This window comes from bacterium (assembly GCA_017744355.1).
GTDB lineage: Bacteria > Cyanobacteriota > Sericytochromatia > S15B-MN24 > UBA4093 > JAGIBK01.
Window position 1 is genome coordinate 171,272 of sequence record JAGIBK010000003.1, and the last position, 113,414, is coordinate 284,685.

108 protein-coding genes and 3 tRNA genes (2 of these 111 running past the window's edge) are annotated in these 113,414 nt (G+C 67.2%); 58 read left to right on the forward strand and 53 right to left on the reverse strand.

From position 1 onward, the window contains the following. The 17 genes from J7643_09620 to mnmG form a co-directional block, all read right to left on the reverse strand. On the reverse strand, positions 1-313 hold the beginning of the coding sequence (locus tag J7643_09620; GenBank protein MBO9540836.1) for an NADH-quinone oxidoreductase subunit H. The gene continues 1,052 nt to the left of window position 1, outside the view; the window shows 313 of its 1,365 coding nt (coding positions 1-313); the start codon lies at positions 311-313; its stop codon lies off the left edge, out of view. A 12-nt stretch (positions 314-325) separates the two neighbouring features. Continuing rightward, a complete protein-coding gene (locus J7643_09625; protein MBO9540837.1) occupies positions 326-1,897 on the reverse strand; it encodes a (2Fe-2S)-binding protein in 1,572 nt (523 codons plus the stop codon). Between the two features lie 12 nt (positions 1,898-1,909). Continuing rightward, on the reverse strand, positions 1,910-3,193 hold the full coding sequence (nuoF, locus tag J7643_09630; protein ID MBO9540838.1) for an NADH-quinone oxidoreductase subunit NuoF: 1,284 nt from the start codon (positions 3,191-3,193) through the stop codon (positions 1,910-1,912). 3 nt (positions 3,194-3,196) lie between these two features. Next, complete coding sequence (locus tag J7643_09635; protein MBO9540839.1) at positions 3,197-3,739, reverse strand: NAD(P)H-dependent oxidoreductase subunit E; 543 nt, start codon at positions 3,737-3,739, stop codon at positions 3,197-3,199. 21 nt (positions 3,740-3,760) lie between these two features. After that, complete coding sequence (locus tag J7643_09640; protein ID MBO9540840.1) at positions 3,761-5,002, reverse strand: NADH-quinone oxidoreductase subunit D; 1,242 nt, start codon at positions 5,000-5,002, stop codon at positions 3,761-3,763. A 6-nt stretch (positions 5,003-5,008) separates the two neighbouring features. Next, positions 5,009-5,563, reverse strand: coding sequence for an NADH-quinone oxidoreductase subunit C (locus J7643_09645; GenBank protein MBO9540841.1), 555 nt, complete (start codon positions 5,561-5,563; stop codon positions 5,009-5,011). Between the two features lie 20 nt (positions 5,564-5,583). Beyond that, positions 5,584-6,084: an NADH-quinone oxidoreductase subunit B gene (locus tag J7643_09650; protein ID MBO9540842.1), complete on the reverse strand. Its 501-nt coding sequence runs from the start codon at positions 6,082-6,084 to the stop codon at positions 5,584-5,586. Next, the gene (gene ndhC, locus J7643_09655) at positions 6,075-6,449 is read right to left on the reverse strand and encodes an NADH-quinone oxidoreductase subunit A (protein MBO9540843.1); all 375 of its coding nucleotides are present in this window, start codon (positions 6,447-6,449) and stop codon (positions 6,075-6,077) included. Before ndhC ends, J7643_09650 begins: the two co-directional genes overlap by 10 nt. A gap of 154 nt (positions 6,450-6,603) precedes the next feature. After that, on the reverse strand, positions 6,604-7,785 hold the full coding sequence (locus J7643_09660) for an SAM-dependent methyltransferase (protein ID MBO9540844.1): 1,182 nt from the start codon (positions 7,783-7,785) through the stop codon (positions 6,604-6,606). A 2-nt stretch (positions 7,786-7,787) separates the two neighbouring features. Beyond that, on the reverse strand, positions 7,788-8,303 hold the full coding sequence (locus tag J7643_09665; protein ID MBO9540845.1) for an NUDIX hydrolase: 516 nt from the start codon (positions 8,301-8,303) through the stop codon (positions 7,788-7,790). Positions 8,304-8,392: 89 nt separating this feature from the next. Further along, positions 8,393-9,331 carry a 3'-5' exonuclease gene (locus J7643_09670; GenBank protein MBO9540846.1) on the reverse strand — a complete coding sequence of 313 codons (939 nt, stop codon included), beginning with the start codon at positions 9,329-9,331 and terminating at the stop codon, positions 8,393-8,395. Beyond that, positions 9,331-11,001 (reverse strand): hypothetical protein, encoded by a 1,671-nt coding sequence (locus J7643_09675; GenBank protein MBO9540847.1) that lies wholly within the window; start codon positions 10,999-11,001, stop codon positions 9,331-9,333. The genes J7643_09670 and J7643_09675 overlap by 1 nt, the downstream gene beginning before the upstream one ends. 139 nt (positions 11,002-11,140) lie before the next feature. Beyond that, the gene (nfi, locus tag J7643_09680) at positions 11,141-11,833 is read right to left on the reverse strand and encodes a deoxyribonuclease V (GenBank protein MBO9540848.1); all 693 of its coding nucleotides are present in this window, start codon (positions 11,831-11,833) and stop codon (positions 11,141-11,143) included. Between the two features lie 155 nt (positions 11,834-11,988). Then, positions 11,989-14,913, reverse strand: a complete 2,925-nt coding sequence (gene uvrA, locus J7643_09685; protein ID MBO9540849.1) for an excinuclease ABC subunit UvrA — start codon at positions 14,911-14,913, stop codon at positions 11,989-11,991. A 170-nt stretch (positions 14,914-15,083) separates the two neighbouring features. Further along, entirely contained in the window at positions 15,084-15,662 is a 579-nt protein-coding gene (locus J7643_09690) for a TMEM165/GDT1 family protein (GenBank protein MBO9540850.1), read from the reverse strand. 238 nt (positions 15,663-15,900) lie between these two features. Continuing rightward, the gene (locus tag J7643_09695) at positions 15,901-16,623 is read right to left on the reverse strand and encodes a hypothetical protein (GenBank protein ID MBO9540851.1); all 723 of its coding nucleotides are present in this window, start codon (positions 16,621-16,623) and stop codon (positions 15,901-15,903) included. Positions 16,624-16,736: 113 nt separating this feature from the next. Next, positions 16,737-18,614 carry a tRNA uridine-5-carboxymethylaminomethyl(34) synthesis enzyme MnmG gene (gene mnmG, locus J7643_09700; protein ID MBO9540852.1) on the reverse strand — a complete coding sequence of 626 codons (1,878 nt, stop codon included), beginning with the start codon at positions 18,612-18,614 and terminating at the stop codon, positions 16,737-16,739. 437 nt (positions 18,615-19,051) lie between these two features. Between mnmG and J7643_09705 the strand changes: the two genes are divergently transcribed. From J7643_09705 to J7643_09740, 8 genes are all read left to right on the forward strand, one after another. Then, complete coding sequence (locus tag J7643_09705; protein ID MBO9540853.1) at positions 19,052-19,501, forward strand: Rrf2 family transcriptional regulator; 450 nt, start codon at positions 19,052-19,054, stop codon at positions 19,499-19,501. A gap of 12 nt (positions 19,502-19,513) precedes the next feature. Continuing rightward, positions 19,514-20,740, forward strand: a complete 1,227-nt coding sequence (locus J7643_09710) for an IscS subfamily cysteine desulfurase (GenBank protein ID MBO9540854.1) — start codon at positions 19,514-19,516, stop codon at positions 20,738-20,740. Between the two features lie 17 nt (positions 20,741-20,757). Continuing rightward, positions 20,758-21,162 (forward strand): Fe-S cluster assembly scaffold IscU, encoded by a 405-nt coding sequence (iscU, locus tag J7643_09715; protein MBO9540855.1) that lies wholly within the window; start codon positions 20,758-20,760, stop codon positions 21,160-21,162. Positions 21,163-21,165: 3 nt separating this feature from the next. Further along, positions 21,166-21,519 (forward strand): iron-sulfur cluster assembly accessory protein, encoded by a 354-nt coding sequence (locus J7643_09720; GenBank protein ID MBO9540856.1) that lies wholly within the window; start codon positions 21,166-21,168, stop codon positions 21,517-21,519. A 73-nt stretch (positions 21,520-21,592) separates the two neighbouring features. Further along, positions 21,593-22,141 (forward strand): Fe-S protein assembly co-chaperone HscB, encoded by a 549-nt coding sequence (gene hscB / locus J7643_09725; GenBank protein MBO9540857.1) that lies wholly within the window; start codon positions 21,593-21,595, stop codon positions 22,139-22,141. Between the two features lie 12 nt (positions 22,142-22,153). After that, the gene (gene hscA, locus J7643_09730; protein MBO9540858.1) at positions 22,154-23,992 is read left to right on the forward strand and encodes a Fe-S protein assembly chaperone HscA; all 1,839 of its coding nucleotides are present in this window, start codon (positions 22,154-22,156) and stop codon (positions 23,990-23,992) included. A gap of 10 nt (positions 23,993-24,002) precedes the next feature. Next, complete coding sequence (locus tag J7643_09735; protein MBO9540859.1) at positions 24,003-24,305, forward strand: 2Fe-2S iron-sulfur cluster binding domain-containing protein; 303 nt, start codon at positions 24,003-24,005, stop codon at positions 24,303-24,305. 44 nt (positions 24,306-24,349) lie between these two features. Beyond that, entirely contained in the window at positions 24,350-25,441 is a 1,092-nt protein-coding gene (locus J7643_09740) for an aminomethyltransferase family protein (protein MBO9540860.1), read from the forward strand. On the opposite strand, the gene J7643_09745 is transcribed toward J7643_09740, so the two are convergent. Further along, the gene (locus J7643_09745; GenBank protein ID MBO9540861.1) at positions 25,435-25,887 is read right to left on the reverse strand and encodes a YbaY family lipoprotein; all 453 of its coding nucleotides are present in this window, start codon (positions 25,885-25,887) and stop codon (positions 25,435-25,437) included. The genes J7643_09740 and J7643_09745 overlap by 7 nt on opposite strands. A 98-nt stretch (positions 25,888-25,985) precedes the next feature. Here J7643_09745 and J7643_09750 point away from each other — a divergent pair, with 98 nt between their 5' ends. The 5 genes from J7643_09750 to J7643_09770 are packed head-to-tail and all read left to right on the forward strand — an operon-like array spanning position 25,986 to position 30,671. Beyond that, positions 25,986-26,324 (forward strand): DUF192 domain-containing protein, encoded by a 339-nt coding sequence (locus J7643_09750; protein MBO9540862.1) that lies wholly within the window; start codon positions 25,986-25,988, stop codon positions 26,322-26,324. 2 nt (positions 26,325-26,326) lie between these two features. Further along, positions 26,327-28,201, forward strand: a complete 1,875-nt coding sequence (locus tag J7643_09755) for an S-layer homology domain-containing protein (protein MBO9540863.1) — start codon at positions 26,327-26,329, stop codon at positions 28,199-28,201. A 1-nt stretch (position 28,202) separates the two neighbouring features. Continuing rightward, complete coding sequence (locus J7643_09760; protein ID MBO9540864.1) at positions 28,203-28,985, forward strand: DUF2993 domain-containing protein; 783 nt, start codon at positions 28,203-28,205, stop codon at positions 28,983-28,985. 1 nt (position 28,986) lies between these two features. After that, positions 28,987-29,877 carry an ABC transporter ATP-binding protein gene (locus J7643_09765; GenBank protein MBO9540865.1) on the forward strand — a complete coding sequence of 297 codons (891 nt, stop codon included), beginning with the start codon at positions 28,987-28,989 and terminating at the stop codon, positions 29,875-29,877. Beyond that, entirely contained in the window at positions 29,874-30,671 is a 798-nt protein-coding gene (locus J7643_09770) for an ABC transporter permease subunit (GenBank protein ID MBO9540866.1), read from the forward strand. The genes J7643_09765 and J7643_09770 overlap by 4 nt, the downstream gene beginning before the upstream one ends. 6 nt (positions 30,672-30,677) lie before the next feature. Here the strand turns inward: J7643_09770 and J7643_09775 are convergent, their stop codons facing one another. After that, positions 30,678-31,034, reverse strand: a complete 357-nt coding sequence (locus tag J7643_09775) for a response regulator (protein ID MBO9540867.1) — start codon at positions 31,032-31,034, stop codon at positions 30,678-30,680. A 72-nt stretch (positions 31,035-31,106) separates the two neighbouring features. Further along, complete coding sequence (locus tag J7643_09780; protein MBO9540868.1) at positions 31,107-31,916, reverse strand: ABC transporter substrate-binding protein; 810 nt, start codon at positions 31,914-31,916, stop codon at positions 31,107-31,109. A 164-nt stretch (positions 31,917-32,080) separates the two neighbouring features. Between J7643_09780 and J7643_09785 the strand changes: the two genes are divergently transcribed. Continuing rightward, positions 32,081-32,818, forward strand: a complete 738-nt coding sequence (locus J7643_09785) for an LssY C-terminal domain-containing protein (protein MBO9540869.1) — start codon at positions 32,081-32,083, stop codon at positions 32,816-32,818. A 229-nt stretch (positions 32,819-33,047) separates the two neighbouring features. Continuing rightward, the gene (locus tag J7643_09790) at positions 33,048-33,233 is read left to right on the forward strand and encodes a DUF2196 domain-containing protein (GenBank protein ID MBO9540870.1); all 186 of its coding nucleotides are present in this window, start codon (positions 33,048-33,050) and stop codon (positions 33,231-33,233) included. A gap of 96 nt (positions 33,234-33,329) precedes the next feature. On the opposite strand, the gene malQ is transcribed toward J7643_09790, so the two are convergent. Continuing rightward, a complete protein-coding gene (gene malQ, locus J7643_09795; GenBank protein ID MBO9540871.1) occupies positions 33,330-34,856 on the reverse strand; it encodes a 4-alpha-glucanotransferase in 1,527 nt (508 codons plus the stop codon). 353 nt (positions 34,857-35,209) lie between these two features. On the opposite strand from malQ, the gene J7643_09800 reads away from it, so the two are divergent. The 3 genes from J7643_09800 to J7643_09810 all read left to right on the forward strand — a co-directional run bounded on the left by J7643_09800 (position 35,210) and on the right by J7643_09810 (position 37,459). After that, positions 35,210-35,479 carry a hypothetical protein gene (locus J7643_09800; protein ID MBO9540872.1) on the forward strand — a complete coding sequence of 90 codons (270 nt, stop codon included), beginning with the start codon at positions 35,210-35,212 and terminating at the stop codon, positions 35,477-35,479. A 136-nt stretch (positions 35,480-35,615) separates the two neighbouring features. Beyond that, positions 35,616-36,266, forward strand: coding sequence for a hypothetical protein (locus J7643_09805; GenBank protein ID MBO9540873.1), 651 nt, complete (start codon positions 35,616-35,618; stop codon positions 36,264-36,266). Between the two features lie 95 nt (positions 36,267-36,361). Beyond that, a complete protein-coding gene (locus J7643_09810; GenBank protein MBO9540874.1) occupies positions 36,362-37,459 on the forward strand; it encodes a guanosine monophosphate reductase in 1,098 nt (365 codons plus the stop codon). Between the two features lie 12 nt (positions 37,460-37,471). Here J7643_09810 and J7643_09815 read toward each other — a convergent pair whose 3' ends face one another. From J7643_09815 to J7643_09835, 5 genes are all read right to left on the reverse strand, one after another. Then, positions 37,472-40,948 carry an SMP-30/gluconolactonase/LRE family protein gene (locus J7643_09815; GenBank protein ID MBO9540875.1) on the reverse strand — a complete coding sequence of 1,159 codons (3,477 nt, stop codon included), beginning with the start codon at positions 40,946-40,948 and terminating at the stop codon, positions 37,472-37,474. Positions 40,949-40,960: 12 nt separating this feature from the next. Then, entirely contained in the window at positions 40,961-44,437 is a 3,477-nt protein-coding gene (locus tag J7643_09820) for an SMP-30/gluconolactonase/LRE family protein (protein ID MBO9540876.1), read from the reverse strand. A gap of 248 nt (positions 44,438-44,685) precedes the next feature. Continuing rightward, the gene (locus J7643_09825) at positions 44,686-46,218 is read right to left on the reverse strand and encodes a fumarate hydratase (protein ID MBO9540877.1); all 1,533 of its coding nucleotides are present in this window, start codon (positions 46,216-46,218) and stop codon (positions 44,686-44,688) included. A gap of 76 nt (positions 46,219-46,294) precedes the next feature. Continuing rightward, positions 46,295-46,579, reverse strand: a complete 285-nt coding sequence (locus tag J7643_09830; protein ID MBO9540878.1) for a hypothetical protein — start codon at positions 46,577-46,579, stop codon at positions 46,295-46,297. A gap of 172 nt (positions 46,580-46,751) precedes the next feature. Then, positions 46,752-47,186: a rhodanese-like domain-containing protein gene (locus J7643_09835; GenBank protein MBO9540879.1), complete on the reverse strand. Its 435-nt coding sequence runs from the start codon at positions 47,184-47,186 to the stop codon at positions 46,752-46,754. A 222-nt stretch (positions 47,187-47,408) separates the two neighbouring features. Here J7643_09835 and J7643_09840 point away from each other — a divergent pair, with 222 nt between their 5' ends. From J7643_09840 to J7643_09855, 4 genes are all read left to right on the forward strand, one after another. Continuing rightward, positions 47,409-49,322, forward strand: a complete 1,914-nt coding sequence (locus J7643_09840; protein MBO9540880.1) for an OPT/YSL family transporter — start codon at positions 47,409-47,411, stop codon at positions 49,320-49,322. Then, positions 49,319-51,241, forward strand: coding sequence for an HD domain-containing protein (locus J7643_09845; protein ID MBO9540881.1), 1,923 nt, complete (start codon positions 49,319-49,321; stop codon positions 51,239-51,241). Before J7643_09840 ends, J7643_09845 begins: the two co-directional genes overlap by 4 nt. Positions 51,242-51,267: 26 nt before the next feature. Further along, complete coding sequence (locus J7643_09850; protein ID MBO9540882.1) at positions 51,268-52,992, forward strand: DUF445 family protein; 1,725 nt, start codon at positions 51,268-51,270, stop codon at positions 52,990-52,992. A gap of 115 nt (positions 52,993-53,107) precedes the next feature. Beyond that, a complete protein-coding gene (locus J7643_09855) occupies positions 53,108-54,097 on the forward strand; it encodes a hypothetical protein (protein ID MBO9540883.1) in 990 nt (329 codons plus the stop codon). A gap of 4 nt (positions 54,098-54,101) precedes the next feature. On the opposite strand, the gene J7643_09860 is transcribed toward J7643_09855, so the two are convergent. Next, positions 54,102-54,602, reverse strand: a complete 501-nt coding sequence (locus tag J7643_09860) for a hypothetical protein (protein ID MBO9540884.1) — start codon at positions 54,600-54,602, stop codon at positions 54,102-54,104. A 104-nt stretch (positions 54,603-54,706) separates the two neighbouring features. Here J7643_09860 and J7643_09865 point away from each other — a divergent pair, with 104 nt between their 5' ends. From J7643_09865 to J7643_09880, 4 genes are all read left to right on the forward strand, one after another. Continuing rightward, positions 54,707-55,003, forward strand: coding sequence for a YkgJ family cysteine cluster protein (locus J7643_09865; protein MBO9540885.1), 297 nt, complete (start codon positions 54,707-54,709; stop codon positions 55,001-55,003). Between the two features lie 121 nt (positions 55,004-55,124). Then, positions 55,125-55,601 (forward strand): rubrerythrin family protein, encoded by a 477-nt coding sequence (locus J7643_09870; protein MBO9540886.1) that lies wholly within the window; start codon positions 55,125-55,127, stop codon positions 55,599-55,601. An 11-nt stretch (positions 55,602-55,612) separates the two neighbouring features. Next, on the forward strand, positions 55,613-55,771 hold the full coding sequence (locus J7643_09875) for a rubredoxin (GenBank protein ID MBO9540887.1): 159 nt from the start codon (positions 55,613-55,615) through the stop codon (positions 55,769-55,771). A 2-nt stretch (positions 55,772-55,773) separates the two neighbouring features. Beyond that, a complete protein-coding gene (locus tag J7643_09880) occupies positions 55,774-56,952 on the forward strand; it encodes an FAD-dependent oxidoreductase (protein ID MBO9540888.1) in 1,179 nt (392 codons plus the stop codon). On the opposite strand, the gene J7643_09885 is transcribed toward J7643_09880, so the two are convergent. Next, on the reverse strand, positions 56,930-58,498 hold the full coding sequence (locus J7643_09885) for a TROVE domain-containing protein (protein ID MBO9540889.1): 1,569 nt from the start codon (positions 58,496-58,498) through the stop codon (positions 56,930-56,932). The genes J7643_09880 and J7643_09885 overlap by 23 nt on opposite strands. Before the next feature lie 265 nt (positions 58,499-58,763). Here J7643_09885 and J7643_09890 point away from each other — a divergent pair, with 265 nt between their 5' ends. Beyond that, positions 58,764-60,068: an HlyC/CorC family transporter gene (locus tag J7643_09890; protein ID MBO9540890.1), complete on the forward strand. Its 1,305-nt coding sequence runs from the start codon at positions 58,764-58,766 to the stop codon at positions 60,066-60,068. 59 nt (positions 60,069-60,127) lie between these two features. Here J7643_09890 and J7643_09895 read toward each other — a convergent pair whose 3' ends face one another. The 5 genes from J7643_09895 to J7643_09915 form a co-directional block, all read right to left on the reverse strand. Next, on the reverse strand, positions 60,128-60,571 hold the full coding sequence (locus J7643_09895) for a DUF3465 domain-containing protein (protein MBO9540891.1): 444 nt from the start codon (positions 60,569-60,571) through the stop codon (positions 60,128-60,130). 133 nt (positions 60,572-60,704) lie between these two features. After that, on the reverse strand, positions 60,705-61,586 hold the full coding sequence (locus J7643_09900; protein MBO9540892.1) for a DMT family transporter: 882 nt from the start codon (positions 61,584-61,586) through the stop codon (positions 60,705-60,707). Positions 61,587-61,661: 75 nt separating this feature from the next. Further along, a tRNA-Arg gene (locus tag J7643_09905) sits at positions 61,662-61,738 on the reverse strand. Between the two features lie 82 nt (positions 61,739-61,820). After that, positions 61,821-63,227, reverse strand: coding sequence for a S8 family serine peptidase (locus tag J7643_09910; GenBank protein ID MBO9540893.1), 1,407 nt, complete (start codon positions 63,225-63,227; stop codon positions 61,821-61,823). Positions 63,228-63,239: 12 nt separating this feature from the next. Continuing rightward, on the reverse strand, positions 63,240-63,860 hold the full coding sequence (locus tag J7643_09915) for a hypothetical protein (protein MBO9540894.1): 621 nt from the start codon (positions 63,858-63,860) through the stop codon (positions 63,240-63,242). A gap of 337 nt (positions 63,861-64,197) precedes the next feature. Here J7643_09915 and J7643_09920 point away from each other — a divergent pair, with 337 nt between their 5' ends. After that, positions 64,198-64,575: a hypothetical protein gene (locus J7643_09920; GenBank protein MBO9540895.1), complete on the forward strand. Its 378-nt coding sequence runs from the start codon at positions 64,198-64,200 to the stop codon at positions 64,573-64,575. 73 nt (positions 64,576-64,648) lie between these two features. On the opposite strand, the gene J7643_09925 is transcribed toward J7643_09920, so the two are convergent. Beyond that, entirely contained in the window at positions 64,649-66,343 is a 1,695-nt protein-coding gene (locus J7643_09925; protein ID MBO9540896.1) for a glutamine--tRNA ligase/YqeY domain fusion protein, read from the reverse strand. A gap of 120 nt (positions 66,344-66,463) precedes the next feature. Between J7643_09925 and J7643_09930 the strand changes: the two genes are divergently transcribed. The 4 genes from J7643_09930 to J7643_09945 all read left to right on the forward strand — a co-directional run bounded on the left by J7643_09930 (position 66,464) and on the right by J7643_09945 (position 69,350). Next, on the forward strand, positions 66,464-66,868 hold the full coding sequence (locus tag J7643_09930) for a DUF1801 domain-containing protein (GenBank protein ID MBO9540897.1): 405 nt from the start codon (positions 66,464-66,466) through the stop codon (positions 66,866-66,868). Positions 66,869-66,933: 65 nt separating this feature from the next. After that, positions 66,934-67,764 (forward strand): helix-turn-helix transcriptional regulator, encoded by an 831-nt coding sequence (locus J7643_09935; GenBank protein MBO9540898.1) that lies wholly within the window; start codon positions 66,934-66,936, stop codon positions 67,762-67,764. Between the two features lie 42 nt (positions 67,765-67,806). Beyond that, complete coding sequence (locus J7643_09940) at positions 67,807-68,439, forward strand: hemerythrin domain-containing protein (GenBank protein MBO9540899.1); 633 nt, start codon at positions 67,807-67,809, stop codon at positions 68,437-68,439. A 458-nt stretch (positions 68,440-68,897) separates the two neighbouring features. Next, on the forward strand, positions 68,898-69,350 hold the full coding sequence (locus J7643_09945; GenBank protein MBO9540900.1) for a hypothetical protein: 453 nt from the start codon (positions 68,898-68,900) through the stop codon (positions 69,348-69,350). A 149-nt stretch (positions 69,351-69,499) separates the two neighbouring features. Here J7643_09945 and J7643_09950 read toward each other — a convergent pair. Further along, positions 69,500-69,576: transfer RNA gene (locus J7643_09950), tRNA-Arg, on the reverse strand. Positions 69,577-69,678: 102 nt separating this feature from the next. After that, positions 69,679-69,768 (reverse strand) — tRNA-Ser (locus J7643_09955). Between the two features lie 189 nt (positions 69,769-69,957). On the opposite strand from J7643_09955, the gene trxA reads away from it, so the two are divergent. Further along, positions 69,958-70,281, forward strand: a complete 324-nt coding sequence (gene trxA / locus J7643_09960) for a thioredoxin (GenBank protein ID MBO9540901.1) — start codon at positions 69,958-69,960, stop codon at positions 70,279-70,281. A 76-nt stretch (positions 70,282-70,357) separates the two neighbouring features. Here trxA and J7643_09965 read toward each other — a convergent pair whose 3' ends face one another. Then, on the reverse strand, positions 70,358-71,527 hold the full coding sequence (locus tag J7643_09965; protein MBO9540902.1) for a glycosyltransferase family 2 protein: 1,170 nt from the start codon (positions 71,525-71,527) through the stop codon (positions 70,358-70,360). Positions 71,528-71,746: 219 nt separating this feature from the next. Between J7643_09965 and J7643_09970 the strand changes: the two genes are divergently transcribed. Beyond that, positions 71,747-72,376: a M48 family metallopeptidase gene (locus J7643_09970; GenBank protein ID MBO9540903.1), complete on the forward strand. Its 630-nt coding sequence runs from the start codon at positions 71,747-71,749 to the stop codon at positions 72,374-72,376. An 88-nt stretch (positions 72,377-72,464) separates the two neighbouring features. Here the strand turns inward: J7643_09970 and J7643_09975 are convergent, their stop codons facing one another. The 5 genes from J7643_09975 to J7643_09995 all read right to left on the reverse strand — a co-directional run bounded on the left by J7643_09975 (position 72,465) and on the right by J7643_09995 (position 80,529). Further along, a complete protein-coding gene (locus J7643_09975) occupies positions 72,465-74,276 on the reverse strand; it encodes a peptidoglycan-binding protein (GenBank protein ID MBO9540904.1) in 1,812 nt (603 codons plus the stop codon). 115 nt (positions 74,277-74,391) lie between these two features. Next, the gene (locus J7643_09980) at positions 74,392-77,583 is read right to left on the reverse strand and encodes a peptidoglycan-binding protein (GenBank protein MBO9540905.1); all 3,192 of its coding nucleotides are present in this window, start codon (positions 77,581-77,583) and stop codon (positions 74,392-74,394) included. A 210-nt stretch (positions 77,584-77,793) separates the two neighbouring features. Next, positions 77,794-78,243 (reverse strand): transcriptional repressor, encoded by a 450-nt coding sequence (locus tag J7643_09985; GenBank protein MBO9540906.1) that lies wholly within the window; start codon positions 78,241-78,243, stop codon positions 77,794-77,796. A gap of 4 nt (positions 78,244-78,247) precedes the next feature. Continuing rightward, the gene (locus tag J7643_09990; protein MBO9540907.1) at positions 78,248-79,270 is read right to left on the reverse strand and encodes a hypothetical protein; all 1,023 of its coding nucleotides are present in this window, start codon (positions 79,268-79,270) and stop codon (positions 78,248-78,250) included. Continuing rightward, positions 79,267-80,529, reverse strand: coding sequence for a M20/M25/M40 family metallo-hydrolase (locus tag J7643_09995; protein MBO9540908.1), 1,263 nt, complete (start codon positions 80,527-80,529; stop codon positions 79,267-79,269). Before J7643_09995 ends, J7643_09990 begins: the two co-directional genes overlap by 4 nt. A 360-nt stretch (positions 80,530-80,889) precedes the next feature. Between J7643_09995 and infC the strand changes: the two genes are divergently transcribed. From infC to rplT, 3 genes are read left to right on the forward strand one after another with little or no spacing between them, the layout of a single operon-like run. Next, positions 80,890-81,414, forward strand: coding sequence for a translation initiation factor IF-3 (gene infC / locus J7643_10000; GenBank protein MBO9540909.1), 525 nt, complete (start codon positions 80,890-80,892; stop codon positions 81,412-81,414). Between the two features lie 5 nt (positions 81,415-81,419). Further along, the gene (gene rpmI / locus J7643_10005; protein MBO9540910.1) at positions 81,420-81,629 is read left to right on the forward strand and encodes a 50S ribosomal protein L35; all 210 of its coding nucleotides are present in this window, start codon (positions 81,420-81,422) and stop codon (positions 81,627-81,629) included. 34 nt (positions 81,630-81,663) lie between these two features. After that, positions 81,664-82,023: a 50S ribosomal protein L20 gene (gene rplT, locus J7643_10010; GenBank protein MBO9540911.1), complete on the forward strand. Its 360-nt coding sequence runs from the start codon at positions 81,664-81,666 to the stop codon at positions 82,021-82,023. 44 nt (positions 82,024-82,067) lie between these two features. On the opposite strand, the gene J7643_10015 is transcribed toward rplT, so the two are convergent. Both J7643_10015 and J7643_10020 read right to left on the reverse strand, forming a co-directional pair. After that, positions 82,068-83,291 (reverse strand): glycosyltransferase, encoded by a 1,224-nt coding sequence (locus tag J7643_10015; GenBank protein ID MBO9540912.1) that lies wholly within the window; start codon positions 83,289-83,291, stop codon positions 82,068-82,070. Between the two features lie 8 nt (positions 83,292-83,299). Then, on the reverse strand, positions 83,300-84,436 hold the full coding sequence (locus tag J7643_10020) for a glycosyltransferase (GenBank protein ID MBO9540913.1): 1,137 nt from the start codon (positions 84,434-84,436) through the stop codon (positions 83,300-83,302). A 210-nt stretch (positions 84,437-84,646) separates the two neighbouring features. Between J7643_10020 and J7643_10025 the strand changes: the two genes are divergently transcribed. The 12 genes from J7643_10025 to J7643_10080 all read left to right on the forward strand — a co-directional run bounded on the left by J7643_10025 (position 84,647) and on the right by J7643_10080 (position 95,738). After that, positions 84,647-84,895 (forward strand): hypothetical protein, encoded by a 249-nt coding sequence (locus tag J7643_10025; GenBank protein ID MBO9540914.1) that lies wholly within the window; start codon positions 84,647-84,649, stop codon positions 84,893-84,895. A gap of 56 nt (positions 84,896-84,951) precedes the next feature. Then, complete coding sequence (locus J7643_10030) at positions 84,952-87,255, forward strand: amylo-alpha-1,6-glucosidase (GenBank protein ID MBO9540915.1); 2,304 nt, start codon at positions 84,952-84,954, stop codon at positions 87,253-87,255. Positions 87,256-87,337: 82 nt separating this feature from the next. Continuing rightward, on the forward strand, positions 87,338-87,604 hold the full coding sequence (locus J7643_10035) for a hypothetical protein (protein ID MBO9540916.1): 267 nt from the start codon (positions 87,338-87,340) through the stop codon (positions 87,602-87,604). A 136-nt stretch (positions 87,605-87,740) separates the two neighbouring features. Next, positions 87,741-88,406, forward strand: a complete 666-nt coding sequence (locus tag J7643_10040; protein ID MBO9540917.1) for a BON domain-containing protein — start codon at positions 87,741-87,743, stop codon at positions 88,404-88,406. 71 nt (positions 88,407-88,477) lie between these two features. Next, a complete protein-coding gene (locus J7643_10045) occupies positions 88,478-88,903 on the forward strand; it encodes a peptidylprolyl isomerase (protein ID MBO9540918.1) in 426 nt (141 codons plus the stop codon). A 107-nt stretch (positions 88,904-89,010) separates the two neighbouring features. Further along, on the forward strand, positions 89,011-89,307 hold the full coding sequence (locus tag J7643_10050; GenBank protein ID MBO9540919.1) for a hypothetical protein: 297 nt from the start codon (positions 89,011-89,013) through the stop codon (positions 89,305-89,307). A gap of 122 nt (positions 89,308-89,429) precedes the next feature. Beyond that, entirely contained in the window at positions 89,430-89,978 is a 549-nt protein-coding gene (locus tag J7643_10055; protein MBO9540920.1) for a hypothetical protein, read from the forward strand. Between the two features lie 17 nt (positions 89,979-89,995). Further along, positions 89,996-91,549 carry a carboxypeptidase regulatory-like domain-containing protein gene (locus J7643_10060; protein ID MBO9540921.1) on the forward strand — a complete coding sequence of 518 codons (1,554 nt, stop codon included), beginning with the start codon at positions 89,996-89,998 and terminating at the stop codon, positions 91,547-91,549. A 40-nt stretch (positions 91,550-91,589) separates the two neighbouring features. After that, positions 91,590-91,790, forward strand: coding sequence for a hypothetical protein (locus tag J7643_10065; GenBank protein MBO9540922.1), 201 nt, complete (start codon positions 91,590-91,592; stop codon positions 91,788-91,790). Positions 91,791-91,809: 19 nt separating this feature from the next. After that, the gene (locus J7643_10070; GenBank protein MBO9540923.1) at positions 91,810-93,612 is read left to right on the forward strand and encodes a hypothetical protein; all 1,803 of its coding nucleotides are present in this window, start codon (positions 91,810-91,812) and stop codon (positions 93,610-93,612) included. 10 nt (positions 93,613-93,622) lie between these two features. Next, positions 93,623-95,161, forward strand: a complete 1,539-nt coding sequence (locus J7643_10075) for a hypothetical protein (GenBank protein ID MBO9540924.1) — start codon at positions 93,623-93,625, stop codon at positions 95,159-95,161. Between the two features lie 22 nt (positions 95,162-95,183). Further along, a complete protein-coding gene (locus J7643_10080) occupies positions 95,184-95,738 on the forward strand; it encodes a hypothetical protein (GenBank protein MBO9540925.1) in 555 nt (184 codons plus the stop codon). Positions 95,739-95,812: 74 nt separating this feature from the next. On the opposite strand, the gene J7643_10085 is transcribed toward J7643_10080, so the two are convergent. From J7643_10085 to ribD, 6 genes are all read right to left on the reverse strand, one after another. Beyond that, positions 95,813-96,277 carry a 6,7-dimethyl-8-ribityllumazine synthase gene (locus J7643_10085; protein ID MBO9540926.1) on the reverse strand — a complete coding sequence of 155 codons (465 nt, stop codon included), beginning with the start codon at positions 96,275-96,277 and terminating at the stop codon, positions 95,813-95,815. A gap of 31 nt (positions 96,278-96,308) precedes the next feature. Next, the gene (locus J7643_10090; GenBank protein ID MBO9540927.1) at positions 96,309-97,502 is read right to left on the reverse strand and encodes a bifunctional 3,4-dihydroxy-2-butanone-4-phosphate synthase/GTP cyclohydrolase II; all 1,194 of its coding nucleotides are present in this window, start codon (positions 97,500-97,502) and stop codon (positions 96,309-96,311) included. A gap of 11 nt (positions 97,503-97,513) precedes the next feature. Continuing rightward, positions 97,514-98,170: a riboflavin synthase gene (locus tag J7643_10095; protein MBO9540928.1), complete on the reverse strand. Its 657-nt coding sequence runs from the start codon at positions 98,168-98,170 to the stop codon at positions 97,514-97,516. A 165-nt stretch (positions 98,171-98,335) separates the two neighbouring features. Beyond that, positions 98,336-98,575, reverse strand: coding sequence for a hypothetical protein (locus J7643_10100; protein ID MBO9540929.1), 240 nt, complete (start codon positions 98,573-98,575; stop codon positions 98,336-98,338). A 114-nt stretch (positions 98,576-98,689) separates the two neighbouring features. Further along, on the reverse strand, positions 98,690-100,192 hold the full coding sequence (locus J7643_10105; protein MBO9540930.1) for an aldehyde dehydrogenase: 1,503 nt from the start codon (positions 100,190-100,192) through the stop codon (positions 98,690-98,692). A gap of 58 nt (positions 100,193-100,250) precedes the next feature. Beyond that, a complete protein-coding gene (gene ribD / locus J7643_10110) occupies positions 100,251-101,357 on the reverse strand; it encodes a bifunctional diaminohydroxyphosphoribosylaminopyrimidine deaminase/5-amino-6-(5-phosphoribosylamino)uracil reductase RibD (protein ID MBO9540931.1) in 1,107 nt (368 codons plus the stop codon). Positions 101,358-101,427: 70 nt separating this feature from the next. Here ribD and J7643_10115 point away from each other — a divergent pair, with 70 nt between their 5' ends. From J7643_10115 to J7643_10135, 5 genes are all read left to right on the forward strand, one after another. Next, positions 101,428-102,276: a hypothetical protein gene (locus J7643_10115; protein MBO9540932.1), complete on the forward strand. Its 849-nt coding sequence runs from the start codon at positions 101,428-101,430 to the stop codon at positions 102,274-102,276. Positions 102,277-102,456: 180 nt separating this feature from the next. Further along, entirely contained in the window at positions 102,457-102,744 is a 288-nt protein-coding gene (locus J7643_10120; GenBank protein ID MBO9540933.1) for a stage V sporulation protein S, read from the forward strand. Positions 102,745-102,917: 173 nt separating this feature from the next. Then, positions 102,918-103,229: a 50S ribosomal protein L21 gene (rplU, locus tag J7643_10125; GenBank protein ID MBO9540934.1), complete on the forward strand. Its 312-nt coding sequence runs from the start codon at positions 102,918-102,920 to the stop codon at positions 103,227-103,229. A gap of 26 nt (positions 103,230-103,255) precedes the next feature. Next, complete coding sequence (gene rpmA / locus J7643_10130) at positions 103,256-103,522, forward strand: 50S ribosomal protein L27 (protein MBO9540935.1); 267 nt, start codon at positions 103,256-103,258, stop codon at positions 103,520-103,522. Positions 103,523-103,719: 197 nt separating this feature from the next. Further along, the gene (locus tag J7643_10135) at positions 103,720-105,801 is read left to right on the forward strand and encodes an elongation factor G (GenBank protein ID MBO9540936.1); all 2,082 of its coding nucleotides are present in this window, start codon (positions 103,720-103,722) and stop codon (positions 105,799-105,801) included. Between the two features lie 129 nt (positions 105,802-105,930). On the opposite strand, the gene J7643_10140 is transcribed toward J7643_10135, so the two are convergent. Further along, positions 105,931-106,242 carry an HU family DNA-binding protein gene (locus J7643_10140; protein MBO9540937.1) on the reverse strand — a complete coding sequence of 104 codons (312 nt, stop codon included), beginning with the start codon at positions 106,240-106,242 and terminating at the stop codon, positions 105,931-105,933. A gap of 440 nt (positions 106,243-106,682) precedes the next feature. On the opposite strand from J7643_10140, the gene J7643_10145 reads away from it, so the two are divergent. Both J7643_10145 and J7643_10150 read left to right on the forward strand, forming a co-directional pair. Then, positions 106,683-107,675 (forward strand): GerMN domain-containing protein, encoded by a 993-nt coding sequence (locus J7643_10145; GenBank protein MBO9540938.1) that lies wholly within the window; start codon positions 106,683-106,685, stop codon positions 107,673-107,675. 18 nt (positions 107,676-107,693) lie between these two features. Further along, positions 107,694-109,136 carry an N-acetylmuramoyl-L-alanine amidase gene (locus tag J7643_10150; GenBank protein MBO9540939.1) on the forward strand — a complete coding sequence of 481 codons (1,443 nt, stop codon included), beginning with the start codon at positions 107,694-107,696 and terminating at the stop codon, positions 109,134-109,136. A 44-nt stretch (positions 109,137-109,180) separates the two neighbouring features. On the opposite strand, the gene J7643_10155 is transcribed toward J7643_10150, so the two are convergent. Together J7643_10155 and J7643_10160 are read right to left on the reverse strand one after the other, a co-directional pair. Continuing rightward, on the reverse strand, positions 109,181-110,101 hold the full coding sequence (locus J7643_10155; GenBank protein MBO9540940.1) for an RluA family pseudouridine synthase: 921 nt from the start codon (positions 110,099-110,101) through the stop codon (positions 109,181-109,183). Positions 110,102-110,103: 2 nt separating this feature from the next. Then, positions 110,104-112,533: an Rne/Rng family ribonuclease gene (locus J7643_10160; protein MBO9540941.1), complete on the reverse strand. Its 2,430-nt coding sequence runs from the start codon at positions 112,531-112,533 to the stop codon at positions 110,104-110,106. A 334-nt stretch (positions 112,534-112,867) separates the two neighbouring features. Here J7643_10160 and ruvC point away from each other — a divergent pair, with 334 nt between their 5' ends. Together ruvC and ruvA are read left to right on the forward strand one after the other, a co-directional pair. Continuing rightward, positions 112,868-113,377 (forward strand): crossover junction endodeoxyribonuclease RuvC, encoded by a 510-nt coding sequence (gene ruvC / locus J7643_10165; GenBank protein MBO9540942.1) that lies wholly within the window; start codon positions 112,868-112,870, stop codon positions 113,375-113,377. A 1-nt stretch (position 113,378) separates the two neighbouring features. Continuing rightward, positions 113,379-113,414 carry the beginning of a Holliday junction branch migration protein RuvA gene (gene ruvA / locus J7643_10170; protein ID MBO9540943.1) on the forward strand. The gene runs 573 nt beyond the window's last position, so 36 of the gene's 609 nt are visible here — the first part of the coding sequence; it begins with the start codon at positions 113,379-113,381; its stop codon lies beyond the right edge, outside the window.

The following is a 113,414-nucleotide window of genomic DNA, read 5'->3' on the forward strand; positions in this document are numbered from 1 at the left end:
GGATGACCGCGCCCAGCGAAAGGGCGATGGCCACCGAGATGGCGGGCGCCAGGTAGTAGTAGAAGCGGTTGACGTTGGTCGGCGTGAAGTTCTCCTTGGTGAAGAGCTTGATCGCGTCGGCCATGACGTAGACGAAGCCGGCGAGGCGGAAGCCGCCGATGTCCGCGCGGTTGGGACCGGGACGGTCCTGGATCCAGGCCGAGATCTTGCGTTCGAGCACGATCAGGACCGGAGCCATCACCAGGAGGATCATCAGGACGAACACCGCCTTGAGGGCGATGATGACGAAGTCGAGTAGTAAGTTCGAAGTCATGGTGGGTTGCGCCTACTTTCCAACCATCTCGGCGACGGGCAGCTGGTGCCCGGTCTCCGGGATGCCGTAGAAGGACATGCCGTTGAGCGCTTCGTAGGCCGCGCTCATGTCGGTCCAGATCTGCTCCACGTCGTCGTAACCGAAGTCGGTGCCGAGCGCGCGCGCCAGCGAGGAGACCAGCTCCCAGCTGGGGATCGCGTCGCCCTGGGCGTCGTAAGCCTTCATGACCTTCTGGAGCACGCCCTTGGCCTGCACGAAGGAGCCGAACTGCTCGACGTGCGAGGCGATGGGCAGAGTGACGTTCGCCATCTCGGCCCAGGGGGTGTGGTGCTTGGTCATGAAGACGGTGAAAGGAACGCTCTTGAAGAGCTGAGCCCACTCGGGACCACCCTCGCCGACCAGGTCGTTGTCCATGGCGATGAGGACCTTGACGGTACCCGAGGCGACCGCGGCCTTGAGGGCCTCGGCGCTCTGCTGGTAGCCCAGGAACTCCAGACCCTTGCGGTTGGGAGTCTTGTCGGCCTTGATCAAGAAGTCGTCGCCCTCGCCGTCGGGGGTGAGGGTGGCGCCGAAGAGCTTGGAGGTCTTGAGGACCTCGGCGGCGAGGCGCTTGAGGACGAAGTTGGACTCGAGGGTGGCGTGCGCCGAACCCACCAGCGCGACCGCATCGGGGCCGAACTCGGCGACCGCGGCCTTGACCTTAGCGATGACCGCGTCGAGGGCGATGCCGATGGGCTGCTCGTCGCCGTCCACCAGGGCGCCGTAGAGGCGGTTGTCGTTGAGGGCCTTGTAGCTCAGGCGGCCCGCGTCACACATCCAGTACTCGTTGACCTGGGCGTTGTGGCGGGGCTTGTAGCGGTAGGTCATGCCGGCGCGGTGATCGACGTTGACCGAGCAGCCGTTGGCGCAGCCGACGCAGACCGACTTGGTGGTGTTGAGGAACCACACGCGCTGCTTGAAGCGGAAGTCCTTGGAGGTCAAGGCGCCCACCGGGCACAGGTCCACGACGTTACCCGAGTAGGGGTTGTCGAGCTCCATGCCGGGGAAGGTCTCGATGCGGCTCTTGTCGCCGCGGCCCGCGATGACCAGCTCGCCGGTCTCGGTGACCGACTCGCAGAAGCGGACGCAGCGCGAGCACAGGATGCAGCGCTCCTGGTCGAGCACGACCAGGGGCCCCAGGTCGACGACCTTGTTCTTCTCGACCTTGGGGACCATGGAGCGGTTCTCGTACTGACCGTACTCCATGTAGTAGTCCTGCAGACGGCACTCGCCGGCCTGGTCGCAGATGGGGCAGTCGATGGGGTGGTTGAGCAGCAGGAACTCCTGCACGCCCTTGCGCATCTTCTCGACGGCGGGGGTGTCGGTCTTGACGACCATGCCGTCCTTGACGAAGGTGTTGCACGAGATCTGGGGACCGCGGGCCCCCTCGATCTCGACCAGGCACATGCGGCAGTTGCCGTCGATGGGCAGGCCCGGGTGGTAACAGTAGTGGGGGATGGTGACCCCGGCATGTTCGGCGGCCTGGATCAGGTTGAGGCCATCGGGGACCTCAACCTGGCGGCCGTTCAGCGTAATCGTCGCCATGATGCTCTCTTCCTAAACGGTGGCCACAGTGCCGACAGGCGACTGGGAGCGCTTGAACTTGGCCTCGAACTCGGCACGGAACTTCTTGATGTAGGAGCGAGTCGGCATGGTAGCCGCCGCGGCAAGCGCGCAGATGGTCTTGCCTTCCATGTTGTCCGCGATGTCGAGGATGCTGTCGAGCTCTTCCTGGGTGCCCATGCCGGCGTTGATGCGCTGGACGATCTTGTAGAGCCAGTCGGTGCCTTCCCGGCAGGGGGTGCACTGACCGCAGGACTCGTGCATGTAGAAGTGCAGGAGGTCCTCGAGCAGGTCCACCATGTCGGTCTGGTCGTCGATGACGATCATGCCGCCGGATCCTGCCATGGAGCCGAGGGCTGCGATCGCCTCGGGATCGAGGGTCGTGCCCATGGCCTCGTCGGCCGTGAGGATCGGGCAGCTCGAACCGCCGGGGATGACGGCCTTGAGGCCGCGGCCCTTCCAGACGCCACCCAGCTGGTTGGCGAGGAAGTCCTTGAAGGGCAGGCCCATCTCGATCTCGTAGACGCCGGGCGTGTTGATGTGGCCCGAGACCGACATCAGACGGGTGCCCTTGGCCTTCTCGGTACCCATGGCCGCGTAGGCCGCGCCGCCGTTGTTGATGATCCAGGGCACGGTCGCGATGGTCTCGACGTTGTTGACCACCGTGGGGCACTGGAAGGCGCCGTGGGTCGCGGGGAAGGGGGGCTTCAGGCGGGGCTGGCCCTTTTTGCCTTCGAGGGACTCGAGCAGGGCGGTCTCCTCGCCGCAGATGTAAGCGCCGGCGCCGCGGTGGGTGTAGACGTCCAGCTTGAAGCCGGTGCCCATCACGTTGTCGCCCAGGTAGCCCTTCTCGTAGGCCTGGCGAATCGCGTCGTCCAGGTGGAGGCGCTGCTGGTTGAACTCGCCGCGCAGGTAGATGTAGGCCTTGTGGGCCCCGATGGCGAAGGCCGAGATGATGCAGCCTTCGACCAGCGAGTGGGGGTCACGCTCGAGGATCTTGCGGTCCTTGAAGGTGCCGGGCTCGGATTCGTCCGAGTTGACGACCAGGTACTTGGGCTTGGGGTTGTCCTTGGGGATGAAGCTCCACTTCATGCCCGCGGGGAAGCCCGCGCCGCCGCGGCCGCGCAGCCCGGAGGTCTTGACCTCCTCGATCAGAGCGCTGGGCTCCATGCCGAGCGCCTTGCGCGCGGCCTGGTAACCACCGTGCTGCTCGTAGACCGAGATGTCGCCGGCGTTGGGGGTGTCGAAGAGACGGGAAACGACGGGTTGGAACGCCATTGACTAGCTCCTCCTGTTGCCGGCGGCGCAGAAGCTCGCGAGCTTGGTACGGGTGCCCCAGGGCTGGTCCTTGAGCTCGGCGATCAGGGAGTCGAGCTTCTCGGGGGTCAGGTTCTCGACGTAGACGTCGTTGTCGACCTGCATCATGGGGCTGGTGTCGCAGGAACCGAGGCACTCGGCCGCGCGAACCGTGAACTTGCCGTCCTTGGTGGTCTCGCCGGGCAGGACCTCGAGCTTGTCGCAGAGGAGCTTGAGGGTCTCACGACCGCCGGTGAGGCAGCACGAGACCGACGTGCAGACCTCGAGCAGGTGCTCGCCGGGCTTCTCGGTCAGGTACATGGTGTAGAAGGTCGCAACCCCCAGCACGTGGGCGGGGGTCACGCCCACGCGCTTGGCGACGTAGGCGAGGACCTCGGGCGGCAACCAGCCGTGCTGCTCCTGGGCGAGCCACAGGGTGGGCAGGGTGGCGGCCATCCGGTTCTCGGCGGGGAAGCGGGAGACGATCTCCTCGAACTTCCGCTCGTTTTCTTCGGTGAACGCAAACATGTGATCTTCCTTATGCCGCGACTAGCGATCGAGCTCGCCGGCGATGATGTTGATGGAGCCGAGGGAGGCCATGGCGTCGGCGAGCATGTAGCCCTCGATCATCTCGGGGAACGCCGCGAAGTTCATGAAGCAGGGCGGACGCACCCGGATGCGGTAGGGGAAGCCCGAACCGTCCGAGGTGATGTAGAAGCCGAGCTCGCCGTTGGCCGCCTCGATGGAGTCGTAGATCTCGCCCTCGGGCACCCGGACGCCTTCGAAGATCAGCTTGAAGTGGTTGATCAGACCTTCGATGTTCTGGTAGGTGTCCGCCTTGGGGGGCAGCGCGATTCGCTTGTCGTCCACGGTGATCGGGCCCTTGGGCAGGGTCTTGATCGCCTGGCGGATGATCTTGGCGCTCTCGGCGACTTCGTAGAAGCGGATCAGGATGCGATCCCAAGTGTCGCCGGTGGTGCCGACGGGCACCTCGAACTCGTACTGGTCGTAACCCCAGTAGGGGGTCTGCTTGCGCAGGTCCCAGTCCACGCCCGACGCGCGGAGGGTGGGGCCCGAGAAGCCGTAGGAGAGGGCCATCTCGGGGCTCACGACGCAGACGTCCTTGGTGCGGTCGATGAAGATTCGATTCTTGCGAACGAGCTTCTCGACCGTCGCGACGCCCTCTTCGCAGTCCTTGAGGACCGCGAGCACGTCCTCCTCGAAGCCGTTGTACAGATCGCGGTAGAGACCGCCGATACGGCCGTAGGAGTTGGTGAGGCGCGCGCCGCACAGCTTGTCCATGATGTCGTACACCTTCTCGCGCTGGTTGAAGGTGTACCAGAAGTTGGTCAGCGCCCCCATGTCGAGGATGTTGGTGCCGATGGCGATCAGGTGGTCGATGATGCGCATCAGCTCGCCCACGATGACGCGGATGGCCGCGGTGCGCGGGGTGACCTCGATGTCGAGCATGCGCTCGACGGCCTTGCAGAAACCGAAGTTGTTCAGCGCTGCCGAGCAGTAGTTCAGGCGGTCGGTGTAGGGGATGACCTGGTTCCAGGTGCGCTGCTCGACGGTCTTCTCGAAGCCGCGGTGCAGGTAGCCGATCTCGGCGACGGCCGCCTTGATGGTCTCACCGTCCAGGGCCACGAAGGTACGCAGGGTGCCGTGCGCCGCGGGGTGCGACGGCCCCAGGTTGAGGAACATCAGCTCGGTGTGGAGGTCCTTGTAGAACTCCTGCTCCTTCTGGAGGTCGAGCGGAGTCTCGAGGATCTTGCTAGCGGGAATGGACATATCTTCTTACCGTCCTGTCGTGAGACCCTTGAATTCGAGACGCTTCTGCATCTCATCCATCAGGGTGTCGCTCTCGGTCAGCACCTGGCGCTTGCGGATGGGGTAGTCCTTGCGCAGCGGGTGCCCGACGAACTCGGCGTGGTTGAGGATGCGCTTGAGGTTGGGGTGGCCCTTGAACTTGAGGCCGTACTGATCGAAGACTTCGCGCTCCATCCAGTTGGCGGCCTTCCACATCCCGCACAGGGTGTCGATCTCGGGATCCTTGAGACCCGCGTAGACCTTGACGCGGACCCGGTGCTTGAACTTCATCGAGAGGAAGTGGTAGGCGACCGCGAAGCGCTCGGGCTGGGGCTTCGGATGGTTCAGGTAATCCACCCCGCCGAGGTCCACCAGGAAGTTGTAGTCGAGCTCGGGATCGTCGCGCAGGAAGGTGGCGACAGCCAGCAGGGCTTCCTTGCGGATCACGACGCAATCGTCGCCGCGCCACGAGGAGACCGAGACGATATCCTGGCCGAACTTGTCCTGGAGCTTACGGAGGGTGAGGGAGAGGGTCGTTTCCATCGTCTTTCGTTACCTCGGCTCTAGGGCTGCAGCAGGACCGGCTTGGGCTTGGCGATCGTCTCCTTGCTGACGACGCCCTCCTGGATCTTGATGATCGCGTCGAGGACGGCCTCAGGACGGGGAGGGCAACCGGCGATGTAGACGTCGACGGGGATGATCTCGTCGATGCCCTGCACGGTGCAGTAGTTGTCGTAGAAGCCGCCGGAGCTCGCGCAGGCGCCCATCGAGATGACCCACTTGGGGTCGGGCATCTGGTCGTAGATCAGCTTGAGGATCGGGGCCTGCTTGTAGGTGATGGTGCCCGCGACGAGCAGCAGATCCGCCTGGCGGGGGCTGAAGCGGATGACCTCAGCGCCGAAGCGCGCGATGTCGAACACCGAGCTGACGGTCCCCATGAACTCGATGGCGCAGCACGCCGTGCCGAAGGTCATCGGCCACAGGCTGTACTTGCGCCCCCAGTTCAGAACCGCGTCGAGGCGGGTGACGATGATGTCGTCGCCGAGCAGAGATTCTACTCCCACTTGAGTGCTCCTCTCTTCAGGATGTAAATGAAGCCCGTGAACAGCACGGACAGGAAGATCAGCATCTCCACGAAGCCCAAGAGGCCCAACTTCTGGAAGTTGACCGCCCAGGGGTAGAGGAAGACCGCCTCCACGTCAAAGATGATGAAGAGGATGGCGATCAGGTAAAACTTGACCGAGAAGCGCTCGCGCGGGGTGCCGACCACCGACTTGGGGGCGATACCCGCCTCGTAGGTGCTGCCCTTGGCGGCGGTCGTGACGCGCGCGCGACCGAGCAACGCGTGGATCACGAGCATGGCCACCGGCACGATGACGGCCAGTGCGAGCACGATGGCGATCGCAAATGTAACGTTGAAGTCCAGCATTTGATTCCAGTCCTTCGAGAGGGAGCAAAACGCGCATGCGCGTGAATTCCAGGGAATCCACGCCTTAAGCTGCGGGTATTCTAACACAGATCGAAGATCGGCCCGGAGGGGCACGGGAAAATGTTGGAAAAGTTATCCTTATGATTGGATTATGTCAACGCCAGGACAGTAGCTTGCGCCAACCGCTCGCAAGTGGCTTCCCGCCGAGCCCCGCCACATCCGCGGGCTTGGTATCGACCCCCTTGGCCTGGATCAGGACCAGGAAGCGCTCGCCCATGGCGTCGGGCTGGTACAGCTTGCGGATCTCGTAGGCGGCAAAGTCCACGGCGAGGGCGTTCTTGAGCCCTTTGAGCAGTTTTTTCTCGATCTCCTCGATCCCCAGGTGCTTGAGGAAGAGACCCTGCGGCACGACCCCCAGGGTGCGCAGCCCCACCTTCTCGCCCGCGGCGATGAGGGAGGTGAAGTCCACGTCGCTGGTGAGGTCCTGCTCGCCCGGATGCGACAGGGGATCGTCGATCGCCATTTGCTTGAAGAAGCCGCGGATGGTGCCCTTGTGGCGGTGAGGGGCATAGACCCGCTCGGCCTCGCTGCCGTAGTCGACCGTCAGCACGAAGCCACGCCCGAGCCAGGATCCGAGGGTTTCCATCCAGTCCTGGGCGTCCAGGTTGATCTCGGCCTGCTGGCCCTCCTGGAGGGTGATCCCGAGGCGCGAGAGGGTCTCTTCGAGGCGCGGGGTGGTCGGCTCGACCCCAACCTGGCGCCACCGGCCGTTTTCGCCGCGCATGACCCCGATCTCGGCGAAGCCCTCCTTGAGGCCGATCACCCGGTGCACGGGGAAGGCGTCGAAGAGCTCGTTGCTGAGGATGATCCCTTCCCACTTGCCCTCGGGGGCAAGGGCGGAGAGGGAGTCGACCCACTGGACCGCGTCGCCATGGGGGGCGAGCAGGGCTTGCTGACGCTCGCGCAAAGCGGCGCTGCGCTCCAGGATGGCGAAACGGACGTGCTTCCAGCGCCCACGCATGGCGGCGAGCTCGTTCAGGATCTGGTCGGCCAGCTGGCCGCTGCCCGCCCCCATCTCGAGCAGGCAGAGGTCCTCGGGCTTGCCGAGGCGCTCCCAGAGCTGGACCAGCTGGCGAGCCAGACACTGGCCGAACGCCTCATGGATGGTGGGGCTGGTGTGGAAGTCGCCCCCCGCACCTACCCGCATGGTCGGACGGGTGTAGTAGCCCCCTTCCGGATGGTAGAGCGCAAGCTCCATGAAGGTCCGGAAGGTCATGGCCCCGCCGTCGGCGACGGCGTCCATGGCCGCGTCGAGGATCTCCCGGCGCGTCGCCATGCCTAGCGCAGCCAGCTGAGCGCGACGATCGTCTTGGCGTCCTGAATCTCGCCGCGCTTGATCATGGCGTGAAGCTCAGCCAGGGGCATGGTGACCGTCTCGATGAACTCGTCGCCGTCGGGCTTGGCGTCCGTGGGCGTCAGGCCGGTGGCCTTGTACAGGGTAAGACGCTCGCTGCTGTAGCCGGGCGCCACGACGATCTCGGTCAGCTTCTCGAGCGAAGCGGCTGCGAACCCCGTTTCCTCTGCCAACTCACGACGGCAAGTCGTCTCGGGATCCTCACCGAACTCGAGCTTGCCCGCGGGGATCTCGAGGGTGATGCGGTTGATCGGGTAACGAAACTGCCGGACCAGGACCACCTGACCATCGTCGGTCAGGGGCACCACCGCAACCGCCCCGGGATGCTCCACGATCTCGCGGTTGGCGATTTCCCCATCGGGCAGGGCCACGGTGTCCACGCGGATCTTGAGCAGCTTGCCACGGTAGACGCTCTCCTGCGTCAGACCACGCTCGACCAGGTGTTGGAATTCATGAGCCACGATGGTTTCTCCGTTGGTGAAAGGATGCGCCGAAGATATTTTAGCATGCCGCAAAGGCGCGCCGGTGCTCACGCTTCGGCGGGCACTACTGCCGCAGAGGCGGCACGCTCCCAACTCATGACGTTTCGATACCCGAGAAAACGGCGCGCCGCGAGGATCGACGCCTTCTCCTCGTCCGTCAGGCGATCGCCCTTGATCCAGCGATCGAGCTTCTCGCGGTCGATCCGCTGGACCCGCTCCAGGATGCCCAGGTGCTCGAGGACGGCGCGGGTCTCCTCCGGGTGGAACTCGTGGCTCTCGTTGCGCAGGTGGCGCAGCACGTCGCCGCCCGGCAGGGCGATCGCGTCGTCCTGGGTCTCCTCGAAGTAGACCTCGAGGGTGCGGCGCAGCTCCTTGAACTCGGTCTGCATGAGGTCGATCAGCCGGCCCAGGTCCCGGTAGCGCAGGGCCACCTGGTCGATACGGCTGAACTGGCTGCGCTGGTAGTCACGGCGCTGATCCTGAAGGTCAAGAAGGCGGTAGAAAACCAGCGCCAACGACCGCGCATCCTCAAGCGCCCGGTGCAGGGGCCGCGGGGGCTCGCCGAAGAGCTCGAGCAGGCGCTCGAGGCTCAGGGCCTTCTCGCGGGGGAAGACCTCGCGTGCGATCGCAAGGGTATCGAGGGCCCGGTTCTCGACAGTCACCCTCAGGGTCTCGGCCGCGTGGTGGGTGAGGAAGTTCATGTCGAACTGGGCGTTGTGAGCGACCAGCGGAGCGGATCCGATGAACTCCAGGAAGGCGGGCAGCACCTCTACGAGCTTCGGCGCCCCCGCGATGTGGGCCTCCGAGATGCCATGGACGGCCACGTTGGCCTCCCGCAGCGGCACCTCGGGATCGATCAGTGCCTGGAACTCGGCGGTGACCCGCCCGTCCTCGAGCTTGACCGCTCCGATCTCGAGGATGCGGTCAAGCTTGTAGTCGAGGCCGGTCGTCTCCAGGTCGACGATGACGAAGGTGCCGGGCCGCATCAAACCTTGGTCGTTCCCTTCGCCTTGGGCTTCGGGGTCGCCTTGGGCTTGGGCTTGGCCGGCTTAGCAGGCGCCGCCGGCTTGGCCGCAGGGGTCGCGGGCTTGGCGACGGGCGGCACCACGGGCGCCGGCGCGAGGCCGTGCTCGGGGGTCTTGGGTGCCTGCTCGGGAGCCTTGGGTTCGACGCCGCCCACGGTGTCCTGACCGTACACGAAGTCCACCGGCGCGTGGCTCGCAGCAAAAGCCCAGGGCTCGGCCGTCACGCTCGCCAGGTCGTAGCCGACGCCGTCCGCCACCTTGATGGCCGAGAGGGTCAGACGGTACTTCTCGCCCTTCTTGAGCAAGGGGAGCACGTCGGGATCGGGCAGCGCGACCCGGGTGCCGGTCGAGAAGCTCTCCCAGACGGTCTGGGGCTCGTCACCCGAGGTCTCGAGACGCAGGCGATAGACCGAGACGTCGTCCACCGCATCCCACGAGACGAGCCCAGCGGACTCCTCGAACATATCGAGCTTGGGAGCGGGCGGGGCCTTGGGCAGGCCGATCTCGAGCTTGAGGTCGCTGGCGTTCAGGCGATGCTTGTGGGCGTAGACCACGTCACCCTTGCCGTCCGCGCCGCTCGCGATCAGCTGGTAGGTCTGGCCCTCGGCGAGCGCGGGCAGCGAGAAGCGGAAGTAGCCTTCCTTGTCGGGGGTGCGGGTCAAGAGGGGCACCGCGCCGTTGTCGGTCACCAGCTGCACGGAGACCTGGCGGGGCTTGAGCTCCTTGACGGTCGAAGTCACCTTGCCCGAGAGGATGACGGGGTTGCTCACGGCGCGCAGGACGAACTGCGGCGAGGGGGTCTTCTTGTCCTTGCCGACGGCGATGGGCACCTCGGGCTGCACCGCCCAGGCCTTGATCTCACCGGCGTCGCCCACGAAGGCCGCCACGGGGGTACGACCCGCGCGCAGGTCCTTGAGCACGAAGGTGCCGTCCGACTTGACGTCGGTCGAGTCCCCGATGGTCAGGCCGGGGATCACGCCCGCCACGACGTGAGCGCCCTCGGCGGGCTTGTCGGCGGCGGTCTTGACCGAGCCTGCGACCTCATGGCCGGCGGGCTGCTTGTGGGGGGTGAGGGCCAGGTTCAGCTGGTTGGGGCGGTTGCCGACGATGGTCAGCGCCTGGTAGCCGGGCGCGTAGGCCGTGACCATGTAGGTCCCGGGCGGAATGTCCTTGATCTCGAACTGGCCCTTGTCGTCCACCGAGACCTTCTTGGGGGCCTTGGGGTCGTCGGGCTTGGGGGCGGGGCGCTTGGGGGCGGTGGCGCCCTGGCGGCCGGCATTGGTTGGCGCCTGCGGGGTCGCGGTCGGCGCCGGGCTCGGGGTCAGTTCGGGGGCGGGGGTCGCCGAGGCGGACGCAGAGCCGGTCGCCACGGGCGAGGGCAGGCTGTCGCTGGTCAGCGCCTGGAACACCACCACGGCCTTGGGAACGGCGTCGCCGGTGCGGGCGTCCGCGATGGCCCCCTTGACGGTGATCTTCTCGCTACCGGCCTCGGGGCGCGCCGGGGCGTTCGCGCCGGTCGCGGCGGGCATGCCCGGGTTGGTCGAGCCGGGGCTCGCGGGGTTGCTGCCGGAGCAAGCCGAAACGAGGAGCGTCCCTGCCAAGACCAGGGGGAGCCAGCGGAAAGGTCCCATCGAAAAGCCTCCAAAGCGCGGCGTCAACGTGAGGGGATGATGCGCCCGAGGCGATCGCGCGCGATCGGCCCTCCGAGCGGAGCCCGAATCAAAGCCCGATTATTCTACCGGATCGTGCCCAGAGGGGCAACGCTAGGGGCTAGCCGACGGCAGCGGCGGCCCGCTTGGTTTCCGCCAGGGCGTTGCCCGCATGGCGGATGGGCTCGGGCATGCGATAGCCCTGGCAGCACTCGCGCACCAGGCGCGCGGCGGTCTCGCGGCTGACGCGGTAACCGGCCGAGATGAAGAGGGGGGCGACCCGGTTCTTGGAGCGGTAGACCGTCCCGATGATCTCGCCCTGCCAGACCAGCGAAGACGAGGAGCCGGCGTTGACCTCGGGCTCCACAAAGGAGCCGACCGAGGTGGCCTTGGCGCAGCCGACGGTCGGCAGGCCCATCACCACGCCCACGTGCGAGGCAACACCCAGGCCCTTGGCGTGAGCGATGCCGGGGCCCTCGATCAGGACCATGTCGGGCCGGCGCGAGAGGGTCTCGAGCGCCGCGACGATGGCCGGGGCCTCGCGGAAGGAAAGCAGCTCGGCGATGAAGGGGAACTTGGTCTGGTACTCGATCACCCGCTTCTCCACCAGCTGGAGCTCGGGGTAGGTCAGCAAGGAGACGCCCACCGTGAGGGTGTCGTTGAAGCGGCTATGCGCGACCTCGACCCCCGCGATCAGCGCGATGTCGCCGAAGTCGTCCTGGGTCACGATTTCCTGGCTGAGGGCCTGCTGGAGCTGCTGCGCCTCGTAGGGCGGGAGGTCCCAACGGTGTGACTGGTGTAGTTCGACGGACAACAGCGTGACTCCTGGTCGTGATGGTTGGTGCGAGCGCCGTTTCACCCTACCGCCAGGAGCCCAAACGGGCCTCCAGCGGGTTTGAGGCGCGTTGCGCTATCATAACCCGCTGCCAGAAGGCCCGTTTGGTTTGTTAATAATACTTATATGCCTGCTTAGGCCGGCTGCTTCTTGCGCCCGGCGCGGGCCTTGGGGGTGGGCGAGGCCGCGGCGATCACGGCGTCGAGACCCTCGGGCAAGAGCTTGCGCAGGAAGCGTCCCGTGTGGGAGGCCTCGCAGGCGGCGATCGCCTCGGGAGGCCCCTCGGCGACGATGGTGCCGCCCCGGTCGCCGCCCTCGGGCCCCAGGTCGATCACGTGGTCGCTGGTCTTGATCACGTCCAGGTTGTGCTCGATGGTGAGCACCGTGTTGCCCGCTTCCACCAGGCGGTTGAGCACCCCCAGCAGCTTCTCCACGTCGTAGAAGTGCAGGCCCGTGGTGGGCTCGTCCAGGAGGTAGAGGGTGCGGCCGGTGCTGCGGCGGCTCAGCTCGGTGGCGAGCTTGACCCGCTGGGCCTCGCCCCCCGAGAGGGTGGTGGCGGGCTGGCCGAGCTGGATGTAGTCCAGGCCCACGTCGGCGAGGGTCTGGAGCTTGGTGAGGGCCCGCGGGATACTCCGGAAGAACTCGACGGCCTCGCCGACGGTCATGCCGAGGACCTCGGCGATGTTCTTGCCCTTGAAGCGGACCTCGAGGGTCTCGCGGTTGTAGCGCTTGCCCTTGCAGACCTCGCACGGCACGTAGACGTCGGGCAGGAAGTGCATCTCGATGACGTTCATGCCCTCGCCCTTGCAGGCCTCGCAGCGACCGCCCTTGACGTTGAACGAGAAGCGCCCGTTCTGGTAGCCCCGGGCCTTGGCCTCGTTGGTCTGGGCGAAGACCTCGCGCACGATGTCGAAGAGGCCGGTGTAGGTGGCCGCGTTGGAGCGCGGCGTGCGCCCGATCGGCGACTGGTCGATGACGATGGCCTTGTCGATGTGCTCCAGGCCCTCGACGGCCTTGAGGCCCTTGGGGAAGGCGCGCTTGGAGAGGGTGTGCTCGATGGCCCCCATCAGGACCTCGTTGATGAGCGTCGACTTGCCGGACCCGGACACGCCCGTCACCGAGACGAACTTGCCGAGCGGGATCTCGACGCTCACGTTCTGGAGGTTGTTGAGGTGGGCGCCCTTCAGGCGGATGGCCTTGCCGTTGCCCTCCCTGCGCACGAGCGGCACCGTGATGGCGCGATCGCCCCTCAGGTACTGGGCCGTCAGGCTCTCCTCGACGGCCATGACCTCTTCGAGGGTGCCGTCGGCGACGATGCGGCCCCCGTGCACCCCGGCGTTGGGGCCCACGTCCACCAGGTAGTCGGCCGCCCGGATGGTGTCCTCGTCGTGCTCGACCACGATCAGGGTGTTGCCCAGGTTGCGCAGCCGTTCGAGGGTGCCCAGGAGGCGCTCGTTGTCCCGCTGGTGCAGGCCGATCGAGGGCTCGTCCAGGATGTAGAGGACCCCCGTCAGGCCCGACCCGATCTGGGTCGCGAGACGGATGCGCTGGGCCTCGCCCCCCGACAGGGTGTTGGCGGTGCGGTCCAGGGTGAGGTAGTCAAGGCCCACGTCCAACAGGAACTGCAGGCGCGCGTTGATCTCTTTGAGGATCTGCTGGGCGATGATCGCCTGGCGCTCGGTGAGGACGAGGCCCGTCACGAAGGCCTGGGCTCGGCCGATCGAGAGGGACGTGACGGCTGCGATCGAGCGATCGCCCACCGTGACGGCGAGGGCCTCGGGGCGCAGGCGCTTGCCCTCGCAGCCCTCGCAGGGCCGCATGGTCATGTACGCCTCGGTCTCCTCCTTGAACTTGTCGGAGGTCGACTCGGCGTAGCGCCGGGCGAGCTGCGGGATCACCCCTTCGTAGCGGGTGGTGTAGCCCCACTCGCCGGGCCGGAACCACGACTCCTGGTCGATGTGGATCGCATCGTCCGAGCCGTAGAGCACCGTCTTCTGGACCACCGGGCTCAGCTCCTCCCAGGGGGTCTTGAGGTCGAAGCCCTTGGCCTTGGAAAGCGCGCTCAGCAGCTGCTGGTAATAAGGGTTGCCCGTGCGGTGCCAGGGGGCGATCGCGCCCTCGGCGAGGCTCTTGTGGGGGTCCGGCACCACCCGGTGCGGGTCGAGCTCCTGCTTGGAGCCGAGGCCGAGGCAGGTCTGGCAGGCGCCGAAGGGGCTGTTGAAGGAGAACAGGCGCGGGGCGACCTCGGAGAGCGACACGCCGCAGTCCGAGCAGGCAAAGTGCTCGCTGAACAGCACATCCGCCTCGCTGGGGGCCTCGCGGGTTCCCAGGTTCTGGACGATGACCAGGCCCTCGCCCTTCTTGAGGGCGGTCGCCACGCTGTCGGCCAGACGCGACTGGATGTCGGCCTTGACGATCAGGCGGTCGATGACGATGGCGACGTCGTGCTTCTTCTGCTTGTCGAGGGCGATGTCCTCGACCAGGTCCCGGACCTCACCGTCGATGCGGGCGCGGACGAAGCCCTCCTTGCGGGCGGCTTCCAGTTCCTTCTTGAACTCGCCCTTGCGGCCCCGGGCGATGGGGGCGAGCACCTGGAAGCGGGTGCCCTCGGGCCAGGCGAGCACCTGGTCCACGATCTGCTCGACGGTCTGGGGGTTGATGGTCTGCCCGCACTTGTGGCAATGGGGGGTGCCCACCCGCGCGAACAAAAGGCGCAGGTAGTCGTAGATCTCGGTGACGGTGCCGACCGTCGAGCGCGGGTTGTGCGAGGTAGACTTCTGGTCGATGGAGATGGCGGGGCTCAGGCCCTCGATGTAGTCCACATCGGGCTTGTCCATCTGGCCCAGGAACTGGCGCGCGTAGGAGCTGAGGCTCTCCACGTAGCGGCGCTGGCCCTCGGCGAAGATGGTGTCGAAGGCGAGGCTGCTCTTGCCCGAGCCCGAAACCCCGGTGAAGACCACCAGGCGGTTGCGAGGGACCGTCAGGTCGATGTTCTTGAGGTTGTGCTCGCGCGCCCCGCGCACGCGTAGGACATCTTGCTGCTGCGATGCGTTGCTCATCCCGTGACCCGATCTCTCGCTCATATGTTCCAACATTGCTTCATTGTATACCCCGGGCCCGAGCGCGATCAAGTCGCGCCCCCCGTCCCGACCCGAGGCGAGGGGCGCGAGGGGCCTGGAGCTTCGCTCAGCTCCACGCACTAGCCCCCGTGCGCCGCATCGCCAAAGGCTCAGAAGCCCAGCTTCGCACCGGCCCCCAGCAAGGTCGCCAGCCCAAGCAGCGCGAAGAGCCCTGCGGCCATCGAATGCACCAGCTTCATGGGGATCTTCGCAGCCAGCTTCTCGCCCACGAACACCGCCGGCACATTCGCGACCATCATGCCGAGCGTCGTGCCGACCACGACCCACACCGGATTCGCGTAGCGGGCGGCCATCGCGACGGTGGCGAACTGCGTCTTATCGCCCATCTCAGCCAGGAAGAAGGTGAGCACGGTCGCGCCGAAGATGCCGAAGCGCTTGGCGACCTTGGCCTCCTCCTCCTCGATCTGGTCGGGGATCAGGGTCCAGACGGCCATGCCGATGAAGGAGAGCCCCAGCACCCAACGCAGGACCTGAGGGCTGATCATCGTCGTGATCCAAGCCCCCACGGCGCCTGCGAGCGCGTGGTTCAGTAGGGTGGCGACCAGAATACCAAGGATGATGGGAAGGGGCTTCTTGAAGCGCGCGGCGAGCATGAAGGCGAGGAGCTGGGTCTTGTCCCCGATTTCAGCGAGCGCGACCACTCCGGTCGAGACGAGGAGCGATTCCATCGATGTACCACTTTCGTTCCACGGCCGGGCGAGAGACGAACGACCACGACGCACACCCGGCCTTGCGGATGCGTCGTGGTCAAAGGTCTTGCCAAGCACGGGAACCGCTTACGCCACGACCGATGGTCAAGTGTGTTGACGTAAGCCTCTTCTTTAGGCGAAGAGCGGCTACTCCCCAATGACCTCCCCACTCTAAGCGATCGCGCCCGAAGGCGCAATCGCGCCGCCCAGGGCCTCGTCACATGTTGACGGGCTGCTGGCGGATGATCCGCTCGACCAAGAGCGGGATGCTGCTGGGCTTGGCGCGGGCCGCCAAGAGATCGAGCACCGCCCCTTCGAGCTCGCGGCAGCGCGCCTCCCAGAGGCTCAGCTGAGTGCCGTGCCGGCGATCGAAGTCGCAACCGCGGGGCGCCAGCCGAACGTGGGGGACCTCGTCACGCAGGGCCCGCAGGTGGGCCTTGCTCGAGACGAAGGCCAGGTCGGCCTTGGCGAGCACGGCGCGCTCGCGCCGCGTCAGCCGGCGGCGTGGATCCGGGTGGTGAGCGACCACCAGCACCTCGTCGCAGGCCCCGATCAGGGCCTCGGCGTCCGGGTGCGCGGGGTCGAGCCAGAGGATGGGGGTCTTGAGATCGAGGGCGCGGGCGGCCGCCTTGACCTCGTGCCGCAGGCGCCAGCGGGCGATGAGGCCGTCACCCGGTAGGCGGAAGGGCGGAGTCCAGCAATAAAGGTGGCTCGCAAGGCGCCGAGGCTTCACCCCAAAACGGCAGCGCATCGCCCACTTGGCCCGGTAGCGGGCATCACCGAGGCGGGCGCAAGCATGGAAGAGCGAACAAGGGGCGTCGATGAACAGCACCCGGTTCATCTCAGCCAGGAACCCCATCAAGGGCGCTCGCTCGGCCGAGCGCGGGTCGTCCCAGTCCACCGCCGACAAGCAGATGATGTCGTGACCCGACAGGCGCATGGCCGTTCCCTCCCCGCTGCATCGCCCCGCTCCGACTCCAGGATAGAGAAGGCCCGTATCCGGAACTTCGTCCGCAACGGAGAATGGTTTGGGGGAAAAGGATTGAGGCGAGCCTAAGCGCGGGCGGTCTGCGTCCGGTGGCGCGCCTCCAGGTGCACCATGAGCAAGTTCACGTCCGCCGGGGTCACCCCGCCCACCCGCGAGGCCTGCGCCAAAGTGCGGGGCTGAATCCGCGAGAGCTTGTCCTGGGCCTCGCGCGACAGGCCCGTGATGGCGCGGTAGTCGAGATCCGCAGGCAAGGGCTTGTCCTCGAGGCGCTTGAGCTTTGCGATCTGGGCCGTCTGGCGCTCGATGTACCCGGCGTACTTGGTCTGGATGCCCAGCTGCTCGATGACCTCGGCCGGGACCTCGCCGGGCTCGCGGCCCGCGATCTCCCAGACCAGGGGAGCCGGCACCGGGGGACGGCGCAGCAGCTCTTCGAGGGTGACGGGTCGCTCCACCCGCTCGCCGCAGGCCGCCATGAGCCGTTCGTTGAGGTCGTCCGAGGGCAGGAGGCGGGTCTTCTTCAGCCACTCGCGCTCGCGGGCGATCGCCTCCTGCTTGGCGGTGAAGACGGCCCAGCGCCTATCATCCACCAGGCCCAGCTCGCGACCGAGCGCCGTCAGGCGCTCGTCGGCGTTGTCCTGGCGCAGGTAGAGCCGGTACTCGGAGCGGCTCGTCAGCATGCGGTAGGGATCGTTGATCTCCTTGGTCACCAGGTCGTCCACCAGGGTCCCGATGTAGGACTCCGAGCGGGGGAAGACCACCAGTTCGAGGCCCTTGGCATAGCGGGCGGCATTGATGCCGGCCACCAGGCCCTGGGCCGCGGCCTCCTCGTAGCCCGAGGTGCCGTTGATCTGGCCCGCCGTGAAGAGACCCGGGGCGAGCTTGCACTGGAGGGTCGCATGCAGCTGGGTGGCGGGGATGTAGTCGTACTCGACCGCGTAGCCCGGCTTGAGCATCACGACCTCTTCGAGGCCCGGCATGGTGCGGAGCATCTCGAGCTGGACCTCAGCAGGCAGGCTCGTGGACATGCCCTGGACGTACCACTGGATGGTGTCCTCGCCCTCGGGCTCCAAGAAGACCGGGTGCGTCTCCTTGTCCGGGAAGCGCACGACCTTGTCCTCGATGCTCGGGCAGTAGCGCGGCCCCACCCCCTCGATCATGCCGGTGAACATGGGGGAGCGATCGAGCGCGCCGGTGATCACCGCGTGGGTCGCGGGGATGGTGTGGGTCAGGTAGCAGGGGTGCTGCGGGGTGGGCGCCTCGGGCGGCACGAAGGAGAAGTGGAGATCGGGGGTCCCGCCCGGAGCGAGGGCCATCCGGTCGAAGCGCAGGGTCCGGCCGTCCACCCGGGGCGGGGTGCCGGTCTTGAGGCGACCGGTGCGCAGGCCCAGGGCGTGCAGGCTCGCGGTGAGGGCGTTGGCGGGGGCTTCCCCGGTGCGGCCGCCGGGTTCGGCGTCGAGGCCCGTGAAGAGCTTGCCGCGCAGGAAGGTGCCGGTCGTAAGCACCACCGCCCGCGCCAAGAGACGCTCGCCCTTGTCGGTCACAAGCTCCACCCCGCCGTCGGGGGTCGGGTGCATCGCCTCGATCAGGCCCTCGAAGATGGAGAGGTTCGGAGTCGAGAAGACGACCGCCTGCATGGCCTCGGCGTAGCGCTTCTTGTCCGACTGGGCCCTGAGGGCCTGGACGGCGGGCCCCTTTGAGGCGTTGAGGACCTTGATCTGCATGGCGGTGCGGTCGGTGACGCGGGCCATCTCGCCGCCCAGGGCATCGATCTCGCGGACCAGATTGCCCTTGGCGGGACCGCCGATGGCGGGGTTGCAGGGCATGGTCGCGATGGTCGTTCGGCTCCCGGTCGCCAGGGCGGTACGGCAGCCGAGCCGCGCCGAGGCGAGCGCCGCCTCGCAGCCCGCATGGCCGCCTCCGATGACGATCACGTCCCAGTGCATCGGTTCTCGCCCCTTTCCGCGTGTGCCTTTCCAGAAGGTGCATGGTAGCCGGAATCGACGAATTCCAAAAGAGGCACGAGGGGCGTTGGGCAGATGGCCGTCGCCAGGAACCCTCCCCGCCGGCTAGGATCGCTCGCGGTGGGAGATCGACCGCCGCGCGAAAAAGGGGCCGCAAAAGGGGCCGCAAAAGGGTCCGAAAGAGGGTCCGACGATGAAGCAGACCGACCTGATCATCCTGACGCTCTGCATCGTGGCGGCGCTCATGGGGGCAGGGCTCGGAAAGGCCCGTTCGACCCCTCCTCCCGCCGGGATCGCGCCGCTGCAGGGGCCTTCGCGTTGACAAGCCCCCAGCCATGGCGTACAGTCACAGAGGGTAAATCAGACCAATTTTGTCGGATTTACCCAAGCCACGCGTCAGAGCGAAGGTTGGAGCCGCGATGAAACTGACCAAAGCGACCGAGTACGGGATCCTGACCCTGCTCTACCTGGCCAAGCAGCCTGAAGGGCAGCTCAGCGACACCGCGCGCATCGCCGAGGTCGAGCGCATCCCGCCCTCCTTCCTCGGGAAGCTGGTCCCTCTGCTCGTCAAGGCGGGCCTGGTGCGATCGCACCGCGGCTCCCACGGGGGGATCGCCCTGGGACGCCCCGCCGACACCATCACCCTGCGACAGGTCGTCGAAGCCACCGAAGGCGAAATCGCCGTCAACGACTGCACCTCCTCGACCCCACATGCCTGCTTCCGCACCGGCTGCGCCGTGCAGGCCGCCCTGCTCGCTGCCCAGCAGCAGTTCATGGCGGCCCTCGAGGCCTACACCCTCGAGGGGCTCGCACTTCAGGACGGGGTCCGGCACGTCTCGGTGGAGCTCGACCTGGCCGCGCTCCCATAGGAAGCCACGGGCATGATCTACCTGGACTACCACGCCACCACCCCGATGGACCCCCGGGTCCTCGAGGCCATGCTGCCCTACTTCACCGAGCACTTCGGCAACGCCGCGAGCCGCAACCACCCCTACGGGTGGGCCGCCGAGCAAGGCGTCGAGAAGGCCCGCGAGCAGATCGCCCTCTTGATCGGCGCGCTGGACGATCGGGGCCACGCCAGCGGCAAGGAGATCGTCCTGACCTCCGGGGCCACCGAGTCGATCAACCTCGCCCTCAAGGGCGTCGCCGAGATGTACGCCGAGAAGGGCAAGCACCTCATCACCACCAAGGTCGAGCACAAGGCGACCCTCGACACCTGCGCCCACCTGGAGCGCCTCGGCTACGAAGTCACCTACCTGGACGTCGATCGCTTCGGCTTGATCGACCTCGCGGCGCTCGAGGCGGCCATCCGCCCCGACACCATCCTCGTCAGCATCCTGCACGCCAACAACGAGATCGGCACGGTGCAGGACCTCTCGGCCATCGGCGAGATCACCCGCTCCAAGGGCGTGCTGCTCCACGTGGACGCCGCCCAGAGCGCGGGCAAGGTGCCCGTCGACGTCAAAGCCATGAAGGTCGACCTGCTCTCGCTGTCGGGTCACAAGCTCTACGGCCCCAAGGGGGTCGGCGCCCTCTACGTCCGTCGCAAGGGGCCCCGCGTGCGCCTCAGCGCCCAGACCCACGGCGGCGGCCACGAGCGCGGCATGCGCTCGGGCACCCTCAACGTGCCGGGGATCGTCGGCCTGGGCAAGGCCTGTGAAATCGCCCGCCTCGAGATGGCCGACGAGGGCCTGCGGCTCGCCAGCCTGCGCGACAAGCTCTACCGCGCCATCACCGAGGCCATCGACCACGTCCACCTCAACGGGCACCCGACCCAGCGCCTGCCGGGCAACCTCAACCTCAGCTTCGAGTTCGTCGAGGGCGAGAGCCTCATGATGGGCATGAAGGGCATCGCCGTCTCGTCAGGCTCCGCCTGCACCTCGGCGTCGCTCGAGCCCTCGCACGTCCTCAAGGCCATCGGGGTGTCGAGCGACCTGGCGCACACCTCGCTGCGCTTCGGGCTCGGCCGCTTCACCACCGAGGCCGAGATCGACGAGACCGCTTCGATCGTGATCGCCCAGGTCCAGCGCCTGCGCGAGCTCTCGCCGCTCTACGAGATGTACAAGGACGGCATCGACCTCAAGCAGGTCCAGTGGCAGGCCCACTAACTCAGGCAGGAAGAACCATGACCTACAGCGACAAGCTCATCCGCCACTACGAGAACCCCAGCAACGTGGGCTCCTTCCCCAAGGACGCCGCGGGCGTCGGCACGGGCATCGTCGGCGCGCCCGAGTGCGGCGACGTCATGAAGCTCCAGATCAAGGTCAACGACCAGACCCACGTGATCGAGGACGCCAAGTTCAAGACCTTCGGTTGCGGCTCGGCGATCGCGAGCTCCTCGCTCGCCACCGAGTGGCTCAAGGGCAAGACCCTGGACGAGGCGCTCACCATCAAGAACACCGCCATCGTCGAGGAGCTCGCCCTGCCCCCCGTCAAGATCCACTGCTCGGTGCTCGCCGAGGATGCGATCCGCATGGCGATCAGCGATTACCAGCAGAAGCGCGCTGCCGCTTCGACCACGGAGGCCTAAAAGATGACGACCGAGACCACCCCCAAGCCCAACCTGATCAACGTGACCCCCAAGGCGATCGCTCACGTCAAGTCGCTGCTCGAGCGCCAGGGCAAGCCCGATGGCTACCTGCGCGTCGGCGCGACCGGCGGCGGCTGCTCGGGCCTGAGCTACAAGCTCGACATGGCCGACGCCCCCAACGCGGACGACCGCGAGATGGTGTTCGACGGCCTCAAGGTCCTCATGGACCCCAAGAGCTCGCTCTTCTTGAGCGGCCTCGAGCTGGACTACAACGACGACCTCATGAACGCCGGCTTCACCTTCCGCAATCCCAACGCCGTCCACACCTGCGGCTGCGGCAACTCCTTCGGCGTCTAACTCCCATCTCTCCCCCCTGCCCCCTGGCGGGGCGGGGGTGGGGGGATACAATCAAGTTCCTCAGAACCTCGTCATGACGCCATCCGACCACTTCGCTGTCTTCGACCTCCCCGAGCGCCTCACTCTCGATCGCGCCGACCTCGAAGCGCGCTATCACGCCCTTGCGCGCCGCTTCCACCCCGATCGCTTCATGACCCGTCCCGAAGCCGAGCGCGAGGCCGCCAGCGACCAGATGGAGCGCGCCAACGCGGCCTACCGCGTGCTGCGCGATCCGCTCTTGCGGCTACGCCACGTGCTCGATCGGCACGGGATCAAGGCCGACGTGCGGCAGGGGGTTCCCGTCGAGCTAGCCGAGACCTACTTCGACCTGCAAGAAACCCTCGAGGAGCTTGCCGAGGCCAGTGACGAGGCCCGCGCCCCGCTGCGCGAGACGGCCCGAGCGCTCCGCGACCGGATTCAGGCCAGCGCGGACGGCCTCGCCCACGAGCTTGCGACGCGCGGCGCCGAATGGGACGCCGATCCTCGCCTGGAGACGCTCGAAACCCTCGCCCTCTCTCTCGATCGTCATACCTACCTGCTGTCCATGCTCCGTGACATCGACGGCAAGCTCTCGAATTTCTAAAAGGACACCACCATGGCCAAGATCGTCGGTATCGACCTGGGGACCACCAACAGCCTGGTGGCCATGGTCGTCGAAGGGCAGCCCGTGGTCCTGCCGGACGCCAACGGCGAGCCTCTCATCCCCTCGGCAGTCGCGATCGCCGAGAGCGGTCGTCAGCTGGTGGGCCGTGAGGCCAAGGCCGTCACCGATCCCCGCCGCGCCGCCACCTCCTTCAAGCGCCTCATGGGCCGCGGCCTCGCCGACTTGGCCGAAGACTCCGCCCTGCTTTCCTACGATGCCTCGGCCAGCAGCGACGAAGTCATCCGCCTCACCCTCGGCGGCAAGCGCTTCACGCCGGTAGAGCTTTCGAGCCTCGTCCTGCGCAAGCTCAAAGCGATCGCCGAGACCCACGCCATCGGCCGCATCAAGCAGGCGGTCGTCACCGTGCCAGCCTACTTCAACGACGCCCAGCGCCAGGCCACCCTGACCGCGGGCAAGCTCGCCGGCCTCGACGTGCTGCGGCTGGTCAACGAGCCCACCGCCGCCTGCCTCGCCTACGGCCTGGACCGCAAGCGCCAGGGCCACGTCGCGGTTTACGACCTAGGCGGCGGGACCTTCGACGTCTCGATCCTCAAGCTCACGGACGGTGTCTTCGAGGTGCTCGCCACCTGCGGCGACACCCGGCTCGGCGGCGACGACTGCGACGCGGCGCTCGCAACCTGGCTCGGCGAGCGCCTCTTGAGCGAGCGCCCCACCCTTTCCCTCGACGACCCGAGCCTCACGGCCGCCCTGCGCCGCGCGGCCGAGGCGGCAAAGCACGCCCTCTCGCACGACGAGAGCACCCTTCTCACGCTCGAGCACCCCTCCCTCGGCGAACCCTTCGCCCTCACCCTCACTCGCGAGGGCTTCGAGGCACTCGTCGCCCCCATCCTGGACCGCACCCTCGCCATCTGTCGTCAGGCGCTTTCCGACGCGGGCCTCACGTCCGACGCCATCGACGACGTGGTGCTGGTGGGCGGCTCCACTCGGATGCCCATGGTCAAGCGCCTGGTCGCGGCCTTCTTCGGCCGGACGCCCAACGACTCCCTCGATCCCGACCAGGTGGTCGCCCTCGGGGCGGCGGTACAGGCGGACGTACTCTCGGGCGAACGCGACGACGTCCTGCTCCTGGACGTGAACCCGCTCTCCCTGGGCATCGAGACCCTCGGCGGGGCGGTCAGCCGCCTCATCAACCGCAACGCCACGGTGCCCGCCTCGTCCCGCGAGGTCTACACCACCTCGGTGGACAACCAGACCGCCGTCATCGTCCACGTGGTGCAGGGCGAGCGCGAGCTGGTGCAGGACTGCCGCAGCCTCGCCCGCTTCAAGGTCGCCGTCGAGCCCGGACCCGCCGGCATGGCGCGCGTCGAGGTCAAGTTCGCCATCGATGCGAGCGGCGTCTTGCAAGTGACGGCCAAGGACCTGCGCAGCGGCGCGGCCCAGTCGGTCACGGTCAACGCGACCTTCGGGCTCGCCGACGCCGAGGTCGAGCAGATCCTGCGCGAGTCGGTCCAGCACGCCGCCGAGGACGCCGAGGCCCGCGCCCTGATCGAGGCCCGGGTGGAGGGCGAGGGGATCCTGGCGGCGGCCGACAAGGCGCAGCACCACCCCGCCGCCGCGGCCCTCACCGCTCCCGAGCGCGAACACCTACAGACGGCGATCGCCAACCTGGGCGCCGCCCTCGCAGGCAAGCAGCCCCAGGCGATCAAGGACGCGGCCGAAGCCCTGAACGAGGCCTCTCACCGGCTCGCCGAGCTCATCCTGGGCACGACGCTGCGGGCAGCGGTGGGCGACGCCACCGACAACATCTCAGCAATACCCATTTCTCAGTAAGTGACAAACAATGCCAAAGATCACTTACTTACCTGAAAACATCACCGTCGAGGTCGAACCCGGCCAGAACGTGCTCGAAGCCGCCCTTGCGAACGGCATCCATCTGGACCACGCCTGTGGCGGCTTCTGCGCCTGCTCCAGCTGCCACATCCACGTCGAGGCGGGGATGGAGCACACCTCCGAGCAGGAGGATCCCGAAGCCGACCAGGTGGAAATGGCGCAGGGCATCAGCCTCAAGAGCCGCCTGGCGTGCCAGACCAAGGTCTACGGCGACATCATCGTACGACTGCCGCCCCAGAAGGGACTCGGCTAACACCGCAGGCGCCCCCGGCTGTCCCGTCAGATAGGAGAGAACCCATGCCCACAACTCCCTTCAAGCCTTCCGAAACCCGACTCGGCGCCACCTTTGCCAGCGTCGGCGACTGGGAGCTGCCCGCTCGCTTCTTGCCCGTTGCCGAAGAGGTGGGCCGCGGCCGCTCGCTCGGCGGCATCGTGGACCGCTCCGACTGGGGCAAGCTGTGGCTGACGGGCAAGGACGCCGCCGACTTCCTGCACAACTACACCACCCACAACATCCAGGCCCTCGCCCCCGGCAAGGGGATCCAGACCGCCGTCACCACCTGGAAGGGGACGATGGTGGACCACGTCTTCGTCATGCGGCGCGAGGACGGCCTGTGGCTCCTCACCCACCCCGACCGCGCCCAGGCCGTGTACCAGGCGCTCGACAAGTACCTGCTCGGCGTGGACGTGAAAATCGAGGACCGCACCGAGGGCTACGGCCTGCTCTACGTCTTCGGCCAGCTCGCGCGCCCGGTGATCGCCAAGGCCACCGGCCTCCAGCCCGTCTGGGAGGAGCACGCCCCTGTCTCGGTGCGGATCGGTGGCAGCGAGGCCCTGGTCGCTTCGACCTGGCCCGCCTTCGGCGCGGGCTACCACGTCCTGGTCGAGAACGCCTCGGCCCTTGCGGTCTACGACGCGCTCGTGCGCGAAGCCGACGCCAAGGGCATGCTGCCCATCGGCGCCGAGGCCTGGGAGCAACTGCGCATCGAGCAGGGCATCCCCGCCTTCGGCCACGAGATCGGCGAGGACGTGAACCCCTGGGAGGCGCGGCTCGCCGACTCGGTGAGCATGTCCAAGGGCTGCTACCTGGGCCAAGAGGTCGTCGCCCGGCTCGCCAACTACGACAAGGTGCAGCGCTATCTGATCGGCCTGCGCTTCGAGGGCGCACGCATCCCCGCCAAAGGCACCGAGATCCAGGTCGAAGGCAAGAAGGTCGGCGTCGTCACGAGCGCCATGGCAGGCAGCGCCTTGGGCTTTGTGAAAGGCGCCCACGTGGCCCCCGGCACGCGCGTCATCCTCAAGGACGGAGAGCAGGAGATCCCTGCTGTCCTGGAGAGCCGCCCCTTCTGGAGCGAGCTGCTCAACGAGGGTATCGGCGCCCGTTACTGATCGACCCGGCGCACCAGGACGGCGGGCTCGGCCGGATCCCCCTCACCGAAGACCCCGTAGTGGTCGGTATTGATCCAACGCATGCCATCGGCGCGCAGCTCCGCTTGGACGGCGTAGCGGTGGCCGGGCTGGATCGCCGAGGCATTGTAGGGCAGCGAGAAGGCAATGGGCACCTGGCCCGCGACGGTAATCGTCCGCGCGCTGATCACCTCGGCGGGGGCATCGGCGCGCGAGACGTCCACCAGCTTCACCGTGAGGGTCGCCCCCGGCAAGAGGGCGATACGCTCGCGGTAGCTCACGGTGCCCTTGAGCTCGCGGGCCGCGGCGACGGCCGAAGAGGTGGCTGCGGGCCTGGCGCAGCCCGCGCACTGGATGGCCGCGGCAGGGAGCGCCACGAGCAGCAACGCGCCTAGCAGCGAGGCTACGACACCGATTCGCATGGTCACGACCTTTCTCGAAACAGGGTTCCGAGGCTTTGACGAAGCGCACCGCCCCACGGTTCGATGACGCACCCCGATCTGCCAGGCGTGATAAACTGGGCGCTATGCGGATCTATCGAAACCAGGACGAAATCGTACGGCACGGGCGCCTCGCCAACAACGTCTGGACGCGCTTTCTCGGGCTGCAATTCAGCAAGGAATTGCCCGAGGGCCACGGCCTCCTCATCACGCCGTGCAACTCCGTCCACATGTTCTTCATGAACTACCCGATTGACGTGGTATTCTTGACCAAAGACCTCGTCATAGAGCGCCTTTTGCCGGATCTAAAGCCGTGGCGCGTCTCGCCCGTGGTCATGAAGGCGTACCAGACCCTCGAAGTGCCCGCCGGAACCATTGCAAAGTACGATCTCAAGGTCGGCGATCGCTTGGAAATCAAGGAGTAGGCGTGAGCGAAGCGTCTAACGAAACTGTGCCCACACGTTCCCCCTCCCTGGTTCCGACGAAGACCCGCCGCGCCCAGCGAATCGGGGCAATTGCGATCGCCCTCGGCCTCGTGGCCATGCCCGCCTGGGCCGCCACCTTCACCGACCTGCCGGAAGGCAGCTCCCGGACCACTCTCGCGAGCCTGCTCGCCGATCGCGGCATCATGAGCGGCATCGGCGAGAGCGAGTTCGGCGGCGACACCCCCATCACCCGCTACGAGCTCGCGGCGATCCTCAACGCCCTCTTGGACCCGCGCGACGTCCCCTTCAACGTGGTCGCCTGGTCCGACATCCCGCCGGGCCATCCGGCCATGCCCTCGGTCAGCCGTGTGACGAGCCTCAGCCTGCTTACGGGCGAGGGCGGGCGCTTCGTCGGCCTTCGCCGGGTGAACCGCTTGGAGTTCGCCGCCGCCCTCGATCGCTTGCTCGCTTACCGCTCGGTCACGGCACCGCCGCGCCTCAAGGGCCCCGCCCGCGGCTTCTCGGACGTGCCTGTCGCAGGCGAGTCGGGGCAGTTGCTCGATCGCGCCGCCAACTTCTGGCAATTCGTCGACGCCCCCAAGCGCGTGCGCTTCCGCCCGTTCGATCCCATCACCCGAGGCGAGGCCCTCGACATGCTGGCGCGAGCGGCCATGCTTCTCGATCCGACCCTCCAGGAGCCCATCAAGGCGGCCCTCGCCGCGGCGGCCCCCGCTCCGGTTCACACGCCGGCCCCCACGCCGCACCCGACGCCCAGCCCCTTCTGGGAAGCCCCTCATCCCACCCCGAACCCGACGCCGCACCGCACCCCGGCCCCTGTGCGTACCCCCGCCCCGCTCAAGACGGCGGCCCCCGTGCGCACCCCGACGCCGGTCGCCACCCCGCGCCCCGTCCCGACGCCGGCGCCCGTTCGCACGCCCGCGCCGGTTTTCACGCCCGCGCCCACGCCCGTGCCGACCCCCGTCGTTTCCTTCACTCCGGCGCCCGAGCCCACTCCCGAGCCGGAGCCCACGCCGCGCTTGCCCTTCTGGCTGCGTGACGAGCAGGCGAGCAAGGCCCCGAGCCCCGCTCCCACCACCAAGCCTCAGCCCGCCCCCACGGCCAAGCCCACGCCTACGCCCGCGCCGGTCCCCACCCCGACGCCCAGGCCCCAGCCCACGCCGACGGCGAAGCCCGTAAGCGGCGGCCTCAAGACGAGCCAGGGCCCCGGCAAACCCAGCACCCCCGCGCCGGCCTTCGCCGAGCTGCTGGTGCCGAAGGCTCGCCTGGGCCTCGACCCGGTCCTGTTCTACCAGGGCAGCGGTCTCCAAGCCCTCTTCCCCGGCTACTTCAACCTGGACGCCTCGGGCGAGTACTGGCACGAAGCCTTCGGTGGCGCGCTCTCGCTCGGGACCATCTACCCCATCCCCGTGACCCAGCCCCAGAGCGACTACTTCGACTTCCACCTGCACGGCGAGGGCTACTACAAGCTGCCTTTCCGCGGTGATGACTGGCAGGCAGCCGTCGGCGCGAGCGTCATGACGCGCATGCTCAGTGGCCAGGCGAGCACAACCTTCGACGCCAACACCATGGGCCTCGGCCTCGGCCCCGCGGGCCGCATCGCCTACCGGGTCATGCCCGCCCTGAGCCTGCACGGCGCCGTCCAGCTCTATCCGCTCATGTTCCACTCCTACCAGGAAGCCACGGCCCTCGGCCTGCTCGGGGCGTGGCAAGTCGGCGGCGAGTACGATCTGCTGCCCCTGGGCGCCGGGATGCTCAAGGCCCACGTCTACTACCAGGGCACCCTGGGGGCCACCTTCGACAAGGCAGGCATGCAGACGGCTCAAATGCTCTCCATCGGAGCGGGGGGAAGCTTCTAAGATGCCACTGGTGTACCTCTTGACCGGCGCCATCCTCGCGCTCTACTCGCTGGGCAGCATGTTCCCGGGGGTGGCGGGCAACATGCTCGCCGACCAGATCCGGAAGCAGTACGGCCCCTTCTCCAAGCTCGACGTCAGCGTCGTCACCGATCCGCCCATCCGCGCGCTAGGCGGCCAGGTGGACAGCCTGCGCATCAAGGCCGAGGGCTTCGCTGTCGAGGGCGTGCCCATCTCGACGGCGAGCATCGAGACCGATCCCTTCCACGTGGACACGGGCGGCGCCCTCTTCGGCAAGACGCCGACGCTCAAGCAGCCGCTCGAGGCCACCGTCTCGGCCGTCCTCACCGAGGACGGACTCAACGTGCTCTTGAACTCGCCCTCGGTGACGAAGCACCTCAAGGGCATCCAGGCCCAATTCAGCGTCATCCCCGGGATGAGCGTCACCCGTACCGTGGACATCGTGCCGGGTCGGCTGCGCCTGAGCCAGGGCCGGCTCTCGGTAGACGGCAACGTGGACATGGGCGGCGGCACCCGCGTGCCCTTCGCCTTGAGCGCTGCCCCTCGCCTGGTCGGCGAGAACCAGCTCGCCTTCAGCGATATCCAGGCGAGCCTCTTCGGGAGCCCCATCCCCCCCACCATGCTGGGGGATGCGGTCAACCGTCCCATCGACCTTTCGCGCTTCGAGGCCCCCGGCACCACCTATCGCTTCACGGGGCTCGGGGTGGTCCCCGGCAGGCTCTGGGTCGACGCCCGGATCGGCGTCAGCACCCTCGGAGGCAAGTAACATGACGGACGCGATTGCCCTCGAAGGGCTAACCAAGCGCTTCGGCGAAACGACGGGAGTCTTCGGGCTCGACCTGCGCGTGGCGCCGGGGCAGATCTTCGGCTTCCTCGGCCCCAACGGGGCCGGCAAGACCACCACCATCCGGCTCTTGCTCTCCTACCTCAAGCCCGATGCCGGCACGGCCCGGGTCTTTGGCCTGGACGCCCAGCGCGACGCCGTCGCCCTGCGACAGCGGATCGGGTACTTGCCCGCCGAGTTCAACCTCTACGAGCACATGACGGGGCAGGCCCTGCTCACCTACCTCGCCCGCTATCGCCCGGCGGGCTCCCTTGACCGGGCGCACGCACTGGCTCAGCGCCTGAACATCAAGCTCGACGGCAGGATCCGGCACTACTCCAAGGGAATGAAGCAGAAAGTGGCCCTCATCCAGGCCATGATGCACGACCCGGACCTGCTGATCCTGGACGAACCCTCGGACGGCTTCGATCCCCTCATCCAGCAAGAGTTCCACCACCTGCTCACCGAGGCGCGCGCGCGGGGCAAGACCGTCTTCCTCTCGTCGCACATCCTCTCGGAGGTCGAGCAGCTCTGCGACCAGGTGGCCATCATCCGGGGCGGCAAGCTGCTCGCGGTCGAGGGGATCGAGCACCTCCAGGCGCGCAAGATTCGCCTGCTCAACCTCAAGTTCGACGCTCCCCTCAACGCCCGCGACCTCAGCCTGCCGAACGCCACCTTCCGCTCCCAGCAGGGTCAGCAGGCGAGCTTCGCCTATGCCGGCGAGGCCAAGGAGCTTCTCACCGCCCTCTCGGCGCTGCCCGTCGCCGACTTCACCCTGGAGCCCGCCCGCCTCGAGGAAATCTTCCTCGGCTACTACGAGAGTCCGCGCCCGTGAACCTCGATCTGATCCGGCACGAAGCCGCAAGCGCCTGGCGCTTCCTCACCCTGCTCTGCCTCGGCCTCTTGCTCTTCGGCGTGCTGATGAGCGCCCTCTTCCCGTCCATGCAGGCGTCCATGGCCGAGATGCTGCGCATGGTGCCGAGCTTCCTGCAGCCGCTGGTCCGCTCGCGGGCGGGCATCGACACCTTCGAGGGGTTCGCCGGCATGGCCTTCTCCCACCCGGTGCTCCTGGCGCTGTTCGCCGCCTGGGCCATCGCGCGCGGCTCGCAGGCGATCGCCGGCGAGATCGAGGCCGGCACGCTCGGCTGGATGCTGAGCTATCCCCTCGACCGCGTGGCCTTCGTCCTCTCCAAGGCCCTCGTGCTGCTCGTCGGCGCAGCCCTGCTCGCCGTCTCGCTCATCGCGGGACTCCTGGGAACCGCCGAGGCCCTCGACATCGCCCACGCGGGGCTTCGCCCCTACCTGCTCGCAGGCGTCGAGACCTTCATGCTCTACGGGGCCATCGGCGCGCTCACCCTCTGCATCTCGGCCATGGTCTCCGAGAAGGGGAAGGCCGTCCTGGCCGGCACCGGGCTTCTGCTCGGCAGCTTCTTGCTGAACTACGTCGCCGAGCTGTGGGCGCCCGCCAAGGCGGTGCGCTTCCTGTCGCTCTTCGCCTACTACGACCCCAAGGGCGTGCTCGGCGGAGCACCGCTCGCCCTCTCGCACCTGTTGGTGCTGGGCGGGGTCATGGTCGTGGCGATCGCCGGGGCCGCCCTCGCCTTCCGGCGGCGGGACCTCTCGATCTAAAAAACGTTAGGAAAGGCGATCCTCGAACTGGGCGATGAGGTCGAGCACGTCGCGGCGCTTGAAGGGCTTGATGAGATAGCCGTCAGCGCCCGAGACCATGCCCTCTTCTTGGTCGGCGCCGCTCGCGCGCGCCGACTGGCAGATGACGATCCCGGTGAAGGAAGGCGCGTCCTTGATGCGTCGGATCGCCTCGAGCCCGTCGAAGTCGCCCGGCATCAGCACGTCCATGAAGACCATGTCAGGGTTGAGCCGCAGGGCCGCCTCGACCCCCGAGGGCCCGTCCGAGGCGATCGTCACCTGGTGGCCCTCGCGCGAAAGCAGCAGGCTCAGGATCTCGGCGTTGGTCGGTTCATCGTCAACCACGAGAATTTTCATCGGACGCATGACCTCGATTCTACCACAGCATGACCTGTCAAACCCGCACTCAGCCTTGAGTCAACTCCCCTGATCGAAGGCCTTCGCGGCGCGCTGAATCGCTCCGATGACGCGCGGTCCCGGCCGCGAGACGTCATCGGCCGGCAGGGCGACCAACCGGGGTCGCTTGAGGCGGGCCTTCAGGCGCTCGGCAGCCGGTCGCAAGTTGTCCGAGAAGGCGATCACATCCGGGGCGCTCGCGATCAGCGCCTCTTCCGAGAAGGTCGCGTAGCCGGGGGCCGTCACGACGTTGCGTCCGCCCGCACGCTTCACCAGATCGTCCAGGAAGGTCTTGGGCCCGGCCGACATGAGCGGGCGATCCCAGACCATGAAGAAGACCTTGGGGTGCGAGCGGCTGGGGGCGATGGCCGCGAGCTGGCGGCGGTAGTTCACGGCGAAGCGCTTGCCCTCCGGGCCGATGATCGCCCCGAGGCCCTCGGCGTTGGCGGCCACCGATTCGAGGTCATCGCTCGGCAGGATGGCGAGGGGCACCTTGAGCATGCGGGCCAACTGGGCATAGACCGGCGCCTTGCTCGGAATCCCCAGCACCAGATCGGGCTTGAGGGCGAGCACCCGCTCCACGCTCAGGCTCTCGGCGGCCCCCACCTTGGACTTGCTTCGCGCCTGGGCCGGATAGTCGCAGGCGTCGGTCACGCCGACCACCCGGTCCCCCCAGCCGATGGCGTAGAGCAGCTCGGTGTTGGACGGCGCCAGCGACACGATCCGCTGATAGCGGCCCGCCGGCACCGGCTGCCCCCCGAAATCGAGGAGCGCGGCATGGGCGGGCGCTGCGATCGCGAGCAACGCAAGCAGACAGAGCAGGAACGGCACGCGGCCTCCCTTCAAACGCAAGCAGGACCAGGGACCGAGCAGCATCATACCCGCCTGCGCGCGCGTACATAAACGCGCAATGAATGTTTGATAGAAATTTAACCTACTCTGAACCAGATCCGCATCCTTGCTCGCGATAACACCTCTTGAACGGAGGATCTGGGATGAAGCGCCTTCACTGGTTGTTGTTGCTGACGATGCTCGCCGCGGGCTGCGGTCGCGCCCCCATGGGCGTCGATCTGGGCCTCGATCGTCCCGTCACCCCCACTCCCACCCCCACCGCGACTCCCACTCCGCGCCTGGCGAGCCTGCCCAGCGATCCGTTCACCAAGAAGGTGGACGGCAAGAAGATCATCCCCGGCGACCCGGTGAACATGGTCATGGTCGGCAGCGAAGCGGCCGTCCACGGCGCCATCCTCAAGGCCGGCTGGATCACCGCCGAGCCCATCACCTTCCAGACCTCCCTGCGGATGGCCAACGCCTACGCCTTCAACCTGCCCTACCCCAACTCGCCCATGAGCCCGCTCTTCATGTTCGATCGCGAGCAGGACGTGGGGTACCAGAAGAACAGCGCCGACGTGCGCAAGCGCGATCACTTCCGCATCTGGAAGACCCCGGTGCGCGACCCCAACGGGCGCGAGACCTGGGCGATCGCCGCCACCAAGGACGTCAAGGTCCGCGTCATCAACGGCCCGACTCACGTCATCGACCCCAAGATCGACGAGGAGCGCGCCTACGTCGCCCAGACCCTCTTCGAAACGCAGTTGGTGACCGACCGCTACGAGATCCCCGGGATCGGCCGCCCCTACCAGGGCAAGAACGGCGAAGGAGATCCTTACGAGACCGACGGCATGGCCCACGTGCTGGTCGTGGCCGAGAGCGCGGCTTTCGCCGCGCGCTAACCCCACGGATCGGCGAGGCACGCCGCACCCCTCAAGCACCTGACGCGCAAACCATTCGATTACAGGGGGGAGGACCCGCTTGCATCGCAACGGGCCCGGCTCCCCTGTTTTGCTATACTGGGAAGCGTCCTTCACGATAACCCAACGGCCAACAATCCCCCTACTCCTTGAAGCATCAGGCCAGTCGTCCGATCGGTCTTCGCCCGTTCAAGAACGAGAGGAGGTTTCAATGCGCCCGAAAATCGGCGATCGCGTCCTCATCGCTCCGAGGCCCCATGCCGCCGACCAAGGTAGCTCCGAGGGCATCGTCGCTCAGATCCTCACCAAGTCCTCGACCCACCCGCGCGGCATCAAGGTCCGCCTCACCAGCGGCGAGATCGGCTGCGTCCGCGCCGTCTTCGTGAGCGGCCGCTAGCGCCTGCGGCTGTTTCGGTCCAAGACAAGCCCCCCTTCGCGCCCCGGCCCGGCTCCTTAATAGGAGCCGGGCCGGGGCGTCGTTGATGAGCGGACGTTAGGAAACGGGCACCTTGGCGGCCACCCGGACCTTGGCGCGGCCGTACAGCTCGGAGAGCTCGCGCATGGTCTTCGAGAGGGCCGTGTCCAGGTCCTGCGAGCGCACGCGCCAGGCCCAGTTGTCCACGGCCTGGCCGGGGACGTTCATCCGGGCCTCGGCCCCCAGCCCCAGCCAGTCCTGCACGGGGATGATCGCAAGGTCCGCCACCGAGGCGAAGGCCATGCGGATCAGGGCCTTCGAGACGCTCTCGGCCTCGGAGCCGATGTAGGCCCGCAGGTGCTCGCGCTCCTTCTCCTCGACCTGGGCGAAGAAGCCCTCGGTCGTGTCGTTGTCGTGCGTGCCGGTGTAGACGACGCAGTTGGGCGACTTGTAGTTGTGAGGCAAGTAGGCGTTGTCCGCGTCCGAGCCGAAGGCGAACTGCAGGATCTTCATGCCGGGCAGGCCGGCGCCGTCGCGCAGGGCCTCGACCTCGGGGGTGATGACCCCCAGGTCCTCGGCGATGATGGGCAGGTCGCCGAAAGCGCGCTTGAGCGCATCGAAGAAGGCGCGATCAGGCCCCTTGACCCAGCGGCCGTTGACGGCCGTCTCCTCGCCGGCGGGGATCTCCCAGTAGGCCTCGAAGCCCCGGAAGTGGTCGACGCGGATCACGTCGTAGAGGGTCAGGGCCATCTTGAGGCGCTCGATCCACCAGGCGTAGCCGCTCTTGGCGAGCACCTCCCAGCGGTAGAGCGGGTTGCCCCAGAGCTGGCCGGTCTCGCTGAAGTAGTCGGGCGGCACCCCCGCCACCACCGTGGGATGGCCCTGGGTGTCGAAGTGGAAGATCTCGGGATTGGACCAGGCATCCGCGCTGTCGTAGGCGACGAAGATGGGCAGGTCGCCGATGATCTGCACCCCGCGGGCCGCGGCGTAGCGCTTGAGGTCGGTGTACTGGCTGAAGAAGAGGTACTGGACGAAGGCGTGGTAGCGCACCTGGGGCTCCAGGCGGCGATGCCACTCGGTGACGGCCTCGGGCTTGCGATCGCGCAGGGCCGGCTCCCACTCGGCCCAGCTGGTGCCGTCGAAGTGCTCCTTGAGGGCCATGAACAGGGCGAAATCCGCAAGCCAGGACGCGCTGCCGCGGCAGAAGCCCTCGAAGCGCTGCCGCTCCTCGAGATCCGCGCGCGCCTCGAAGCCTTCGAAGGCCTTGCGCAGCTTCTCGGCCTTGTAGGGGATCACCCAGCCGTAATCGACCTTGTCCTCGGGGAAGGCGGGCACGTCCGAGAGGTCCTCGGCCGTGAGCCAGCCGTCCTGCACCAGCTGCTCGAGGTCGACCAGCATGGGGTTGCCGGCGAAGGCCGAGAGGGACTGGTAGGGCGAGTCCCCGTAGCTGGTGGGGCCCAGCGGCAGGACCTGCCAGTAGCGCTGGCCGCTCTCGGCCAGGTAATCGACGAAGCGGTGCGCCTCGTCGCCGAGCGTGCCGAGGCCGAAGCGACCGGGCAGCGAGGTGGGGTGCAGCAGGACGCCGCTAGAACGTGGAAACTTCAAGAAATCCTCCACCATCGTGACAAGGGGACGTACGCCTTCGAGTGTACTGGATCCGGACGCGCGGCGAAACTGCTCCTGCCAGCCGACCCATGGCCGCCGATCTGGGACGAGGGCTCGCCCAGCGGGCAGTTTTCCACAATCATGGTATAATTGAATTCTTAATCCCGTGTCTAAGAGCACCTAACAAAACCAGGCATGCCAGCATTGGCCGCCGGAGGCGGCGTGATGAAACGGTTTCGTTAGACGCTCTAAGTGAGCTTAGCGTTCACGGGAGCGTCTCTCGGGTGCCCTGGCACGGCGTCCCCGGGCCGACGGCGCCGGCGGTTCCGGCGCTTCGTGAAGAGGAGGCAACGATGGCCATGCTACTGGGAGCCAAGTGGTCGGCTACCGCGCGCCGGAAGGTCAACGAGGCAATCGACCTCGGCATGATCCCCAACGCCGCGGAATACACGATGGTCGACAGCATTGAGGGCGCCTGCGCCGTGATGGCCTATGAGCGCTCCAGCGGCCGCAGCAGCAAGTCCGGGTCCACGTCCTTCTTCACCATCGAGTGGGACACCGAAGACGCCGAGCCGCGCGTCTCGCCCCTCAACTCCCTGGTGCGCAAGCCGGCCGTTCCCTAGGCTTCTAACCGCTTTTCAAGCCCCCTTCCAGCCAGTCTGGAAGGGGGCTTGAACTTGGCGACTTTCAGGCGTTGACGGGGGTGAGCACGCTCGCTACAATGAAAAAGTTAATTCCCGTTTAAGAAAGGGTTATTAAATGCGCAAGTTGTCCATGGGGCTGGTTCTCGGCGCGTTCGCGCTCTCGCTGGTCGGCTGCGGCCTCGCTCCGCAGGGAACCGCGCGCGTCGCGACGAAGACCGTCTCGTCTGTGAAAGCCCTGGACAACGACCACGACGTGACCCACGCCAAGCTCAACGCCATCGTCAAGCGCGTGCTCTCGGAGCAGATGAGCCAGCTGCTCGCGACCGTCGACCAGAACCGCGACGGGGCGATCGCCACGGCCGAGTACGCCGCGGGCCGTCCCGCCGACGTGGTCGAGCTCTTCGTGACGCACTTCGACGGCAACAAGGACGGCAAGGTCACCCCGGCCGAGCACGCCGCCGGTCTCCAGAAGCTCGAGACCATCGAGGCCTACCATCACCTGGTCGAGCAGCGCATGGGCAAGGCGATCGCGCCTTACACCGCCGACAAGGACTTCGACTACATGGAGCTGCGCGAGTACCTGACCAAGGACCTCGGCCTCACGGGCGACTTCCCCTTCGTCACGCGCCTCTTCGCCAAGTGCGACCTGAACGAGGACGAGAAGCTCCTCTCGGCCAAGGGTGAAGGCCCCGTCTTCCTGCTCCTCTTCGCCCGGCCCCAGCTCGAAGGCGCCCTCGGTCTGACCGTCAACCCCATCGAAGAGTAAGACAACCGCTCGACTTGCGTCCCCCCCTTCGCTCCCGTAACATCATGCGGGGCGAGGGGGGTTTTCCTTTGCCTGCGTGCTACGAAAGGACCACCATGGGCGTCAAGCTACTCGAGAACCGCGGTCTCACCTTCGACGACGTGCTCATCGTTCCCAAGCGCTCGTCCGTGTACTCCCGCAAGGAGGTCTCCCTCGAGACCCGGCTGGTCGGGGACCTGACGCTCTCGCTCCCCATCATCAGCGCCAACATGGACACGGTCACCGAGCTCTCCATGGCCTGCGCCATGCACGAGCTGGGCGGCCTGGGCGTCATCCATCGCTTCATCCCCGACGCCCGTGAGCACGCCCGCATGGTCTCCGCGACCCCGGGCCACCGCATCCTCGCCATCGGCGTCAAGGAAAGCGACCTGGACAAGATCCCCCTGGTCGAAGGCCTCGCCGGCGTGCTGATCGACGTGGCCCACGGCCACAGCGATCGGGTGCTCGAGACGATCCAGACGGTGCGCGAGCGCCACCCCGGCCTCTGGGTCATCGCGGGCAACGTGGCGACCCCCGAGGGGGCCTGGGACCTCCTGGAAGCGGGCGCCCACGCCCTCAAGGTCGGGGTCGGCCCCGGCGCGGTCTGTACCACCCGGATCGTCACGGGCTGCGGGGTGCCCCAGCTCTCGGCCATCATCAAGTGCCGGGCGGCCCTGGATCGCTGGTACGACGTGGAGAAGCGCAAGGCCCGTCCCCGCATCTCACAGGCCCCCACCCTCATCGCCGACGGCGGCATCCGCAACTCGGGCGACATCGTCAAGGCGCTGGTAGCGGGCGCCGACAGCGTCATGATCGGCAGCCTCTTCGCGGGTACCGACGAGGCGCCGGGCGAGGTCATCACCGAGAACGGCCAGAGCTACAAGATGTACCGGGGCATGGCCTCGGCAGGCGCCCAGGCCAAGGTCGGCAGCGATCGCACCCCCGAGGGCATCTCGACCCTTATCCCCTACAAGGGCTCGGTGACGCCCCTGATCAAGGAGCTCGAGGGCGGCATCCGCTCGGGCCTCAGCTACTGCAACTCGCGCTCGCTGGAGGACCTGCACCAGCAGACCATCGAGCTGGTCCAGGTCACCCAGGCGAGCATGGCCGAGAGCCGACCTCACGCGGCGACCCGGGCCGGGGCGATCGCCCACCAGCCCTCGGTCTTCCTGTAGGCGTCAGCTTCCTTACTGGATCCGGCGGACGCGATGGCCGCCAGGGTCGGGCACGAAGAGTACCCTTCCGTCGCTGCTGACCGCGAGGCCAGCCGACTCAGTGATCCCGCGGCTGTACAGCGCGAGCCCCGCGCTGGTCGCGGCCCCGCCGTCGCCCGTGGAGGCGACGGTGCCCGTGCCGGCGATGGTGCTGATGACGCCGGTGGTGTCCACCTTGCGGATCCGGTTGTTCCCCGAGTCCGTGATGAAGAGGTGCCCGGCGATGTCGAGCGCCACGTTGCGCGGCCGGGAGAGCTGCGCGAGCGTGGCAGGCCCGCCGTCCCCCGAGTAGCCGATGCTGCTACCGGCGACGGTCGAGATGCCCCCCCCTGGGGTCACCTTGCGGATGCAGTGGTTGTTGTAGTCGGCGATGTAGCAGTTGCCCGCGCCATCCAAGGCCACGTCGTAAGGGGCGTTGAGCTTGGCGCTCGTCGCCTGGAAGCCGTCCCCGCTGAAGCCGGCGGCCCCGGTGCCCGCGACGGTGGTGATGATCCCGGCGGCGTCCACCTTGCGGATCCGGTTGTTCAAGGCGTCCGCGATGTAGAGGTTGCCCGCGCCATCCAGGGCAAGGCCCCGTGGCCCGTAGAGCTGCGCGTTGACGGCCTGCTCGCCGTCCCCGCTGTAGCCGTAGTCCCCGGTGCCCGCGACGGTGGTGACGGTCCCGCCGCTGACCTTGCGGACGCGGTGGTTCCAATAGTCGGCGATGTACAGGTTGCCCGCGCCATCCAGGGCGATGCTGGTCGGGTTGTACAACTGGGCGCTAGTCGCAGGCCCGCCGTCTCCCGAGAAACCCAACGTACCGGTGCCCGCCACCGTCGAGACGATCCCCTCGGGGGTCACCTTGCGGATGACGTGGTTCTGGTACTCTGCGACGTACAGGTTCCCCGCCGCATCGAGGGCCGCGTCGCTGGGGCCCTTCATCTGAGCGATCGTGGCCTGGAGGCCGTCCCCGCCGTAGCTGTTGGAGCCGGTACCCGCCAGGGTCGTGATCACGCCCGCCGCGCTCACGGTCCGCACGCGGTAGTTGGTGCCGTCGGCGATGTAGAGGTTGCCGGCAGCATCCACCGAAACGGCATTGGGATAATAGAGATTGGCAGCGACCGCCTGTCCGCCATCTCCCCCGTAGCCTCCGACACCGCTGCCGGCGACCGTCGAGATGGTCCCACCCGGGGTCACCTTGCGGACGCAGTGGTTGGAGTAGTCGGCGATGTAAAGATTGCCCGCGGCATCGAGGGTCACGCCACGCGGAAAGTCGAGCGCCGCGCCGGTCGCAGGGCCCCCGTCTCCGCTGTAGCCTTTGGTCCCGCTCCCGACGACCGTGGTGATGGTGCCATCGAGCGCCACCTTGCGGATGCGGTTGTTGGACGAATCGGCAATGTACAGGTTGCCCGTCGCATCCGCCGCCACTCCATTCGGACTAGAGAGGTAGGCATTGGTGGCCAAGCCGCCGTCGCCGCCGTAGCTCGCGCCCGTGCGGCCCGCGACGGTGGTGATGAGGCCGTCGGGGTCCACCTTGCGGATCCGGGCGTTATCGGAGTCGGCGATGTAGAGGTTGCCCGTGCCATCCAGGGCGAGGCTGTACGGGGGCTTCATCTGCGCGGCGGTCGCCGCTCCACCGTCTCCCGAGAAGCCGTAGGTGCTGCCCGCGTAGGTGGTGATGATCCCGTTGGGGGCCACCTTGCGAACCCGGTAGTTGTTGGAGTCGGCGATGTACATGTTGCCCGCCGCATCCAGGGCGAGCCCGTAAGGAGCGCTGAGCTGGGCGGCGGTGGCCAGGCCGCCGTCGCCATCCGAGCCCATGACCCCCGTCCCGGCGAACACGGAGAGCTGGTGGGCGGCGTTCACCTTGTACACGCAGTTACCGGCCGTAAAGTACGTGTTGCCCTGGGGATCCCGCACCACCGCCCGCGGAGAATCGACACCCCAGTTGGTTGCGGCAACTCCCGCAGGCGGAAGGGTTGCACCGCCTGCGAACTTCTGGATGAGGGCGTTGCTCGCCAGGCCGACGAACACCCGCAGGTTCATGGGGCTCACCCCGGTCTGACCTTCGACCTGAACCGATAGGGGCCCCACCATCTCAGCCCCCGGCGCCTTCACCGTTAGGGCCGTCGGAGAGGCCGCAAGCACGCTGAACGCATTGCCTCCCACCGAGACCGACACGCTCGCGGCCGTCGAGCCGAAGCCCGTCCCCGACACCGTGAAGGTCCCGTTCGGCTGCACCACGAAGGGATTGAGGCCCGTGACGCTCACCGGTACCGCGAGCGGGCTGGCAGTGATGGTCGAGGTCCCTGAGACCGACACGTTCAGAGGACCGCTCACCGCTCCCGAGGGCACCGTGACCTTCAGCGTCGTCTCGCTCGCTGCCGTCACCGTCCCCAGGGCGTTGCCCGTAAAGCGCACGGCGTTGTTCGAGAGCGTCGCCATGTCGAACCCCGCCCCCGTCAGGGTGACCGTCGTGCCGGGTGCCGCCGAGGCCGGGGCGAAGCCGCTGACCACTACCGGCACGGTGAAGATCGGCCCCATGGTGATGATGTTCCCAACCTGGACGGTCGTCTCCCCGGACGAAGCGCCTTGGGGCACGTGCACCGTCACGGCGGTACCCGTCGAGGTCTCGGCAGGGGCCGGAGCGCCGTTGAAGCGAATGATGTTGCTCGCCGGCGTGATGTTGAACGACGAGCCTGTGAACGTCACGGGGGTGCCGACCACCCCGGAGGACGGCGTCACGCCCGTCACCGCGAGGAGCGGCGCGAAGCGCTCGAGGGCCTTCCAGGTGTCCGTCGCAACGTCGAGCCCGGTGAAGCGCACGGGATCCTTCTCATCCAGCAAGGCCTGACTCACGATGCCGACCAGCGCCGTGAAGTCGGAAGCGGAGAGGTTGGGCACCGGGGTGAAGGTGCTGCCCGAGAGCTTGCCGATGAGCGTGCCCAGTTCGACCTCGTCGTCGGTCCCGTTGCGCAGGGCCGCCCCCAGGGCGATGGCGGTCGTCGCGGGGCTCAGCACGATGCCCCCGTTGGGCGTGGCGTTCGAGAGGCTGACCCAGCCCCCTTCGGCGAATTTCGCGATCGTCCGCACCCGCGCCATGGCAGAGCCCGGTTGATTATCGTTGAGGCCCTTGGCTGCCTCCAAGAAGTAGGTCGCCGTGTGATCCGGGCGAAACGCCTTGGGCAGGGTGATGGTGAAGCGTCCACGCTCGTCCGTCAGGCCCGTCATGACGGTCTCGTTGGTCGCCGAGTTGATCAAGGAGACCGTCGCGGCGACGGCGACGTCCTCGATGGTCGCCTGCGCGGCGCGCCCGGCGAAGAAGACCTGGCCCTGCAGGACGCTCCTGGCCTCATCGGCCACCTGCCCACCTGGCTGTGCCGTCGGGCTCATCGTCAGGAAGCCCGACGTCGGAAGGCGGCAGCCCGCCAAGAGCAGGCCCGAGAGGACCAAGGCGATAAATCTACGCATGCGTGCGTCCCCTTACTCGATCTTGCGAAGGCAGTTATAGGCGATGTCTGATAGGTAGAGGCGCGTGCCCGCGCTGTTCACCGTGACACCGGACAAGCCGGCGAGCTGGGCTCCCTTCGCCTGGCCCCCGTCGCCGGTATAGGCCGAGGTCCCGTTCCCTGCGATGGTCGAGATCATCCCTTCCGGAGTGACCTTCCGGATGCAGGCGTTGCCGATATCCGTGACGTAGAGGTTCCCGGCGACATCGACGCTCACGGCCTTGGGGCCGAAGAGGCGCGCGCTGGCCGCGGGGCCTCCATCTCCCATGTAGCCGTTGATGCCGCTGCCCGCGACCGTCGAGATGAGCCCCGCGGGCGTCACCTTGCGGACGCTGTGATTGCCGTTGTCCGCGATGTACAGGTTGCCCGCAGTATCGACCGCCAAGCCGTAGGGGTATTTGAGCTGCGCGTTGACGGCAAGGCCGCCGTCGCCACCATAGGCCCCGGTCCCAGTGCCCGCGACGGTCGAGATGACGCCCCCCGGGGTCACCTTGCGGATGACGTGATAGTTGTAATCCGCCAGATAGAGATTGCCCGAGGCATCCACCGCCAGGCCGTATACCGTGCCGATCCGCGCGCTGGTCGCAGGCCCGCCGTCACCGTCGTAACCGTTCGTGCCGTTACCAACCACGGTGGTGATCGTGCCACCGGGAGTCACCTTGCGAACCCGGTAGTTGTCCGTGTCGGCGATGTACAGGTTGCCTGTGGCATCGACCGCGACGCCAGTCGGGGAGGAGAGACGCGCCGCGGTGGCGGGCCCCGCATCACCCGCGTAGCCCCCCGTCCCGTTGCCCGCCACCGTGGTGACGACCCCGCTCGCTGCGATCTTGCGAATGCGTTGGTTGCCGGTGTCGGCGACGTACAGGTTGCCGGCAGGATCCAGTGCCAGGTAGGACGGCGAGTAGAATTGGGCCGTGATGGCCTGCTCTCCGTCTCCCGAGTACGAGTGGAAGCCCGTCCCGTAGGCCGTGGTGATGGTGCCACCGGCATCCACCTTGCGAATGCCGTTGGTGTTATCGGCGATGTACAGGTCACCGTTGTGGTCGATGGCCACTCCATTCGGATAGGCGAGGTTCGCGGCGGTCGCTGGCCCCCCATCCCCGCTGTTGCCACTGGTCCCGCTACCGGCGACCGTCGAGATGGTCCCCCCCGACGCCACCTTGCGGACGCGGGAGTTGTAGTAATCGCCGATGTAGAGGTTGCCGCCGCCATCAAAAGCCAGCCCTCGCGGCGACTTGAGCCAGGCGCTGGTCGCCGGCCCGCCGTCCCCGGCGAAGCCGTAGCCTCCATTACCCGCCACGGCCGAGATGACGCCGTCCAGGCCGATCTTGCGAACGCGATCCCGGTCGATATCCGAGTAGTAGAGGTTTCCGGCGGCGTCGCAGGCCAATCCACCAGGATTGTCGATCTGGGCGCTCGTCGCCTGGCCCCCGTCCCCCGAGAGACCTTCGGTCCCGTTTCCTGCCACCGTCGAAACGATGCCGCCGGGGGTGATCCGACGGATCCGGTAGTTGCTGGGGTCCGCGATGTAGAGGTTGCCCGCCGCGTCGAACGCGAGGGCCGAGATGGACTTGAATTGCGCGCTCGCCGCGGCTCCGCCGTCCCCCGAGAAGCCGTAGCTCCCATTGCCCGCGTAGGTGGTGATGATTCCGTTGGGGGCCACCTTGCGAACCCGGTAGTTGGCGGAGTCGGCGATGTACAAGTTGCCCGCCGCATCCGTCGCCAAGGCGGTCGGGTAATAGAGCTTGGCGCTGGTCGCAGGGCCCCCATCCCCCGAGAACCCCGACTCGTCGCTACCCGCCACCACCGAGATCCGCTGAGCCGTATCGACCTTGTAGACCTTGTCTCCGGCGACGAAGTACGCGTTGTGAGCGGCATCGAAGGTGATGGCGCGCGGCGCGGAGACCCCCCAGTTCGTGGCCAGGGTCCCCGCAGCAGGCTGACGCGCGCCCGCAACCTTCTGGATGAGGGCGTTGCCCGCCAGGCCGACGAACACCCGCAGGTTCATGGGGCTCACCCCCGTCTGGCCTTCAACTTGCACCGACAAGGGGCCCACCATCTCGGCCCCGGGTGCTCGCACCGTCAAGGCCGTCGGGGAGGCCGCAAGCACGCTGAACGCGCTGCCCCCCACCGACACCGACACGCTCGCGACTGTCGAGCCGAAGCCCGTCCCCGACACCGTGAAGGTCCCGTTCGGCTGCACCACGAAGGGATTGAGGCCCGTGACGCTCACCAGCACTGCGAGCGGGCTGCCAGTGATGGTCGAGGTCCCTGAGACCGATACGTTCAAGGGACCGCTCACCGCCCCCGAGGGCACCGTGACCTTCAGCGTCGTCTCGCTCGCTGCTGTCACCACCCCCAGGACGTTGCCCGTAAAGCGAACGGCGTTGTTCGAGAGCGTCGCCATGTCGAACCCCGACCCCGTCAGGGTGACCGTCGTGCCGGGTGCCGCCGAGGCCGGGGCGAAGCCGCTGACCACCACCGGTACCGTGAAGATCGGGCCCATGGCGATGATCCCGTGGATCTGGGCGGTAAGGGGTCCCGAGGTGGCGCCCGGCGGCACGCGGACCGAAAGGCTCGTCTCCGTCGCCGCATCCGGGACCGCGGGCACCCCGTTGAAGCGCACGATGTGCGCGGCGGCGTTGGTCGAGAAGCCGCGCCCCGAGATCGTCACGGTGCTCCCCACCACGCCCGAGCTCGGGCTGAGGGTGTCGACCGCGAACTGGCTCGGGGGAACGTCGACCCGCTTCCAGGTCCCGCTACCCACGTCGTAGCCGATGGTCTGGACCGGATCCCGGTTCTCGCTGAGGCCTTCCTGGACCAGGGTGAAGAGCGCGTTGAAGTCCACGTTCGACAGGTTGGGCACCGGGGTGAAGGTGTTGCCCGAGAGCTTGCCGATGAGCGCGTCGAAGTCGACCGGCAAGGCGGTCCCCTTGCGCAGGGCGGCCCCGAGCGCGATCGCCGTGCTGGCCGGCCCCACCACGATATCGCCGTCGGGGGCGGCGTTGGTGAGGGTCAGCCAGGCGCCGTTCACGATCTTGGTCACGGTGCGCACCCGCGCGACGTCCGCACCGGGACGGTTCCCGTCGAGGCCCTTGTAGGCTTCCAGGTAGTAGGTAGCCGTGCCGTCCGGGACGAAGTTGCGAGGCGGCTTGAGCGAGAAGCGGCCGTTCTGATCGGTCAAACCGGTGGCGACGGTGACGTTGGTCCCCGTGTTGATCAACGAGACGGTCGCGGCGATCGCGACCTCGTCCATGGTCGCCTGGGCGGCACGCTTGGCGAAGAGGGCCCGCCCGACCAGAGGGGGCACCTCACGCGGCACCTCATGAGCGGCGGGTGTCGAAAGCCCCGCCCCACCGAGCAGCGTGGTCCCGCCCGGCAGGCGGCACCCGATCAAGCCCCCGAGCAAAAGGGCGAGCATGAGCAAGCGTAAGGCTTGGCGGCCTTTCATATGCCGCCGGGCAGCCACGTGCCCGCCCTGTCCATTTCGCGTCATGGGGATTACCTCTGGTCCGTCTAGGCAACGTATTTTACGAATTAAGAAGCTTAAACACCCTACTTAAGCGCAATAGCGTGTCCCTTACTCTATACCACGCAAAAAGCCCGTATCATGTCCGATTTTTCGCACAAACTAACAATAAAAAAAGAACGGACTACCCAGGTGGCAGTCCGTTCCTTTTTTTAGGAAGTAGTGTCGTTCTAGAAGACGGTGGCGGCGAGCTCGCCGAGCTTCTCGGCCGAGGTCTTCTCCACGTCCTGGTGCAGGCTGTTGCCGTGCGCGTCCATGGTGACGATGGCCTTGAAGTCCTCCACGTCCAGGTGCCACATGGCCTCGGGGATGCCGAACTCCAGCAGGTCGACGCCCGTGACCTTCTTGACGCAGGCCGCGTAGTACTGGGCCGCGCCGCCGATGGCGTTCAGGTAGACCGCGCCGTGCTCCTTGCAGGCCGCCAGGGTCTTGGGACCCATGCCGCCCTTGCCGATGATGGCGCGGACGCCGTAACGCTTGATGACCTCGTGCTGGTACGGCTCCTCGCGGATCGAGGTCGTGGGGCCAGCCGCCAGGATGTCGTAGCTGCCGTCGGCGTTCTTGCGCACGACCGGACCGCAGTGGTACAGGACGCCGCCCTGGAGCGAGACGGGCGGCTCGTTGTCCATCAAGTACTTGTGGATCGCATCACGGCCCGTGTGCATGGCCCCCTTGATGACGACCACGTCGCCCACGTGCAGCGAGCGGATCTGCTCGTCGGTGATGGGCGCCTGGAGCACGACCTCGCGGCCGGTGGCGAAGCCCGCCGCCGCAGCCTCGTCGGCCATGGGCTGCGCTTCGGCGGCCGGGACGTGGTACTGCCAGTCCTGGATGGCGCCGGTCCCGGCATCGAGCACGACGCCGAGGCGACGGAAGGCCCAGCAGTTGTAGGCGACCGACACGAAGAAGCTCGCCGGCAGGCGGTTGAGGACGCCCACCTTGCAGCCCAAGAGCGTCACGCTGCCGCCGAAGCCCATGGTGCCCACGCCCAGGCCGTTGGCCTTGTCCATGACGTAGCTTTCGAGCTCCGCCAGGCGCTGGTCGGGGTTCACGTCGTGGGTCTCGCGCAAGAGCTGGTGCTTGGCCTCCTCGTAGCCCGAGGTGCGATCGCCGCCGATGGCCACGCCGATAAAGCCGGCCGAGCAGCCCTGGCCCTGAGCCTGATGGACCGCGTGCAGGATGCACTTGCGAACACCGTCCAGGTCACGGTTGGCCTTGCCCAGCTCGGGCAGCTCGCAGGGCAGCGAGTATTGGATGTTCTTGTTCTCGCAGCCGCCACCCTTGAGGATCAGCTTGACCTCGATGACGTCCTTCTCCCACTGCTCGAAGTGGATGACCGGGGTGCCGGGGCCCAGGTTGTCACCGGTGTTGGCGCCGGTCAGGCTGTCCACCGAGTTGGTGCGCAGCTTGCCGTCGTGGGTGGCGCGGGCCACCGCCTTGCGGATGGCCGCCTTGATCTCGAGCTGGTTGGTGCCCACCGGGGTGTGGACGAAGAAGGTGGGCATGCCCGTGTCCTGGCACAGGGGCAGGACGCTCTCGGCGGCCATGTCCACGTTCTTGGCGATGGTCGAAAGGGCGATTCCCGAGCGGGTACCGGCGTCCTCGCGGGCCTTGGCGGCGGCGAGCGTCTTTCGCACGTCGGCAGGCAGGTTGGTCGCGGTCTCGACGACCAGGGCGTAGAGGCTCTCTTCGAGTTGGGACAACGGCATGGCGGGGGTGCTCCTTCCTTATGAAGCTCCCATGCTACCCCTATGTCCTTTAGAGTTCAAGGTTTGCGGATTACCGGCTGCTGTTTCCCGCAACGATCCCGGCACCGTTGTTGCCGATGATTCCAGCACTGTTGTTATCGATGATCCCAGCACCGTTGTTGCCAATGATCCCAGCACCGTTGTTGCCGATGAGACTTTCCCAACCTTGTGATGCCTCGAGATGCATCGCATCTTTGGCCATGACAGGAGCTTGAGGGGCAGCAGGTGCAGGCGGAACAGGGGGAGAAAAGGCGCGACCAAGGGTGTTGTTCCACAAAGCGCCAGCAGCGCTGCCAATTGAATTGAGCCAACTCATACGCACCATCCCCCTTGCTCAAAACCAATCTGATAACGATCGCAACCAGTATCTCGTCAATTTTCTCAGCGAGTTTCTGGATTTAACAGAGGCTTATCAGACAGCAAGTGAAGCACCAATAAAAAAACCGACACCCCTTTCGAGGTGCCGGATAACCAGAAATGGAGAGGAGCTAGCGATTGCCGATGACGCTGGGGTAGCCGGCCTCCGACCAGGCGATCATGCCGCCGGTCACGCTGGTGACGTGGGTGAAGCCGAAGCTGACGAGACGCGAAGCCGCCAGGCCGCTGCGATGGCCGCTGCGGCAGACCAAGAGGTACTCGGCATCCTTGTCGAGGCCCTTGCTCCAGTTGGAGACCTGGCCCAAGGGACGCAACAGGGCGCCCTGGATGTGGCCGGCCTCGAACTCGTTGGCCTCGCGCACGTCGATCAGCACGAGCTTGGGGTTGGTGGCGATCATGGCCTTGGCCTCGGCAACCGACACGTTGCCCACCTCGGCCTTGGCCTTCATCCGGGTCGAGACGCCCTGCTGGGCACCGACGGGCGTAGCCCCGCAGCCCGAAAGCAGCATGACACCAAGGGCAGCCCCCACCAGGATCCGGTTCATCGTCGCTATCCTCCATCGATGCTAGAAATTAAGCCTTGGTTAAGAGATTATCACAAGCGACCAAGATCGGCAAGGAGTCGGCGATCCCCCTGCCTGACTGCCTTTGAGGGGCGATTGATGCCCCTCCCGTAGACCGCATGGTTATGGGGATGTTACAATCCAGGGATCATCGCCCCCCTGTGCCCCTGTGCGGGCCATCCCTTCTATAAAGGAAGCGACTGCATGTCCACGACCCTCGGCAACGAAGAGGCTTCGGCCGCTTCGAAGGAGCTGACGCCGCAAGAGCGCGAGCTCGACTGGTACAAGAATGTCTACCAGGGCGACAGCATGCCCCAGCTCACGGTCCGCTCCGTCCTCATGGGCAGCGTGCTAGGCGCCATCATGTCCCTCTCGAACCTCTACGTCGGCCTCAAGACCGGCTGGGGACTCGGCGTGGCCATCACCGCCTGCATCCTGTCCTACGCCATCTGGACGACCCTGCGCAAGGTCGGGCTCGCCAAGACGGACATGTCCATCCTCGAGAACAACGCCATGCAGTCCACCGCCTCGGCGGCGGGCTACTCGACCGGCGGCACCATGGTCTCGGCGATCGCAGCCTACCTGATCGTCACCAAGACCAACATGGAGTTCTGGACCCTCATGGGCTGGACCTTCTTCCTGGCGATGCTCGGCGTCATGCTGGCCATCCCCATGAAGCGCCAGATGATCAACCATGAGCAGCTTCGCTTCCCCTCGGGCGTGGCGGCCGCCGCCACCCTCAAGAGCCTTCACGCCAAGGGCGGCGACGCCGTCCGGCAGGCCCGCACCCTGTTCCAGATGATGGGGCTCGGCGCCGTGGTCGCCTGGGCCCGCGACGGGATGCCCTGGCTCGCCGGCAAGCTCAAGATGAACCTGCCCGCGCTGCCCGCGGACTTCCACTTCCCCCTGCTCAAGATCGCAGGCCAGCCCATCGCCAAGTGGACCTTCACCCTCGAAGCCTCGACCATCATGATCGCGGCCGGCGCCCTCATGGGCTGGAAGACCGGCTGGAGCATGCTGCTCGGCGCCGTCGCCACCTACGCGATCGCCGTGCCCCAGATCTGGCAGCACTTCCCCGACGCCCTGCTCGCCCACGGCGCGGACCCCAAGGTGCTCCTCGACCCGACCTTCTTCCCCACCTCCAAGGCCATCCGTAACTGGAGCCTGTGGGGCGGCTCGGCCATGATGGTCAGCTCGGGCATGCTTGGCTTCGCCCTCCAGTGGAAGACCATCGTCCGCGCCCTGACCCCCCAGAAGGCCTCGACCGCGAGCGGTGAGGCGGATCCCTTGGCCGCCATCGAGGTGCCCAACAGCTGGTTCTGGGCCGGTACCACCATTGCTGCCCTCGGCGTCATGACCATCATGCACTTCGCGTTCCACGTGAAGCCCTGGATGAGCCTCATCGCCGTCATCATGACCTTCTTCCTCAGCCTGGTCGCCTGCCGCGCCACCGGTGAGACCGACACCACCCCCATTGGCGCCATGGGCAAGATCACCCAGCTCACCTACGGCGTGCTCGCCCCGGCCAACGTCGTCACCAACCTCATGACCGCCTGCGTCACCGCGGGTGCTGCCGGTTCCGCGGCCGACCTCCTGACCGACCTCAAGAGCGGCTACCTGCTTGGCGCCAACCCCCGCAAGCAGTTCCTCGCCCAGTTCGCTGGCATCTTCGTCGGCACCGCCGTCGTCGTGCCGGTGTGGTACCTCCTGGTGCCCAACGCCGACGTGCTCGGCTCCGAGAAGTTCCCCGCCCCCGCCGCCCAGGTGTGGGCGAGCGTCGCCCAGCTCCTGAGCAACGGCATCGGCAGCCTGCACCCCACCATCCAGGTGAGCATGCTCGTCGGCGGCCTGATCGGCATCATCCTGCCCCTGATCGAGCTCGCCCTCCCCAAGAAGGCCAAGGCCTTCGTGCCCTCGCCGACCGCCCTGGGCCTGTCGATGGTCATCCCCGCGACCAACGCCATCTCCATGTTCCTCGGCGCGCTTCTCGCCCTCATCTGGGAGAAGCGGAACAGCAAGCAGGCTGAGGCCTTCTTGATCCCCATCGCCGCCGGCCTCATCGCGGGCGAAAGCCTGCTGGGCGTCGGGATCGTGCTGTTGAGCGTGCTGGCGCCGTGATCTTCAGCGATCGCGTCCGAGATCCCATCCACGGCCTGATCCCGCTCACGGCCTGTGAGCGAGACCTGCTCCGCACCCGGCCCTTCAGCCGGTTGCGGGGGGTCCGCCAGATGGGGATGGCCTACGTGGTCTATTCGGGCGCGCACCACACCCGCTACGAGCACGTGATCGGAGCCATGCACACCGCATGGCTCCTTTCCGAGCACCTCACCTCGGTCTTCAGCGAGCAGGACCTGCGCCTGATCCGCCTGGGGGCCCTCTGCCACGACCTGGGCCACCGGCCCTTCTCGCACTCGCTCGAAGACGCGGCCCGGCGCTACGCCGCCGACCCAGACTACGCCTTCCTCGCCAACTACCTGGACCACGAGGAGCGCACCCGCCTGCTGGTCGAGACCGACCCCGAGATCGGCGAGGTCCTCGCCCGCCACGAGGACTACCGCGACCTGGACCGGCGCGATATCGCCCTGGTCGCCATCGGCGAGCACCCGCGCGTCGAATTGAACCTCTTCACCCACTCCGAGATCGACGCCGACCGCATCGACTACGTCCTTCGGGACAACTACTACTGCGGCTTCACCCACGGCATCGATACCCAGTCGCTCTTGGACCTCTACGTGCCGGACCCCGAGCAGGGCCTGGTCCTGAGCGCCCAGCACACCTACGTTGCCTCGCAGCTGCTCTCGGCGCGCTTCAACCTCATCTCCAACATCCAGAACAACCCCAAGAGCCGCCTGGGGGATCTCTTGCTCGCGCGCTGCATCCGGCAGGCCCTGCAGGGCGCCGACGCCGAGCGCCGCGAGGTCTTCGACCGGGTCGTCAACGTGGGCCAGGACTCGGATCTCGAGCAGTTCTTGCGCAAATACGCCCCCTTCGAGTGGGGCCAGATGGAGGCCATGGTCGGCGGCCGCGAGCCCTTCCGCGAGCTGACCACTTACGACTTCTCGGTCCTCTCGCCCATGGCCCGCTTCGCCCTGCGCTCCTTGCAGGTGCCCGGCCGCAGCGTCGCCCAGCAGCTCGAAGACCGCCTCAACGCCCAGACTCAGGGCAGCTACCTGGTCGATCGCCTCTCGATCAGCCCGCCCACAGACCCATTGCCCGTCTCGCGCTCGGGACACGCTCCCTGGCACGGCCGCCTCACCGAGCTGCCCACGGTGCAGGGCATCGTGGACGCCTCGCTCGAAGGGATCGGCCTGCGGGTCTACGTGCCCGCCGACTCGGAGCTTGCCCCCGATGCTGAGCACTTCGCCGAGTGGGTGGCCGCTTACCGGCGCCTCGACGCGAGCATGGACGCGCCCAAGGCCGAGGGAATCCTCAATGAGCTGTGGGGCGGCGATCGCGTCCAGTTCGGCCTTCTCTTGGCCCTCGAAGAGGTCGCCCTCGATCTCTTGACCGAGCAGGTCGGCCACGGCCCATCGCGCCTGGCGCTCCTCTTCCTCACCTGCTACGCGGCTCTCGACAGCATCGCCCGCGCCGTGAACGACCCGCGCATCTACATGGACGGCCGCGAGGCCGTGCTCATCCTCTTGCGGCACCCGGCCCTGCGCCCCATCCTGGCCTCGCGCTTCCCCGAGAGCTACGCGGGCACCCGCCCCTCGGGCGCCCTGCTCAACGACCTGCGCTACCTGGAGCGCTGCGGCCTGGTCTACGCGCCGACGCGCGTCGAGCGGGTGCGCAACGTCTTCGTGCGCCGGCCCAAGTACGGCAGCACCGGCTGGGGCAAGCGCCTCTTCAGGACCCTCGCGGAGCCTGCGAGCAGCAGAGAGTTCGTCGACTCGCTCGAGACGGCCATGAAGGCGCTCTTCGCGCCTCACCTGGACGCCTACTGCGAATACTTCAGCCTGCTCGGCGAGGAGGGCGCGGGCAACGCTTCGCGCCGCCGCGAGCTCAGACGCCAGATGCCGGTGCCCTTCACGCGCTAAGCCGCGCTTTGGGCTAGAATAAGGGCATGATCGATGCCCTTCTCCTGCATGAGCTCTTGCTCGCCGTGATCATCGGCGGCCTCACGGGCCGCCTGGTGGACTTCGGCGCGGTGCAGCTCCTCTTCAGGCCCTACACCGCCAAGCGCTTCGCCGGCCTCAAGCTCCACGGCGTGCTGCCCGCACGCCAGGAGGCCCTCGCGCGGCAGGTGGCGAACTCCATCGCCGACCGCCTGCTCTCCGAGGAGACGCTCGCCTCGTTCATCACGAGCCCCGAGATGGCCGCCAAGATCCGCGAGAACGTCGCCCGTGAGGTGGACCGCTTCGTCGACCGCGACCTGCCCTCGGTCCGCGAGCTGTTGGGCGAGCTCTTGAGCGACCCCAAGGCCCTCGACGAGGAGATTCGCGTCGTCAGCTCCTGGTGCGGTGAGTACCTGGCCTCGCTCGCCAACAGCCCCGAGGTCCGCGAGCGCTGCGCCTTCGTCCTTACCCGCCTGATGGTCGAGCGCAAGGCCATGCGCATGGACGAGCTGCTCGCCCCCGGCGTGTGGGAGGCCATCGGCCGGATGATCGAAAGCCGGCTCGAAGGCCTCGCCGACACGCCCGAGCTGAACGCCGAGCGCATCGACACCTGGCTTGCGGGCCTGGGCGCACCCGGGACCATGTTCTCCGAAGAAACCCTCTCGAGCCTGCGCGCCGAGGCCCGCCAGCGCATCCCGGACTGGCTCAAAGCGCTCGAAGAAGGCCTCAAGCGCCCCGACACCCAGGCCTGGCTCGATCGCTACGTGCTCGACAGCGTCGAAGGCTTCATCGAGGACCTGCCGCGCCAGGGCCTGCTCAACGAATTGGTGGGCTGGTTCATCCGCACCACCTACCGCGAGAACAAGGCCCACTACCGCCGCAAGCTGCTCGAAATCCTGCCCGGTCAGGTCGCGCGCTTCCGCGAGAGCCTGAGCGACCCGGCCAACCGCGATCGCCTGTACCAAAAGCTCGACCAGGCCATCACCGAGATCGCGGGCACCCCGCTCGGCACCCGCTACGCCACCATCCCCGCCGACCTGCGCCGGGACCTCAAGGGCCTCGTCTCCCAGGTGCTGTCGAGCCCCACCACCCGCACGACCCTCCAGCAGTGGGCGAACCACCTGCTCGCGCGCTTCCGCTCGGCGCCGCTCGAAGAGTTCCTGCCCGCGGGGCTGCGCGCCCTCTCGGCCGAGGACCTTTCGAGCGCGAGCCAAGAGGGCCCCGTCCGCGACGCCGTGGATTTCGGCTTCGACCTGCTGCGCGAGGCGGGCCTGCAGCGCCAGCTCCAGAGCCTGATCGGCCAGGGCGCCTCCTTCGTCCTCTCCAAGCCCATCGGCCGCCTGCGCGACCGGCTCGGCGAAGAGCGGCTCACCCGCATCCACGGCACCATCGAGCAGCAGCTCCTGGCCGCCGCCCAGCGCGAGGCGCCGCGGCTCGCCCGGCTCATCGACGTGCGGGGGCTGGTCGAGACCAAGATTCAGGGCGCCGACGCCCAGGCCATCGAGGCCATGGTCAAGAACCTCGCGCGCAAGGAGCTCAACTCCATCTTCACCAAGGGCCTCTACGGCGGCATCCTCGTCAGCCTCGTCATGACGGGCTTCCTGCTCGTGCTCGAAAGCCTGGTGAACCGGCTCTACCCGGGCGCCGGCTGGATTGCGCTCGCCGGGGTGGGAGCCGCGCTCCTGGTCACGGCGGCACGTTATCTGCGCATTCCCGCGCCGCACGACTCTTGAGGGGAGCACAGGCGCGCTTTTTGTTGTGTGGCGTCCGTTACGGCGCAAGCGAAGCGCGCTCTCGTAGGATAGAAGTGGAATCTCGTCATCATCTCACCCGGAGGCGATCTCTCAGATGAGTGAACAAGTCCGACTTGCGACCCGCGAACTGCGCTGGGAGCAAATCCAGGCGGCCCTGACCGACCTGCTTCAAGAAGGCGACACCGCCATCACCCTCGCTGAAATCGCGCGCCGCTGCGACATCCCCCGGGCGGCCCTCAGCAAGGAAGCCGCCTGGAAGACGGCCATCGCTTCGGCCGAGGCCGAGCGGGTCCGTCGCCGTGCCGAGCAGCTCCAGCAGCTGCGCGTCGGCTTCATCACCCCTACCGTCCCGGCCCCCGAAGCCATCGACGGCGAGGCCCCACCCGTCTCGCTGGATACGGTCGTGCGCGACATCCAGCGCCTGGTGCACCAGGCCCGCGAGGGCGCCGACGAGGCCTACCAGCGAGGCCGCATGGAGGCGCTCGCCGAGCATCCCACCCCGGAAACCGTCGAGAGCGGCCTCCACGAAGCCTACGAGCGTGGCCGCGAAGCCGGCCGCAACGAGCTCACCGAGGACCTCAACCAGGCATACGAGCGCGGCCTGCGCGACGGCCGCGAGACCTCGAACGAGCTGGCAGAAGCCTACGAGCGCGGTCGCCAGGACGGCTTCAAGGCCGGCGGCGAAGAGGCGCGCAACGCCTACGACCGAGGCCGCTCGATGGGCCGCGCCGAACTGCAGGTCGAGGTCAACCAGGCCTACGAGCGAGGCGTGAAGGAAGGCAAGGCCGAATCGGCCGCCGACGTCATGAACGCCTACGACCGCGGCCGCCGCGACGGCTGGGAAGAAGGCCGCCGCGAGGGTGCGAACGGCGGGCGGTCCATGTTCGGCTTCAATGTCAACAAGGCCAACCCCGACCGGGAGTGGGCGCTCGCCATCCTCCACGCCCCCGGCACCGCCACGCCCGACCACCTGCGGACCACCTACCGGATGCTGACCAAGGCCTTCCACCCGGACCGCAACCCGGACGTCTCGCCCGAGTTCATCCGTAACCTCAACCGGGCCAAGGAGATCCTCGGCTTCTAGCCTTCTACTCGGGCACGTCGGTGACGGTGAAGGTCGGCGCGTTCGGCGTCGAGGCGTCCCGGAAACTCCAGGTGCCTGGATAGTGCCAGCCCTTGGTGAAGCTCTCGCCCGGCGCGATGGGCCCGAGCACGTCCGTGGCCCCACCGAAGCCCACGAAGGTGCGGGTCACCGAGTCTTGGTTGGTGATGATCGTCGTGGTGTTGGGGCGCAGGTAAATGTGCGCCGGCGTCACCACCCCGCCGGGCCCGATGGTGACGCGCACCGTTCCGGTCGCAAAGACGGTGCCCGCTGGGTACGCGGTCGACCTGCCGCCCGGCGCGGGCAAGACCTGGGGCTGAACCAGGGGACCACTGCCGGCCTCGCCGGGCATCGCGCTGAGGTGCGGCAGGACACGAGGCGGGGCCTTCTCGGGGCTTCGCACGTCGCCTGGCTGTGCGGCCGCACACCCCGCCACCGCCACCAACAGCAGGCTCAGCGAGAGCCCGCGCCAGCATCGTCCCCTCATGCCTCCTCCTTTCAAGCAAGGCCGAGCCTCGCTCGATCGTCTCGCCCCTTCCACCGCCCATGACGACCCAGCGCGCCCCACGCGTCTTGAGATAAAACGACGAAATGAACACTCCTGAAATTCCCTTCGAGGTATCCCCCGCCCCCGGCATCTACCAATGCGTCGCGTGCGGCGCCTGCTGCGCGGCCCCCGACATCAGCACCCTGAAAAAACCACTGGGCGTGCCCTGCGACCACCTGGGCCCCGACCACCTGTGCGGCATCTACGAGACGCGCCCTGCGGTCTGCCGCAACTACCGGCCCGATTGGATCTGTGCCGAGGTGGCCCCCCTGCCGACCCTGGAAGCGCGCGTGCAGCGCTATCTGGAAATCTTCGGTCTTGCTCCGCAAGAAGGGGGTTGACAGATCCTTAGAATGATTCTAAAGTTAGAGAGAATTCAAGAGCGCGACGCCCTCGCCTCTTTTTTATTTCTCACTGATTTAGAATTACTCTAAATCTACTTCAATTAAAAGGAGCGCCGTGATGGAAACCCCGCTGAACCGCACCGTGACCCGTCAGAACCTGGAAGCCGCGTTCGGCGGCGAGGCCATGGCCAACCGCAAGTACCTTTACTTCGCCAAGATCGCCCGCGAGCTGGGCGACGAGGAGATCGCCAAGCTCTTCGAGGAGACCGCCCACCAGGAGACGGCCCATGCCTTCAGCCACCTGGAGCTGCTCTATCCCAAGGAGACACTCAGCCTCTCGCGCATCTTGGAGCTCGCCATCGAGGGCGAGACCTACGAGTACACGACCATGTACCCGGCCTTCCGCCAGAAGGCCGTCGAAGAGCAGGAAGCCGCCGCTGCAGCCGAGTTCAGCGAGCAAGAAGACGAGTCCCGCGAGCACGCCGAGATTTTCCGCCAGGCCCTGAAGCTCGCCGAGAAGCGCTTCGCCGCTCTCACCAAGGTCGAAGAGCGCCACGCCAACCGCTACCGCCAGGCCCTCGAAGGCCTCAAGTAAGGAGAAAAGCCATGCGTAAGTTTCGCTGCGTCGTCGACGGCCACATCTACGATGAGTCCCTCGGGGATCCCGACAGCGGGATCGCCCCCGGCACCCGCTGGGAGGACGTGCCCGACACCTGGAGCTGCCCGGAGTGCGGCGTAGGCAAGGAAGATTTCGAGGAGATCTAGCCATGGACCCCATCGTCATCATCGGGGCGGGGTTGGGCGGCCTGACGGTCGCCCGCGAGCTCCGTCAACTTTCCCCTGACGTCGCCATCACCCTCGTCACCCAGGATGACGCTCACCAGTACCCCAAGCCCATGCTCTCGACCGCCCTGCGCCTCGGGAAGCGCCCCGACGACCTGATCCGGGCGCGAGCCGAGGAGCTTCGCGCCCTCGGCATCGAGGTCCTCGCACGCCGCTCGGTCGTGAAGCTGGAGCCTGAAGCGAAGCGGCTGACGCTCGACGACGGCAGCACCCTCGCTTACCGGGACCTGGTCCTCGCCACCGGCGCCTCCCCCTTCGTGCCGGAGGTCGCAGGGGCGCGTGACGCGGTCCTCACCGTCAATCACCTGGACGACTACCGGCGCTTCCGCGACGCCCTCCACGCCGAGGCTCCCGTGCTCCTGATCGGAGGCGGGCTCATCGGGATGGAGTTCGCCTCGGACCTCTTGGCGAGCGGCCATACGGTCCACGTGGTCGATCCCGGTCCCGGCCCCCTGCCCCGCCTTCTGCCCCCGAGCGCAGGCGCCCTCGTGACGACCGCCCTTGAGCAAGTAGGCGGTACCTTCCACTGGGGGCGCACCCTCTCGTCGCTCGAACGCCTGAGCGATCGCACCCTGCGTGCCAAGCTCTCGGACGGCACCGAGCTTATCGTGGGTACCGTGCTCTCGGCGGTGGGCCTGCGCCCCAACGCACAGCTCGCCAAGGACGCGGGGCTTCCCGTCGGGCGCGGGGTGCGCCTCGACGCCCAGCTCAAGGCCCATGCGCACGTCTACGCCCTGGGGGACTGCGCCGAGTTCGAGTCGGGCCTCTACCTGCCCTTCATCAAGCCCATCGGCGAGCAGGCCCGCCACATCGCCCGGGCGCTCACGAGCGGTCAGGATACACCCTTCGCCATGACGAACTACGCCATCACCGTCAAGATCGCCCAGTGGGCCGTCGCCACGACCACGCCGCTACCCGGCGAGCACGGTACCTGGGACGAGGTGGTTCACGACCGGGGCAGTCTCTCTCGGCTGCGCGACGACGAGGGGCGCGTCCTGCGGGTGGTCGCGACCGGTAGCGAAACGGCATCACTCGCACGGTGGCTTCAAGAAGTGCCCGTCCTGAGCGCGCAGCAAGCCCTCAGCGCGGCCAGCCCGCGATGAAATCCGACAGCAGCTGGGGCACCGCCGTATCGAAGCCGACCACGTCCAGCATGCCGGGGTCGGCAGGGTCTGCGATCGAGAAGCCGTTCGAGACCATGCCGACCACCGCGAGCTTGGCGGGGATGCCCGTGCGCGCGCGGTAGCGCGCGAGGGCCTCGCTCGGATGCACGTCGCCGGCCCAGGTCTCACTGTCGGTCAGGATCACGAAGGCATCCGCCTCGACCCCGTGTTCGAGGGCCCAGAGCATCGGCAGGGCGCAATCGGTCCCTCCGAAGGGAATCGCCGCGCTCAGGCGCATCACGTCGTCCAGGCGCTGATGCGCCGAGAGGGCGAGCGGCACCATCCGATCGCTGAAGGCGATCACCGTGACGTCCTGCTCGGTGGCCGTCGTGACCAACGCCAGGGCGCTCGCGGCCATCCGCGGGGTCAGCCCCGGCACCCCCGCGATTTGCCCCGCGTCCATGGAGCCCGAGACGTCCACGGCGACCACGATGCGCTTGCCACTCGGCGCGACGTTGCCGAAAGCTTGATAAAACGCCCCGTCGAGCGCATCCACGATCGCAGGGTCCGGCTCCCAGGGCCCGCCCAGGCCGCGCACCCCGTGCCCCTGGCGATAGGTGGCGAGGGCGGCAAGCAGCTTGATGGGATGAAGCCGCGCTTGCCTCAGGCGCTCGCCGTCTCCTAGCCGCTCGCACACCAGCCGAGACGCCTCCGAGCGGGGCCGCAACAGCCCGACGCGGGCCATGGCCGCGAGCTGTCGTACCATGGCCTCCATGGGCATCGCTGCGAGCAGCGCCTCCCAGACCTCGGCGCGATCGAGCCAGCGGGTCGGCACGGCTTCGCGCGGCAGGCGATGGGCCGCGAGCAGGGCGACGACCTCTTCGGACGTCTCGGCGCGGCGCATGGCCTCGAAGGCCGTAAGCAGTGCGGGCAGCTCTTGATCGGCAGTTGCGGACTGTTGGGTGACCCAGTGGAAAAGGGCCGCATGGGCGCTCGTTCCGGGGATGGGGTGCGAGAGACGCAGGGCGTCCCGGTGGCTCCAGCCATCCCGCCGCCGGTACTTGATGACCTGGTGGGCGAGCTCGTCCGGCGTCTTGTCGTTGTACCACGCGCCGATGGCTCGCCTGAGGCCCCTGCCCCAGCCGCGCAAGCCTTCGACGTAAGCCATGAAGTGGAAGAGATGGGTACCGATCCGCGCCACGCGCGGCAGGGCGGCAAGCGCGAGCGAGCGGGTCTCGGCATCACCCGTCGCAGCCGCGAGGGCCAGGGCGAAGAGCGCCGGGTCGTTGCGGGGCGCGCGCCCGGCCTCGCTGATGGCGACGATGCGCGCGACGGCTCGAGGGCCGTCCTCGGCGAGGCAGTGCAGAACGGCCTCCGCATTCTCGCGCGTGAGGGCCGCGCTCCTGGCATAGTAGCTGCCGCCCTCGCTGCCCAGGATGAGGAAGCGATCGAGGCGGCGCCAGTCATCGACCGCCCAGGCGAAGCCCCCGGCGCTGTTGGGTACTTGCGCCGAACCCAGAATCGGCTGGTCTTGGGGCGTCGCCATGGCCTCTCCCCGAAAAGAAAACTTCGGGCAAAATCCGAGCCTGGGGTTACTTGTTCCGATAACCCAGACCCTCCGGCCCGAAGCACCGCCATTCGAACACGGCGCCCGTAGCGCCGTCAATCGGCAAGGTGGGCGGCGAAGCAAGGGAGCGCTTCGAGATAAAGCCCTGACCACTTGGTATGGCGGGCTATGCTAAACTAGAGGGGCCGCCCATGCGGCGTTTACGCGAAAGGAGCGAAATCCACCGATCAGGTGGGACCACACAATGGACGTTGCGAGTACCAGCTGGAACCTTTTTCTCGTTCTGTTCTTCACCCTGCTAAACGGTTTCTTCGTTGCCGCAGAGTTCGCCATGGTCAAAGTCCGGCCGAGCCGTCTCCAGCAGCTCAGTGCCGATGGCAACTCTCAGGCGCGTGTCGCGCAGCACATCATCGAGAACCTGGACGCCTACCTCTCTGGTTGTCAGCTCGGCATCACGCTCTCCTCGCTCGCCCTCGGTGCGCTCGGCGAACCAGCGATCGCGACGCTGATCGCCCCCGGCCTCGCTGCGATAGGGGCCCCCGCGGCCCTCACGCACACCATCGCCTTCGCGATCGCCTTCACCGTCATCACCGCCCTGCACATCGTGATCGGTGAGCAGGCCCCCAAGACGCTCGCCATTCGCAAGGCCGAGGACACGACGCTGCTCGTCGCCTGGCCCCTCAAGCTCTTCTACAACCTCGTCTACCCGGCCATCTGGATCCTCAACGGCATGTCGAACCGCTTCCTGCACATGCTCGGCGTCCCGCCCGTGGCCGAGAACGAAGCAGCTCACACCGAAGACGAGATCCGCATCCTCATGAAGGAGAGCGCCAAGAGCGGCCACATCGACGAGCACGAGATGGCGCTGTTCGAGCGGGTCTTCCACTTCGCCGAGCGCGTGGCCCGCGAGATCATGGTGCCCCGCGTGGACATGATCTGCCTCGACCGCAACGAGCCCTTCGAGGCGCTGCTCGCCATCGCCGAGCAAGAGCAGCACACCCGCTACCCCGTCTGCGACGGCGACAAGGACAATATCGTTGGCTTCGTCCACATCAAGGACCTCTACGCCGCCAAGCACCAGGACCTCACCCGCATCACCCGCCCGCTCATGGCGGTGCCCGCGAGCCTCGAGATCAGCCAGGTGCTGCGCCAGATGCAGAAGGCCAAGGCCCACATGGCCCTCGTCATGGACGAGTACGGCGGCACCGCCGGCATGCTGACGGTCGAGGACATCCTCGAAGAGATCGTCGGCGAGATCCAGGACGAGTTCGACAACGAGCGGCCCCGCATCGAGCGCAAGGGCAGCGCCTTCTCGGTGGACGGCCTGCTCTTGGTGGACGACCTCAACGAGCTCTTCGGCCTCGAGATCGAAGCCGAGGAGGACATCGTGGGCGGCTGGCTTTACACCCGCCTGGGCCACGCCCCGCAGATCGGGGACAGCATCGAAGAGAACGGCGTCACCTTCAAGGTCGAAGAGATCGAGCACCTGCGCATCACGCGCGTCCTGGTGGAGGGGGTCACCCCCGTCGAAGGGGCGCTGATCCAGTAATTCAACCAAAACGAGAGAGGGGCCCGCTGGATGCGGGCCCCTCTCTCGTTTTGGTTGAATTACTCGTAGATCTTGCCGTCGGCGGTCTTGATGTAGCCGGCGTCGCCGGCCTTGTCCGCCTTGTGGGTCCAGTGCAGGCCGTACTTGTCCTTGTTCTGGTACGTGGTGCCGCGGATCTCGAGGACATCGCCCACCTTGAGGTTGGGAACCTTGGAGCCGTGGGTCGTGCTGTTGTTGACCTCGTAGACCCGGCCCTCGTTCGGGGTGATGGCGCGGACCTTGAAGTTCTGGTGGGTCAGGCCGACGTTGTCATCCGGCAGCAGCTGGATCACCGTAGCCTTGACGACCTTGAACGCGCTCTGGGGCGGTACCGCCTTGGCCTCGACGATCGAAGAGGTCGTGACCTGGGGTGCCTGAAGGGTCGAGACGCTGCCGCAACCGGCGATCGCAAGGATCGCGGCCAGGAGGGAAGCGCGGCGGAGCAAGGGGTGGAAGTTGGCCAAGGTGAGACTCCTAATGCGTGCAGCCAGGACGGCGGCAATGTAATGCTGCTAGATTATCGGGGTCTCCGCCGGCGAACTTGCGAAATTTCAGTAAAAGGATCGTTAAGAAGATCTAAAGGAGCTTTACATAGGTTCAGGAGGCGCTCAGGACGGGGGTTTCAGGCGCAGGCTGAGATACTTCGCGGCTGCGCCTGACGAGCACGACCGCGCAGATCGAGATCAGGAGCGATCCCGCAAAGCCGGCGGGCGTCATCGCCTCGCCCAGGATGGCCAGCGCGGCCACGGCGGCGATGGGGGACTCGAGCAAGAAGACGAGGCCCGCCACGTGCGGAACGAACTTGCTCTGGACCCAGATCTGGAGCACGAACGAGAAGAGGGTGCTCAGCAGGGTCAAGTACAAGAGGCCGATCACCGGCAGCGCCGAGGTGCCGCTCCAGATCGGAAGCCCTTCGGCCACCAGGGCCACCGGCAAACCGAGCGCCCCGACCCCGATCACCTGAGCGAGACCGAACTGCAGCACGTCCTTCGTGCGGCGGGCGCAACGATCGAGCCAGAGGATGTGCAGCGCGAAGACCACCGCGCAGGCCAGGGTCAGCCAATCCCCCAGGTTCAGGGCGTCCATGCTCAGCTCGCACATGAGGGCCACCCCGAAGAGGGCCGCGGCGAGCATGCCCCAATCGAGGGCCCGGATGCGGTGCTTCAAGAAGGCGGCGCCGATGGCGGGGATGAACATGGCGTAGAGGGCCGTCAAAAAGGCATTCTTGGCGACGGTGGTGTGCGCGAGGCCGATCGTCTGCAGCAGCATGCCCGTCAGCAGCATCGCGGCCGCCACCAATGCTGCGGGCCACTCCTTGAACTGCTTCCAGGGAAAGAACGGGGCGGCGAGCAGGGCCGCGAGCAAGAAGCGCCCCTCGGTCAGCCAGAAAGGACCGAGCCCCTGAAGGCCCCAGCGGGTCGCCAGGAACCCCACCCCCCATACCGCCGGCACCATGAACAAGGCAAGCAGCCTCAGCATTTCGAGATCTCCCGTTCGAACTCCGGAAAGGAAGAAGCGGGCCCAGGAAAATCCTGAGACCCGCTTCTTCAGTTTTGGCGCGGCCAGAGAGATTCGAACTCCCGACCTTCTGGTTCGTAGCCAGACACTCTATCCAGCTGAGCTATGGCCGCACACGTCGTAGGGACTTGATCCCGACCGACTAGATCAGTCTACCACAAGCGTCGCGCCAAGAGAAGCCCCTATTTGAACCAATTAGATCGCCTTGGCGAGCGCCACTGCCCGCTCGGCGTTCACCCGGCCGTGGCCGTAGTCGGTATCGTAGCCGGCCGGGCCGCGATCGTCGGCCGACTTCTCGAGGATGTCCTTGACCTGGGCGGGCGACAGGTTCGGCTTCACGCTCTTGACGAGGGCCGCGACCCCGGCGGCGTTCGGGCAGGCCATGCTCGTGCCGTCCATGTACTGGTAGGGCTTGGACACCAGGCCGTTGAAGAGGCTCGGCATGGTCGAGAGGACCCGCGAACCGGGGGCCGAGATCGAGACGTACTTGCCGGCGTTCGAGAAGAAGGTGACGCGATCGTCCTCGTCGGTGGCGCCGACCCCGATGACGCCGGGCTGGTTGGCCAGGGTGTTGACGGGGCTGCCTTCCAGGCGCTCGTTGCCCGCGGCCACCAGCACCGTCACGTTCTTCTGGAGGGCGTACTGGACCGCGGCGGCAAGGGCCTGGCTCTCGTGGGGGAAGCCCAGGCTCATGTTGATGATCTGTGCGCCGTGGTCGGTCGCGTAGACGATCCCCTGCGCCACGACCCCCGCGATGACGCTCTCCTGGTCCTGGCCCGCGAAGCGCGGATCGGGCTTGAGCGAGAGGCCGGGGAAGATCTTGATCGGCATCATGGTGCAGTTGGGCGCGACCCCGGTGATGCCCACCTTGTTGCCCGCCACCGCGCCGATGATGCCGGCCACGTGCGTCCCGTGGCCGAGGGCGGCGAAGCGGCCGCCCAGGCGGCTCACCATCTCGGGCGAGGCCGCGTCCAGGCCCTTGCGATCGCTGAAGGCGTCGTAGGCATCAGCCGAGAGATTGGCCTTGAGATCCTTGTGCTTGGCATCGACCCCCGAGTCGATGACCGCCACCACGATCTTCTTGTCGCCGCGCGTCGTCTGCCAGGCCTTCTCCACCTGCATGGCATCGAGGCTGTACTGGAGGCGGCGCAGCGGATCCTCGCCAGCCCCACCTTCCAGCGCGACGTTCGAACCCACCTCGTCGGAGGTGGTCGCCTTGAAACGCAGCGATAGGTTCGGCTCGGCGAAGGCGACCCGCGAATCGGAACCGAGCTTGCGAAGGGTCACATCCAGCCAATCGGCGGCCGGAGCCTTGGCCGCCGTGCGAAGCTCGACCACCTGGATGCCGTTGATGCGGCGCGAGACTTCGAGACCGTGGGCCTTGGCGACCGCCTCGGCATCGGCGAGGTTCTTGAGCTTGACGAGCACGGCGTCCTTCTGGACCCGGCCGGCCTTGCGCGCCGCCATCATGCTCGTATCGTTCGCTCCCTGGTTCGCGCCCCCGGTCGAAAGAGGCGATCCGCTCGTCACCCCGCAGCCGCTCAAGGCGAACAGGGCGAGCAGCGCTCCGATACCGACGCGGTGGGTCATGCGACGTGCCATTTCGAGCCTCCCTTAGAGCGTCTGCTCGGCAGCGCCGAGCGCAAGACCGGTGCGAGCGTTGACGACGACCCGACGTCCCTCGGGCTTGTGCTCCATCACGACGAAGACCGGGACCTTGGCCGTGCTCGGCTGAACGAGCGCCACGATGAAGGCCTCGCCCGCGATCTGGCCGGTGGCGAGCGCCGTCTGGATGGCCTGTGGAGCCGTGACGCGCGCGCCCGCCTCGAAGGGAGTGCCGGCCTTGGCCTTCTCGAAGGCTACGTTGTTGCCCGAGATGCTCACCTGAAGGCCGTTGCGGCCGGCGGTGAAGAGGTAAGTGAACTGGGTGCCGCCCGCCTTACCGGCCGCGGCGTCGACGTGGACCGCCTGAGCACCGCTCAAAAGGGCCTTCTTGTCCCACTTGAGGGCTTCGAGGGTCGCCACCTTCAGGAACTCCTCGAAGCCGCCCGCGCGCTCAGCGGCCTCCAGGGGGCGATCGCTCGGCAACTTCGGCGAGAAGAGGCCATTGGCCTCGGCCTGGGCATCGGCACCGGTCGTCAGCGCCCCTTGCGGCGCGAGGCCGCAGCCCCCGAGCGCGAGCAGGACGAGCGAAGAAGCAATCCAGCGCGGGGCACGACGGCGCGCGAAACCCATGGGCACCCTCCTCTTCTTTACGAGTGATTAACCTTCATTTGATTATGCCTTATATCGGCTCCGAGGTGTCCGATCTTGCCTGTCGCGTCGGCGGATCAAGCCCCTTGACAACTGCCACCGCTCACCGATAATGGGAGCGTTCATCAATTTGGGGAGTAGCCGCTGCCACGTGCAGCGCCGGCGTCGTCAACACGGCCCTTCGGGCCCGGCGCCAGCGACGAGCGAATCGCTCGGGAGCAAGACCGGATGCAGTGGACAGGCATTGCCTGTTCTCGCGAGGTCCTGCTCCCCTTCTTGTTTTTGGGGCCTCCGAGGACGCATCTCAAGGAGGAATCACATGAACACCCGCAAGCTGATCCGTCTGGCCACCGCCCTTCGTTTCGTCGGAGAGATCGCCGCCGAGCGCTACGGTCGCCGCCTGGGCGGCAGCAGCGTCCGCGTGCGCCGCCACTGGCAGGGGCGCCTGACCTGGACCAAGCGCCACCCCGTCCTCGCGATCGGCGCGGGCCTCGCCGTCGGCACCGTCGCCTTCGTCGTGCTGGGCCTCGTCTTCGCCTTGCTCGGCAGCGTGATCAAGCTCGCCCTCATCGCAGCCCTCGGCTACTGGGCGTTCCGCAAGCTCCAGCCCCACTTCAAGCGCACGCCCGCGGTGGTCATCGTCCCCCCCGGCCAGGGACGCCGCCGCCCGTCGGCCGCCTCCAATCGCTGGCCGTAGCCGCTAGGCGCCTCAAGCGCGAACGCCCCCGACCGTGTGGTCGGGGGCGTTCGTCAGAGGGATCGGGCGGAAGCTACTGCTTCTTCTCCACCTTCGCCCAGGTGTCCTTGAGGGTGGAGGTGCGGTTGAACACGAGCCGATCGGCGGTGGTGTCCGGATCCATGCAGAAGTAGCCCATCCGTAGGAACTGGAAGCGATCGCCCGCCTTGGCCTCCTTGAGGTAAGGCTCGGCCACCGAGTCCGACAGGACCTCGATCGAGTTGGGGTCGAAGTCGCTCTCGTAGTCACCGGTCGCGACCGGCACCTTGAGCAGCGGGTTGTAGAGGCGCACCTCGGCGGGCACCGCGTGCTCGGCCGAGACCCAGTGCAGGGTGCCCTTGACCACGCGGCCGTCCGGCGAGTCGCCGCCACGGGTGGCAGGGTCGTAGGTGCAGCGCACCTCGACGATCTCGCCGTTCGCGTCCTTGATCACCTCGCGGCAGGTGATGAAGTAGGCGTGCTTCAGGCGCACTTCGCCACCGGGGAAGAGGCGGAAGTACTTCTTGGGGGGATCCTCCCGGAAGTCCTCCTGCTCGATGTAGAGGGTCCGCGAGAAGGGCACCTTGCGGGTGCCGGCCGAGGCGTCCTCGGGGTTGTTGTCGGCCTCGAAGAACTCGACCTGGCCTTCGGGGTAGTTCTCGATCACGACCTTGAGCGGACGGGTCACGACCATCACGCGGGGCGCGGTGAAGTTGAGGTCGTTGCGCACGTAGTGCTCGAGCAGCGCGAAGTCGACCGTGCCGTTGGCCTTGGTCACGCCGATGCCCGCGCAGAAGTCGCGGATGGCCTTGGGGGTGTAGCCCCGGCGACGCATGCCCGAGATGGTGGGCATGCGGGGGTCGTCCCAGCCGCGCACGATCTTGGTGTTCACCAGCTCGAGCAGCTTACGCTTGCTCATGACCGTGTAGGTCATGTTCAGGCGCGCGAACTCGATCTGCTGCGGGTGGCAGGGGATGGTGATGTTGTCGAGCACCCAGTCGTAGAAGGGACGGTGATCCTCGAACTCGAGGGTGCAGATCGAGTGGGTGATCCCCTCGATGGCATCCGAGATCGGGTGGGTGAAGTCGTACATCGGGTAGATGCACCACGCATCACCCGTGCGGTGGTGGTGCGCGTGGCGGATGCGGTACAGGGCCGGATCGCGCAGGTTGAGGTTGGGCGAGGCCATGTCGATCTTGGCGCGCAGGATGTGGACGCCGTCCTCGAACTCACCGGCGCGCATCCGCGCGAACAGATCGAGGTTCTCCTCGACGGAGCGATCGCGGAACGGGCTGTTGGTGCCGGGCTCCTTGAGGGTACCGCGGTTGGCGCGCATCTCCTCGGCGGTCTGGCTATCGACGTAGGCCAAGCCCTTCTTGATCAGCTCGACGGCGAAGCCGTAGATCCGCTCGAAGTAGTCCGAGGCGTAGTAGAGGTGCTTGCCCCAGTCGAAGCCGAGCCACTTCACGTCTTCCTGGATGGAGTCGACGTACTCGACCTCTTCCTTGGTGGGGTTGGTGTCGTCGAAGCGCAGGTGACAACGACCGCCGTACTCCTGGGCGATGCCGAAGTTCAGGCAGATCGACTTGGCGTGCCCGATGTGCAGGTAGCCGTTCGGCTCCGGGGGGAAGCGCACGGCGACTTCCTTGTGCTTGCCCGTGCGGAGGTCTTCGTCGATGATCTCGCGGATGAAGTCCCGGCCGGCCACCTTCTCGGTGTTCGCCGCCGCGTCTGCGCGTACAATGTCCATGGTCTCGGGTACCTTTATGAAAGGGTGAAGAGGCAACTCCTCAATTTAACACGCGCGCCGCCTCAAAGCCAGAAGCAGGCGGGTCGTTCCAGGAAACGAGCCCCCAAAAAGGAGCCCCCCATGCCCAGCGCCAGGAAGACCGCGAAAGTCTCGGATCCCAAGGAGGCCGTCGAGCAATACCTGCAAGCACTCGAGCATCCGCTCAAGGCCGAGTTCGAGGCCGTACGAGCCATCATCCTGAACGCCGATGGCCGGCTTGCCGAACGCATCAAGTGGAACGCGCCGAGCTACCACTACCAGCAAAAGGACATGGCAGCCTTCCACCCTCGCTCCCAGGCCTTCGTCCACCTCATCTTCCTCTTCCCGGACGACATGCCCATCGACGACAGCATCGGCATCCTGGAAGGCAAGCACGTCGGCCGGCGCGAGATCAAGTTCCACGGCATGGACGACATCCAAGCCAAAAAGCCCCTCTTCGAAAAACTCGTCAAGGACTGGGTCGCCTACATGAGCAACCAAGCCTAAGGCAGGGCGCGCAAGGGGAATCACCCTCATGACCAGCCCGACGCTTCCAAGGAGTTGACGACGCCGTGCGCCTTCAGCGTTTCTCGCCTGCGGCCCCGCTGGCCGACGTGATCGATGCCGTCTGGGTCGCCGAGGTGCCCGAGCCTCCGCGCCTGACCATCCTACCCGGCACCTCGCCTGTCGCCTGCTTTCAGTTCGGCGGCGCAGTGACGAGCGGCCAGGGGGCCGAGCGCCGGGTCACGCGTAGCGGGATGACCGGCATGCAGAATCAGGCCCAAGAGTATGGGGCCGACAACACGCTAAGGGCGGTCATGGTTCGCTTTACCCCCTGGGGAGCGGCGACGATCTTGCGAGAGTCGCTCGATGCCTTCTACAACCGCCATTTCGACTTGGCCGACATCCTACCGGCCCATCTCATTCGCACCGTTGAGGCGCAACTGCATGACGCGACGACCGCACCGGACCGCCTCTGGATCGTCCAGCGCTTCCTCCTTGGGCAGCGCAATGCAGCATCCTGGGACCCGCTCATCAGAAATGCCGTCGACAACATCCGAAAACACGAGGGGCAGGTCCAGGTGAAAGCCTTGGCGCGTGATTACCTGATCAGCGAGCGCCAGCTCGAGCGCAGGTTCAGACAAATCATCGGGACAAGTCCCAAGCAGTTCTCTCGGATCGTCCGATTCCAGGCGGCCATCCGTTACGGCGCCCGAGGGCTATCGTGGGCCGCCGTCGCTCAGCAGACGGGCTACAGCGACCAGAGCCATCTGATCAAGGAATTTCAGGCACTCGCAGGCCACTCACCCGAAAGCCTTCTCTCTCAACCACCCAGCATGTTGGCGCAGCATTTCAACAATCATCCGGGCACGTCGGGTTTTTACAATACGGTCTTCCTCTAGCCCCCTACCATGGCCACGTCATCCCCCCTTGAGAGGTGCGCCATGTCCGGCATCGATTTCTATACCAACATTCACAAAGCCTTGCGCCGAGAACTCTTCAACGTCTCGGTCCTGGCCGGCAGTACCGATGTTTCCGACCCCGAAGCGCTGGCACGCTTGCGCGCGGCGTTCACCGAGGTGGCCGCGCTCCTGCGCGATCACGCCCGGCACGAGGATGACTTCCTGCATCCCGTGCTCGGCCTCCACGTACCAGACGAACTACCGCCCCTCGAATCGGAGCACGCAGAACTCGAGCACCGCCTGGACGAACTTGAGCACCAACTATCGCGCCTCGAGACGGCCGAACCCGAGTCACACACCGCAGGTCTCGGGTTCTACCGCGCCCTGAACCGCTACATCAGCGACTACCTCGCCCACCAAGACCGAGAAGAGAGCGACGTGCAACCTCGACTTTGGGCCTGCGAAAGCCAAGGGGACCTGGGCGCGATGATGGGACGTTTCGTTGCGGCCCTGGCCCCCCACGACATCCTGCGCAACGCAGCGTACATGCTGCCTGCGCTCTCACCCGCAGAGCGCGCTGCCCATCTGTCCAAGCTCCAACGGAGCACCTCCCCGGAGCTGTTCGAGCAGATCCAGGAGCGATTGGCCGCGACGTCCCTGGCGGGGGCACGGTAGCTCACCCCCAGACCCCCAAGGCGGAGCCAACCGTCCCACAGCATCTCAGTAGTGGTCTAGGAGTTGAGATTGATAGGCTGAGCGCAGGCCATCTCAGCCGATGAGCATCGTGCCTGAACGACTAAGTGAGCAAATAAAAAAGAGGCTGGACCCTTCGATCCAGCCTCTTTTTTATTGTTGCGCGGCCAGAGAGACGACTATCGAACTTTCATAACAAGAGCAAGCAACTGGGATAGAACCAGCCCTTGCTCTCGCTTTGTTTTCTGGGTTCATGCCACCCGTCGGCCGTAGGCCGAGAGCAACCTTGAGATGGATAGACTTTGCTTTTATTCCATCACCCAAGTCACAGCCATCTTGATGGGAAAAATCAAATCAAATATTATTCTAAATACAAACAATAATTACACAGATAAGGACCAGCATTAATGATCACCACTACACCCAAGAGCTCATGGAGCATGCGCCCTCGTCCAACCCTGTTTCTGATACTCATGTTCGCGGGCATCATAAACGGCGTCATCATCCTGAAAGCCGCTGCAGACCTCGAACCTAATGTGCGGGGTTTTGGGCTGCTGATCGGCATTTTGACCGAATTGGCTTTCCTAGTACCAATGGCCTACTACTGGCTTCGTAGTCGATTCGAGATCACGTCTGAAGGAATCCGCATTGTCGGCTGGAAGACGCAGTTCATTGCCTTCGAGGACCTACGTAAAATCAAGGTCAGGAAAGAGTCGGGCACCATGTTGCTCTCGTTTTATGCAAAGGGGAGCAAAGATCCGGCCTTCTCGTTCTCGAGCGGTTTTTATGGAAACGACAGCATTGCGAAGATCCTGGAGCAAATCGAAGGACAGGACCTTGATGTGAAGATAGATAGCGCTCTCTTAGAAGACCAGCTAGGCATGAAGAACTAGTGCCGCGTGAACTCAACGGGAGCACTGAAAAGATCCTGCGGTAGGAGGACCAGCGAATGAGCGATAGCGTCAGTGAGGTATCCTGAGGATTTTCGCAAAAATAAAGAAGCGGGTTTCAGTGATTACACTGAAACCCGCTTCTTTATTTTTGGCGCGGCCAGAGAGATTCGAACTCCCGACCTTCTGGTTCGTAGCCAGACACTCTATCCAGCTGAGCTATGGCCGCACACGTCACCGGATGGCTAAACCCGGTGTACTTTCCCACTGTACTACAAACATACGAGGCTCGCAAGCGAGTCGCGATGCTTGTCCGAGGGGAAACTCGGAGCGGAGAGGGGGGGATTCGAACCCCCGATACCGTTTAACACAGTATACCTTCTTAGCAGGAAGGCGCTTTCAGCCACTCAGCCACCTCTCCAGGCGCGAGATCTTAAGACTAGCATAGCCTAAGCAAAAAGATCAATGCCTATTCTCGATTGTTTCTTGATCGACTTTCGCCCGGCAACCCCCAAGGCGCATGACTGCTCGCTTGTAGCGATCGCCCTGGCAACCCTTCCTTGAGGGAGGTACAATAGGGCACCTATTCGCCCAACGGAGGAGTTTAACCATGAGCAAGCCCATCGCCGTTTCCGACGCCGAATTCCAGAAGGAAGTCCTCGAGGCCGACAAGCCCGTGCTCGTCGACTTCTGGGCCACCTGGTGCGGTCCCTGCCGCATGATCGCGCCGGTCCTCGAAGAGATGGCCACCGAGCACCAAGACAAGCTCAAGATCGTCAAGATCGACATCGACGCCAACGGCCAGGCCGCTCAGCAGTACGGCGTCATGAGCATCCCCACCATGATCCTGTTCAAGAACGGCGAGGCTGCCGAGCGCGTGGTGGGCTTCATGCCCAAGGCTCAGCTCGAAGCCAAGATCATGGGTAAGCTCTAAACCCAGATCCACCCTTCGAGACGGCCCCCGGCGCCATGGCGCCGGGGGCCGTCTCGCGTCTCCGGGTAGAATCGGCTCACGTTTCAGGCGTGGAATAGCGGCGCACTTTCTCCCAGGTCACCGCCTGGCGCCGGGTCCAGAACCGCCAGGCCCCAGCGAGGGCCGCCACGTTCATGAACACGAAGTAGAAGGGCAGGTAATACCAGCGCGCTCGCTGCCCGCCCCGCTGTACCAACCACCCATAAGCCGCCGCCAGGTAGAAGCCCCCCTGCAGCGCGAGCAGGGTCCGGTAGAGCGCGCCCCCTTGATAAGCAAGGAAGCCGTTGAGTCCCAGGAGCAGCGGCAGCAGGAACGGCACCACGAGCCAGCGCAAGAGACGGTGCGAGACGTACTGGAAGGTCACTAGGGGCCGTGAAGGCCACAGCAGGCCACGCAACCGAAAAACTGCCTGCCAGCCGCCCGCCACGATGCGGGCCTTGCGCTTGAACTCGTCGGCGATCGAGCGTGAGGCCGTCTCGCGCGCATAGGCCGCCGGCTCGTAGACCACTCGGAAGCCCTGCTGCAGCAGGCGCATGGAGAGGACGAAGTCCTCGAGAATCGTATCCGGCGGCAAGGGCTCGTAGCACGCGCGACGAAAGGCGAGCAATTCGCCGGCCGCCCCCATCACTGCCCCCATCCGCGAGTCCAGGCGCTTGAGGAAGGACTCGTAGCGCCAGTAGAGCCCCTCGCCAGCACTCACGTCCTGATCCCCGGGCTGGATGCGCTTCTCGCCCGCCACGCACCCCACCTCGGGATCCCCGAAGTGGCGCATCATCATCCGCAGGCTCTCGGAGTTCAAGAGGGTGTTGGCGTCGGTGCAAACGATGATCTCGCCCTCGGCCAGGGGCAAGACCCGCTGCAGGGCGTGAAGCTTGCCCCGCCGCTCGTCCTGGTGCTCGACCCGCACGCCCTGGGGCGCGAAGCGGCGCGCGATCGCGTAGGTCCCGTCCGAACTGCCGTCGGTGACCACCAGGATGTCCAGCTTGCTGCGCGGGTAGTCGAGCGCCAGACAGTTGCGGAGCTTGGCCTCGATGACCGCCTCCTCATCGTAGGCAGCGATCAAGAGGGTCACCGAGGGCATGATCGGCAGGATCCAATGACGGCGAGCAAGGAGCGGCGACAGGAGCATGACGATCGCGCCGTACCCGAGGTAGGCGTAGAAGACCACCCCCACCGAGCTCCAGAAAAGTCCTTCGAGCCACTGCATGGGACGTCCTTCCGAGCGCGCGGCGCGGAGCGCCACTCCCCCACCAGAGGGTCGAGCGACGGGAACGAGGCCTGCCTGTCAGGCAAATCTCGCTCCCATGCTAGGCCCTGAGCACGGCAAGCGCTTGGCGACGATCGCCAAAAAGGATCGGCAGGCGCAAAGGCCCTGAAGGGGCCAAACGAGCTGTGCTACAATCGGGGGAAAGCAAGGAGGCATGCCTTGGAGACCCAGATCACCTACACGAAGGCGCGTACCGCGCGCGCGCGCCTGAGAGGCGCATGCCTGGTGATGACCATTCCCCGCCACTGGCCGCGCGCCGAGCAAGACGCAGCGATCGCGAAGTTCACCAAGTGGGGGCAAAAGCAATCGTCGGCCCTGGCCGCCCTCCCGGTCGCTCCAAGCGCCCCGCCCCTCTCGATCGAAGCGCTCACCGACATGGTGGCCCGCATCAACGACGAGACCGTCCAGGTCCACTACGCAGGGGTGCGAATCGGCAACGCCCGCTACACTCGCCTGGCACAGGTCAACCTCAAGACCAAGATCCTGACCTTCTCGCGCCACGCCATCGACGGCATGCCCGAGCGGGCGCTACGCTACCTCATCCTCCACGAGCTGGCGCACCTGATCCACCCCAACCACTCGAGCGCCTACTGGGCCGTGGTCGGCAAGCACATGCCCGACTACCGCGAGCAACGCAAGATCGCCCAGCACCACTTCGCCCTCGCCGCGCAGCGCGGCGAGGTGCCCACGGCCCCTGCCCCCGAAAAGCCGGCGGCCCCGGCGAAGCTGCCTGAGCTTCAACCAGGGCCCAAGTTGCCGCCCGGCTTCGAGCAGCTGAGTCTCTTCTGAAGGGGAACCAAGAGCGTCTCACAAAACTGTTCCACTTAGCCGCCTCCGGCGGCCAACGGCCGTAACATGCCTGGTTTTGTGAGATGCTCTAAGCGCGCGCTTGAAGCGCGGCGCGCATCCTCAGCTCGGTGGTCGGCTCCACGTACTCGTTGATCGCAGGCTCCCCGTTGGCGAGCCGGTAGGACTGGCGGATGCCCGCCTGCCTCTTGAACGCCATGATCGCCTCGGCGGTCGCGTCGTCGAAGGCGCCGCTCGGCTGAACGGCGTAGCCCAGGCGCGCGAGCGTCGCCTGCACCCGGCCCACGTCCGCCTGCGTGCTCTGCGGGCCGACCGCATTGTCGTAGGTCGAGACCTCGGCCTCGAAGGCCTTCACGTTCTCGGCAGTAGCAAGCAGGCTGTATCGGGCGGCCACCTGCTGCCAGCCCGCATCAGCGGCCGTAGCCTCGGTGACAGGCGCTGCCTCGGTGGCGGCCGGAGCCGCCTTCTCGGCGTCGTCCGCTTCCACGGCGGCGACCACGTCGTCCACCCGCTGGACGACCCCGTACAGGGCCTGGGCCGTGCGCTCGTCCACGTACTGGTTCACGGCGTAGGAGCCGTCCGCCTGACGATAGGTCTGGTAGAGGTCGTATTCCTGCTTGAAGTGCATGACGGCGAGCGATGTCGCTTCGTCGAAGGTGCCCGAGGGGGTGACGTCGTAGCCCGCCACCCGCAACGCCGCCTGGATCTGCTTGATCTGCTCGGGGGTGCCGTGGTTGGGCCCGATGGCACCGGACTCGTAGGTGCCGACCTCGGCGAGGAAGGCGCGGACGTTCTCCACATCCGGATCGAGGCGATACTCGGCGGCGATCGCCTGTGCCTTCTCGGGCGTCAACTCGCCGACGGCCTTGACGTCGGGCAACTCCCCGGACACCCGCCCCATGCTCAACGCGGCGGCAGGCGCCAAAAGTGCGAGCGGGCTGCGCACGCTCACGGTGCCCGCAATCTGCATGAGGCGCTCGGTGGCCGGCAGGACCTCGGCCACGCCGCGGACCGCACTCGTCACCTGGATGGCCTTCGGCGCAGCGCTCGGAGCGACCATGGCGGCCTCACGGGTGCTCGAACCGGCCGCGCTGAAGCGGCCTGCAGCCGCAGCCGCGACGTTGCCCGCCGACAGCAGGGTGTCCGCGTGCGCGAGCATGGCCGAGGTCGACATCATGGTCCCGGCGACGTTGATGTTCTGGAGGTTCTGAAGGGTCTGCGCCCAGCGGGTCGCCCTAGCCAGGTCGCCCCCGCGGGCCATGGACGCCACCCGTTCGCTCATCTTGGCGTACTGGGTAAGCTTGGCCGCCTCCGCCGCATGGCCCAGCTGGCTGAGCTTGGCCGCCTTCTGGGCGACCTGGGCGCCCTCGCTGGACATCTTGACGGCGAGCGAGGCGTTCTTGACCGCGGCGGTGACGCCCGAGCCGGCCTTGAGGGTGTTGAAGGCGCTCGTCGCCCCGGTCACGGTCGCCTTGGCGGCCCCCGCCACTTGGCTGGGGGTAATGAAGAGCGAGCCGACCTCTACGAGGCCGCGCCCGATCGCCTTGCCGGGACGCCCTTCCTTCACCGCTTTCATGTAGGGATCGACGAAGGCGTGGCCGATCATGCTGAGGCCTTCGACCGGATTGGTGACGAGCTTGGTGACCAGGACCCCGATCCCCTTCAGGGTCTGGACGGGGTGGGTGACCATGTTGAGGAGGCCCTTGCCCATGTCCAGGAGCGCCTCGCCCCCGCCAATGAAGACGTCCGCCGCATGCCCCATCACGCCACGCTTGGCAGGGGCCAGCGCTCCCGCCTGCGGCTGGGTCAGAGGACCCGTCGCAGGCGACGTCAGGGGGCGCGTCGCGGCGCGGCTCATGGTGGGGTTGTTGCGAACGTCCATGCGGCCTCCCGGTCGATCTCCGATTGTTTGGATTATCGCCTCGCAGCGCGGGGGCTTTCGGGATTTAACAGGCATTTAATGGACGAGGGGCGCCCGGGGGCGCCCCTCGTGCCGGTTAGTTGAGATCCTTGACGGCCTTGGCCATCGCCTGAGCGGTGTCCTCGCCCACGTACTCGTTGACGGCCCAGGTGCCGTCGGCGAGCTTGTAGGTCTGGTGCAGGCCGTGCTTGACCTTGAAGTCGATGATCGCATCACCGGTGGCGTCGTCGAAGGCGCCGTTCGTCTGGACCTTGTCGTAGCCGAGGCGCGCGAGCAACGTCTGCAACTGCTTGACCACCGCGGGCGAGCCCGAGTCGGGACCGATGGCGCCGCGGGCCGCGTACTCGCCGACCTCCTTGAGGAAGGCCTGCACGTTCGCCGGGTCGTTCTGGATACCCCGCTCCTTGATCAGGGCCTCGACCTCCTTGCTGACGGTCGGCTTGGTCTCGGTACCGGCCGCGGGCTTGGTCTCCGCCTTGGGCTCGGTGCCGGTCGCAGGCTTGGTTTCCGCCTTGGGCTCGGTCCCGGCCGCAGGCTTGGTCTCGGGGGCCGGAGCCGCCTTGCCAGGGATCTGCAGCTTCTGACCCGGGAGGATCAGGTTGGGGTTCGAGCCGATGACCTGCTTGTTGAGGTCATAGATCTCGCGCCAGCGGTTCGCATCCCCGAGGGTCTGCTGGGCGATGCGCGCCAGGTTGTCGTTCGTCTTCACCACGTAGGTGGTCGGCGCTGCGGGCTTCTCCTCGGCAGGCTTGGTCGTCTGCTCGGTCTGAGCGGGCTTGGTGGGCTGGGCGGGCTTGGCACCCTGCTCAGCCTTGCCAGGCTTCTCAGCCTGCTCGGTCTTGCCGGGCTTCTCGGCCTGCTCAGTCTTGCCGGGCTGTTCAGCCGGTACGGCCTTGCCACCCTGCACGGGGCGCGTGGGCCTTTCCGACTTCGTGGGCTCCTCGGGAGCGGCGTACTCCTGCTGACCCTCGGCGATGAGCGCGCTGAGCTCCTCGTCGCTGTAGCCACGCTCGTTGAGGGCGGCGGCGATCTCGTTGAGCTTGTCCTCCACGTCGGCGCGGGCGTCCTCGTGAGCGAGGCCGTAGCCCGTCAGGTCGTGGATGGCGACCAGGGCGGCCTCCTCCATGGCGACCTTGGCCTTGGCGCGCTCGGCCGTGGTCTTGGCGCCGTCGAAGGCACCAAGCGCGTCATCGAGGCCCACGAGGGCGTCCTTGACCTGGCGGCCGGTGATCTCGCCACTGGGGGCGGGAGTCTTCTCGGTCTCGCTGACGCCGGCCTTGCGCTTGGCCACAGCGACCAGGGCCTTGGCGGTCTGCTCGTCCACGTACTCGTTGACCGCAGGGGTGCCGTCGGCCATCTTGTAGCTCTGGGTGATCCCCGCGCGCTGCTTGAAGTCGATGACGGCGAGGGCCGTGTCCTCGTCGAAGTTGCCCGAGGGGGTCACGTCGTAGCCGATCTTGCGCAGGATGGTCTGGAGCTGGGCAACCTGCTGCGGGTTGTCGGTTTCGGGCCCGATGGCGCCCTCGGCATAGCTCGCGACCTCGGCCTTGAAGGCCTCGATGTTAGCAGGCGTGTCGAGGATGCCGTACTTCTTGGCGATCCCGTCGTCGGGGGTCTTCTGGACGTCGCTCACCCGGCCGATGACCGAGGCGGCGAGGGCAGGGCGCGCCAGCTGCGCGAGCTCGCCCAGCTTCACGTCGGGCAGGTTGCTCACCAGCTGAGCACCAGCGCTGACCGCGCGGCCGACCGCCTCAGCGGGAGCCTCCCAGATCCGGCGCAGGGGGAGGTCGCCGATGTTGGAGAGACCCGCCAGGCTGTTCTTGATCGCCTGACCGGCGCCGGCGAGGGCCTGGTAGGTGACCTTGAAGGGGTAGGTCGCCACCTGGCCGACGGCGCGGGGGATGTCGCCCAGGCGCATGTCGCCGACCTTGCCAAGCGCGTTCGAGACCTTGTCGCCGACCTGGGCGAGGTTCTCGCCCACGTTCTTGGCCACGTGGTTCACGGCCACGATCGACTTGTCGACCGGGCGGCCGATGGCGCGGGCGCCCTTCTCGAGGGGACGGGTGATGTAGTTGGTGCGCTCGAACTGGTTGGCGAGCGTGACCGAGTTGTTCAGCAGGGTCTTGGTGCTGGGCTTGAGGGTGTTCGCCAGGGCCGAGACGGCCGTGTCGGTAGCCGCCACGCCGAGCTGGCCCGCCATGTAGGTCTTGGCGGCCTCGAGCGCGACCTTCTCGGAAGCGCCCGCCAGGCGGTTCTGCTTGAAGATGTCGTCGGCGGCGCCCAGCAGCGTGTTGGCCTGCTGGGACGAGAGGCCGAAGGTCTTGGCAGCCGAGGAGGCGTTCTTGGTCAGCTTGACGGGCAGGTCGTAGGCAGGGGCCAGCGCACCGGCCTTGGCCGCGGCCTTGCCCACGTCGTCGGCCTTGGAGACGACCGCGCTGCCGGCCTTGGCGGCGGCGTTGAGGAGGGAGTCCGAGTGCTGGGCCAGGGCCGACATGGTCATGACCTTGGTGCCCGCCTGGGTGGCGACGTTGACGGTCTGGGCGTTGGTGGCCCAGGTCGCGTACTTCATGGCCCGGGCAACACCCTGCTCGGTGCCCGTGGCGGCGAAGCCCGCCGCCTTCTCCATGATGCGGCCGAACTGCTCGAGCTTGGCAGCCTCGCCCACGTGACCGAGGGCCTTGAGCTTGGAGGCCTTCTCCATGGCGGTCGCGGCCTGGCCAGCGATCTTGCCGGAGAGTTCAGCGCCCTTGGCGCCGAGGGTCCCTGCGGCGGCACCCGCCTGCGCGGCGCCCTTGGCACCGGTCAGCATGCCCTTGGCGCCGTTGATGACGCCCTTGGCGCCGTTCACCACCTGGCTGGGGCTGACGAAGAGCGAGCCGATCTCGACGATGCCGCGGCCGAGGGCGAGGCCGGGACGGCCGTCCTTGATAGCCTGCTTGTAGGGCTCGACGAAGGCGTGAACCAGGGTCGCCGGGTGGGTGATGACGTAGCCGATGCCCTTGAGGGTCTGGATGGGGTGCAGGATGACGTTCGCAACACCCTTGACCATGTCGCCGATGGCCTGGCCGCCGCCCACGAAGATGTCGCCGATGTGACCCAAGAGGCCGCGGCCTTCTTTGGGCTTGGCCTGGGGCGCCGCCTGGGTGTAGACGGCCTCATCGGCGATCTGGGCGCGGTCGTCCAGGGGCGTGGTCTGCGGCTGGAGGGGCGACGTCTGCTGCGTGCGAGCAGCAGGCGTGCGCATCGAGGTTTGGTTGACGTTCCCCATGATTCCCTCCTGTGTGTTTCAGGCGTTTCGTCTTCCGGCGCCACCGGGATCATCGCTGCTTCACAGCGGAGACTTGCGTGGATCTCCCGCGAGCCGGTTTAACCTGGCAACGGAGATCCTTTTTTTCTTATACCCACCGGCCAAGCACGACTTGCCTCCGATCCGGGGGATCGGAGGCTAAGATTCACCTAATTGCGCTTTAAAAGGGACTTAAGATCGCGTGGTGGCCTGGCAGGCGGCACACCGGCCGAAGATCTTGAACTGCACGTCCAGCACGGCGAAGGCGAACTCCTTGGCCGCGGCGTGGGCCGCCGCCTCGAGAGCCTCGCCCGAGAATTCGAGGGTCGTGCCGCACTGGATGCAGACCATGTGCTGGTGCGGCGTCTCCTCGCGGTTGAACTCGTAGTGTTTGTGGCCCTCGGCGAAGTCCACCTCGCGCAAGAGACCGAGCGAGGCCAGGAGCTTGAGGGTGCGATAGGCAGTCGCCAGGCTGATCCGGGGCTCTTCGGCCGCAAGCCGCTGGTAGAGGTCCTCGGCACTCAGGTGAGTGCCGCCCGGAAGCTCCTGGAAGACGCGCAGGATCCGCTCGCGCTGCGGGGTGATGCGATACCCCCGGCGGCGAAGATCCTTCTCGACCAGTTCGCGCTCGTCCGATGCCATACCCCTACCCTTCATGATCCAACGGGAACGTGATGAGGAAGGTGGTGCCGACGTTGATCTCGCTCTCCACTTCCACGGTGCCGCCGTGGGCGACGATGATGTCCTTGACGATCGACAGGCCCAGACCCACCCCGCCGGTGACCCGCGAGCGGCTCTTGTCCACCCGGTAGAACCGGTCGAAGATGCGCGGACGGTCGATCTCGGGGATGCCGATCCCCGTGTCGATGACCTTGATCTTGAAGGCCTGCTGCTTCTCGTTGAAGGCGATATCCAGGGTGACGGTGCCCGAGGCAGGCGTGAACTTGATGGCGTTGTCCACCAGGTTGATCAGCACCTGCTGGAGCCGGTCGCGATCGCCGCGGTAGACGGGCAGGGTCTCGGGGCAATTGAGGACCAGGTGCACCTGGTTGAGATCCGCATGGGGATCGAGGGTGGTCTTGACCTCGCTCGCGAGCTCCGGGAAGGTGAAATCGGCCATGTGCAGAGTCGGACGACCGTGAAGGTTGGCCACCACCAAGAGCTCGTTGACCAGACGGGTGAGGCGGTCGGCCTCGCGCTGGATGTTGCTCAAGAACTTGGCGCGCATCTTCTCGCTGGCCATGGCCCCCAGCTGGAGGCTCTCGGCCGCCATGCGGATCGAGGTCAGGGGAGTACGCAGCTCGTGGCTGACGTTGGCCACGAAGTCCTGCTGCATGGCCGCCAGGCGGTGCACCGAAGTGAGGTTGTGGACCATTAGGAGGAGGCGGCCGTCGAGGGCCTGCGCCGTCAGGTACAGGACCTGGCCCTGCCACCAATCGGGAATGAGCTCGAGCTCCCCTTCGCCCTTTTCGACGACCGCCACGACGGCCGGATCGGCGAGCATCTGCTCGAGACGCTCGGCCCCGACGGTCTCGGCCTTCTCGCCGGGCTCTACCAGGAGCTGGAGGAGCTGGCGATTGTGGGAGACGAGGCGCCCCCCTTCGAGCACGGCGATGCCGTCCAGCAGCTTGGGCAGGAGCGAGACTTCATCCTTCTGGGCGGTGGTCATGCGTGTTCCTCTCGTGCGGCCTCGCGGCCCGGAGCCTGACTTGCGATCGCAAAGGCGATCGCCGCCATGCCGAGGGCGGCGTCACCGAGCGACGCGATGCGGACGCGATCGTAGGGGGTGTGGGCGTACTTCTCCTCACCGGGAGCGTAGCCGATGGTCGGCACGCCGGCGATGGTGGCAACATACCCGCCCTCGGTCGAAAAGCACCATTTGTCGAAGCGCGGCGCCTGGCCGACGGCCGTTAGGGCCGCGATGGAGGCGACGACCATGGGGTGCTTGTCGGAGGTCAGGAAAGGGGAGAGCAGTTTGGGGACTTGCTTGGTGACGCCGGTGTAGGCTTTCTCTTCCACCGTGCGGATCCGCACTTCGGCCTTGAAGTTGGGATCCTTCTCGGCCGCGCGGCTGATGAGCGACTGGATCTGCATGACCACCGTATCCAGGGACTCGGTGGGCAGAAAGCGCCGATCGATCGAGGCGACGCAGCGGTCCGGGATGATCGAGAAGCGCGCCGGCGCGCATTCGAGGTTCGTCAGGGCCACGGTGCTCTTCTCGAGGAAGGGGTGGCTCGGAAGGGTCTGGGAGAGGGCCTGCAGGTCCTCGACGATCCCCGCCATCTTGTAGGCGGCGTTGACGCCGAGGCCGGGCACGGCCGCATGCGCGGTCCGGCCGATGGTCATCAGCTCGAGCTCGAGGCGACCCCGCTGGCCCAAGTAGAGATCGAGCCCCGTCGGATCGCCCATGACGGCGAGCGCCGGCTTCGAGAGGCCCATTGCAGGCAGGGTGACGTCGAAGAGGTGCCCCACCCCGAAAGCCTCGGCCTGCTCGGCCATCACCACCCCGGCGACGACCACGTCCCCCGAGAGGGGAGCCGCCAGGGCGCGCAGGGCCGCGGCACCGAAGACCTGAGAGGCGATCGCCCCCTTGGAGTCGGCAGCCCCGAGGCCCAAGAGGTAGCCGTCCGCTTCGACGGGCTCGCACGGGGGGTGGGCCCAGCGCTCGAGCTCGGCCGGCTCGCCCGTGTCCAGGTGCGAGCAGAAGAGCACGCTCGGCCCCGTGTTCGCGCCGCGGATCACGCCGACCACGTTGCCCACCTCGTCGATCCGGACGTCGTCGAAGCCCTGGGCGCGCATGGCCTCGGCCACGAGCGACGCGACGGCCCCCTCGCCGCCCGAGGGCGACGGGGTGCGGATCAGCTCGGAGGCGAAGCGCTGGAGGTCGGCGCGGTGGCGCTCGACGTGTTCAGCAAGGCGCTGGTACATCGTTCGGGGGTCCGTCTCAAAGGGGTGAAACAGCGGCAAAAGGGCGCGGTACGGGCGTCGGCGCCCGAGATGCGCAGTATACCATCGCCCTCCATGCCAAGCAAGAAACGCGGGCGGATCCTGTTGACTCCGCCTACTCAAGGAGGCTATAGTAAGGAAGTTACAGCGCGTCGCTGAGTAATTCAGGGCGCGAATGGTTCAACAACACGGCGAAAGCAGAAGCGCACCTTCTCACCCCGCGGCATTGCCAGCGAGGTAGCCGGAAAGAATCTCGCCGCCGGGCCTGGCCCGCGCCGCGAATCTTCCGACGAGGGCAGGTGAGTACACCTGCCTTTCTCCGTTTTTGAGGAGGAAACGACCATTCTGAGGGAACGAGACACCACCCTGATCAACGACCGGATCCGCGCCCGTGAGGTCCGGACCATCGGCGACGACGGATCCCAGCTCGGCATCTTGCCGACGCGCGAGGCCCTCCGGATCGCGCAGGAGAAGGGGCTCGACCTGGTAATGGTGGCCGCCGACGCCGCTCCGCCGGTCTGCAAAATCATGGACTACGGGCGGCACAAGTTCGAAACCGAGAAGAAAGCCAAGGAAGCCCGCAAGAAGCAGCACGTCGTCAGCATCAAGGAGCTGACGGTCAGCTACAAGATCGGTCAGCACGACTACGACGTGCGCCTGCGGGCCATCCAGAAGTTCATCGCCGACAACGACAAGGTCAAGGTGACGGTGCGCTTCCGGGGCCGCGAAATGCAGCACACCGAGCTCGGCGCGCAGCTCCTCAACAAGTTCGCCAACGACGTCAAGGATATCGCCGTCGTCGAACGCGAGCCCAAGCAGGAAGGCCGCACCCTCTTCCTCATTCTGGCCCCCAAGAAGGAGAAGTAAATCCCATGCCCAAGATGAAGACCCACAAGTCCTCGGCCAAGCGGTTCCGAGTGACGGGGACCGGCAAAGTGATCCGCCGCAAGGCTTTCCGCAAGCACCTGATCGTCGGCAAGGACGGCAGCCGCCTGCGCCGGATCAGCGGCGAGGCCATCGTGAGCAAAGAGGACGCCCAGCGCGTCAAGGAAGCGCTGCCTTATCCGCAGTACCTCCGCTAGGATCGGCCCTCGTCTACTAAGGAGTTAAACGAACATGCCTCGCGTCAAACGCGGTAACATCAACCGCAACCGCCATAAGAAGGTTTTCAAGCTCACCAAGGGCTTCCGTGGGTCGACCCGTAAGATCTTCCGCGCCGCCAACCAGGCGATGATGAAGGCCCTCCGGTACATGTACAAGCACCGCCGGACCCGCAAGCGGGACTTCCGTCGGCTGTGGATCACCCGCATCAACGCGGCGGCCCGCATCAACGGCCTGAGCTACTCGCAGCTCATCAACGGCCTCAAGAAGGCCCAGGTCGAGGTCAACCGCAAGATCCTCGCGGACCTCGCCGTCAACGACGCCGACGCCTTCGCGCACCTGGCCACCATGGCCAAGTCCAAGCTCTCGGCCTAAGCCAAAGGCTTCGAAGGGGCCCCCGAAAGGGGGTCCCTTCTTTTTTATGCCGGCGGCTCGTCGGTCGAGCCGTGGGGCGTCCGGACCCATGGAATCCGGCGGCGGCCCATCGCCTGCCAGCAAGCCCCCCACAGCACCCGGATGAAGCGCGGCGAGGCCATGAGTGACTTCCACTCGGCCGGATTCACCCCCGCGATCACGAGGCCCGAGGCCACGTGCAGGCCGAAGAGTCCCATCCCCCCGAGCCACCACGGCCAAGGGAGCACCCCCGGCACCCCGACCGCCCCGGCCAGGAGCCCCAGCCCAAGCAGCACCACCAGCACCGAGCGCGGCAGAGAGGTCGCGACGAAGCCCAGGCCCTCGAAGGCCTCGCGCCGCCCGTTCATCGCCCCCCACACCAGCCCCGGCAGGTGCCGCGCGAAGAGGCGCAGCTTGCCCTGGATCCAGCGCGATCGCTGGCGGGCCATGGCCTCGAAGTCGTGGATCTTCTCGTCGAAGACCGTGGCCCCCGGCGCCGAGCGGATCGCCACCCCCCAGCCCAAGAGCCGCAACTGGTACTCGCAGTCCTCGACCTGGGTGGTGGTCGAAGCGATCAGACGCTCGAAGACCCGCCGCTCGTAAGCGACCCCCGAGCCGGAGAGGCTGGTCGAGAATCCCCACCAGCTGAGCCCTGCGGCCACCACCCGGTGGTGCAGGGCCTCGGCGAGGCCGTCCAGGGCGCTGGCGGCGCTGTGCTGGGGGTTCTTGGCGATCCGCTGCCCCTGCACCACCTTGGCGCCGCTCGCGAGCGCCCGCCCCATTTCGGCCAAGAAGTCCGGCGCCACCTCGTTATCGGCGTCGAGCACCACCACCGCGTCGAAGCCTTCGCGGGCCTCCCCCAGGCGCTCCCAGAGCCAGGCGAGTGCTGCCCCCTTGGAGGGGGTGCCATCCTCGCGCTCGAAGACCGTGGCCCCGGCCGCGCGCGCCAGGCCGGCGGTGGCGTCCGCGCAGCGATCGGCCACCACCCACGTCGCGACGCGCTCGGCGGGGTACTCCTGCTCGCGCAGGCGCGAGAGGCAGGCGCCGATCACCGCGGCCTCGTCGTGAGCGGCGACGAGCACCGCCAGGCGTGGCCAGGCCCCGTCGGGCACGGGATAGCCCGGGCGCGGGAAGCGGCGCGAGAGCCAGGCCCCCACCGTGACGAAGGCCAGATGGAAGATGTTGAGGGCCAGGACACCCTGGAGAAAAGCCGCCAACAGGCACCAGGCGGCGACGAGGCATTCAAGCATGGCGCACCTCAGGCGATCGTCCCGGAACGAGGCGCGGCGACCTCGGCGTAGAGGGCCTCGATCGCCGCGATCATCCGGGAGAGGGGGTAGAGGGCGAGGACCCGCTCGCGACCGGCCGCCGCCAGTCGCGCGGCCAGGGCCGGGGTGCGGATCAAGGCCAAGATGGCCTCGGCCAAAGGCGCGACCTCGCCCGGCGGCACCAAGAGGCCGCTCAGGCCGGGCTGGACGACCTCGAGCGAGCCGTCCACCGCGCTTGCGATCACGGGCACCCCGCAGGCCATGGCCTCCAAGAGGGCGATGGGGAGCCCCTCCCACAGGCTCGGCAAGACGAAGACGTCGGTGGCGGCGAGCAAAGCGGGCACGTCCGAGCGGCTGCCGAGCATCAAGAGGCGACCGCCCAGCCCCAGCCCCGCAGAGAGGGCCGCAAGGGCCACGCGGTCCTCCCCGTCCCCCACCAGCATGAAGCGGGTGGCCGGCTCGCGGGCGAGGACCTCGGCAGCCGCGCGCAAGAAGACCCCCTGAGCCTTCTGACGGGTCAGGCGCCCGAAGAGGCCAATCAAGGGCTCGCCCTCGGCGACCCCCAAGGCCTCGCGCATACGCGCGCGCGCCGCCGGGTCCGGACGAAAGCGGGCGGGGTCGATGCCGTTGGGGATCACCCGGCTGCGCTGGGGCGAGAGGATGCCGTGGGCGAGGCCCGAGCGCTGATCGGCGTGAGAAACGCAGACCACCTGACGGCTGAGGCGAGAGGCCACCGCCTCGCAAGAGCGGGCGGCGGTCTCGGCGAGGGCCGAGCCGCGCTGGTGGAAGCTCCAGCCGTGGACGGTGTAGAGGTGGGGCACCCCGCAGAGGGCGGCGGCCGGCGCCCCGCAGAGGGCCGCCCGGGTGCCGTGCGAGTGGATGAGGGCGACCTTCTCGCGGCGGGCCCTTTCGGCGATGGCCGCGATCGCCCGGGGATTGAGCCGGCTGGTCATGGGGATGCGGACGACCGGGTGGCCGGCGGCCTCCAGGTGAGCGGCGAGGGGCCCATCGTCGGAGCAGGCGACGACGGGGGCGAACCGCCCAGGATCGAGGCCCTGGGCCAGGTCCCGCAGGTGGGTCGAGCCGCCCCCCACCGCCCCGGAAGCGAGCACCTCGAGGACCCTCAAGCGCCCCCCCGTCTTCGATCGCCCCCCCACCGCTCACCGCCTTTCGGGATGGCCGCCCCGCGTGATCCGACGCTCCCGGTTGTAGCATCCCGGGCCCCCGGCGGGCTCGGCCGAAGTGGACGAGGCTTGTCGCGGGCCGAGACAAGCTCGTTCGTTGACTCGGGCATGGAGGGTCCCTAGACTCGCACCAGGGCGGAAGGGGGTGACGGGATGGCCAGAACCCACCAGTTCTCGGTCTGCTCGAAGGCCGAAGTCATGCTGCTCCTGGAGCTCGCCAGGGAGCATGAGCCCCACATCCACCTCTCCTTCCGCGAATACGGGGAGATCCTCCAGATCTACCTCGAGACCGACAGCATCGAGTTGAGCGAGTACCTCAACTACATGCTCAAGCGCCTGCGCGAGCAGCAGCTGCGGATCGAGGCGAGCTTCCAGCGCCCCGGCGCGGGCGCCCCGCACTAAGAGCGTCCGGCATCCGCGTCGAACCGCCCGACGCCCTCGCGACGAAGAGGACCCCGATGGCCCAAGCCGAGGACCCCAAGCAAGCAAGACCGCCCGAAGCGCCCCCCGAATCGACCACCATCGAGGTGGGCGGCGAGATCTACACGATCGATCGCGAGCTGAGCGCGGTGCTCGCGAGCGGCATCCCCGCCGTGCTCACGTCCTGCCGGCACGGCCGCGAGGTCATCAAGCAGGAGAACCTCTTCCTGGTCAGCGACATCGACGGCAACGTCTACCCCGGCTGCGGGTGCGGCATGGGCCTCTACGCCGCCGACACGCGCTTTCTGAGCGGGTGGATCTTCCAACTCGAGGACAAGGTGCCCAGCCTGCTGTCGAGCTCCAGCGAGCGCACCTACCTGTCCCAGATCGAGTTCATGAACCAGGTGCTCAAGTACCCCGACGGCCGCATGATCCCCCAGGAGACCGTGTACATCTCGAGCGATCGCGCCATCGAGGACGTGGTCCGCGACCGGGTCAAGATCGTCAACTACAACCCCTTCTCGGCCGAGTTGACCTTCTCGCTGGAGTTCCGGGCCGACTACGCCGACATGTTCGAGGTCCGTGGCATGCACCGCCAGCACCACGGCCTCTTCCTCCAGCCCAAGATCGAGGGGCACACCCTGATCCTGGCCTACATGGGCGAGGACAAGACCTTCCGCCAGACCCGGATCACCTTCGACGTCGCGGCGAGCGCCTTCCAGATCGAGCCGCTCGCCCCCGAACACGCCTCGGTCGGCGGGATCGTGCGCTTCACCCTGCCCTGCCCCGGCCACGGGGCCGAGACGGTCTTCGCCTACACCGTCGAGACCCTGATCGCCGGCGAGGGGTCGCTCGCGGCCGACAAGCGTGAGGAGAGCTTCGAGCGCTTCGTCGAGCGACTGGACGTCGCCTCCAAGCGCAAGGTCTCGGGCTGCACCCGGCTCATCACCAGCAACGCCATCTACAACCTGATCCTCTCGCGCAGCGAGCGCGACATCGCGGCCCTCTCGACCATGTATCCGACCGGGCCATACCTCGCGGCCGGCATCCCCTGGTACACCGCCCCCTTCGGCCGGGACGGGATCCTGACCGCCTTCCAGTCCCTGATGCTCAGGCCCGACCTGGCCTACGGCACCCTGCGCTACCTGGCGGCCCACCAGGCCCGCGAGGACGAGAGCTTCCGCGACGCGGAGCCCGGCAAGATCCTGCACGAGCTGAGGGTGGGCGAGCTCGCCCGGCTCGGCCAGATCCCCCAGACCCCTTACTACGGCTCGGTGGACTCCACCCCCCTCTTCCTCATCCTGCTCTCCGAGACCTACCGCTGGACGGGTGATCTGGACCTGGTGCGGGAGCTGTGGGACGCGGTCGAGGCCGCCCTCATGTGGATCGAGGTGTACGGGGACCTGGACGGGGACGGCTTCGTCGAATACGAGCGGCGCTCGCCCTTGGGCCTCGTGGTCCAGGGCTGGAAGGACTCGGTCAACTCGGTGATTAGGCCCGACGCGACGCTGGCCACCGGACCGATCGCCCTGGCCGAGGTCCAGGGCTACGTCTACGACGCCAAGAAGCGGATCGCCCAGCTCTGCTACACCCTCGACCTGCGGATCCTCGGCGATCGCCTCAACCGAGAGGCCGACGAGCTCAAGGAAGCCTTCAACCACGCCTTCTGGTCGGAGGAGGACGGCTTCTACGTGCTCGCCCTCGACGGCGACAAGAAGCAGGTCCGCACCCCCACCTCCAACCCCTGCCACGGCCTGTGGAGCGGGCTCATCCCCGAAGAGCGCATCCCCGGCATGGTCCAGTTCATGATGGGCAAGGGCATGTACTCCGGCTGGGGGATCCGCACGCTCTCGGCCGATAGCCCGGTCTACAACCCCATGAGCTACCACAACGGGACCGTCTGGCCCCACGACAACAGCCTGATCGCCCTCGGCCTCGCCCAGCACGGCTACAAGCAGGAGGTCCTGGTCCTGCTCGATTCCCTCTACCAGGCCTCCCTGCACTTCCCCTACTACCGCTTGCCCGAGCTGTTCTGCGGCTTCCCCAAGGAAGGGGATCTGGATCGCCCCGTGCCCTACCCGGTGGCGTGCAGCCCGCAGGCCTGGGCGGCGGGCACCATCTTCCTGCTGTTGCAGAGCGCGCTCGGCATCGTGCCGGACGCGGCGGGCAACGCCCTGCGCATCGTCCAGCCGCAGCTGCCCACCTGGCTCGAGGAGGTGCGGATCGACGGGCTGCGCATCGGCCAGTCCAAGCTCGACCTCCAGTTCATGCAGTACAGCGGGATCACCACCGCCCGCGTGCTCTCCAAAGAGGGACGGGTCAAGGTCCTGATCGAGGGCTGAGGCCGCAAGCAGCAGACTGGCGCCGACAAGACATGGTACACTGGACCCGCACCGCGCTTATGCAGCCAAAGGAGAAGCCCACGTGGACGCGAACAACTTTCGAACCCTTGGGGAATGCGAGTTCGGCACGGTCTGGTTCGTCGAGAACGAGGGCAAGGTCGTGGTCAACGCTTACCAGGCTGCGCTCTACTTCAGCCTCGAGGACTTCGCCTCCTTCGCCAAGATGATCACCGAAGCCGATAAGCGCTTCCAAGGGGCCCTCAAGCCTGCGCCCCAGGCTCCGGCTCCCGCCCCGGGCGGCAAGATTCGCCAGTTCCGGCCGGCCCAATCCACCCCGGACAACGACTAAGCGGGGGTTTCGGCGCCCCCGCGCCCCGAGATCTTCGTCGTTTTGCCCGAAGGCCCCACGCCTCTCCCTGACTAGCATAGGGGGAGGTTTTTTTGCGTGGTGCACCTTGTAAAGCCTGAAATGAGGAGGGATCGGCATGCTGACCGACGCAGAGATCCACGATTCCGTCGCCGCGGCCCTGACCCGCGACCCTAGGGTGAGGGCCCAGAGCGAAGGGGGGGCCGTCAAGATCCGCTGTCAGGGCGGGACGGTGCTACTCGAAGGGTTGGTCGAAAGCCTCGGCGAGAAGATGACCTGCGAGCGGCTGATCCAGGAGGTGCGCGGGGTCCAGGAGGTCATCAACCACCTCAAGCTGCGGCCGATACCGGTGCGCACCGACGACCAGATCCTCGCCCACGTCCGCAACGGCCTGGAAGAGGACCCCTACATCGACGAGAAGAAGCTCTCGATCCACGTCGAGAACGGGGTGGTGACGCTCACGGGCAGCCAGGACGCCCTGGCCAAGAAGCGCCTGGCGGGGCTCATCGCCTGGTGGGTCGCGGGGGTGGCCGACGTTCGCAACCAGATCGCCGTCGAGCCCCACGAGGACGACTCGGACGACGAGATCACCAACGCCGTCCGGGTGGCCTTCGACAAGGACAAGCTGATCGACTCCCTGCGCTTCCAGGTGACGACCCGGGGCGGGGTGGTCTACCTCTCGGGCGTCGCCCGCTCCAGCGCCGAGCGCCAGGCCGCCGTGGACGACGTCTGGGCGGTGTGGGGGGTGCGCGACGTGCACACGGAGGTCGCCATCGAGGCGTGACGTTGCCCGACCGGCGCGCGCATGCCACAATGGGCTTTCGGTCCCCCTCAAATGTAGCGAGTGCTTTCCCCATGAAAAAAGCCATCATCACCACCGCCAAGGGCGATATCGAGATCGAGCTCTTCACCGACGACGCCCCCAACACCGTCGCCAACTTCGAGAAGCTCGCCACCTCCGGCTACTACGACGGCCTCACCTTCCACCGGGTGATCCCCAACTTCGTGATCCAGGGCGGTTGCCCCGAGGGCACCGGCCGCGGCGGCCCCGGCTACACCATCCCCTGCGAGATCAACCCCCGCAAGCACGGCACCGGCGCCCTCTCCATGGCCCACGCGGGCAAGGACACCGGCGGCAGCCAGTTCTTCATCACCCACAGCCCCCAGCCCCACCTGGACGGCGTTCACACCGTCTTCGGCCAGGTCATCAAGGGCCAGGAGATCGTCGACGCCATCCGCCCCATGGACAAGATGGAGAAGGTCGTCATTCAGGAAGCCTAAGCCTCCACGCGAGCGTTGCGGCCCAGGCCGCGGCCCGCTAGGATCGAAGGGCGTTCCCCGCGCGGGGAACGCCCTCTTTCTTGGTGATCGCGAAGGAGAAAGCCGCCATGCGCGCGCCCTCTGGGATCGGCAAGGCCCTGGCCACCCCTGACGGCCGGACGCATGGGCGCGTCTCGGACGTGGTCTTCGACCTGGCGACGGGGCTGATCCTTGGCTACGAGATCGTTCGGCCCGACCTCTCCCGGCGGATGGTGCCGGCCATTGCCCCGGTGCGCGAGGACGCCGAGCGGATCGTGGTCCCCCCTGCCGCCATCGCGGCCGCCACGGAGGACCTCTCGGCCCTCATGGCCCTCAGGGACCCCGTGAGCGGGGCGATCCTGTTCCCCCTGGCCGAGGAGGACTAGCCTCGTCGGGGGATAACCCCCGAGAAAAGAGGGGATAACTCTCTTCCAGCCCCTCACGAAAAATTGGTAACTTCGGACGCATGACGATCTGATCCTCACCTCAGCAGTCCGGAGGCCCCCTCGTGAAAGCCCACTCGATCCTCGTGTTGGTCGGCGCGGCCCTGGTCGCCAGTTGCGCGACCACGACCGCCCCGTCGGTCGCCAACGGCCAGGCGCGCGTGTCCCTCCTGGCCTCGTTGCAGGCGGGGTCCTTCCGCGCCCAGAGCACCGTCGTGCCCTACACCCCTGCCGACGTCCAGCACCTGAGGCTGGACGTCTTCAAGCTGGTGCAGGGCTCCGAGGTCGCGGTGGTGGATGCCGAGCGCAACCTCCCGATGACCCTCGACATCGCCAGCGGCAGCCTCGGCAAAGCGATCGAGCTCTCCGGACTCAACCTGGACACCACCTACCGCATCCGCGGCTACGCCTACGACGCCCCGGGCACCGCGCACCTCATCAGCAAGGACGCCCTCGTCGACGTGCGCGTCACCCACGACGACCGCCCCGAGTTCGCGACCTTGCCCGTTCGGCTGATCGACAAGGTCTTCAACGGCGAGGCGTCGTCGGACATCGCCATCAGCAGCGGCAGCGTCACCTACACCGGCAGCGAGAGCATCACGCTGTCGAACTAGCGCACATCGAGGTCCCCATGATCCCTTCTCGCCTCAATCGCCTGCTGGCCGCGACCCTCTGCCTCGCGGCCACTGCGGCGAGCGCCAACGCCCAGGCCGTCGCCCCTCGCCTGGAGAACAGCCTCACGGCCGGCGGCCTCAACATCGCCCCGCGCTACCTCGACAGGCCCGGCGACGTGGACCTGAACCTGCTGGGCGGCTTCGTCAACTTCCCGACCACGGGCGGGAGCCTCCTGGGCGGCCAGGTGGGGCTCCAGGCGCGGTTGAGCGATCGCCTCCAACTGCTGGCGAACCTCGGCCCCCTGAACGAGATCGGCCTGCGCGGGCCGCTGTGGACGGGCGAGGCCACGCGCCTCGGTTGGGCGGCCCACTACCGCTCGGATCTCTACTTCGCGATCGCGCCGAGCTTCGGCCTTCCTGCTCCGATGTTCGGCCTCGTGCCGTTCCCGGGCTCGGTGGGGCAGGGCGCGGAGCTCAAGCTGAACGCCATGCACGCCTGGAACGGCCTGAGCCTCTACGCCTCACCGCTGGTGGCCGTGATGAGCAACCGCAGCATGGCCGGCCTCGACGTCGGCGTCGACTGGACCCTGGATCGCTGGGGGCTCGGGTACGCCGCCGAGTACCGCCGCAACGTGCACAACCCGCGCCAGGCCCATGGCTCGCTCGTCGATTCCGAGCTCCAGCACAGCGTGGGCATGCGCTTCTCGCTGGACGAGCGCAAGTACCTCCAGGCCAACTATTATCACCTTCCGACCGACACCTACGGCATCACGAACCAGACCTTCCTGGTCGGCATGGGCATGCGCCTGCTGGGCGAGGTTCGACGCCCCACCTTGGCGGTGGCCCCGACGCCCGCACCCACTCCGGTGCCGCTGGCGACGCTGGCTCCAGCCACTCCGGCGCCCGAGCCCGATCCCACTCCGACGCCTTCCCCCACCCCGGCCCCTCGGGCCGTCGAGGCCGAGGTCTGGCGTCTCGAAGGGCGCCTGTTCAGCTCCAAGCTGCCTGGAGGCAATCCGGGCAAGGCCTTGCCCGTTCACCTCAAGCGCAAGGAAGGCCGCACCTTCGTGAACCTCGAGCTGAGCACCCTCACGGACGCCTCGGGCAACTTCGTTTTCGACGGCCTGCGCGGCGGCGAGTACCAGGTGGTCTACCGGGATCGCGGCGAGCTTGCCGACTCGGTGGGGGTCGCCGTCTCGAACGCGGTGGCGGTGCGCCGCAACCGGCCGGCGCGCGTGGAGATGGACCTGGCATGGGACGAAGCGGCCCTGCAAGACACGCGCTCGAACGGCGCGCACGTCATCGCTTGGAGCCGAAAGCCCGGCGCGCCCGACGCGCACTTCCAGGGAGTCGTTCGCTCCAACCCGAACGACTCGCGGACGGACGTCGTCGCCTTCCCCAAGGCCCCCACGACCGGCACGACGGGGCAGTTCGCCGCCTCACCCCAGATCGAGGGACGCAAACTCTATTACTTCGTCAAGTACTGGAAGCGGGGCAGCAGCTTCAACGGCGCAACCTATTACGGGCAATCCAAGGTGCGAGTGCTCGGCGCCCCCCAGCCCGGGAGGTAGCGACGTGACGACGTTCCAGCCTCGAGGAAGGATCCATGCCATGACCGCGCTTCGACTTTTCATCCCCGCGATCGCCACCGTCACCCTGGCCGGCTGCTTCTACGTCCCCCTGGGGAGCCTCCCGCAGCTCACGGGGACCGTGTACAGCCCGGCGGCGCAGGCGCGAAAGGACCTCAGCGTCCCGGGCGTGGAAGTGGCGACGGGCAGCGTGGTGCACAACGGCAACGTGACGTTCAAGTAGCGAAGAGGACGACGACCCGATGCTCTCCAGCCGATTCAAGTACCTGCCCCTCGGGCTCGCCGTCGCCCTGACGGCCTGCACCGCCGCGCGTCCCGGCGTGCCGAACCTGGACGCCGCCCAGGCGACGGGGACGGCCAGCCTCGCCCTCAAGCCGAAGGTCGAGGCGTCCCGGTACGCGCAGGCCATCCTCAACCCCCACACCATCGCCTCCATCCAGCGCCTCGACGTGGTGCCCTACCTCCAGGTCGCTCCCGGTACCTTCTGGGGCCTCTCGGCGACGACGGGGCTGGCGACGGACTCGACCGACATCACCAAGCTGCTGCGGGCGAGCATGGCCTCGCCCTCCATCGACCTCGACAAGACGATCACCCTGGGGAACCTGCGGCCCAACGCGACCTACCGCATCTTCGCCCAGGCCTATGACAGCAAAGGCGTCCTGATCTCGACCAACGACGCCAGCTCCTCGCTGACGCTGAGCGTCGGGGACGCTGGCACCCAAACGGTCGAGAGCCTCCCAATCAAGCTGGTGGACGTGCCCTTCGCGGCGAACGCCACCGTCGTGCTCTCGAACTCGGGCGGCAGCGCCTACGACCACGTGGTCACGGACCTGGCCGTGGTGGTGAGCGGCAGCGAGGTCGCGATCGCCAACACCACCACCACCCACGCCTATGGCCTGCATCCCCGCACCATGTCGCTGAGCAACCTCCAGGGCAACACGACCTACCGGATCAAGGCCTCGATCCGGGACGCCGCCGACACCCAAGTCGGCACCGCCTCGGTCGATCTTGCGGTGATGAACGAGACCGCCCCCACCTTCAACTGCCCGATCCCCGTCCCCTACCTCACGAGCACATTCGCGGGGAAATCGGGAACGTGGGGCACGCTGGACGGAACGGGCGCGGCCGCGCGCTTCAATGCGCCCGGGTACGTGGCAGTGGACGCTACGGGCAACCTCTTCGCAGCCGACTACGGCAACAGCACCATCCGCAAGATCACCCCGGCGGGCGTCGTCTCCACCCTCGCGGGAACGGCGCTGGCCACCGGGTCCGTTGACGCCACCGGAGCGGCAGCGCGCTTCAATCGCCCCTACGGGATCGCAATTGACGCCGCCGGCACCCTCTACGTGGCGGACACGGAGAACCACACCATCCGCAAGATCAGCCCCTCGGGGGACGTCTCCACCCTCGCGGGTCAGGCCGGCGCCACCGGCTCGGTGAACGCCAACGGCTCCGCCGCGCGCTTCTACGAGCCGACGGACATGGCGGTGGACGCTGCGGGCAACCTCTACGTGGCGGATTCATCCAACCACATGATTCGCAAGGTCACCCCCGCAGGCGACGTCACCACCGTCGCTGGCCAGGCAGGGGTCATGGGCTCGGCGAACGGCGTCGGGACGGCCGCGACCTTCTATGCGCCCTACGGCCTCGCGGTCGATGGCTCGGGTACCCTCTACGTGACGGACGCGAACAACCTCGTTCGCAAGATCACCCCCGCAGGCGACGTCACCACCATCGCGGGCCGGGCTGGAGTGGCGGGCTCGGCGAACGGCGTCGGGACGGCCGCGACCTTCAATAACCCCAATGCCGTCAGGCTGGATGCCTCGGGGAACCTCTACCTGGCGGATTCGGACAACAGGACCATCCGCAAGATCACCCCAAACGGCGTCGTCACCACCCTCGCAGGCAAGGTCGGGGTCACAAGCTCGGTGGACGGCCGGGGCCCGGAGGCGACCTTCAGGTTTCCCTTCGGCCTCGCGCTGGACGCGTGGGGAAACCTCTACGTGACGGATTCAAACAGTCACTGCATCCGCAAGCTTCAATAGGGTGAGCACCATGCATCAGACGAACCTACGACTTTTCGGCGCCGGCCTGGGCCTCGCCATGCTGGCCGGATGCGCCCTGGCCCCTACGATCCGCGCGAATCAGGCGACCTTGAGCCTGACGCCCACGGTCCGGCAGGAAGGCCTCAAGACCCTGGCGGCAGGCCTCTCGCCCTACACGCCGGAGGATGTCGATCACCTGCAGATCAAGGTCTTCAAGCTGGTGGGAGACAGCGAAGTCCCGCTCCTCGGGAACGACAACCTCCCGGTGACCTTGGACGTCGCGAGCACCAGCCTCGGCAAGTCCGTCCTGCTCGCCAACCTCCACTTCGACACCACCTACCGCATCCGGGGCTACGCCTACGCCGACGCGGGCACCGCGAGCCTCATCAGCAGCGCGAGCTCTTTCGTCGACGTCGGCCTCGGCCGCGACGATCGCCCCGCAAAGGCCACCCTCCCGGTCCAACTGGTCGATAAGGCCACGAACTACAGCGCGACCAGCCCAGGCATCAGCTTGACGAACGGGGCGTACGTCGCGAGCGGCTCGACGGGCCTGAACGCCAAGGTGGTCGTCACCACCCTCGCGGGCAAGCCCTCGATCACCGGCGCGGCCGACGGCGTCGGGACGGCTGCGACCTTCTATGCGGCCTTCGGCATCACGACGGACGCTGCAGGCAACGTCTACGTGGTGGATCGCAGCAACTGCAACATCCGCAAGATCACCCCCGCAGGGGTCGTCACCACCCTCGCGGGCCTGGCCGGGGTCATGGGCACGACGGACGGTGCGACGTCGAGCGCGAGGTTCAGGCTTCCTAGCGGCTTGGCCTCGGACGCCGCGGGCAACCTCTACGTGGGGGACAGCTGGAACTCCTCCATCCGCAAGGTCACCCCCGCGGGGGTCGTCACGACCTTTGCAGGCATGAGCGGGGTCAGCGGCACGGCGGACGGCGCGACATCGAGCGCGCGCTTCACTTCCCCCAACGGGATGGCGGTGGATCGCGCAGGCAACGTCTACGTGGCCGACACGAACGCGAACACCATCCGCAAGATCACCCCCGACGGCGTCGTCAGCACCCTCGCGGGGGCGAGCGCCACCGGCTCGGTGGACGCCACCGGCACGGCCGCACGCTTCAACAAGCCCTGGGGCGTCACGGTGGACGCCTCAGGCACTCTCTACGTGGCGGACACCGAGAACTACACCATCCGCAAGATCACCCCCGACGGCGTCGTCACCACCCTCGCGGGCCAGGTCGGCGTCATGGGCAACACCAATGGGACCGGCGCGGCTGCGACCTTCGGCACCGTATATGGCTTGGCGGTGGATGCCCTCGGCGATGTCTACGTGGCGGATATGACCGCTCACCTCATCCGCAAGATCAGCCCTGCCGGCCAAGTCTCCCCCTTCGCCGGGTATGGGGGGAGCTGGCCCGTCGTGGACGGGGTGAAGCCCGCCGACTCCGCCTTCAATCAGCCCCAAGGGGTGGCGGTGGATGCCACCAACAACATCTACATATCGGACACCAACAACCGCGTGGTCCGAAAGATCCAGTGACGCACCGATGAGGAGCTCTGAGATGAAAGCCTTTTCCTTCACCGTCGCCATGGCCCTGATCGTGTCATCGGGCTGCACCACGCCGATCGGCGCGAGCCAGGCCAACGGCCATGCAAGCGTGCGCCTCGTCCCTACCGTGCAAGCCGGCGCCTACCGCACCCAGGCCGAGATCACCCCCTACGGCCAGGCCGATATCGTCCACCTGCAGGTCAAAATCTTCGAGCTGAGCAACGGCTCCGAGGTCCCGGTGGTGGACGCGGGCAACCGGCCGCTCTTGAAGGACATCCCCAACGCCAACCTGGCGCAGCCGATCGCGTTCGGGAACCTGAACTTCAAGACCACCTACCGCATCCGTGCCTACGCCTACGGTGACGCGGGCACCGCGAGCCTCATCAGCGACTCCGTCGGGGCTTCCTACGTCGATCTACCCGTCGAGTCCGACGATCGGCCGCAGCTCGCGCCGCTGCCCGTCAAGCTGATCGACCGGGTCTTCGACGGCCAGGCCACCTCGGCCGTCACCATCAGCAGCGGCAGCGTCACCAACGCGGGCTCGGAGAGCATCCGCCTCGCCCCTTGAGATTTCGAGAATCCCTCACGCACGAAGCCTCGCCGAAACAATCGGCGAGGCTTCGTGCGTAAGAAAAGGGTCGGCTAGAGCAGCTCGCCCAGGTTGGCCATCTCGATGGCCGAGACGGCGGCCTCCCAGCCCTTGTTGCCGGCCTTGGTGCCGGCGCGCTCGACGGCCTGCTCGATGGTGTCGGTCGTGAGCACCCCGAAGATCACGGGCACGCCGGTCGAGAGGGCGGTATTCGCCACGCCCTTGGCGACCTCGGCCGAGACGTAGTCGAAGTGGGGGGTCGAGCCGCGGATCACCGCGCCGAGGCAGATGACGGCGTCGTACTGGCCGGACTTGGCGAGCTTGCTAGCGACCAGCGGGATCTCGAAGGCGCCGGGCACCCAGACGACGGTCACGTTCTCGTCCTGGCCGCCGTGGCGCTCGATGGCGTCGAGGGCACCCGAGAGCAGGCGGCTGCCGATGAACTCGTTGAAGCGGCCGACGACGATGGCGAAGCGATGATTGCCGGCGAGCAGCTTGCCGCCGATGACCTTGGGCATGAAGGGATCCTTCCTGTGACGGGGCCCTGCGCTACGAGAGCAGGTGCCCGAGCTTCTCTTCCTTGGTTTCTAGGTACTTCTCGTTGTAAGGGTTGCTCGCGATGCGGATCGGCACCCGATCCAGCACTTCGAGGCCGTAGCCGTCGAGGGCAGCGACCTTGCGCGGGTTGTTGGTCAAGAGCCGCATGCGCGTGACGCCCAAATCCAAGAGGATCTGGGCCCCGATCCCGAAGTCGCGCAGATCCGCCGGGAAGCCGAGCTTGAGGTTGGCCTCGACCGTGTCGAGCCCCTGCTCTTGCAGGCGGTAGGCGTGGATCTTGTTGAGCAGGCCGATGCCGCGCCCCTCTTGGCGAAGGTAGACGAGCACGCCGTGGCCGTCACGGGCGATCGCCTCCAGGGCGCGATCGCGCTGGGGGCCGCAGTCGCAGCGCAGCGAGCCGAAGGCATCGCCCGTCAGGCACTCGGAGTGCATGCGCACCAGCGCCCCCTCTTTGGTCGGGTCGCCCATGACGAGGGCCACGTGGTGCGAGCCGTTGAGGGTGTTCTCGTAGCCGACGATGGTGAACTCGCCGAACTTGGTGGGCAGCTTGGCCTCCGAGTGGCGAACGACGTAGCGCTCGCTCTCGGCGCGGTAGGCGATCAGCTTGGCGACGCTGGTGACGAGCAGGTCGTGGGCCGCGGCGAACTGCTGCAAGTCGGGCAGGCGCGCCATGGTCCCGTCGGGGTTGAGGATCTCGCAGATCACCCCGGCGGAGTTGAGACCCGCCAGGCGCGCGAGGTCGACCGAGGCCTCCGTGTGGCCCGCCCGCACGAGTACCCCGCCCGGCTTCGCGATCAAGGGGAAGATGTGGCCGGGCCGGCGCAGATCCTCGGGGCGGGTGTGGGGGTCGAGCGCCACCTGGACGGTGCGGGCGCGGTCGTGGGCCGAGATGCCCGTGTCGCCTGCCGCCGCGTCCACCGAGACGGTGAAGGCGGTGGCGTGGGTGTCGGTGTTGGTCTGAACCATGGGCGCCAGATCGAGGGCGGCGGCGCGCTCGGGGGTCAGGGTCAGGCAGATGAGGCCGCGGCCGTGGGTGGCCATGAAGTTGATGGCCTCGGGGGTCGCGAACTCCGCGGCCATGACCAGGTCGCCCTCGTTCTCGCGATCCTCGTCGTCCACCACCACGACCATCTGGCCGTTGCGGACGGCCTCCAGGACCTCGGGGATCTCGGCAAAGCGCTTCATTGGTTAACCAACTATTCTAGAAACCCGCAGCGGGCGAGTTGCTCGTAGCTCAGGCCCTTGGGCGCCCCGGCGGGGGCGGCGCCCCCGTCGAGGAAGCCCGCGAGCATCCGTCGAACGTACTTGGCGATGAGGTCGACCTCCAGGTTGACCGCATCGCCCGGCGAAATTGAAAGCAGGGTCGTCTTGGCGCCGGTGTGGGGGATGAGGGTGACGGTGAAGCCGGTCGAGGAGACTTCGTTGACCGTGAGGCTCGTGCCGTCGATGGTGATGGAGCCCTTGGGCACCAAGTAGGTCGCAAGCTCCCCCGGCATCTCGAATGCGAGGCGGTGGGCCTCGCCGAGGGGGGTACGCGAGACGAGCCGCCCCACCCCGTCCACGTGGCCCGAGACCAGGTGGCCGCCCAGGCGATCGCCGAGGGCCATGGCCCGCTCGAGGTTCAGGCGGCGACCCGCCTGCCAGGTGCGGGCGGTCGTCACGTCGAGGGTGGACTCGGAAATGTCGGCGGTGAAGCGATCGCCCCCGAGGGTGGTGGCCGTGAGGCAGATGCCGTTGACCGCCACGCTGTCGCCGAGCTTGAGCGTGGGAGCGATGAAGGGCGCGAGCAGCGTCACCTGGGTGCCACGCCGCGCCAAGAGGGTCCCGACCTCCTCGACCAAACCGGTGAACATCGATAAAACGTCCTTATGACTAGCCTTCCGGGTCATGATACCCGCTGCTTCGTGTCGGGGCAAGGGCGAGGGACTGGCATGGACTCACGCGGGCCGGAGCCCTTGAAACGCGACGCGCGGCGAAGTCCCCGAGTTGGGGACCTCGCCGCGCGGTGCCGGCTCGCCTCAGCGCGGCCTGGGCGTCGGACTTGGCTTGGCCGCTGGCGTCTGGGTGGTCTGCGTCGTCTGGCGTAACTTGGGCTTGGCGGGTTCGGAGCGCGGCTCCGCGGCGGGCTGCGCCGTCCGCACCATGGCGGGCTTGGCCTGCTCTTGCGGACGCTTGCCCATCATGTGGGCGCACCCCGCGAGCACCACGGCACCGGTGACCGCGGCGAGCATCAGTCTCCCGTTCGAATGACCCCTCATGCACGATCCTCCCTGAACAAGCGGCAGAACGCACGGCTGCCAGCAAGTCCAGGGTAGGGGGTCGGAAAAGGCGAGCGTTAGATCGGCATGGCCAAGGGCCCCCGTCGGGGAAGACTAGCTCCCGTGCTTGAGGTACATGGTCTGGGTCTCGGTGTAGAAGTCGATGGCCGCGGGGCCCATCTCGCGCCCGCCGAAGCCCGAGTCCTTCATGCCGCCGAAGGGTAGGTGCACCTCGCTGAAGACCGAGGCGCAGTTGACGTGCGCGAGGCCGGTACGCAGCCGCTCGGCGTAGACGAAGGCCTGATGCATGTCGCGGGTGAAGATCGCCGAGGAGAGGCCGTAATCCACGTCGTCGGCGATCGCAAGCGCCTCGTCGATCGTCTCGACCTCGATGACGGCGAGCACCGGCCCGAAGACCTCCTCGCAGGCCACGGCGTGCTCGTGCTTCACCCCGGTCAGCAGGGTGGGCTCGAAGAAGTAGCCCTTCTTGTACTCGCCCCCCATCCGGTGGCCGCCATAAGCAAAAGTGGCCCCCTCTTGGCGGGCGATCGCCATGTAGCGCTCAACCTTGTCCATGGCCTCCTGGTTGATGAGGGGGCCCATGGTGTTCTCCTCGTCGAGGCCGGGACCGACCTTGAGGGCCTGAACGTGGGCCATCAGGCGCTCCACGAGGGGCCTTGCCACCTCCTTGAGGACGATGACCCGGCTGGTGGCCGTGCAGCGCTGGCCGGTGGAGCCCCAGGCGGCCATGGCGATCTCGCGGGCCGCAAGGTCCAGGTCGGCATCCGGCAGGACGATGGCCGCGTTCTTGCCGCCGAGCTCCAGCTGCACCTTGGCCAGACGCCCTGCGGCCTGCTGGTTGATCCGCTTGCCCACCGCGGTCGAGCCGGTGAAGGAGAGGGCCCGGACGCCCGGATCCGCCACCAGGGCCGCGCCGACCTTGCCGTCGCCGTGGACCAGGTTGAGCACCCCCGAGGGCAGCCCCGCCTCGGCGAAGGCCTTCACGATCAGGGCGGCGCAGATGGGCGTCTGCTCGGCGGGCTTGAGCACCACGGCGTTGCCCGTGACCAGGGCCGGCACCAGCTTCCAGGCGGGAATAGCGAAGGGGAAGTTCCAGGGGGTGATGAGGCCCACGACCCCGAGCGCTCGACGCACGGTGTAGGCGAACATGCCGGGCTGCTCGCTGGGCACGGTCAGGCCGTGCATGCGCCGGGCCTCGCCGTTGAGGTACTCCATGGCGTTGAGGCCCCGGTTGACCTCGACCCGGGCCTCGGCGAGGACCTTGCCGCACTCCCAGCTCAGGACGTGGGACAGGAGTTCGGCCTGGGCGCGCAGGGCGGCGATCGCCCGGGCGATGATCGCTCCGCGCTGGGGGGCGGGCAGGGCCGCCCAGGCGCCCTGAGCCTGGCTCGCCGCCTCGATGGCCGCCTGGACGTCCTCCGCGCTGGAAGCGGGGAAATGCGCAATGATCTCCTTGAAATCGGCGGGGTTCTCGACCTCGAATTTCGCCCCCGAGGCAGCCTGGCGCCACTCGCCACCCACGTGGTTGAGGCGGCCGGTTGCGAGCCACCCCTTGAGTTCGTTGAGATCGGGGCTGGGACGGGTGGTGAGGGTCATGGCGGGCTCCTTCTACTGCGCAGCGCTCTGGGCCCTCATTGTACCGGATAGGAAAAGGCTAGCTCGAAGGGTTGAGGTAGGCCTCCAACCGCACGTCGTCGCCGCTCGGGTAGGCGCGCAGGTCGTACAGGGCGCGCGCATCGGCCATGGCCTTGATGCCCTCGCCTTCGATCGGGGTGGGGCTCTGAGTGCCGCCGATCAGCTTGGGGGCGACGAAGTAGACGAGCTTGTCCACCACCCCCTGCGCGAGGGCCGAGGCGTTGAGGCCGCCTCCCCCTTCGAGGAGGACCCCCGAGAGGTCGCGCCGTCCGAGCTCGGCCATCAGCCAGGCGAGGTCCAGGTGACCGTTCGGCAAGGCCGGGGTCGCGACGACCTCGGCGCCGCGGGCTTCGAGCGCCGCGCGCCGGGCCGCCGGGGCCTCGGGCCCCACCGCGATGAGCAGGGGGCTCTCGATGGAGAAGAGACGGGCATCCAGAGGGGTCTCGGCCCGGGGATCCACGATCACCCGGGTGGGCTGGTGGGCTCCTTCGAGCCGGGCGTCGAGGCGCGGGTCGTCGGCGAGAACCGTCTTGATCCCCACCATGACGACCGAGAGCTCTGCGCGCAGGGCCTGGACGTACTCCCGCGAGACCGGGCCGCTGATCCACTTGCTCTCGCCCGTCTCGGTCGCGATCTTGCCGTCCATGGTCATGGCCATCTTCATGACGACGAAGGGCAGACGGGTGCGGACGTGCTTGAAGAAAACCTCGTTGAGGCGCCGGGCCTCGTCGGCGCAAAGGCCCCAGGCCACCTCAACCCCGGCGGCCGTCAGGACGGAGACCGCCTGCGAGGCCGTCAGGGGATTGGGATCCTCGACGGCGAAGACCACCCGCGCGACGCCGGCGTCGATCAGGGCCTGGGTGCAGGGGCCGGTCCGGCCCCGATGGTTGCAGGGCTCGAGGGTCACGTAGGCGGTGGCGCCCCGGGCGCGATCGCCCGCCTCTCTGAGGGCGAAGACCTCGGCGTGAGGCTCGCCCAGGCGAGGGTGGAAGCCCTCGCCGACCCCCTCGCCGTCCTTGACGATCACCGCCCCCACCATGGGGTTGGGCGCGGTCCAACCCGCCCCGCGATGGGCCAATTCGAGGGCGCGCCGCATCCAGCGCTGGTCATGCTCGGTTGTGATCATCTTCACACGGGCCTTTGACATCCGGGGGAACGTGGTAGAACAAGCTTACATCCATCCTGGAGGTATCGTCATGCGTCGATGGGCCAGCGCGCTCGCCCTCGCGTCCGTCCTGGCCGTCGTCTCGCCAGCCGACGCCGCCATCAACCTGAACAGCGACTTCGTGCCGGATCCCGGCCGCATGGAGCTGCTCACCTACGGCTACTACTCCCCCTACACCCTGCGGGTCCTGAACGGCGCGGTCTACTCGGCCAACCCCGTGGGCTCGGCCTATCACTGGTTCGAGGCCTGGAACAGCTTCGAGGTCGGCCTTCTCCCCGACACCAGCCTGACGATCCTCGCCCCCTTCGACCTGACCCAGTCCTTCGACGGCAGCGATCGCTACACCGGCCTGACCGACCTCTCGGTGGCCCTGGGGCGCAAGCTGTGGAGCAACGACCTGGGGGGCCTCAAGGCCCGGCTGCGCGTGAACGCCCCAGTGGGGCCGCTCGGCTCCGAGGCGCACTCGGTGGGCCTGGACACCATGCTCAGCCAGGCGATCATCCCCGAGGTGCTGACCGCCACCGCCAACTTCAACTATCGCTACAGCCTCCACCAGACCGTGCGCGACGAGGAGACCCTCCTGCCGCACACCAGCTGGGCGGGCCACGTCGCGGAGCTGAGCCTGGGCGTCGACTACGCCATGAGCCCCTCCTTCGATCTGGTCTTCGAGGTCCTGGGCCAGTTCGAGGGGCGCGCCGAGAGCGATCGCAAGCCCGATCCCGCCTCGGGGGCCATGGTCCTCACCCTCGCTCCAGGCCTCAACTGGAAATTCAACGACCAGTTCTCCCTCCAGGCCTCCCTGCTGGCTCCCGTCCTGCGCGGGGGGTACCAAGACTCCTACTCGTTCGGCGGCTTGGCGGGAATCTGCCTCGATTTCTAGGCGAAACGGCGCTTATCCCGCCCTCCGGCACCTTTGCGCCGAACAGCGCAGCCCCCACGTGCGCGGGCTCACATCCCCCCCTGAAAAGTCGGCCTAAAGATGCTTGGCCAATGTCGCCTAGGCGCGAGCCCCCCTTTCAGCGAATGCTCCTTCAAGCACGCAAGAAGGGAGCAAAACGCCATGACTCACTCCAACTTCGGCACCAATCTCTTCAAGGTCGCGAGCACCTCCAACCCCGCCTCGGTCGCCGGCGCCATCGCCGGGACCCTGCGCGAGAAGGGGCGGTGCGAGATGCAGGCCATCGGGGCGGGCGCCATCAACCAGGCCATCAAGGCGATCGCCATCGCCCGGGGATACGTGGCCCCTTCCGGGATGGACCTGGTCTTCGTGCCGGCCTTCCTCGACATCGAGATCCAGGGCGAGGAACGCACCGCCATCAAGTTCGTGATCGAGCCGCGCCGGACTTAACGCAACCTTAGTCTTTGCTTGACGGTCGCTCGGGGATGGCGCTACAATAGTGGCTCTGTCTAGCTACTAGACAACGTCATTCGGGCGACACCGCTCGGATCCGGTTTCAAAGACCCGAGAGGCACTCGGCTACCGGATGCGGCGCGTCTCGCAACTGAGGAGAAAGCCCAATCATGTACGCCATCATCGCCACCGGCGGCAAGCAGATCCGCGTCGAAGAAGGCCGTTTCGTCGACATCGAGCTGATCGCTGGCAACGAGGGTGACACCATCACCTTCGACAACGTCCTGCTCGTTTCCAAGGACGGCAAGTTCCAGGTCGGCACCCCCAGCGTCTCGGGCGCCAAGGTCACCGGCAAGATCGTCAAGCACGGCAAGGGGCCCAAGCTGATCGTTTACAAGATGCGCCCCAAGAAGCACTACCGTCGCAAGAACGGCCACCGTCAGCCCTTCACCCGGGTGATGGTCGAGTCGATCAGCTTCTAAGCCTTTAGAAAGGACCGCATCGAAAAATGGCACACAAAAAAGGGGTAGGCTCCACCCGTAACGGCCGCGATTCCAACGCCCAGCGCCTCGGCGTCAAGAAGTACGGCGGCGAGCAGGTCATCCCCGGCAACATCATCGTTCGCCAGCGCGGGACCCAGTTCCACCCCGGCGACAACGTCGGCATGGGCAAGGACCACACCATCTTCGCCCTGGTCGAAGGCCTCGTGACCTTCGAGCGCTTCGGCGCCAAGCGCCAGAAGATCAGCGTCCGCCCCGCGGTCGCCAACGCGTAAGCGATCTTCCAATCTGACGAGCCCGCCTCCAGCCGGAGGCGGGCTCGTTCGCGTTTGAATTGCCCAAGCTCTTCCGTCCGGAGGGCGGCTTGACCCTGAGGGGCCCCGGCGGCATCATCAGCCTCGCAGAAGCCCGTCGCGCCGAGCGAGCGGGCAGGGGAAAAGGTGATCGAGCAGGTGAGAGGGAGGGCCCAGCCATGAGCGCCACCGCGAGAATCCGCAACGTCGCCGTCATTGGAGCCCACGGGGTCGGCAAGACCACCCTGGTCGAGAGCATGCTCTTCGACATGGGCATGATCCCGCAGCGCGGGCGGGTCGAGACGGGCAACGCCGCCACCGACTTCGACAGCGAGGAGATCCTGCGTCAGATGTCGGTGCAGACGGGCATCGCTTCGGGCGAGTGGCGCGATTGCGCCCTCAACTTCCTCGACGTGCCGGGGAGTCACGACTTCTCGACCGACGCCAAGCTCGCCATGGCAGCCGCCGATGCGGCGCTGCTCGTCATCAACGCCGCCAAGGGGGTGGACGCCAACACCCGCAAAGCCTTCGAAGCGGCCCGCGAGCTGGAGCTGCCGGTCCTGGTCTTCATCAACGGGGTCGATCAGGACACCGCCAAGCCCTACCCCGCGATCCTCCAGGAGATCCACGAGCGCCTCTCGCCCCACGCCGTGCCGCTCGAATTACCGGTCGGCGAAGGGCGGACCTTCAAGGGCGACGTGGACCTGATCGGCCTCAAGACCTGGTACTTCGCCCCCGAGACCGGCGAGGTCACCGAGGTCCCGAACACGCCCCCGGAGCTCACCGAGCTGGTCCAGCGCTACCACACCACCCTGGTCGAAGGGGTCGCCGAGCTTCACGACGAAGTGCTCGAACGCTACCTGGGCGGCCAGGAGCCCGAGCAGGCCGAGCTCTCCCGGCTCTTGCGCGCGGACCTGCTCGATAACAAGCTGCTTCCGGTCCTGTGCGGCTCGGCCCTCGGCAACGCCGGGGTTCGGCCCCTGCTCGATGCGATCGTCAACCTCGTGCCATCGCCCGCCGATCGTCGCTATCCTTCGCTGCTGGATCTGGACACCCAGGCGCAGGTCCCCCTGAAGCCCGAAACGGAGGGGCCGCTCGTCGCCGTCGTCCTCAAGACCTTCTCGGATCCTTACCTGGGCAAGATCAGCGTCTTCAAGGTGCTATCGGGCAGCCTCGCCTCCGACGCCCACCTCACGAACGCCCAGCGGCAGACCCCCGAGCGCATGGGGCGCCTCTTCAAGCTGGTGGGCAAGAAGCAGCTCCCCGTGGAGCGCTTGGTGGCGGGCGACATCGGGGGCACCACCAAGCTCAAGGAGACCCAGACCGGCGACACCCTGGTCACCGAGGGGCATCCCCCGCGGCGCCTCGCCTACCCCATGCCCACCCCTGCCGCCGCCATCTGGTCGGTGGCCATCTCGCCCGCCGCCAAGAACGACGAGGCGAAGCTTGCGATCGCCCTCTCCAAGCTCAAGGAGGAAGACCCCGCCCTCACCGTCTCGGTGGAGGGACGCACCCACCGCACCGTCCTGAGCGGCCAGGGGCCGACGCACCTTGAGGTGGTCCTGGCCAAGCTCGCCAACCGCTTCAACCTGGAGGTCAAGCAATCCGAGCCCGAGGTGCCCTACCGCGAGACGATCGCAGGCCGCGCCCAGGGCCAGGGCAAGCACAAGAAGCAAACGGGCGGTCGTGGTCAGTACGGGGACGTGTGGCTCAAGATCGAGCCCCTGCCGCGCGGTACGGGCTTCAAATTCGTGGATGCGGTGGTCGGCGGCGCGGTCCCGCGCAACTTCATCCCCGCGGTCGAGAAGGGCGTGCGCGAGACCCTGGAGCAAGGCCTCTTGGCGGGCTACCCCATCGTCGACGTCAAGGTGACGCTGTACGACGGCTCCTCCCACTCGGTAGACAGCTCCGAGATGGCCTTCAAGACGGCCGCGAACCTGGCCATGCGCAAGGTCTTCGCCGAGGCCCAGCCGCTCTTGCTCGAGCCCGTCCTGGACGTTTCGATCTCGGCCCCCGAGGAGGCCCTTGGCGACGTGATGGGCGACCTCAACGGCCGGCGGGCGCACATCGAAGGGATGGACGGCAGCTCCATCCACGCCAAGGTGCCGCTCGCCGAGCTCGCGGGGCTGGTGACGGCGGTGCAGAGCATCACCCGCGGCCAAGGGGCGCTCGAATCGAGCTTCTCCCACTACCAAGAGGTTCCGGGCCACCTGCAGGCCAAGCTGCTCACCGGCCTCAAGGCGGAGACGGCCCCCCACTGAAACCCCCACCCCCCGCACGAAACGTCACAAAGCCGGCGTCCCGAATCATAAACTTATATGAATCAAAACCCTTGCCCTAGAACGGCGAAAAGCCCCGGAGGCAATGCCTCCGGGGCTTTCCTTGAAGCCTTAGCGGCCGCGGCCAGCGCCGGCGAGCTGCTTCTTGCGGCCCTCGATCCGCTCCTTGAGGTTCTTACCGGCGGTCCACACCGGGCTCTTCTTGGCGGGGATCTTGAGGACGGCGCCGGTGCGGGGGTTGCGACCCTCGCGGGCAGCGCGCTGGCGGACCTGGAAGGTGCCGAAACCGACCAGGGTCACCTTGTGGCCGCGCGACAGGGCCTGGGAGATGGCTTCGATGGTGGCGTTGAGGCACTCACCGGCTTCCTTCTGGGAAACCTTCGCCTTGGTGCTGATCGCCTTGATGAGCTCTTCCTTGTTCATAGCGGGTCTTTCCTCCTGATGTGAGATGAAGAGTGTGGGATGGGGCGCCTTTCCTGAACGGCGTAACAAAGTTTAATGAACTTGAGTGTGATTATAGGAACCCACTTCGGAAAAAGCAAGAGGTCGAGGGTTTTTTCGGAAAAAAAATTTTGCAAGCGGGCCTCAGCGCTGCGAGTTCCCGACCCCGGACACGGCCAAGGGCGCCCTTTCGGGGGGGAGGAGGCGGTGCTATACTAAAGAAAAACGATCGCCTGGATCCCGCCCCTTTCACCCCGAGATCCCGGGCCTGTCACGGAGGGTTAGCGCCATCGCCGCTCATTCTAAGAAGCTGCTCAAGCTCATGGACAAGCTCGACGACCTCGACGCCATGCAGCGCGTCTCGTCCAACTTCGAGCTGCCCGACGCGCTGATGGCCGACCTCTCGGCCTTGGCCTAGCCGCATGGCTCGCTCGCAGCGCGTCGCCCTCACGGCCCTCGCCCTCACCCTCGCGCTGGGGGCAGGGCTCGTCGCCTTCTGGCGGCAAGGCAGCCCCGCAGAGCGCGCGCCGGCGCGCGAGGTCACCCTCTACTACCTGGACCCCCAGGCCATGTTCCTGGTGCCCGTCAGCCGCAAGCTGCCCCTGCCCCAGGCGCCCGATCGAGCCCTCCAGGCCGCCCTCGACCGGCTGGTCTCGGACGTGCCGCCGGGCCTCGCCCCCGCCCTGCCGCCATCGACCCAGGCGAGCGTCAGCGGGCTCAAGGACGGCAAAGCCGGCGTGACCCTGCGCCTGAAGGGCCCGGCCCCCGGCAGCGGCGGCGAGCAACTGATGGCCGCCGCCGTGGTCCGTACCGCGGGCGCCCTCGACGGGATCCAGGAGGTCGCCCTCGCGCTCGAAGGCCCGGACGGCAAACCGCTCGCCAGCGAGCACCTGGACCTTTCCCAGCCCTTCTCGCCCACCGACCCCGGCATGGAGAACCTCTACCTGGAGGGCGGCAGCGGCCTCGCCGTGACCGTGTACTACCGCCTGCCCAACGCCCCTTACCTCGTTCCCATCCGGGTTCCTTTGCCCGCGGCCTACCAGCACGAGCCCCTCAAGGGCAGCTTCGCCCTTTTGCTCGATGGCCCGCCGCCGGCCCTCTCCGCCTTCCTCGCCCCCAGCCTGCCCTCGCCCCGCGCCTGGCGCTGGAACGGTCTCGAAGACGGCAACGCCCGCATCCTCTGGAAAGGCAGCGAGCCGCCGCAGCCGCTCGCCGTGCGCGCCCTTGCCCTCACCCTGACCGAGCGGGGCGGCATCCAGGCGGTGCGCATCGACGGGGAAGCCGGGCCCCTCTCGACCAAGGTGGGCCCCTTCGACCTGGGCCGCCCCATCCCGCGCCCTGAGGCGATCAACCCGCTCGACGACAAGGTGTCGGCGTTCCGCGCTCCGGGTATGAGCGTTGGGATCGCAGGCTAAGCCGTAGGGAGGGTCGCGTTGCGCCGCATCGTCAGCATCTTCGCGCTCATGAGCGTCCTGGCCTCCGGCCTGTCGCTCGATCTTCGAGCCGAGGCAGCCGAGCAGGCCAAGATCCGCCTCTTCGGCTACGACCGCAGCAGCGGCGAAGTCGTGCTCTACGCCGACGCCCCCCTCGCCCCCACGGCTTTCCATCTGGACCGGCCCTATCGCTGGGTGGTGGACCTGCCCAACACCCACTACTCGGGCCTCACCCAGAACCTGGGGGTGATCGCAGGCACCCCCATCCGCAACGTGCGCCTCTCTCAGTTCAAGAGCGGCACCGTCCGGCTGGTGTTCGACCTGTCGCGCAAGGCCGAGTTCCCGCAAGAGACGACCCAGCCGCGCCCCGGCAACTATCGCCTGGCCTTCAAGGTGGCCGCTGGCCAGCCGCAGGCGCAAGCGCCGGCCCCGACCCCGGAGCCCGACTCGCCCGAGCCGAAGCCCACCGCGACCCCGCGCCCCGCCACCCCGCGGCCGGTGGCGCGCCGCAACCCCGAGCCACGGCCCACCGAGCCGCCCGCACGGGCCGCGGGCCTCGCCCTGCACCGGGTAGGCGACGGCTGGGAGCTGACCATTACCACCCAGCACGCCATCACCTACGCGGTCTCGCCCCGGACCCGCGCCGACCGCGTGGTCTTCGACCTGCAGGGCGGGGGCGGCGAATTGCCCAAGGATAGCCTGTACGTGGACAACGGGCTGATCGCCCGCGTCCGGGTGACGCCCCTCGGCGGGCGGAACCACCAGGTGACGGTGGAGTTCGACCAGCCCATCAAGCATGCCCTGGACCTGAGCGAGGACCGGCACGTCCTCACCCTGAGCCTGGGCAACGCCGTGAACGACAAGGGAGCGCCGACCTCTGCCCGCAAGAGCGAGGACGAGAAGCGGGTCACCATCGACGCGGGGCACGGCGGGATGGACCCGGGCACCATCGGCGCCCACGGCACCCTCGAGAAGGACGTGACCCTCCAGATGGCCTTGCGCCTGCGCAAGCTGATGCAGGACTCGGGGATGGAGGTCCAGATGACGCGCACCAAGGACATGCAGATCATGCTGCGGCCGCGCGTCGATATCGGCGACGCTTTCGACTCGGACGTGTTCATCTCGATCCACGCCAACCACGTGGGCGACCCGAGCGTGTCGGGCATCGAGACCTACTACTTCACCCCCAAGTCGCTGCCGCTCGCGCGCGCGGTCCACAAGCGCCTGGTCGGCTCGTTGCAACGGCGCGATCGCGGCATCCGCCGCAACAACTTCGTGGTCGTCAAGTACAACAAGATGCCCGCCGTGCTGGTGGAGCTCGGGTACCTATCGAACCCCACCGAGGAGCGCCTGCTCACCAGCCCCAAGTACCAGCAGCAGGCGGCCGAGGCAATCCTCGCAGGCGTCCAGGACTACTTCCGGACGCGATCCCTCAAGCAATAAGGCACGAATAAGCGCCCTCGCCCTCAAGGGCGGGGGCGCTCGTTTTAGCGAGAGCGCAGGTAGCGCAGCAGAGCCTCGAAGCGCTCGGGCACCGGCGCCTCGAAGGTCATGCGCTCGCCCGTGCGGGGATGGTCGAACGAGAGCCTGAAGGCGTGCAGGGCCTGGCCGTTCAGCCTGACCGGGAACGGCACCTTGGACGGCCCGTAGACCGGGTCGCCCACGATGGGGTGGCCCAGGTGGGCCATGTGAACCCGGATCTGGTGGGTGCGGCCGGTTTCGAGCCTTAGATCGAGCAGGGTCGCATCCCGAAAGGCCTCGGCGACGCGCCAGTGGGTCAGGGCCTCGCGTCCGCCCGGCACCACCGCCATCTTGATCCGCTCGGTGGGATGGCGCGCGATGGGCGCCTCGACGGTGCCGCCCTCGGTGGCCATCACCCCGTGGACGATGGCCCGGTACTCGCGCCGGGCGGTCTTGGCCGCAATCTGGGCCGAGAGGGACTGGTGCGCGAGGTCGGTCTTGGCCACCACCAAGAGGCCCGAGGTGTCTTTGTCCAGGCGGTGGACGATGCCCGGCCGGGCCACTCCCCCGATGCCCGAGAGGTCCTTGCAGTGGTGCAAGAGGGCGTTGACCAGGGTCCCCTCCCAGGCGCCAGGCGCCGGGTGGGTGACCATGCCCTGAGCCTTGTTGACCACCAGCAGGTCCGGGTCCTCGTAGACCACGTCCAAGGGGATGGCCTCGGGCTTCACGTCCAATTCGCGCGGGGGCGGCACGTCCACCGTCACCCGCTCGCCTCCCTTGAGGCGGGCGCTGGGCTTGGCGGGACGGCCTTCAAGCAAGACCGATCCCGCCTGGATCAGCTCCTGAAGGCGGGATCGAGAGACATCGGGCACGTGGCCCGCGATGTAGTGATCGAGCCGCTGCCCTTTCGCCTCGGACGGCACCAAGAGCAAGAGCGGCTCGTCCACGGTTACTCCTTGGTCTTGCGGGTCCGGGTGGTCCGACGCCGGGCCGGCGCACGGCGCGCGGGCTTGGCTTCGGCCTCCTCGGCGCCTTCCTCGGCCTCGGGGGCCTCGGGCGCAGCTTCGGGCGCTTCAACCGGAGCCTCGGCCTCAGCCGGGGCTTCGACCGCAGCAGGCTCCTCGGTGACGACGGGCGCCTCCTCGGCAGGGGCCTCCTCGGCGGCAGCCGCCTTGGTGGCACGACCCTTCACGGGGCGACGACGCGCCGCCTTGCGGACCGGGGCGGCTTCCTCGACCACGGGGGCCTCGGGCGCGGCCTCGACCGCCGCCTCGGCCTCAGGGGCCTCCACGGGCGCTTCGACCGGAGCCTCGACCTCGACCGGGGCCTCGACCACCGGAGCGGGCTCGACCGGGGCGACGACGGGCACGGGGGCCTCGGCGCCTTCCTCGACGGGCACCATCTGCATGACGCCGGGGGCGACCTCGATCATCTGCATCTTGGGACGCGGACGGGACTTGGGTCGGAACACCCGGACCGGCGCCGTGACGACCTCGGCCACGGCAGGAGCGGGCATCTCGACGGCCTCACCCCAGGGCGAGGGACCTGCGGCCACCGCAGGCGCCACCACGACGGGCGTCGGCTCGACGGGGGCCACGACGGGCGCCTCGGGACGCTCGAAGCGGGAGCGATCGCGGTCGCGACCACGGCCGCCACGCTCACCGCGCTCACCACGTTCACCGCGCTCGCCACGCTCCCGGCCGCGCTCGCGGCCACGGCCGCGCTCATGGCGCTCGGGACGAGGGGCGCGCTCGTACTCGGCTTCCTCGGCAGGAGCGAAGCTCTCGAGCTCAAGCGCCTCGAAGGCGAAGCCGGGAGCGCTCGGGGCCTGCTCGGCCACGGCGGGGGCGGCCTCGATCAGCTCCTCTTCCTCCTCCTCGCCCATGGCGAAGGGGGTGGTCACGCCCTCGGTGCCCTCTTCACCGCGCTCGCGGCCACGGCCACGACCCCGGCCGCGACGGCGGCGACGGCGGCGCTGGTTCTCCTCTTCGGCCTCGGCCGCGAGGTCCATGCGGGGGCCGACGCTCGGATAGGCGGGCGCCTCAATGACGATGGGCTCCTCGATGATCTCCTCGACCAGCTCGACGGCGGCCTCCTCGGCGTTGCGGGCAGGGCGCGTCTCGACGCGAGCCGCGGGCAGGGCCACGTTCTCGGCGGGAAGCACCTCGTTGCGCAGGCGACCGAGGCCCAGGCAGGTCGGGCAGGTCTTGGTGAGCTGCTCGAGCAGGCTCTGGCCCTGGCGGCGACGCGAGAGCTCCATCAGGCCGTGCTCGGAGAACTGGCTCGTGATCTGGGGACGGCTCTTGTCGGACTTGATCGCCTCGTTCATGGCCTGAATGACCTTCTGCTGGTCGTTCTGGTAGTCCATGGAGATGAAGTCGACGATGATGATGCCGCCGATGTCGCGCAGGCGAATCTGGCGCGCGATCTCGACCGCGGCCTCGAGGTTGGTCTTGAGGACCGTCTCGTTGAGGCTCTTGGAGTTGGTGAGCTTGCCCGAGTTGACGTCGATGACCGTCAGGGCCTCGGTGGCCTCGATGACGACGGAGCCGCCCGAGGGCAGGTGAACCTTGGGCTTGAGGGCCGACTCGATCTCGCTGGCGATGCGGTAGTGGGCCATCAGGGGCGCCCGGCCGCGGTGGACGGTCAGGTTGCGGACCATCTCGGGCATCCAGCTCGAAAGGATCGAGCGGGCGCGCTGGAAGGCGTCCTGGCTATCGACGACGATGCGCTCGGTGTCGTGGGTGAGGCGATCGCGCAGCACGCGGGTCAACAGGTCGTTGTCGCGGTAGAGCAGCGCCGGGGGGTTCTTCATCTGGGCGCCGTGGAGGATCTCGGTCCACTTCTCGATCAATTCCTCGACGTCGCGCTTGAGCTCCTCTTCGGAGCAGCCGGCGGCCTCGGTGCGGACGATCAGGCCGTGGCCGGGGTCCTTGAGCTCGGTGGCGATGCGACGCAGGCGCTCACGCTCCTGGGCGTCGGTGATCATGCGGGACATGCAGACCCGGTTGTCGTGGGGCACGAAGACCAGGTAGCGGCCGGGAATCGAGAGACGGCCCGTGAGGCGCGCGCCCTTGGTGCCCGTGGGGGCCTTGGCAATCTGCACCAGGAGCTTCTCGCCGGTGCGGATGGGCTGGGGCTTGGAGCGCTTGCGGGGGCTGATGGCGGTGGGAAGGTCCGCCATGTGGATGAAGCCGTTCTTGTCGTGGCCGATGTTGATGAAGGCGGCCTCGATGGCGGGCACGACCGACTCGACGCGGCCGAGGACGATGTCGCCGACGAGCTGCTCGCCTTGGCGAAGCACGAACTCAGCGGCCTTTCCGTCCTCGAAAACGACGGCCAGGTCATCCGCCTCGCTGATCACGATTTCTTTTTTCACGAAGACTTCCTATGAAGAGAGACAGGCGGAGCGGGGCTCCGAAGATAGGGGGCCGTTGGCACAGAGGCCCGGCGCCTGCCTGGTGGGAGGATGGTCCCCGCGCTCAACCGCATAGCCCCGGGCCGGTCGGCCCGAAACGTCATCCCTTCCTTGTTGTCTCTTCCGTCTGAGGTGCTTCAGCGCTCGAATCGAGGGCGCGACCACGGAAAAGTGGGACGGGAGCACAGGAACAAAACGTTTGGGCTCAGTGTAACAGGGGCCTTTACAACGGTCAAGAGAGCTTGGTTGAAAGGGCGCTTGCCAACTGCACCGCCGCCCTCCTATGATAGCCGCCATGCGCGTGTTAGGAATCGACCCGGGGACCGCCACCGTGGGCTACGGCGTCGTCGACATGGACGACGACTACCGCTGTGCCTTGGTCGCATGCGGCGTCGTCACCACCAGCAGCAAGCTGCCGATGCCCGAGCGGCTGCGCATCATCTACGACGACGTCTCGGAGCTGATCGCCACTTACCGGCCCGGCGTGGTGGTGGTCGAAAAGCTCTTCGCCTTCCGCAACGTCACCACCGTCATCAGCGTGGCCGAGGCCCGCGGGGTGATCCTGCTCGCCAGCCAGCAAGCCGGCTGCCGCATCGCCGAGTACACCCCCATGGAGGTCAAGCTGACCATCACGGGGTACGGCCGCGCCCAGAAGCCCGAAATCCAGGAGATGGTCCGGGACATGCTCGGTCTCCAGAGCATCCCGCGGCCCGACGACGCGGCCGACGCGCTCGCCTTCGCCCTCACCCACGCCCAGTACCTCGAGGGGCACATGGTTGCGGTCTCAGACCAGGCGGTTCTATAGCATGATCATCCGACTCAAGGGCGAACTCGCCCATGCG

Excerpts from the sequence above, each read along its gene's own strand:
- J7643_09625 (MBO9540837.1), bottom strand. The coding sequence starts at position 1,897 with ATGGCGACGATTACGCTGAACGGCCGCCAGGTTGAGGTCCCCGATGGC.
- nuoF (MBO9540838.1), bottom strand. The coding sequence starts at position 3,193 with ATGGCGTTCCAACCCGTCGTTTCCCGTCTCTTCGACACCCCCAACGCC.
- J7643_09635 (MBO9540839.1), bottom strand. The coding sequence starts at position 3,739 with ATGTTTGCGTTCACCGAAGAAAACGAGCGGAAGTTCGAGGAGATCGTC.
- J7643_09640 (MBO9540840.1), bottom strand. The coding sequence starts at position 5,002 with ATGTCCATTCCCGCTAGCAAGATCCTCGAGACTCCGCTCGACCTCCAG.
- J7643_09645 (MBO9540841.1), bottom strand. The coding sequence starts at position 5,563 with ATGGAAACGACCCTCTCCCTCACCCTCCGTAAGCTCCAGGACAAGTTC.
- ndhC (MBO9540843.1), bottom strand. The coding sequence starts at position 6,449 with ATGCTGGACTTCAACGTTACATTTGCGATCGCCATCGTGCTCGCACTG.
- J7643_09660 (MBO9540844.1), bottom strand. The coding sequence starts at position 7,785 with ATGGCGACGCGCCGGGAGATCCTCGACGCGGCCATGGACGCCGTCGCC.
- J7643_09670 (MBO9540846.1), bottom strand. The coding sequence starts at position 9,331 with ATGCGGCCCGGCACCTTCGTCATCGTCGACCTGGAGACGACCGGCCTC.
- J7643_09675 (MBO9540847.1), bottom strand. The coding sequence starts at position 11,001 with ATGGGACCTTTCCGCTGGCTCCCCCTGGTCTTGGCAGGGACGCTCCTC.
- uvrA (MBO9540849.1), bottom strand. The coding sequence starts at position 14,913 with ATGAGCAACGCATCGCAGCAGCAAGATGTCCTACGCGTGCGCGGGGCG.
- J7643_09690 (MBO9540850.1), bottom strand. The coding sequence starts at position 15,662 with ATGGAATCGCTCCTCGTCTCGACCGGAGTGGTCGCGCTCGCTGAAATC.
- J7643_09695 (MBO9540851.1), bottom strand. The coding sequence starts at position 16,623 with ATGCGCCTGTCGGGTCACGACATCATCTGCTTGTCGGCGGTGGACTGG.
- mnmG (MBO9540852.1), bottom strand. The coding sequence starts at position 18,614 with ATGCACTGGGACGTGATCGTCATCGGAGGCGGCCATGCGGGCTGCGAG.
- J7643_09705 (MBO9540853.1), top strand. The coding sequence starts at position 19,052 with ATGAAACTGACCAAAGCGACCGAGTACGGGATCCTGACCCTGCTCTAC.
- J7643_09710 (MBO9540854.1), top strand. The coding sequence starts at position 19,514 with ATGATCTACCTGGACTACCACGCCACCACCCCGATGGACCCCCGGGTC.
- iscU (MBO9540855.1), top strand. The coding sequence starts at position 20,758 with ATGACCTACAGCGACAAGCTCATCCGCCACTACGAGAACCCCAGCAAC.
- J7643_09720 (MBO9540856.1), top strand. The coding sequence starts at position 21,166 with ATGACGACCGAGACCACCCCCAAGCCCAACCTGATCAACGTGACCCCC.
- hscB (MBO9540857.1), top strand. The coding sequence starts at position 21,593 with ATGACGCCATCCGACCACTTCGCTGTCTTCGACCTCCCCGAGCGCCTC.
- hscA (MBO9540858.1), top strand. The coding sequence starts at position 22,154 with ATGGCCAAGATCGTCGGTATCGACCTGGGGACCACCAACAGCCTGGTG.
- J7643_09735 (MBO9540859.1), top strand. The coding sequence starts at position 24,003 with ATGCCAAAGATCACTTACTTACCTGAAAACATCACCGTCGAGGTCGAA.
- J7643_09740 (MBO9540860.1), top strand. The coding sequence starts at position 24,350 with ATGCCCACAACTCCCTTCAAGCCTTCCGAAACCCGACTCGGCGCCACC.
- J7643_09750 (MBO9540862.1), top strand. The coding sequence starts at position 25,986 with ATGCGGATCTATCGAAACCAGGACGAAATCGTACGGCACGGGCGCCTC.
- J7643_09760 (MBO9540864.1), top strand. The coding sequence starts at position 28,203 with ATGCCACTGGTGTACCTCTTGACCGGCGCCATCCTCGCGCTCTACTCG.
- J7643_09765 (MBO9540865.1), top strand. The coding sequence starts at position 28,987 with ATGACGGACGCGATTGCCCTCGAAGGGCTAACCAAGCGCTTCGGCGAA.
- J7643_09785 (MBO9540869.1), top strand. The coding sequence starts at position 32,081 with ATGAAGCGCCTTCACTGGTTGTTGTTGCTGACGATGCTCGCCGCGGGC.
- J7643_09790 (MBO9540870.1), top strand. The coding sequence starts at position 33,048 with ATGCGCCCGAAAATCGGCGATCGCGTCCTCATCGCTCCGAGGCCCCAT.
- J7643_09800 (MBO9540872.1), top strand. The coding sequence starts at position 35,210 with ATGGCCATGCTACTGGGAGCCAAGTGGTCGGCTACCGCGCGCCGGAAG.
- J7643_09805 (MBO9540873.1), top strand. The coding sequence starts at position 35,616 with ATGCGCAAGTTGTCCATGGGGCTGGTTCTCGGCGCGTTCGCGCTCTCG.
- J7643_09810 (MBO9540874.1), top strand. The coding sequence starts at position 36,362 with ATGGGCGTCAAGCTACTCGAGAACCGCGGTCTCACCTTCGACGACGTG.
- J7643_09815 (MBO9540875.1), bottom strand. The coding sequence starts at position 40,948 with ATGCGTAGATTTATCGCCTTGGTCCTCTCGGGCCTGCTCTTGGCGGGC.
- J7643_09820 (MBO9540876.1), bottom strand. The coding sequence starts at position 44,437 with ATGAAAGGCCGCCAAGCCTTACGCTTGCTCATGCTCGCCCTTTTGCTC.
- J7643_09830 (MBO9540878.1), bottom strand. The coding sequence starts at position 46,579 with ATGAGTTGGCTCAATTCAATTGGCAGCGCTGCTGGCGCTTTGTGGAAC.
- J7643_09835 (MBO9540879.1), bottom strand. The coding sequence starts at position 47,186 with ATGAACCGGATCCTGGTGGGGGCTGCCCTTGGTGTCATGCTGCTTTCG.
- J7643_09840 (MBO9540880.1), top strand. The coding sequence starts at position 47,409 with ATGTCCACGACCCTCGGCAACGAAGAGGCTTCGGCCGCTTCGAAGGAG.
- J7643_09850 (MBO9540882.1), top strand. The coding sequence starts at position 51,268 with ATGATCGATGCCCTTCTCCTGCATGAGCTCTTGCTCGCCGTGATCATC.
- J7643_09855 (MBO9540883.1), top strand. The coding sequence starts at position 53,108 with ATGAGTGAACAAGTCCGACTTGCGACCCGCGAACTGCGCTGGGAGCAA.
- J7643_09860 (MBO9540884.1), bottom strand. The coding sequence starts at position 54,602 with ATGAGGGGACGATGCTGGCGCGGGCTCTCGCTGAGCCTGCTGTTGGTG.
- J7643_09865 (MBO9540885.1), top strand. The coding sequence starts at position 54,707 with ATGAACACTCCTGAAATTCCCTTCGAGGTATCCCCCGCCCCCGGCATC.
- J7643_09870 (MBO9540886.1), top strand. The coding sequence starts at position 55,125 with ATGGAAACCCCGCTGAACCGCACCGTGACCCGTCAGAACCTGGAAGCC.
- J7643_09875 (MBO9540887.1), top strand. The coding sequence starts at position 55,613 with ATGCGTAAGTTTCGCTGCGTCGTCGACGGCCACATCTACGATGAGTCC.
- J7643_09880 (MBO9540888.1), top strand. The coding sequence starts at position 55,774 with ATGGACCCCATCGTCATCATCGGGGCGGGGTTGGGCGGCCTGACGGTC.
- J7643_09885 (MBO9540889.1), bottom strand. The coding sequence starts at position 58,498 with ATGGCGACGCCCCAAGACCAGCCGATTCTGGGTTCGGCGCAAGTACCC.
- J7643_09890 (MBO9540890.1), top strand. The coding sequence starts at position 58,764 with ATGGACGTTGCGAGTACCAGCTGGAACCTTTTTCTCGTTCTGTTCTTC.
- J7643_09900 (MBO9540892.1), bottom strand. The coding sequence starts at position 61,586 with ATGCTGAGGCTGCTTGCCTTGTTCATGGTGCCGGCGGTATGGGGGGTG.
- J7643_09910 (MBO9540893.1), bottom strand. The coding sequence starts at position 63,227 with ATGGCACGTCGCATGACCCACCGCGTCGGTATCGGAGCGCTGCTCGCC.
- J7643_09915 (MBO9540894.1), bottom strand. The coding sequence starts at position 63,860 with ATGGGTTTCGCGCGCCGTCGTGCCCCGCGCTGGATTGCTTCTTCGCTC.
- J7643_09920 (MBO9540895.1), top strand. The coding sequence starts at position 64,198 with ATGAACACCCGCAAGCTGATCCGTCTGGCCACCGCCCTTCGTTTCGTC.
- J7643_09925 (MBO9540896.1), bottom strand. The coding sequence starts at position 66,343 with ATGGACATTGTACGCGCAGACGCGGCGGCGAACACCGAGAAGGTGGCC.
- J7643_09930 (MBO9540897.1), top strand. The coding sequence starts at position 66,464 with ATGCCCAGCGCCAGGAAGACCGCGAAAGTCTCGGATCCCAAGGAGGCC.
- J7643_09940 (MBO9540899.1), top strand. The coding sequence starts at position 67,807 with ATGTCCGGCATCGATTTCTATACCAACATTCACAAAGCCTTGCGCCGA.
- J7643_09945 (MBO9540900.1), top strand. The coding sequence starts at position 68,898 with ATGCGCCCTCGTCCAACCCTGTTTCTGATACTCATGTTCGCGGGCATC.
- trxA (MBO9540901.1), top strand. The coding sequence starts at position 69,958 with ATGAGCAAGCCCATCGCCGTTTCCGACGCCGAATTCCAGAAGGAAGTC.
- J7643_09965 (MBO9540902.1), bottom strand. The coding sequence starts at position 71,527 with ATGCAGTGGCTCGAAGGACTTTTCTGGAGCTCGGTGGGGGTGGTCTTC.
- J7643_09975 (MBO9540904.1), bottom strand. The coding sequence starts at position 74,276 with ATGGACGTTCGCAACAACCCCACCATGAGCCGCGCCGCGACGCGCCCC.
- J7643_09980 (MBO9540905.1), bottom strand. The coding sequence starts at position 77,583 with ATGGGGAACGTCAACCAAACCTCGATGCGCACGCCTGCTGCTCGCACG.
- J7643_09985 (MBO9540906.1), bottom strand. The coding sequence starts at position 78,243 with ATGGCATCGGACGAGCGCGAACTGGTCGAGAAGGATCTTCGCCGCCGG.
- J7643_09990 (MBO9540907.1), bottom strand. The coding sequence starts at position 79,270 with ATGACCACCGCCCAGAAGGATGAAGTCTCGCTCCTGCCCAAGCTGCTG.
- J7643_09995 (MBO9540908.1), bottom strand. The coding sequence starts at position 80,529 with ATGTACCAGCGCCTTGCTGAACACGTCGAGCGCCACCGCGCCGACCTC.
- rpmI (MBO9540910.1), top strand. The coding sequence starts at position 81,420 with ATGCCCAAGATGAAGACCCACAAGTCCTCGGCCAAGCGGTTCCGAGTG.
- rplT (MBO9540911.1), top strand. The coding sequence starts at position 81,664 with ATGCCTCGCGTCAAACGCGGTAACATCAACCGCAACCGCCATAAGAAG.
- J7643_10015 (MBO9540912.1), bottom strand. The coding sequence starts at position 83,291 with ATGCTTGAATGCCTCGTCGCCGCCTGGTGCCTGTTGGCGGCTTTTCTC.
- J7643_10025 (MBO9540914.1), top strand. The coding sequence starts at position 84,647 with ATGGCCAGAACCCACCAGTTCTCGGTCTGCTCGAAGGCCGAAGTCATG.
- J7643_10030 (MBO9540915.1), top strand. The coding sequence starts at position 84,952 with ATGGCCCAAGCCGAGGACCCCAAGCAAGCAAGACCGCCCGAAGCGCCC.
- J7643_10040 (MBO9540917.1), top strand. The coding sequence starts at position 87,741 with ATGCTGACCGACGCAGAGATCCACGATTCCGTCGCCGCGGCCCTGACC.
- J7643_10045 (MBO9540918.1), top strand. The coding sequence starts at position 88,478 with ATGAAAAAAGCCATCATCACCACCGCCAAGGGCGATATCGAGATCGAG.
- J7643_10050 (MBO9540919.1), top strand. The coding sequence starts at position 89,011 with ATGCGCGCGCCCTCTGGGATCGGCAAGGCCCTGGCCACCCCTGACGGC.
- J7643_10060 (MBO9540921.1), top strand. The coding sequence starts at position 89,996 with ATGATCCCTTCTCGCCTCAATCGCCTGCTGGCCGCGACCCTCTGCCTC.
- J7643_10065 (MBO9540922.1), top strand. The coding sequence starts at position 91,590 with ATGACCGCGCTTCGACTTTTCATCCCCGCGATCGCCACCGTCACCCTG.
- J7643_10070 (MBO9540923.1), top strand. The coding sequence starts at position 91,810 with ATGCTCTCCAGCCGATTCAAGTACCTGCCCCTCGGGCTCGCCGTCGCC.
- J7643_10075 (MBO9540924.1), top strand. The coding sequence starts at position 93,623 with ATGCATCAGACGAACCTACGACTTTTCGGCGCCGGCCTGGGCCTCGCC.
- J7643_10080 (MBO9540925.1), top strand. The coding sequence starts at position 95,184 with ATGAAAGCCTTTTCCTTCACCGTCGCCATGGCCCTGATCGTGTCATCG.
- J7643_10085 (MBO9540926.1), bottom strand. The coding sequence starts at position 96,277 with ATGCCCAAGGTCATCGGCGGCAAGCTGCTCGCCGGCAATCATCGCTTC.
- J7643_10090 (MBO9540927.1), bottom strand. The coding sequence starts at position 97,502 with ATGAAGCGCTTTGCCGAGATCCCCGAGGTCCTGGAGGCCGTCCGCAAC.
- J7643_10095 (MBO9540928.1), bottom strand. The coding sequence starts at position 98,170 with ATGTTCACCGGTTTGGTCGAGGAGGTCGGGACCCTCTTGGCGCGGCGT.
- J7643_10100 (MBO9540929.1), bottom strand. The coding sequence starts at position 98,575 with ATGAGGGGTCATTCGAACGGGAGACTGATGCTCGCCGCGGTCACCGGT.
- J7643_10105 (MBO9540930.1), bottom strand. The coding sequence starts at position 100,192 with ATGACCCTCACCACCCGTCCCAGCCCCGATCTCAACGAACTCAAGGGG.
- ribD (MBO9540931.1), bottom strand. The coding sequence starts at position 101,357 with ATGATCACAACCGAGCATGACCAGCGCTGGATGCGGCGCGCCCTCGAA.
- J7643_10115 (MBO9540932.1), top strand. The coding sequence starts at position 101,428 with ATGCGTCGATGGGCCAGCGCGCTCGCCCTCGCGTCCGTCCTGGCCGTC.
- J7643_10120 (MBO9540933.1), top strand. The coding sequence starts at position 102,457 with ATGACTCACTCCAACTTCGGCACCAATCTCTTCAAGGTCGCGAGCACC.
- rplU (MBO9540934.1), top strand. The coding sequence starts at position 102,918 with ATGTACGCCATCATCGCCACCGGCGGCAAGCAGATCCGCGTCGAAGAA.
- rpmA (MBO9540935.1), top strand. The coding sequence starts at position 103,256 with ATGGCACACAAAAAAGGGGTAGGCTCCACCCGTAACGGCCGCGATTCC.
- J7643_10135 (MBO9540936.1), top strand. The coding sequence starts at position 103,720 with ATGAGCGCCACCGCGAGAATCCGCAACGTCGCCGTCATTGGAGCCCAC.
- J7643_10140 (MBO9540937.1), bottom strand. The coding sequence starts at position 106,242 with ATGAACAAGGAAGAGCTCATCAAGGCGATCAGCACCAAGGCGAAGGTT.
- J7643_10145 (MBO9540938.1), top strand. The coding sequence starts at position 106,683 with ATGGCTCGCTCGCAGCGCGTCGCCCTCACGGCCCTCGCCCTCACCCTC.
- ruvC (MBO9540942.1), top strand. The coding sequence starts at position 112,868 with ATGCGCGTGTTAGGAATCGACCCGGGGACCGCCACCGTGGGCTACGGC.